At 35.4% G+C, this 82387-nt stretch carries 66 protein-coding genes, 1 tRNA gene, 2 rRNA genes and 2 riboswitches; of the genes, 60 read left to right on the top strand and 9 right to left on the bottom strand.

Annotated features, from left to right (window positions below; genetic code table 11):
- The 8 genes from EKG35_RS07380 to tsaD form a co-directional block, all read left to right on the top strand.
- Positions 1-120, top strand: a 23S ribosomal RNA gene (locus tag EKG35_RS07380); the annotation flags it as partial.
- A 125-nt stretch (positions 121-245) separates the two neighbouring features.
- Positions 246-361: ribosomal RNA gene (gene rrf, locus EKG35_RS07375) — 5S ribosomal RNA — on the top strand.
- Positions 362-971: 610 nt separating this feature from the next.
- Positions 972-1047 (top strand) — tRNA-Asp (locus EKG35_RS07370).
- 232 nt (positions 1048-1279) lie between these two features.
- A complete protein-coding gene (locus tag EKG35_RS07365) occupies positions 1280-1633 on the top strand; it encodes a hypothetical protein (protein WP_126293796.1) in 354 nt (117 codons plus the stop codon).
- Between the two features lie 224 nt (positions 1634-1857).
- Positions 1858-2307 (top strand): tRNA (adenosine(37)-N6)-threonylcarbamoyltransferase complex ATPase subunit type 1 TsaE, encoded by a 450-nt coding sequence (gene tsaE / locus EKG35_RS07360; protein ID WP_126293795.1) that lies wholly within the window; start codon positions 1858-1860, stop codon positions 2305-2307.
- Positions 2308-3012, top strand: coding sequence for a tRNA (adenosine(37)-N6)-threonylcarbamoyltransferase complex dimerization subunit type 1 TsaB (gene tsaB, locus EKG35_RS07355; protein ID WP_126293794.1), 705 nt, complete (start codon positions 2308-2310; stop codon positions 3010-3012).
- A 2-nt stretch (positions 3013-3014) separates the two neighbouring features.
- On the top strand, positions 3015-3458 hold the full coding sequence (gene rimI, locus EKG35_RS07350) for a ribosomal protein S18-alanine N-acetyltransferase (RefSeq protein ID WP_126293803.1): 444 nt from the start codon (positions 3015-3017) through the stop codon (positions 3456-3458).
- On the top strand, positions 3458-4474 hold the full coding sequence (tsaD, locus tag EKG35_RS07345) for a tRNA (adenosine(37)-N6)-threonylcarbamoyltransferase complex transferase subunit TsaD (RefSeq protein ID WP_126293793.1): 1017 nt from the start codon (positions 3458-3460) through the stop codon (positions 4472-4474). The genes rimI and tsaD overlap by 1 nt, the downstream gene beginning before the upstream one ends.
- Positions 4475-5202: 728 nt before the next feature.
- Here the strand turns inward: tsaD and EKG35_RS07340 are convergent.
- Complete coding sequence (locus tag EKG35_RS07340; protein WP_126293792.1) at positions 5203-7149, bottom strand: ABC-F family ATP-binding cassette domain-containing protein; 1947 nt, start codon at positions 7147-7149, stop codon at positions 5203-5205.
- 127 nt (positions 7150-7276) lie between these two features.
- On the opposite strand from EKG35_RS07340, the gene EKG35_RS07335 reads away from it, so the two are divergent.
- The 3 genes from EKG35_RS07335 (at position 7277) to tatC (ending at position 9063) form a co-directional block, all read left to right on the top strand.
- Complete coding sequence (locus tag EKG35_RS07335; RefSeq protein ID WP_126293791.1) at positions 7277-7909, top strand: redox-sensing transcriptional repressor Rex; 633 nt, start codon at positions 7277-7279, stop codon at positions 7907-7909.
- An 81-nt stretch (positions 7910-7990) separates the two neighbouring features.
- Positions 7991-8212 (top strand): twin-arginine translocase TatA/TatE family subunit, encoded by a 222-nt coding sequence (locus tag EKG35_RS07330; protein ID WP_126293790.1) that lies wholly within the window; start codon positions 7991-7993, stop codon positions 8210-8212.
- Between the two features lie 20 nt (positions 8213-8232).
- A complete protein-coding gene (gene tatC, locus EKG35_RS07325) occupies positions 8233-9063 on the top strand; it encodes a twin-arginine translocase subunit TatC (RefSeq protein ID WP_126293789.1) in 831 nt (276 codons plus the stop codon).
- A gap of 154 nt (positions 9064-9217) precedes the next feature.
- Here tatC and EKG35_RS07320 read toward each other — a convergent pair whose 3' ends face one another.
- Positions 9218-9955, bottom strand: coding sequence for a CPBP family intramembrane glutamic endopeptidase (locus tag EKG35_RS07320; protein ID WP_126293788.1), 738 nt, complete (start codon positions 9953-9955; stop codon positions 9218-9220).
- Positions 9956-10204: 249 nt separating this feature from the next.
- Here EKG35_RS07320 and groES point away from each other — a divergent pair, with 249 nt between their 5' ends.
- The gene (gene groES, locus EKG35_RS07315; RefSeq protein ID WP_126293787.1) at positions 10205-10489 is read left to right on the top strand and encodes a co-chaperone GroES; all 285 of its coding nucleotides are present in this window, start codon (positions 10205-10207) and stop codon (positions 10487-10489) included.
- Positions 10490-10602: 113 nt separating this feature from the next.
- Positions 10603-12237, top strand: a complete 1635-nt coding sequence (gene groL / locus EKG35_RS07310) for a chaperonin GroEL (RefSeq protein WP_126293786.1) — start codon at positions 10603-10605, stop codon at positions 12235-12237.
- Positions 12238-12772: 535 nt separating this feature from the next.
- Here groL and EKG35_RS07300 read toward each other — a convergent pair.
- On the bottom strand, positions 12773-13132 hold the full coding sequence (locus tag EKG35_RS07300) for a winged helix-turn-helix transcriptional regulator (protein ID WP_126293785.1): 360 nt from the start codon (positions 13130-13132) through the stop codon (positions 12773-12775).
- Positions 13133-13355: 223 nt separating this feature from the next.
- On the opposite strand from EKG35_RS07300, the gene fdhA reads away from it, so the two are divergent.
- From fdhA to EKG35_RS07280, 4 genes are all read left to right on the top strand, one after another.
- Positions 13356-14573, top strand: coding sequence for a formaldehyde dehydrogenase, glutathione-independent (gene fdhA, locus EKG35_RS07295; RefSeq protein WP_126293784.1), 1218 nt, complete (start codon positions 13356-13358; stop codon positions 14571-14573).
- Positions 14574-15178: 605 nt separating this feature from the next.
- Positions 15179-15290, top strand: a riboswitch (cyclic di-GMP riboswitch).
- Between the two features lie 244 nt (positions 15291-15534).
- Positions 15535-17586 carry a methyl-accepting chemotaxis protein gene (locus EKG35_RS07290; RefSeq protein WP_126293783.1) on the top strand — a complete coding sequence of 684 codons (2052 nt, stop codon included), beginning with the start codon at positions 15535-15537 and terminating at the stop codon, positions 17584-17586.
- Positions 17587-17715: 129 nt separating this feature from the next.
- A complete protein-coding gene (locus EKG35_RS07285; protein ID WP_126293782.1) occupies positions 17716-19896 on the top strand; it encodes an amidase family protein in 2181 nt (726 codons plus the stop codon).
- A 233-nt stretch (positions 19897-20129) separates the two neighbouring features.
- Positions 20130-20600, top strand: a complete 471-nt coding sequence (locus tag EKG35_RS07280; protein ID WP_126293781.1) for a DUF2512 family protein — start codon at positions 20130-20132, stop codon at positions 20598-20600.
- A gap of 221 nt (positions 20601-20821) precedes the next feature.
- Here the strand turns inward: EKG35_RS07280 and EKG35_RS20835 are convergent, their stop codons facing one another.
- Entirely contained in the window at positions 20822-21025 is a 204-nt protein-coding gene (locus EKG35_RS20835; protein WP_126293780.1) for a hypothetical protein, read from the bottom strand.
- Positions 21026-21335: 310 nt separating this feature from the next.
- Here EKG35_RS20835 and EKG35_RS07270 point away from each other — a divergent pair, with 310 nt between their 5' ends.
- The 4 genes from EKG35_RS07270 to EKG35_RS07255 all read left to right on the top strand — a co-directional run bounded on the left by EKG35_RS07270 (position 21336) and on the right by EKG35_RS07255 (position 27007).
- Positions 21336-22970 (top strand): PucR family transcriptional regulator, encoded by a 1635-nt coding sequence (locus tag EKG35_RS07270; RefSeq protein WP_246020249.1) that lies wholly within the window; start codon positions 21336-21338, stop codon positions 22968-22970.
- Positions 22971-23095: 125 nt separating this feature from the next.
- Positions 23096-24364 carry a cytosine permease gene (locus EKG35_RS07265; RefSeq protein WP_126293779.1) on the top strand — a complete coding sequence of 423 codons (1269 nt, stop codon included), beginning with the start codon at positions 23096-23098 and terminating at the stop codon, positions 24362-24364.
- Positions 24361-25464, top strand: a complete 1104-nt coding sequence (locus tag EKG35_RS07260) for an S-methyl thiohydantoin desulfurase family protein (RefSeq protein WP_126293778.1) — start codon at positions 24361-24363, stop codon at positions 25462-25464. Before EKG35_RS07265 ends, EKG35_RS07260 begins: the two co-directional genes overlap by 4 nt.
- A complete protein-coding gene (locus EKG35_RS07255; protein ID WP_126293777.1) occupies positions 25457-27007 on the top strand; it encodes a hydantoinase/oxoprolinase N-terminal domain-containing protein in 1551 nt (516 codons plus the stop codon). The genes EKG35_RS07260 and EKG35_RS07255 overlap by 8 nt, the downstream gene beginning before the upstream one ends.
- A gap of 254 nt (positions 27008-27261) precedes the next feature.
- Here the strand turns inward: EKG35_RS07255 and EKG35_RS07250 are convergent, their stop codons facing one another.
- Positions 27262-28161, bottom strand: a complete 900-nt coding sequence (locus EKG35_RS07250) for a TetR/AcrR family transcriptional regulator (protein ID WP_126293776.1) — start codon at positions 28159-28161, stop codon at positions 27262-27264.
- Positions 28162-28325: 164 nt separating this feature from the next.
- Here EKG35_RS07250 and EKG35_RS07245 point away from each other — a divergent pair, with 164 nt between their 5' ends.
- The 9 genes from EKG35_RS07245 to EKG35_RS07205 all read left to right on the top strand — a co-directional run bounded on the left by EKG35_RS07245 (position 28326) and on the right by EKG35_RS07205 (position 39967).
- Positions 28326-29810, top strand: coding sequence for a DHA2 family efflux MFS transporter permease subunit (locus EKG35_RS07245; RefSeq protein ID WP_126293775.1), 1485 nt, complete (start codon positions 28326-28328; stop codon positions 29808-29810).
- A 389-nt stretch (positions 29811-30199) separates the two neighbouring features.
- A complete protein-coding gene (locus EKG35_RS07240) occupies positions 30200-31471 on the top strand; it encodes a diguanylate cyclase (RefSeq protein ID WP_185807673.1) in 1272 nt (423 codons plus the stop codon).
- Between the two features lie 210 nt (positions 31472-31681).
- Entirely contained in the window at positions 31682-32893 is a 1212-nt protein-coding gene (locus EKG35_RS07235; protein WP_126293773.1) for an EAL domain-containing protein, read from the top strand.
- A 366-nt stretch (positions 32894-33259) separates the two neighbouring features.
- Positions 33260-34549: a glycoside hydrolase family 18 protein gene (locus tag EKG35_RS07230; RefSeq protein WP_126293801.1), complete on the top strand. Its 1290-nt coding sequence runs from the start codon at positions 33260-33262 to the stop codon at positions 34547-34549.
- 189 nt (positions 34550-34738) lie between these two features.
- Positions 34739-36970 carry a YcdB/YcdC domain-containing protein gene (locus tag EKG35_RS07225; protein ID WP_185807672.1) on the top strand — a complete coding sequence of 744 codons (2232 nt, stop codon included), beginning with the start codon at positions 34739-34741 and terminating at the stop codon, positions 36968-36970.
- A 274-nt stretch (positions 36971-37244) separates the two neighbouring features.
- On the top strand, positions 37245-37550 hold the full coding sequence (locus EKG35_RS07220) for an ArsR/SmtB family transcription factor (protein ID WP_126293800.1): 306 nt from the start codon (positions 37245-37247) through the stop codon (positions 37548-37550).
- 66 nt (positions 37551-37616) lie between these two features.
- Positions 37617-38576, top strand: coding sequence for a cation diffusion facilitator family transporter (locus EKG35_RS07215; protein WP_126293771.1), 960 nt, complete (start codon positions 37617-37619; stop codon positions 38574-38576).
- Positions 38577-38703: 127 nt separating this feature from the next.
- Positions 38704-39162 carry a DUF2243 domain-containing protein gene (locus tag EKG35_RS07210; protein ID WP_126293770.1) on the top strand — a complete coding sequence of 153 codons (459 nt, stop codon included), beginning with the start codon at positions 38704-38706 and terminating at the stop codon, positions 39160-39162.
- 10 nt (positions 39163-39172) lie between these two features.
- Positions 39173-39967 (top strand): cytochrome c oxidase assembly protein, encoded by a 795-nt coding sequence (locus EKG35_RS07205; RefSeq protein ID WP_126293769.1) that lies wholly within the window; start codon positions 39173-39175, stop codon positions 39965-39967.
- Between the two features lie 37 nt (positions 39968-40004).
- On the opposite strand, the gene EKG35_RS07200 is transcribed toward EKG35_RS07205, so the two are convergent.
- Positions 40005-41846, bottom strand: coding sequence for a DNA ligase D (locus EKG35_RS07200; RefSeq protein ID WP_126293768.1), 1842 nt, complete (start codon positions 41844-41846; stop codon positions 40005-40007).
- Positions 41847-41949: 103 nt separating this feature from the next.
- Here EKG35_RS07200 and ku point away from each other — a divergent pair, with 103 nt between their 5' ends.
- The 12 genes from ku to EKG35_RS07140 all read left to right on the top strand — a co-directional run bounded on the left by ku (position 41950) and on the right by EKG35_RS07140 (position 55621).
- Positions 41950-42780, top strand: a complete 831-nt coding sequence (ku, locus tag EKG35_RS07195; protein ID WP_126293767.1) for a non-homologous end joining protein Ku — start codon at positions 41950-41952, stop codon at positions 42778-42780.
- 659 nt (positions 42781-43439) lie between these two features.
- Positions 43440-44408, top strand: coding sequence for an ABC transporter ATP-binding protein (locus EKG35_RS07190; RefSeq protein WP_126293766.1), 969 nt, complete (start codon positions 43440-43442; stop codon positions 44406-44408).
- A gap of 10 nt (positions 44409-44418) precedes the next feature.
- Positions 44419-45408 (top strand): ABC transporter ATP-binding protein, encoded by a 990-nt coding sequence (locus tag EKG35_RS07185; RefSeq protein ID WP_126293765.1) that lies wholly within the window; start codon positions 44419-44421, stop codon positions 45406-45408.
- 21 nt (positions 45409-45429) lie between these two features.
- Positions 45430-46224: an IclR family transcriptional regulator gene (locus EKG35_RS07180; protein ID WP_126293764.1), complete on the top strand. Its 795-nt coding sequence runs from the start codon at positions 45430-45432 to the stop codon at positions 46222-46224.
- Positions 46225-46278: 54 nt separating this feature from the next.
- Positions 46279-47853 (top strand): ABC transporter substrate-binding protein, encoded by a 1575-nt coding sequence (locus tag EKG35_RS07175; RefSeq protein ID WP_126293799.1) that lies wholly within the window; start codon positions 46279-46281, stop codon positions 47851-47853.
- A gap of 74 nt (positions 47854-47927) precedes the next feature.
- Positions 47928-48857, top strand: a complete 930-nt coding sequence (nikB, locus tag EKG35_RS07170) for a nickel ABC transporter permease (protein ID WP_126293763.1) — start codon at positions 47928-47930, stop codon at positions 48855-48857.
- A gap of 2 nt (positions 48858-48859) precedes the next feature.
- Entirely contained in the window at positions 48860-49762 is a 903-nt protein-coding gene (locus EKG35_RS07165; RefSeq protein WP_126293762.1) for an ABC transporter permease, read from the top strand.
- Positions 49763-49771: 9 nt separating this feature from the next.
- Positions 49772-52615 (top strand): M14 family metallopeptidase, encoded by a 2844-nt coding sequence (locus EKG35_RS07160; RefSeq protein WP_185807671.1) that lies wholly within the window; start codon positions 49772-49774, stop codon positions 52613-52615.
- Positions 52612-53226, top strand: coding sequence for a pyroglutamyl-peptidase I (locus EKG35_RS07155; protein WP_126293760.1), 615 nt, complete (start codon positions 52612-52614; stop codon positions 53224-53226). Before EKG35_RS07160 ends, EKG35_RS07155 begins: the two co-directional genes overlap by 4 nt.
- 1 nt (position 53227) lies before the next feature.
- Positions 53228-53953 carry a 5-oxoprolinase subunit PxpB gene (gene pxpB, locus EKG35_RS07150; protein WP_185807670.1) on the top strand — a complete coding sequence of 242 codons (726 nt, stop codon included), beginning with the start codon at positions 53228-53230 and terminating at the stop codon, positions 53951-53953.
- Between the two features lie 41 nt (positions 53954-53994).
- Positions 53995-54864: a 5-oxoprolinase subunit C family protein gene (locus EKG35_RS07145; protein WP_185807669.1), complete on the top strand. Its 870-nt coding sequence runs from the start codon at positions 53995-53997 to the stop codon at positions 54862-54864.
- Positions 54857-55621: a LamB/YcsF family protein gene (locus EKG35_RS07140; RefSeq protein ID WP_126293757.1), complete on the top strand. Its 765-nt coding sequence runs from the start codon at positions 54857-54859 to the stop codon at positions 55619-55621. Before EKG35_RS07145 ends, EKG35_RS07140 begins: the two co-directional genes overlap by 8 nt.
- 264 nt (positions 55622-55885) lie before the next feature.
- Here EKG35_RS07140 and EKG35_RS07135 read toward each other — a convergent pair whose 3' ends face one another.
- On the bottom strand, positions 55886-56923 hold the full coding sequence (locus EKG35_RS07135; RefSeq protein ID WP_126293756.1) for a PTS sugar transporter subunit IIC: 1038 nt from the start codon (positions 56921-56923) through the stop codon (positions 55886-55888).
- Between the two features lie 214 nt (positions 56924-57137).
- On the opposite strand from EKG35_RS07135, the gene EKG35_RS07130 reads away from it, so the two are divergent.
- Entirely contained in the window at positions 57138-57686 is a 549-nt protein-coding gene (locus tag EKG35_RS07130) for a YusW family protein (protein ID WP_126293755.1), read from the top strand.
- A 124-nt stretch (positions 57687-57810) separates the two neighbouring features.
- Entirely contained in the window at positions 57811-58185 is a 375-nt protein-coding gene (locus tag EKG35_RS07125) for a DUF423 domain-containing protein (protein WP_126293754.1), read from the top strand.
- A 172-nt stretch (positions 58186-58357) separates the two neighbouring features.
- Here EKG35_RS07125 and guaD read toward each other — a convergent pair whose 3' ends face one another.
- Positions 58358-59716, bottom strand: a complete 1359-nt coding sequence (gene guaD / locus EKG35_RS07120; RefSeq protein WP_126293753.1) for a guanine deaminase — start codon at positions 59714-59716, stop codon at positions 58358-58360.
- 180 nt (positions 59717-59896) lie between these two features.
- On the opposite strand from guaD, the gene EKG35_RS07115 reads away from it, so the two are divergent.
- On the top strand, positions 59897-61069 hold the full coding sequence (locus EKG35_RS07115; protein ID WP_126293752.1) for a TIGR00375 family protein: 1173 nt from the start codon (positions 59897-59899) through the stop codon (positions 61067-61069).
- Positions 61070-61338: 269 nt separating this feature from the next.
- Here EKG35_RS07115 and EKG35_RS07110 read toward each other — a convergent pair whose 3' ends face one another.
- Positions 61339-62085 carry an alpha/beta hydrolase gene (locus EKG35_RS07110; protein WP_126293751.1) on the bottom strand — a complete coding sequence of 249 codons (747 nt, stop codon included), beginning with the start codon at positions 62083-62085 and terminating at the stop codon, positions 61339-61341.
- Positions 62086-62280: 195 nt separating this feature from the next.
- On the opposite strand from EKG35_RS07110, the gene EKG35_RS07105 reads away from it, so the two are divergent.
- The 15 genes from EKG35_RS07105 (at position 62281) to EKG35_RS07035 (ending at position 82221) form a co-directional block, all read left to right on the top strand.
- Positions 62281-63165 carry a LysR family transcriptional regulator gene (locus EKG35_RS07105; protein WP_126293750.1) on the top strand — a complete coding sequence of 295 codons (885 nt, stop codon included), beginning with the start codon at positions 62281-62283 and terminating at the stop codon, positions 63163-63165.
- Positions 63166-63213: 48 nt separating this feature from the next.
- On the top strand, positions 63214-64086 hold the full coding sequence (locus EKG35_RS07100) for a tetratricopeptide repeat protein (protein WP_126293749.1): 873 nt from the start codon (positions 63214-63216) through the stop codon (positions 64084-64086).
- Between the two features lie 221 nt (positions 64087-64307).
- Complete coding sequence (hemG, locus tag EKG35_RS07095) at positions 64308-65699, top strand: protoporphyrinogen oxidase (RefSeq protein WP_126293748.1); 1392 nt, start codon at positions 64308-64310, stop codon at positions 65697-65699.
- A gap of 76 nt (positions 65700-65775) precedes the next feature.
- A riboswitch (SAM riboswitch) is annotated at positions 65776-65875 on the top strand.
- A gap of 266 nt (positions 65876-66141) precedes the next feature.
- Positions 66142-67989 carry a bifunctional homocysteine S-methyltransferase/methylenetetrahydrofolate reductase gene (locus EKG35_RS07090; RefSeq protein ID WP_126293747.1) on the top strand — a complete coding sequence of 616 codons (1848 nt, stop codon included), beginning with the start codon at positions 66142-66144 and terminating at the stop codon, positions 67987-67989.
- Complete coding sequence (gene metH / locus EKG35_RS07085) at positions 67982-71413, top strand: methionine synthase (RefSeq protein ID WP_126293746.1); 3432 nt, start codon at positions 67982-67984, stop codon at positions 71411-71413. The genes EKG35_RS07090 and metH overlap by 8 nt, the downstream gene beginning before the upstream one ends.
- 166 nt (positions 71414-71579) lie before the next feature.
- A complete protein-coding gene (locus EKG35_RS07080; protein WP_246020247.1) occupies positions 71580-73163 on the top strand; it encodes an ABC transporter substrate-binding protein in 1584 nt (527 codons plus the stop codon).
- Positions 73164-73427: 264 nt separating this feature from the next.
- Positions 73428-74345, top strand: a complete 918-nt coding sequence (locus tag EKG35_RS07075) for an ABC transporter permease (protein ID WP_126293745.1) — start codon at positions 73428-73430, stop codon at positions 74343-74345.
- 11 nt (positions 74346-74356) lie between these two features.
- Positions 74357-75253, top strand: coding sequence for an ABC transporter permease (locus tag EKG35_RS07070; protein ID WP_126293744.1), 897 nt, complete (start codon positions 74357-74359; stop codon positions 75251-75253).
- Between the two features lie 12 nt (positions 75254-75265).
- Positions 75266-76258: an ABC transporter ATP-binding protein gene (locus EKG35_RS07065; RefSeq protein WP_126293743.1), complete on the top strand. Its 993-nt coding sequence runs from the start codon at positions 75266-75268 to the stop codon at positions 76256-76258.
- Complete coding sequence (locus EKG35_RS07060) at positions 76255-77247, top strand: ABC transporter ATP-binding protein (RefSeq protein WP_126293742.1); 993 nt, start codon at positions 76255-76257, stop codon at positions 77245-77247. The genes EKG35_RS07065 and EKG35_RS07060 overlap by 4 nt, the downstream gene beginning before the upstream one ends.
- Before the next feature lie 29 nt (positions 77248-77276).
- A complete protein-coding gene (locus EKG35_RS07055) occupies positions 77277-78428 on the top strand; it encodes a M20 family metallopeptidase (RefSeq protein ID WP_126293741.1) in 1152 nt (383 codons plus the stop codon).
- A 17-nt stretch (positions 78429-78445) separates the two neighbouring features.
- Entirely contained in the window at positions 78446-78958 is a 513-nt protein-coding gene (locus EKG35_RS07050) for a GNAT family N-acetyltransferase (protein WP_126293740.1), read from the top strand.
- Positions 78959-79132: 174 nt separating this feature from the next.
- Positions 79133-80179: a Delta(5) desaturase DesA gene (gene desA, locus EKG35_RS07045; protein ID WP_185807674.1), complete on the top strand. Its 1047-nt coding sequence runs from the start codon at positions 79133-79135 to the stop codon at positions 80177-80179.
- Positions 80180-80486: 307 nt separating this feature from the next.
- A complete protein-coding gene (locus EKG35_RS07040; protein WP_185807668.1) occupies positions 80487-81611 on the top strand; it encodes a sensor histidine kinase in 1125 nt (374 codons plus the stop codon).
- 1 nt (position 81612) lies between these two features.
- On the top strand, positions 81613-82221 hold the full coding sequence (locus EKG35_RS07035) for a response regulator transcription factor (protein ID WP_126293738.1): 609 nt from the start codon (positions 81613-81615) through the stop codon (positions 82219-82221).
- Positions 82222-82387 lie beyond the last annotated feature (166 nt).

Raw genomic sequence — 82387 nt, 5'->3', positions numbered from 1 at the left:
GAGATTTCCCATTACGCAAGTAAGTAAGATCCCTCAAAGACGATGAGGTAGATAGGTTCGAGGTGGAAGTGTGGCGACACATGGAGCTGACGAATACTAATCGATCGAGGACTTAACCAAATAATTGAACGAATTCAATGTCTTTATCCAGTTTTGAGAGAACGAACTCTCAATTAAATAAAGGAACTTCGCCTAAGAGCGCAACATCCTGTTGCAACGGCGAAGCCAGCACATCCATGTGCAAGTGAAGTGATGATGGCAAAGAGGTCACACCCGTTCCCATACCGAACACGGAAGTTAAGCTCTTTAGCGCCGATGGTAGTTGGGGGCTTCCCCCTGTGAGAGTAGGACGTCGCTTCGCGCAAATGAAACCGCTGATATTCAGCGGTTTTTTTATATGTAGAAAAGGAAGCCCCCAACTACCAAAAACCGAAGGTTTGGTCGGCGCGATTAGTAAAAATAATTTAAACAGTAGTATTCGAGAAGTGTGAGGACCAACAAGGAATCAAGGAGGCACGAAGCGGAGTGTACTATGTACACGAGCATCGTACCGAGGAAGATGACGAAGGTTTCCGCAGTGTCATCACTCTTCGCAGATAGCGCCGATGGTAGTTGGGGGCACCCCCTGTGAGAGTAGGACGTCGCTTCACGCAAATGAAACCGCTGATATTCAACATTTTACTACAAAACCATAGGTTGGGAAAAAAGAAGCAAGTTTGACACGGGAATCCAGTGCGTTAATGTGCCTTGGGAGAGAGGGACATTGCTTTATGCCTTGCAATTAGATAGGGATTAATAATTTTTTTTAAGCATAGCATGTATATACTTATTTTCCTCTATTTTCCACGTTCTAATAAATAATATAACCAGCTTGCTATCAATTAATCAGTGAAAAAAATTACTAATATTTTTATAAAAAATATTGTAAAAACACCTATTTAATGCTATATTAATAGATGTCTGATAGAAACGGTCCCGTGGTGTAGCGGTTAACATGCCTGCCTGTCACGCAGGAGATCGCCGGTTCGATCCCGGTCGGGACCGCCATACTAATAGAATTTATGTCCTTATAAAGCATAGGCTTTATAAGGATTTTTTTATTGATAAAATAGTTTACAATTTTCAATTCGAAAGTTGCCTCCTTTTTCCCATTCTAAAACCCCACGATTCATTGAATGGCCCAAAAAATACGACTAAATATTCAAGAGATATGTAAAGTCACATGATTATAAAACTACATAAATATAGTAGTAGTATGTCATTTTTTGGGGTGATTTTTTTGAAACAACGATATCGGAGAAACATCTTAGTCCTTCTTTTTATAATAATTGCTGCGATTATCGTTTTAATTTATGAACATTCATATGAAGTAAATAAGATTTATAATATTGAAGATTCAAATGCATACTATTGGCAAAAATATATGAATGAAGAAGAGTTCGCAAAACTAAAAAATGGAATGTCGTATATGGACGTTGTTGGAATTGCAAAAGGAGGGGGCGAACAAGTTTCCGCAGGTGTTTTCAGATGGGATGATGAACTTCTTATGACACAAGGGTATGAAATTCATTTTGAGAATGATAAGTTAATTGATAAAAAAATTTATGAAAAACGTGGATACTCTACACGCTAACGATTTTGGAGGCACATCCCGAATCGTATTTTTAGGGATGTGCTGTATCTTTACTTGAAAGTATTACCAACCTATGCTGTGATCTACAAAATGTTTTCCTTAGCAGATGCAAATACTTTGCAACGAGGGAAAATTGATTTTTGAGAAATTAGGTAATACATTTTGAACATTTAACATTGTTTAGGTAAACTTAAGGTAATGTGATGGTGAGAGGAAAAAGTAAAATGATATTTGAAAAAGAGATAATGTCCTTAGAAGAAACTCAAAGCTTAGCACAAAATATTGCTGATTTACTTGAACCACAGGATACTATTACTTTAGAAGGCGATCTTGGTGCAGGTAAAACTACCTTTACACAGGCATTGGCAAAGGCTTTAGGAATTACAAGAACAGTCAATAGCCCAACTTTTACAATTATGAAACAATATGAAGGCAGGCTGCCGCTTAATCACTTAGACGTATACCGTTTATCTGATAGTGATGAAGATCTTGGTTGGGATGAAATATTTTACGGTGATGCAGTTACTGTTGTAGAATGGGCACATTTAATTAAGGAAGATTTGCCTGAGGAACGATTAGCAATTGAAATTTATCGTATAGATGATAATAAAAGAAAATTTGTATTAAAACCAATCGGAAAGCGTTATGAACGATTGTGTGAGGAGTTATTTTAAATGATTTGGTTAGGGATAGAAACTTCAAATTCACCGTTGTCGATTGCAATAGTAAAGGATGGACAAGTACTTGCTGAAGTAGTGCAAAATATAAAATTAACTCATTCTGTTACAGCTATGCCGACAATTGAGGAGCTTTTAAACAAAGTAAATATAAAACCAGCTGATATTGATGCAATCGCTGTATCAGAAGGACCAGGTTCATATACTGGTATTCGAATTGGCGTAACGTTGGCAAAAACGCTTGCATGGACGCTAAAAAAGCCATTGGTTGGGGTATCAAGTTTAAAAGTGCTTGCTGCAAATGCACAATTATTTAATGGGGTCATTTGCACCTTATTTGATGCACGCAGACAAAATGTTTATGCTGCTGCGTATAATGGAATGAATTTAGAAACTATAATTGAAGACCGTCATGATTCAATTGACGCGATCTTAGTCCAATTACAGCAATTGAATGAGCGTGTAGTATTTGTTGGAGTAGATGCAGCGAATTTTAAAGATCAAATAGTTCAATATTTAGGAGATAATGCATTTTTTGCACCGTTTTCTCTTCATTTGCCGAGAGCTTCAAAGTTAATTGAAATAGCGGAAAATGAACCACTGCTTAATGCAGCAGAAGTGCATTCTTTTGTTCCTAAATATCACCGTATTGCACAGGCAGAGGCAAATTGGGTAAAGGAACAGAAGAAGGGGCAGCAATAGTTATGGTACTTTATCGCAGGATGACTCCAGAAGATGTAGAAGCAGTTCATGCAATTGAAGTTGCCTCCTTTCCAACTCCATGGACGTTGGATTCCTTTCACTATGAAATGAGAGAAAACAACTTTGCGCATTATGTAGTAGCAGAAGATGACAATGGCAACATTATTGGCTTTTGTGGTATGTGGCTTGTCATTGATTCGGCTCAAATTACAAATGTTGCTGTATTAGAAGAAGCTCGGGGTAGAAAAATCGGAGAAGGACTGATGCGTGAAGCAATGGACATTGCAAGAAACCATGGAGTTGAAGTCATGAGTCTAGAGGTCCGCGTATCTAATACGGTTGCACAAAACCTTTATCGTAAACTTGGTTTTCAAGAGGGCGGTATAAGGAAAGGATATTATACAGATAACCAAGAGGATGCTCTTGTAATGTGGGTGAACTTATAATGGAAGAGTGTATTATTTTAGCAATAGAGACAAGCTGTGATGAAACTGCAGCAGCTATTATTCGAAATGGTAATGAAATTGTCTCAAATGTCGTAGCGTCACAAATTGAAAGTCAAAAAAGGTTTGGTGGTGTAGTTCCTGAAATTGCATCACGTCATCATGTTGAACAAATTACAATCGTTATTGAAGAAGCTTTGCAAAGAGCAAATATGGAGCCGTCGGACTTGACTGCTGTTGCAGTTACGGAAGGCCCAGGATTAGTTGGAGCACTGTTAATAGGTATTAATGCGGCTAAAGCATTTGCGTTTGCACATGGATTGCCTATTATTGGTGTGCACCACATTGCTGGACATATTTATGCGAATGCGCTCGTCCAACCAATGCAGTTTCCTTTGTTGGCACTAGTTGTTTCTGGTGGGCATACAGAATTAGTATTAATGAAGGAACATGGCAGTTTTGAAGTAATTGGAGAAACACGAGACGATGCAGCTGGAGAAGCTTATGATAAAGTAGCTAGAGTTTTGAATATGCCGTATCCTGGAGGGCCGCATATTGATCGAATGGCTCATGAAACTAATGAAGCTGTAGAGTTTCCTCGTGCATGGCTTGAGGACTCCTATGATTTTAGTTTTAGTGGATTGAAATCTGCCGTAATTAATTATAAGCATAATATGGATCAACGAGGGGAAGAAATTATCCCAGAGCAAGTCGCAAAAGGTTTTCAGGACAGTGTTGTGGAAGTACTAACAACAAAAACAGTCCGTGCGGCACGTGAATTCCAAGTGAAGCAAGTAATTGCAGCTGGTGGAGTTTCTGCAAATAAGGGCTTAAGGACAAGTTTAGAACAAGCTTTTGAGGCAGAAAATATTCCTTTTACTGTACCACCATTGAAGCTTTGTACAGATAACGCTGCGATGATAGGTGCAGCTGCAGCTTATATGTATAATGCAGGTGTTCGAGGGGATTTATCCATGAATGGTCTGCCAGGTAAAGAACTGAAAAGCTGGATAAAATAATAAGTAGGAGGCATCCAAAAAGTCATAGTTGGATGCCTCCTTTTTTGAACAGTTTATAGAAAAAGTATGGCGACCCAAATCGTATTCTAGCATCAGACAAAAAAGTGCTTTCATCTCGGAATATGTATAAAAACGTTATATTAACATATTTAGTATCATACTCTAAACTTATTTGTAATTTCATTTTGTATAATTTTTCTGAAAACTTATCCACAGTTTCAACAATATTTTTCTTTAATTGTCAAGGCGAACATTCGTACTTATGCACAAATTGGGGATAACTTGTGGGTAACTTGTGGTAAACCTATATGTAGTGTTAGTTTTTACACACATAAATGTTGATAAATCAAAATAGATTTGTGGATAATGTGGAAAAGTGTGTTGATAGGTTGATATTACTAAGATAATAATGTGAATAAATTTGTGGAAATAATTTATCGAAATTTGTCTATTGACCAAGATGTATGTAAAATATTTGCGAATAATATAAAAAGACATCTAAAAAGCAAGGGCAATTCGGTAGTACTTGAATGGTACTCCATTTTCTTAACCAGGATAAAGCAGTAATAGATGGCTTTTCATTTTTCATATCTTATTAGACAGCAAGTTAGGAGTATTATCCGTTCCTTTATACTTGAATAAAAAGAAGATTCCAAACACAGTTGCTGCATAAAGAAAAAGAGGGGCATGTTTAGAAAATTTTCTTTCTGGACATGCCCCATCTACTATTACAAAGTCATATTTTCAAGCTCTTCATTTAAATCCAGCCATTGTAATTCAATTTCTTCATGTTCTGATTTAACAGAATCAAGCTCCGTCTGAAGTTTCATTACTTTTTCGTGGTCTTTAAAAATTTCAGGATCACATAATTTCTCCTCAATAATTGCAATCTGTTCGGACAAATCGTTCATTTTTTTCTCAATTTCTTCAATTGCACGCCGGATTTGGCGCTCACGTTTTTTCGCATCTTTATCAATTTGAGAATTAGCTGATTTTGAAGGAGTAGGCGATTCTACCACTTGTGAAGATGAAGCAGCCTTCAAGTGTGCTAATTCCTCCAGCTCCTGTTTTTTCTCAATATAATAATCATAGTCGCCTAAGTATTCAAAAGAGCCTTTTCCTGATAACTCAACTACTTTTGTTGCAATTCGATTGATAAAATAGCGGTCGTGGGAAACAAATAGCAATGTACCAGGATAGTCTATTAACGCATTTTCTAATATTTCCTTACTATCTAAATCGAGATGGTTTGTCGGTTCATCGAGCACAAGTAAATTCGCTTTTTGCATCATTAATTTTGCTAATGCTAAACGTGCCTTTTCACCACCAGATAAAGAATTAACAGACTTTGAAACATCATCACCGCTAAATAAAAATCGGCCTAGAATTGTACGAATATCTTTTTCATTCATTAGCGGCCATTCATCCCAAAGTTCTTGAAGAACTGATTTATTTCCCGTTAGTTTAGCTTGTTCTTGGTCATAGTAACCAATTTGTACGTTTGCTCCATAACGAATATCTCCAGAGAGGATTGGTAGGTCTTTAACAATTGTTTTTAGTAGAGTAGATTTCCCAACCCCATTAGGCCCTACTAATGCTATGCGATCTTCACGGAAGATGCGCATTGAGATGTTCTGTGAAATTGTTTTTCCATTATAGCCAATTGTTAAATCATCAATTGATAGTACATCATTGCCGCTTTGGCGCTCGATTGTAAATCCAAAATTAGCAGAGCGTTCATTGCCATCAGGTGCATCCATCCATTCAGTACGTTCAAGTACTTTACGGCGGCTTTGAGCCATTTTTGTAGTGGATGCGCGGGCAATGTTTTTTTGTATAAATGCCTCTAACTTGGCTTTTTCATCTTGTTGACGTTCATATAATTTTAAATCTCTTTCATAATTTCTTGCCTTCTCTTCTAAATAAGCGCTATAGTTCCCCACATATTTTGTGACATGGGTTCTAGATACTTCATAAACAATCGAAACAACTTGATCTAAAAAATAACGGTCATGAGAAACGATTAAGATTGCTCCATCATATGCCTTTAAATAATTTTCAAGCCAACTCAATGTTTCAATATCTAAATGGTTGGTTGGTTCATCTAAAATAAGCAGGTCAGGCTTACTTAATAAAAGTTTTGCAAGAGCTAAACGAGTACGTTGACCTCCTGATAAGGAAGCAATTAGTTTATCATAGTCTTCTTGAAAAAACTGCATTCCATGGAGAACGGAACGAGTATCAGCTTCATATTGATAGCCACCAGCATCCTTAAAATCGTGCTGTAATTGGTCATATTCCGCCATTACCCTGCTGTATAAATCCTGATTTCCATAGACTGCTGGATCCGACATTTGAAGTTCTAGTGCACGTAAGCTCTTTTCTTTATCGCGCAGCGGTTTGAAAATGGTCATCATTTCATCCCAAATAGATAAAGTCGATTCTAAACCAGAATGTTGTTCCAAATATCCAATCTTCACATCTTTTGGGATAATAATATCACCAGAATCATATGACATCTGACCAGCAATAATTTTCAGCAATGTTGATTTTCCTGCTCCGTTGCGCCCAACTAACGCAACACGGTCTCGATGTTGAACTTCTAACTTTACACCACTTAATATTTCATTTGTCACAAACGATTTATATAATTGATTTACTTGTAATACAATCATTTTTACACCTCAGTTCACTATCATTAGTGTACTGGAAGGGGAAAATGTACGCAATCGGATGCTTTACTTATTTGTACATGTTTAGTAAGATGAAAACGATTTCCAATTGCATATAGGGAGGGATTGTGTGAAACAAGAAATAAAAATTCCACAAGCAACGACAAAAAGACTTCCTCTTTATTATCGTTTTTTGCAAAACTTTGCAAATGAAGGAAAAAGAAGAGTATCTTCACAAGAACTAAGTGAAGCAATGAAAATAGATTCTGCAACGATTCGAAGAGATTTCTCCTATTTCGGAGCGCTTGGTAAAAAAGGATATGGATACGATGTTCTTTATTTGCTTGAGTTTTTCAGACAAACGCTGGATCAAGATGAAGGAGCAAATGTTGCGTTAATAGGTGTAGGGAATTTGGGGAATGCATTTTTAAAATATAATTTCCAAAAGAACCATAATACAAGAATTGTTGTAGCTTTCGATTCGAAAGCGCCTCGTGACGGGGAAGTAGTAAATGGTATTCCTGTTTACCATCCGGATCGATTAGAAGAAATGTATCATGAATATCATGCGGAACTCGCAATATTAACAGTTTCGTCTCGCTCAGCTCAAGTAATGGCCGATCGTCTAGCTGCAATCGATGCAAAGGGAATTTTAAACTTTACACCGGTTCGACTTAATGTACCAGATTCGATGAAGATTATGAATATCGATTTATCGGTCGAATTAGAGGCATTAATCTATTTAATTCGCAATAGTGAATGACGAAAAGTATTCACAATATATAATTAGCAAATTGCGACAATATACGATAAAATGTACATAATATTAGAGGAGGTGGCTATCATGGTTGTGCATTTAAATGCAATTGGACCAGTAAGCCTAGTTATTATTGGTGTTGTAGCTTTATTAATTTTCGGGCCGAAAAAACTTCCAGAGCTTGGAAAGGCTTTAGGTTCAACACTTCGCGAATTTAAAAAAGGTACAAGCGGATTAATCGATGATGAGGACACTAAAAAAACAGTCATTGAGCATAAAGATATAGATAAAGATAAAGAAAACAAGTAAGTTAAGGATGTCAACTTATTATGAATCCAAAAGAACTCACTGTTATTGAACATATAGAAGAGTTAAGAAAACGTTTATTTATTTGTGCGATTTTCTTTGTTCTTGCATTAGTGGGAAGCTTTTACGTAGCAGAACCGATAATAAAATTTATTCAACATACGGGAGAAAAAGAGCAGCATTTAACATTAAACGCATTCAATGTAGGCGATCCACTTACAGTTTATTTAGAGGTAACCTTTATTGTAGCATTAATTGTCACATCGCCAATTATCCTGTATCAGCTATGGGCTTTTATTACGCCTGGTTTACATGAAACAGAACGTAAAGCCACTTTAAAATATATTCCATATGCCTTTTTATTGTTTATTGGTGGCCTTGCATTCGGCTATTTCATTCTATTTCCAAATATTATGAATTTCATGATGAACTTATCAAATGAGCTTGAAATTCAACAAACAATTGGTATAAATGAATATTTCTCCTTTTTATTTAAACTTGTCGTTCCTTTTGGTTTAATATTTCAATTACCGGTAGTGACGCTGTTCTTAGCGCGGCTCGGCATTTTAAATCCAAAGCTGATGGTGAAGTTCCGTAAGTACTCATATTTTGTATTATTTGTTTTAGCGGTACTACTTGCACCACCAGATCTTATATCAAATTTACTGATAGCAATTCCGCTATTTATTTTATATGAAATTAGTATTGTAATCGCACGAATTGGTTATAAAAAATATGAAATCGCGGAAGCAATACGTCAGCAGGAAGAGAAAGAAGAAGCTCAAAACCAGCAAGTAGAAGCATTGCTGGCAGAACAGCGGCGCCAAATTGAAGAGATGACAAAGCAACAATAAAAATTAAGCCTATTTTCGGACATGAAGTTCGAAAATAGGCTTTTTCATTTTTAATTATTAAACTTTTAAAAGTCTTTCACATTAGAAAACAACGGAAAGCTGTTCCCAAAGCGCAATACTTCAAGTGAAATACGCTAGAAGTGGTTGATGATATTTATTTAGGCACTTGATCCATAATTTGTTGAAGCTTATCAGCATTCATTTGAACTAATGTAACAAAACCATTTAACATCATATGGGCAATAATAGATGTAAGTAATCGCTTCGTTTTATAATAGAGAAATGCAAAAATAAAACCGCTAATTGTATAAAGAATGATATGGGTAAAATCTAAATGAATTACAGCGAAAACAATGGAACTAACGATACCGGCCACCCAAAAGCTTTGAGTTTGTATTAACGAGCCAAAAACAACCCGTCGAAAAACTAACTCCTCTAAAATCGGACCAAAAAATACAGAGGCTAATATCATGATAGGGGCAATTTCCGTTACAAGCAATATGGTTTCCGTATTTTCCGAACCGAAGTCAATCCCAAGGGCTAACTCAATCATTGCTCCAATCGATTGACCTAGATATACTAGGAAAAAACCGATAATTCCCCAGCCGATTGAAACGGGTATAGATGCTTTTTCCCCTTTAAATATGTTCCAAAAATTTTTATTTTTATTAATTAAAATAATACAAACGATGAAAGCAATAATTGCCGATATAGCGGACCACCAGCCTGCTATCGCAATACCTGCCTCTGCCCCGTCTTTATTTATAAAATGAAGGAAAACCTTCCTCACAGGTGGAATAAGTACTATAAAGCCGGATAATTGAAATCCAATGTAAGTAAGCAATACGTAAAATGCAGTTTTTTGTGTTTGAATCTTAGTAGTAGTACTCAATAGAGAAAATCCCTCTTTCTAAAAATAGAGTTTAAAACATAGTATAAGTAGATAAACTATCAGAGGCGTCTGAATAAGATTATCCAACTAAATTCTATTGTAGATGAATATGGAAAGAAAACAAAATTTTTTACGCTTCGTACTTGCAAAAATAAATTGAATTCTTTATTATAATAATTGTGTTAGCACTCATATGAAGAGAGTGCTAATAATGATATTTAAACTAAAATTTGTAGGAGGTTGTTTCACTTGTTAAGACCATTAGGTGATCGTATCATTATCGAACTAGTTGAGGTGGAAGAAAAATCACAATTCGGAATTGTACTTCCAGATTCAGCAAAAGAAAAACCACAAGAGGGTAAAGTTGTTGCTGTGGGAACAGGTCGTGTACTAGATAACGGCACACGTGTCGAGCCTGAAGTAAAAGAAGGCGATCTTATTATCTTCTCTAAATACTCAGGCACAGAAGTGAAATATGAAGGTAAAGAATATTTAATTCTCCGCGAAAGTGATGTACTAGCAGTAATCGGCTAAAAATGTAAAAAATGAATCTTAAGCAATGGGCGCCTTTACATACTATGAATTGTTTGGCGCTCGCATGCTACTTTTGATTTTTGAATAGAATATAAAATTTGGAGGTTAGCAAAATGGCAAAAGATATTAAATTCTCAGAAGAAGCTCGTACGCTTATGCTACAAGGTGTTGATAAATTAGCAAACGCAGTAAAGGTAACATTAGGTCCAAAAGGCCGCAATGTAGTATTAGAAAAAAAATTCGGTTCTCCATTAATTACAAATGATGGTGTAACAATTGCAAAAGAAATCGAACTTGAAAATCCATATGAAAATATGGGTGCAAAACTTGTTGCTGAAGTTGCTTCAAAAACAAATGAAATTGCTGGTGACGGTACAACAACAGCGACAGTTCTAGCACAAGCAATGATTCGTGAAGGACTTAAAAATGTAACGGCTGGTGCTAACCCAGTAGGTATTCGTAAAGGTATGGACAAAGCTGTTGCTGCAGCAATTCAAGAGTTGCAAGTTATTTCTCGTCCAGTAGAAAACAAAGAAGCGATTGCACAAGTTGCTGCAATTTCTGCTGCTGATGAAGAAGTAGGGGAATATATTGCTGATGCAATGGAACGTGTAGGTACTGACGGTGTTATCACAATCGAAGAATCTAAAGGTTTCACTACTGAACTTGATGTAGTTGAAGGTATGCAATTCGATCGCGGCTACGTATCTCACTACATGGTAACTGATACAGATAAAATGGAGGCTGTATTAGAAAATCCATATATTTTAATTACTGATAAAAAAGTTTCAAGCATTCAAGAAATTCTTCCTTTGCTTGAACAAGTTGTTCAACAAAGCCGCCCATTATTAATCATTGCTGAAGATATTGAAGGGGAAGCTTTAACTACATTAATCTTAAATAAACTACGTGGTACATTTAATGTAGTAGCAGTAAAAGCTCCTGGCTTTGGTGATCGTCGTAAAGCAATGTTAGAAGACATTGCAATTTTAACTGGTGGTCAAGTGATTACTTCTGATCTTGGCTTAGAGTTAAAAACAGCTGATGTAACTTCTTTAGGTCGTGCTGGTAAAGTAGTAGTATCTAAAGACTACACAACAATTGTTGAAGGTTCTGGAAATAGTGATGCAATTGAAGCACGTGTTAACCAAATTCGTTCTCAAATCGCAGAAACTACTTCTGAATTCGATAAAGAAAAATTACAAGAACGCCTTGCAAAATTAGCTGGTGGTGTAGCAGTAATCAAAGTTGGTGCTGCAACTGAAACAGAATTAAAAGAACGTAAACTTCGCATCGAAGACGCATTAAACTCAACTCGTGCTGCTGTTGAAGAAGGTATTGTATCAGGTGGTGGTACTGCACTTCTTAACGTATACGGTGCAGTTGAAAAAGTACTTGATGAAGTAGAAGGCGACGTAGCAACTGGTGTACGCATCGTGTTGCGTGCTTTAGAAGAACCAGTTCGTCAAATTGCAAACAATGCTGGCCTTGAAGGATCAATTATCGTTGACCGCTTAAAACGTGAAGAAGCAGGTATTGGCTTCAACGCTGCAAACGGTGAATGGGTGAACATGATCGAAGCTGGTGTAGTTGACCCTGCAAAAGTAACTCGTTCAGCTCTTCAAAACGCTGCATCTGTAGCTGCTTTATTCTTAACAACTGAAGCAGTTGTAGCAGATATCCCAGAACCAGCTACTCCAGCAATGCCTGACATGGGTGGCATGGGCGGAATGGGCGGCATGATGTAAGGCCAACACGAAGTTGGTCACTCGGACGTTGCGACACGATGTCGCGGTTTTAGTCCGAGTTCCTCTGCCCGTCAATGCCTTGATATATAAGGGTTTGTATGTAAAATGAAAGTGGTTTGCTAACATAGAGGATTTTAATCGAGGCTTCTCATTAGTTGTGAAAACTTTTGGGAAGCCTCTTTTTTCATGTCTATTGTAATGTGGGGATAGGTGTTTTTAGTGAACGAACCGGGGGCTTTATTATGCCCCCTATAGCTTTCTTCGTAGACAGGTTCTCTAGTCATTGAATCACTCGAGAGAGTTTACTCACAGGGCTTGGCTGCGAATTATGAAATAGTTCATCCACACCATTTTAAACTATTGTGCTTACCGTTTCTTAGTGGTGGTTAATGAAGTTTTAGTAGTTTTAGCAATCCAGCAGCTTTTAATTTGTGATTATAAGCTGCTGTCACTAGAACGATTGCGCGGCTTATTAAGTGCATCATCTACAAAATTGTGAAACTACGAAAATGTAAGAACTGTTTCTGTGATTATCTTACTTACTGAACGATTTTAAATTTTGCTTACCCCAATCATACATCATTAAAACAATGGGCATTAAGCTTTCGCCTAGTTCTGTCAATGAATATTCCACTCGTGGAGGAACTTCGGGGAAAACTCTTCTTTGAACAATACCATCTTCCTCTAACTCTCTAACTTGGGTTGTTAACACCTTATGTGTGATTTTGGGAAATAGGTGTTTAATTTCACTAAAACGTAATGTCCCATTAGTTCCTAAATAGTAAATAATCGTAATTTTCCATTTGCCGCTAATGATGGATAAGGTTAATTCCTTTTCACAATTAAATTCACCATTCTCAATTTTCTTTCTAACTTCCTTTCGTAAATCGTGCATAAAATACTTCTCCCCCTTTTTATCAAAAAGTATCCTTTAAGTAACTTTCTCACAAAAAAGTGCGTTCTTCCAAAGAAAGGAATCATTTTTTAGAATAAATTTAAGATAGGGAATATTCAAAAAACAGACCCTCTATAAAAGAGGAGAAAAAACTTTGATAACTCTATCAATGGGGATGTAAAAACTTCGTAGTTAAGGTAAGAAAAATGAAGGGGGAAAATGAATGACAGGAAACAGAGCCGTAGTTTATAGAGGGGCAGGGAAAGTAGCTGTTGAAGATATTGGCTACCCAGACTTGATCCTAAGAGATGGGCCAGGAGTAAATCCTTTAAATGTCGGTCGTAAGTGTGACCATGGCGTAATTCTAAAGGTTGTAACAACGAATATTTGTGGAAGTGACCAACATATGGTTCGAGGCCGGACCACTGCTCCTGAGGGGCTTGTTCTTGGTCATGAAATTACGGGTGAAGTCATTGAAGTAGGGCGAGATGTCGAATTTATAAAAAAAGGAGATCTTGTATCCGTACCATTTAATATTGCTTGTGGTCGTTGCCGCAGTTGTAAAGAACAGAATACACATATTTGCGAAAATGTTAATCCAGATCGTCCCGGTTCCGCATACGGTTACGTGGACATGGGTGGATGGGTAGGTGGGCAATCCGAGTATGTAATGGTTCCCTATGCAGACTTCCAGTTGCTGAAATTTCCAGATAAAGATCAAGCCCTGGAAAAAATCCTTGATTTAACTATGCTTTCTGATATTTTCCCAACAGGTTATCACGGTGCGGTGAGTGCTGGTGTAAAGCCTGGTTCTACTGTGTATGTTGCTGGAGCTGGACCAGTTGGCTTGGCTGCAGCCCATTCTGCCCAACTCTTAGGGGCCTCTGTAGTTATCGTTGGTGATTTAAATAGTGAGCGACTAGCACAGGCTAAGAGCTTCGGTTGTGAAACAGTAAATCTTAGAGAACATCCAAATCTTGGAGAACAAATTGAACAGATTTTAGGAATTCCAGAGGTCGATTGTGCGATTGACTGTGTCGGTTTTGAAGCCCACGGACATGGTAAAGGGACCGGTGAAGCTCCAGCTACTGTATTAAACTCCATAATGGAAGTTACCCGTGCTGGAGGGCGACTGGGTATTCCTGGTCTATATGTTACAGGTGATCCGGGGGCAGTCGATGAGGATGCGAAAGTCGGTACATTAAAGGTTCGTTTGGGGCTTGGATGGGCTAAAGCTCATACGTTTGTAACTGGTCAAACACCGGTTATGAAATATCACCGTGACTTAATGATGGCTATCCTGAGCGGGAAAGCCCAAATTGCTAAAGCTGTAAATGCAACACCAATTTCTTTAGATCAAGCACCAGCTGCATATGCTGAATTTGATCAGGGAGCTTCCAAGAAGTTTGTCATTGATCCTCATGAAATTTTAAATAAATAAGTTAGACAAATGGCCTATTATTATGAGTAATATTACATTAGATTTAGCTAAAAAATTATTTCAGGTGTGAGAAGCGAAAAATTTGAAGTTTCCATGGTTATTTCAATTGTTGATGAGGGTAGAAATTCACCGAGATGATGACTAATTAGTAAGCGCTGACATTGCCCCAAATAAGGCATGGACATCTGTTGCGTTAAAATGCCTTGTAACTCAGAGAGCATGCTGTAAGGCAAACAGTGTTTGAGCGGTTATCAAGAAGCTTGAATTAGCAATCAAACTTTAAATTAAATAGTATTACTCTTAACGCCATCTCTCAGCAATTAACCTAAGAGATGGTGTTTTTTTGATTTTCAGGCTTACTCATTCTAATAGAGGAAGGTACTGTTCTAATAGATCAGAGAAGGAGTCTTTTTCATTTAGCCATAGAACCTTCGTATTGCATTTACAATAGTATTTCTAGGAAGATTTAATTATCCCGATTATAATATAGTGCATAGTTTTTCTTGTAGAAAATAATAAGTATTTTGGTTTTATTGTCATAAATTGTTGAAATTTGTATAATTACATGCGATTATTATAAGAGATGAGTTTAATCTTATATTTATGGAAGATAAAGGCAAACTATTCCGAAAGGGTAGGACGCAAAGCCTAGGGTCTAAGGTTTAGTAGGATGAATCAAAATCCTGCAATTTAAACGATGATCGCCTGGTTACCAAATTTACGGATTCTTACTAATTTAAATCCTTTGGCTATTCTATGAAAAATAGAGTAGTTTTTTTTTGGCAAGTTTTATTCCATAAGCTAGATGATTGCTAATTATAAAACAAGCTTTTGTACATTTATAATATTTAGCAATAACTTTGTGTAGTGAAAGTTTTAGAGAGGGATGATAACAGTTTATTGACGTGCAAGATGTGGAAATTCTAATAGTTTCACTAAAACAATAGAAAGGTTTGGCAATATGAATAAAAGAAGATTTTCATTTAAAGCAAAAGTTTTAATTTATTCTTTATTACTATCGTTAGTACCGATCATCTTTGTTGGATTTTTAGTAAATAATACAGTTAGCAAAATAACTGAGAAAGATTATCTCAATTTTAGTGAAAGAGAAATTAAACAGGTTGATAATGGAATTTCTATGTATTTTGAATCTATTAGGGAAAACGTGAGTTTACTAGCTACCAACCCATCTGTTATAAATGCTGATTCAAGTATTACCTCCTATATGGATGTAGCAGGGGAAGATTCAATTGACATGACTCCTTCTACTAATGGGGAAAAAGAGCGAGCAATATATGAGGTGTTTTCTCAATTTAGTGAGAGTCATCCAAATGCAGCTTATGTTTATATAGGCACATCGGATGGAGGTTATGTCCAATATCCAGAGGGTCCTGTGCCAGCAGGCTTTGATCCAAGAGATCGTCCTTGGTATACGACAGCAGCTGAAGATCCAGGAAAAGTAAAGTTAACAAGCGCCTATGCAGCAACTGGAATAGAGGGAATTATCGTAAGTAATGTTGTTACGATTGAAAAGGACGGAAAAGAAATAGGTGTGTTAGGTCTGGATGTAAGTCTAGATGGTTTAACAAATATGATTAAGGAAATCAGCATAGGAGAAAATGGTTATGTAATTCTAGCGCAAGAGGATGGAACAATCCTTGCAAATCCAAAGAATCCAGAACTGAATTTCCAACCAATTTCCGAACTGAATGTTCCGGAACTAGAGGATTTAAGTAAAGATGGTTCATTTGAAGCAATAATTGATGGAAAAGAATATGTATTAAACACAGTCACATCAAAAAATGAAGGCTGGAAATATATCACTGTCATCGAAAAGAGTGAACTTTTAGCGACGGCAAACTCCATCCGCACAAATATCTCTATTATTGGTGGAATTATTGCAGTAATAGCTATAATCGTTTCTATTTTCGTGAGTCAAGGTATAACACGAAGAATCAAAAATATTGGTGATGTATCATTAGCCATGTCTCAAGGTGATTTAACTCAATTAGTTGAGATTAAATCAAATGATGAAATTGGAGATATGGGTAAGAATTACAATATTATGTCTAATAGTTTAAAAGAAATGATTAAAAAGATTTCATTAGAATCTCAGGCATTATCAGCTACATCTGAGGAACTGGCAGCATCTTCTATTGAGAATCAAAAAGCCTCGAATCAAATATCTGATTCTATCCAAAGCGTCGCCTCTGGAACAGAAGAACAAAATGTGGCAATGAAGAATGCTGTAGGGATTATAAATGAAGTGTTTAAGCATGTTGATGATGTGTCAATGAGCATGGACAATGTAAGTCAGTCTGTTCATTTTTCAGCAGAAACTGCTAAACAAGGTAGTGATGTTGTTTATCAAACTGTAAAGCAAATGGGTGAAATAGATAAAAATGTGAGCTCTTCTGCTGAAAAAATTGGCCTATTAAATGAGAAGTCGAACGAAATTAGTCAAATTAGTTTGATGATACAGTCAATTTCAGAGCAAACAAACTTATTAGCTTTAAATGCTGCAATCGAAGCGGCAAGAGCTGGCGAACATGGAAAGGGATTTGCGGTAGTAGCAGACGAAGTACGAAACCTTGCAGAGCAATCTAGTCATTCAGCATTGCAGATCAATGAAATTATTAATGATATTAAAGAAGGAATTAAAGATTCAATGAGTCTTGTTAATCAAGGGGCAAACTCGGCTAAAGAAGGAATGAAACTTGTAAATGAAAGTGGAAGAGCCTTCGGAGAAATTAAGGATGCCGTACTTGATGTCACAACAAGAATATCTGATGTTAGTGTAGCAATGGGCAACATGAAAAAACATATAGCGGAAGTTGTAGCCCATATAGAGGAAGTTTCGAAAACAAGTTTAGAGGTTAACGATCATTCACAAAATGTTGCTGCATCATCACAACAGATGAGTGCCTCAATGGAAGAGGTTTCATTAGCAGCTCAAGAGTTAGCTAGAATGTCAGTTGAATTAGAGGAAGTTATACAGCAATTTAAACTATAAAAATCCACTTTACAGTACTTAATTTATTGTTAGATGATCTAATGATTAGATCATCTAGTTTAATAATCCAGAATATTTAAAAGTGTATTAGTTTACTATTTCGAATCATTATAAAAGGGAGGAAACACTATGTTTAAAACAATTTATCAGCTTAAAACCCTGATTGCTTTTATTTTTGTAATAGCGACGCTTCCATTAGTAAGTGTTTCTGCAGAAGAAATGGAATTTGATCCATTTGAAAAGAGTATTAGTGAAATTTCTGATGCTTTAAATAACAACCAAATTACTTCTGAACAATTGGTTGAGTATTATCTAGAGCGTATAGAGGCATATGACAAGCAAGGCCCAGCGATTAACTCAATCATTACAATTAATGATCAAGCTGTTGAGATTGCCAAGCAATTAGATGAAGAAAGACAAAATAAAGGTCCAAGAGGCATTCTTCATGGTATTCCGATTGTTGTGAAGGATAATATTGACGTAAAAGGAATGCCTACATCTGCGGGTTCTGTGGCACTAAAGGATGCTTATCCGACAGAAGATGCTTTTGTTATTCAGAAACTAAAGGACGAAGGAGCGATTATCCTAGCTAAAACAAATATGTCAGAGTTTGCAGCATCTTATGGCAGATTAGGATACAGCTCATTGGGTGGCTTAACTTTAAACCCTTATAATCTTAACCGAGATGCTTCAGGATCAAGTAGCGGAACGGCAGCGGCAGTTACAGCAAACTTTGCTGTATTTGGATTAGGTACAGATACATCTGCTTCAGTGAGAGGTCCAGCGAATGTAACTGGTCTAGTTGGTATAAGACCGACGATAGGTTTAATAAGTCGCAGTGGGGTAATTCCATCCTCGTTAACTTTTGATACAACTGGTCCGATAGCAAGATCAGTTGAGGATGCAGCGATTGTATTGAGTGTAATGGCTGGGGTTGATGAGAAAGACGCTAAAACGTTGCCTGCAAAGGAACACATCGTCGAAGACTATAGTAAATCCTTAGATAGCACTGCTTTACAAAACGCAAGAATCGGCGTAGCAGTTGACTTTTTTGGCGACAACGAAGAAGTGGATGCGATTGCGAATGAAGCTATAGCAAAAATGGAAGAAATGGGTACAGAGGCTATTCCGGTGTCTTTCTCAGAGCTAACTCAATATTTATGGACACCAATTGTTGGACCGATTAATGATGCGGACTTTAAGGTGCAATTAGAAGAATATCTTGCACAGCTCCCAGAGGGTCAGCCAAAAACACTAGAAGAAATTATCAAAATTAGTGAATCTCCTGAAGTTTTAAATTCGGCAACGCCAGTAAATCCAGGGCGTGTGGAAGGTTTTAAAACTTCGATGGAACAGGCAGAATTTAAAGACAGCGCAGAATACAATCAAATCATAACAAACGAAATGCCTAAAGTACGTGATGAAATTCAAGCAATTATGGAAAATGAAAATTTGGATGCAATCGTTTTTCCAACGATGTCATGTCCAGCGTCACCAAGATTTGATCAGGAAGACCCTACATATGTATGTGAAGCATATGATACTTATGCCGCTAGTTATGTAGCTTCAGCAACAGGATTCCCTGAAATTACTGTGCCAGCTGGTGTTACGAAGGAAGAGGTACCTGTTGGGATTTCTTTCTTCGGGCTAGCATTTAGTGAACAATCTCTATTAGATTTAGCCTATTCATTTGAACAAGCAACAAATGCTAGAACGTTGCCAAAAACAACGCCTAATTTCGCGGTTGATTTAGTTGATGAAACTAAATTTAAAGATGTTAATTCTTATGAAGATGAAATTGAGTATTTAACAGATAAAGGCATAATTCAGGGTTATGCTGATGGAACATTTAAACCAAACAATCCTATTACTCGTTTACAAGCTATAAAAATGATTTTAAGAGAAAAGGGAATTAAAGACTTTTCTAACGTTACAAATCCAGGATTTATTGATGTGAAGCCAGGCGATAATGGATATGAGGAGATTGCTAAAGCTGTAGAATTAGGTATAATCAACGGTTACGTAAATGCTCAGGGCCAAAAATACTTCGATCCAAACGGAAAATTAACTAGATCACATGCAGCTAAGATTTTAGTATTAGCCTATGACTTAGAGGGAACTAATCCAACCGAATTTAAGGATGTCCCAAAAGAGTATTGGGCATATGATGAAATTTCCGCACTAGCAGCAAATAATATAGCTGGTGGTTATGAAGATGGAACTTTTAAGCCTACTAATAATCTTTCACGTCAAGATTTTGCCGTATTATTGGCTCGATATTTAAATGATGATTTTAAGACATCAAAGTAAATCATAAAACAATAGTTAAGTATTCGTTATCTTTTGTCGAGATAAACTGATAGTTATAAATGCTTTGGAAGCTTCTCAAAAGTTAAAAAGACTTTTGGGAAGCTTTTTATATTTACTTTTTTATCATTTTTAAATTTTTAATACACTGATAAATCATCAATTAATCCTTAAACGTATGAAGGATATAAATTGGGAAAACCTAAAGCTTAAAGAAAAAGAAAGGAAGATGTTTTTTGAAGAGAACAAAAGCTTTTTTCATTAAGCTAGCTATGACTTTTGGGGTCTTATTATTAGTGTTAGGGTTATTCTTTGGTGTTTCTTTAGCAGATATTCTTATTATAACTTTCGTTTTAACAATCGTAGCATTTGTTGGAGATTTGTTTATCTTACCTAGAATTGGGGGAGCCTCAGCTGCAGGAGCTGATTTAGTACTCGCCTTCTTAGTTATATGGGCACTAGGTGCATTTCTATTTGATCCAGATATTTCAGTATTTTCAGCAGCATTATTATCATCATTATTTATTGCAGGTGGCGAATTTTACTACCATAAATATTTAGTGGATCATTTATTTGAAAATGAAACTGAACATGTTGTACGCACCCCAAAAGATAATTTAATTACACAAGCAGAGTTTTCAGAGGACTTTGATAAAGGTACAGATAACTATAAAGAAAAGCAACAAGATGATGCTAATATGAGTTAACTTGACCTTAGAAGTTTTCCTAAGTTCACTGAGCTAGGGGAAACTTCTTTTTTATTTCGCCGTACATTGACATGTATAGGTTATCGAAAAGGCTAAGTTTGTTCATAATACCTTAACCTAGAGTAATGGGTGAATTGTATTAGCTCTAATTAGAATAAGCGTTATTTAAATTATGATTTAGTCCACAGAATTAAAAAAACGCTCAAATGTTAATGTCAGGCCTATTCGAACAAAGTAATAATGGCTATAACCCATACACCAGCGACAATAATTAGAAACCACCATCCCATAAACACGAGGAATTTCTTTAGCAAAGGATTGTTGGTAAATTTCTTTGAAAAGGAAGTCGTTTTTAAGACACTATCAGTATTTTTTAACAATAAGTAAGAAAATGATCCAAAAATTAAAGTAAATAAAATTGCCACTATGAACATCTCCATTGATTTGCATCTCAACCTTTCTATATTTTTCTATAAGTAGTTTACAAGTACTTGAAGTAGTTTTCCAGTATATCATCAATAAAGGGGGACGGCAGGAGAAGTAAAGATGCCAAACTCCCATTAAACAAAAGCAAAAATATCAAGACAATTACCTAATGCAGGTAGTTGGCCTTTTTGATTTGAATATAGAAATTATTGTAGAAATATTCAATCTTTAATTATGTTATGATAATAATAATTTGATATAAAAATATTGCATTTACGAGTATGTATATAAAAACATCCATATTTATAGTTGGATCTAACAAATCAATATTTAAAAGAAGTGGTGAACGAAAATGGGATAACTGTAAAGGATTTGCTGCACTTGCCGTCCTTTAGGGGAGCGGAAGTTTTAACCGGAAAAAATAATCTTAATCGAACAGTCTCATCTTTATCTGTACTGGAAGTCTCTAATGTAGATTTTTTCTCACAAATTATCCAAACGGTTCAAGAAGAATGGTATGCTGAAGAACTTGTCATAAGCTCCTTTTACTCAATCAGAGATAGTGTTGAAAAACAGTGTGAAACCATTCAGCACCTACATGATTTAGGGGAATTGGGCTTAATTTTATATTATGTGGGAATTGTTTTGCCAGAAATACCAGAAGAGGTTTTGCAATTAGCAGAATCTAAAGACTTTATTATTATTTGTATGCCTAAAAACGATTATTCTCTTCGCTATAATGAAGTTATCTATGAAGTGATGGAAGCGATTATAAGTAATCAAACAGTAAATGATCATTTCGTGAAGGAAACTTTAGAAAAGGTTTCTTTGCTTCCAGAACATTTGCAGAGTGTGGAGATTACGCTTAAATTGTTATCAGATCGCCTAAAAGCAAATATTCTATTGACAAATACAAACTTTGAAATTGTAAATCAAGTGATGTGGCCCCGAAATTCATCCTTAGATGTTTTAAACGCTGTCCAGGAATTTTCAAAATATAATTTGAATGATGGAAAGAAAAAGAAAGAAATAGAAAGTAGCACCATTCCTTGTTTTATAGAATATAAGACGATCCATCAAAAAAACGGAGATTTGCTTTATTTATTTCTTATTAAAGAAAATACGAAATTACCAGGAAAAACTATTGAAAAAATAAGTGAAGTTGTACAAGTCGCTATTAATTTATGGGGCGATAAGCATGATGAAGTGAGTGAATATGCTTTAGTCAAAGCAATCATTAATGATGAAAGTGAAAAAATGCGAAGGTTAGCTAATCAACTTCATATCGATGTTTCTGCTATTCAAATAATGTGGCTAGTTTATATAAATGATTTATCCGAAGAAAAGGCAATTAGAGATGAGTTGGAAGAGCATCTTTCGAAATATTATAAAACGGCAGTAATTCAAACCATCGATCATTGTATTATTGTTCTTTTAGGAAATTGCTCATATAGATACAATGAATATGAGATTGCTAGTGAGTTTATCGAAACAACAAATTTTATTTCCCATATATCAGAAATCACTTATTCTCCTAGAATGAGAAACACTCAAGACGTACGCCGAATGTATCAGTTAGTAAATAATGTTGGAAAGAAGGTTCATTCGATCTTTAAAGACCGTAAGTTGTATACAGCAGCTGAAATTCGGTCGATGAAGCGTGCGATTGATTTCAGTACACAAGGGGAAGAAATGATTGAAGAAAGTTTATCAGTAATTGCCCCAATTCTAAATGATACAGAATCTTTAAGAACATTGATGACGTTTCTTCTAGATGCGAATGGGAATTTTGAAGAATGTGGGAAGCTTTTATTTATTCACAAAAATACAGTGAAATATCGGATTAAAAAAATAAGTGAACTTATTGGAAATGATGTAACGGTTTATTCCGAATTTTATGATGTATATATTGCATGTATGATATACCGATTAATAAATAGTTAGAATCATCCGAATTTTTGTCTAAAAGAACAAAAATTCGGATTTTTTTTTCAATTTTGAAAAAGACTTGTTCTTAAGCCTCCTTTTATAATAGAAAAATAAATTGTTCAGAACAAAGGAGGGTCAATATGAAAAATGATGGAGAGCATCAGTCTTGGTATAGTTTAGGGATTATTTGGGCTGGTGCGATGATAACGATACCAAGTTTATTAGTAGGGAATACACTTATTTCCGGAATGAGTTTATCAAAAACATTATTAGTAACTGTTATTGGGTATGCCGTTGTCGTTATACTCATGATTTTACAAGGAATTCAAAGTACTGACTTAGGAAAGCCAACAGTTCAAGTGGCAGGACAAGTTTTTGGTAAAAAAGGCTCTCGCACGATTATTTCAATAATTTTAGCTATTGCCTGCTTAGGTTGGTTTGGAATTCAAGCAAATGTTTGTGGGGCGGCATTAGCAAATTTATTAGCAGTATACGATATTATTGTGCCTATTCCATTAGCCTCTTTCTTTAGTGGGTTGGTGATGGTAATTTCGGCTATCTACGGAATTAAAGTACTTCGTGTATTAAGTTATATTGCTGTTCCTTTATTGGTTGTAATGTGTGTTATTGGTTTAGTACAAACATTGACAGGGGATAATTTACAGACCATTCAGGAGTATAAACCTAAAGGTAATATGAGTTTTATGGATGGATTAGCAGTAACACTCGGTTCATTTGCATTAGGGGCGGTAATAGCTGGTGATTATTCGCAATATTCCAAAAAACGTTCGGATGTGTTAAAAGCAGCAATCTTTGGCATCATACCAGCTGGGGTACTTATGATCGGCACAGGAGCTGTTTTAACGATTGCCTATCAAACTAGTGATATTACCGCAGTCTTTTTGAATATCGCCACTCCATTTATAGGTGGTGTTGTATTAATCTTAGCGACATGGAAAACAAATTTAGTCAATGCCATCTCGGGTGGAATTGCCTTAGTTAATGTGTTTAACGTTTCTAAGAAAAAAGAAAAAATGGCGGTTGGAATTGCTGGAACAGTAGGTACTCTGTTAGCGGTGGTAGGTATATTAAATTACTTTACACCGATAATGTCGATATTATCAGCGATGATTCCACCAGTTGCAGGCGTCATGATTGCTTCTTACTGGGTTATGAATAAGGGGGATAAAAATAACTGGAGAGAAGTTGATGGTGTAAACCGGTTAGGTATTGCTTCTTGGCTTGTAGGAGCTGTTATTGCCAGTACTCCTGTAGTTTTATCGTTATTTCCAAGCTTGCCGCAAGTACCCAATCAACCTTTAATAGGAATTGTTATATCATTTGTTATTTATTTTATTGGATATCGTATATCAGCACAAAACACTGTCATGTTGGAGGAAAATAGATGAGATATTTAGATAAAGAAGCGATTGAAAATATTGCTATAGGAGCAGCTTTTCTTGGAACAGGTGGGGGAGGAGACCCTTATATTGGTAAGTTAATGGCTCTTTCCGCTATTGAAAAAAATGGACCAGTAAAATTGTATTCAGTAGATGAAATAGAGGATGGAGACTTTTTTATTCCAGCCGCTATGATGGGAGCACCTTCTGTATTAGTAGAGAAATTTCCCCGCGGTGATGAATTTGTTAAGGTTTTTCAAAAACTAGCGAACTATTTAGGAAAAGATAAAATTGCTGGAACGTACCCGATGGAAGCAGGGGGAGTTAACTCGATGATTCCAATAGTGGTAGCCGCACAATTGGATTTGCCTCTCATTGATTGTGATGGGATGGGACGAGCATTTCCTGAACTGCAAATGGTGACCTTCCACTTAGATGGGATTCCGGCGACACCGATGGCTATAACTGATGAAAAGGGGAACATCGGTATTTTTGAAACCATCGATAATAAATGGACAGAGCGAATAGCTCGAGCAGCTACTGTTGAAATGGGAGCTAGTTCATTGGTTAGTTTGTATCCAACAACTGGTGCTCAAATTAAAAAAAGTGGTGTGCATAATATTATTACACTTTCTGAAAAAATTGGAGCAATTATTTCCTCAAAAGATAGAGATCCGAACGAAAAACTCGAAGAATTATTAAAGTTAGTTTCTGGATATGAATTATTCCAAGGGAAGATTGTGGATGTTATACGAGAAACAAAGGGTGGATTTAATTTAGGAAAAATGAATCTTGAAGGTATTGCGGTAAATAAGGAAGAAAATATGAAGGTTCATTTTCAAAATGAAAATTTGATAGCAGAAAAAGATGGTCAAGTTATAGCGATGACCCCAGATTTACTATGTTTAGTTGACTATGAAACTTTATTGCCAGTAACTACTGAAAGTTTAAAATATGGGAAACGAGTACGTGTGTTGGGGTTACCGGCCAATGAAAAATGGAGAACTAAAAAAGGAATTGAAACAGCAGGTCCGAAATACTTTGGGTATGATTACGATTACGTTCCAATCGAGGAACTTGTTAAAAAGGTGGTAGCGAAACATGTATAAAATAGGAATAGATGTTGGTGGAACAAATACAGATGCTATTATTTTAGATGAAAATCGTAATTTAATTCATAGTGTAAAATCGCCAACAAGTTTAGATATTAAAACAGGTATTGAAAAGGCTTTAAGAAATTTATTAAAAGAAGCGAATATCGATAGAACAAAAATAACTCACGCGATGTTAGGGACAACACAATGTACAAATGCGATTGTAGAACGCAAAAAGTTAGCTCGTGTTGGCGTCATTCGATTAGGATATCCCGCAACTGCTTCTGTCTTACCGTATACTGCTTGGCCCACAGATATGGTTGGAAAACTATCTGGGAATTATGCTTTAGTGCATGGTGGTTATGAGTATGATGGACAATTATTGGGACAACTCGACGAGACTGAGATAAAGACACTTCTAGAAAAATGGCAAGATAAAGTTGAATCCATTGCTGTGGTTGGCGTTTTTTCCTCTATTAAAAACGATCAAGAGCTTAAGGTTCGCGATATTATACAAGAAGTTTATGGAGAAGATTTTCCAGTTTCTTGTTCTTCATTAATTGGTTCTGTTGGTTTAATCGAACGTGAAAATGCGACAATTTTAAATGCTGCATTATGCAAAGTAATTGAAACGACAACAACAGGCTTTGCTCATGCTTTAGAGGAAGAGGGAATTTCCAATGTAGAGGTATACTTATGCCAAAATGACGGAACATTGATGTCAATTGACTATGCAAGACAATTTCCTATATTAACAATTGCGTGTGGACCAACGAATAGTATACGTGGTGCTTCTTATTTGGCACAAATTAAGAATACAATGGTTCTTGATGTTGGTGGTACAACTTCAGATATTGGGGTTTTACAAGACGGTTTTCCTAGAGAATCATCTGTAGCAGTTGAAGTAGGCGATATCCGTACAAATTTCAGAATGCCGGATATTATTTCTGTTGGTCTAGGTGGAGGAAGTATTGTAAGAGAAGACAATGGCAAAATTACAGTTGGGCCTGATAGCGTAGGATACAAAATCGGTCAGGAAGCTCTTGTCTTTGGAGGAAAAACTCTCACTACAACAGATATTGCTGTTCGATTAGGATTGGCTGATGTTGGGGATAAAAGTCTTGTTGCACATATAGAAGAAGACTTTGCTAGAGAAGTTTTAGTAGAAATCTCCTCTTTATTAGAACAAGCCATTGATAAAATGAAAACCTCTTCAGAAGACGTACAGCTTGTTTTAGTCGGTGGAGGAAGTATCATTGTTCCGGATACGATTCGAGGCGTATCAAATATTATAAAAGCTGAGAATGGTAATGTTGCAAATGCAATTGGTGCTTCGATTGCTCAAATTAGTGGGCAATATGAACAAATCTATATCTATTCGAAAGAACCACGTGAAGCTTCATTGAAAGATGCTCAAGAAAAAGCAGTGAAGCAAGCTGTATTAGCTGGAGCTGTTTCAGATACAATTGAATTAGTTGAAGTAGAAGAAACGCCGCTTGCATATCATCCAGAAAACGCAACAAGATTAAGAGTGAAAGTTGTAGGGAAAATGCAGTAACAGCGATGGGAACAAAAAATAACTAAATTTCATATAAAAGAGAGTCCCCAAAGTTAAAACGATAAACTTTGGGGATAATTTTTTTATTAAGGTTCTACAATTTAAATAGTTGTACTTAATTCTTTTTGATACGCTGATTTTTTACGGGTTATCATTCTACGTAGCTTTTGGAATCAATCTATATAATTTCTTTTAAAAAATAAGAATAAATTATTAACTATCGCCAAACTATAAATAGGAACTGAAAATATAAATTAATTATTACCCCCACATTTTTTTATATGTAAATAGCGCCAAAAAGCAATAGTGATTTCATTTGCTTCTGCCTCATGTGGTGTATTCTTAAATGGTTTACTAAAGGAGAGTAAAATTGCTTCTAATACGTATATTTTTTCCTCTGTACTTTGTAGTTCCTTTAATAAATAATTAGAAAGTTCGATGCCATTTTCAGGAAAATCATTTGGCAATTTTTCAATAAATCCTTGCAGTTGTTCTATTAACGATTCTTTTGTAACAAGCTGTTCTTCAATCTTTAGATGTAGTGCTTGGATAATATCCGGTGTTATCGTTAAATTTTTTGTTTCAAGAAGACGCGGAATCATAGCATCTATATAGTCTAATACAGATTTTATTACAGCTTCAGGTGAAACTAACTGATTTGTTGCAATGGTAATAGTGCGTATTGTTTGTTGAATCATTCCAGTTGTTTGGACAGCACATTCATAGGCGATATCTCGGATTTTTTCTCCATAAACATCGATAAATCTGCTAGCAAGCCATTCCAATTCAAGAATCATATGTTTTTCAAGTAAAGCTTTTATTTCTTTATCAGCATTACCAGCAAGGGTTTCAAATATTTGTACTAGATTTCGCTTTCGATTGACATGAATTAATAAAGAAATTTGCTTTATGAGAACCGTTTTATCATTTAGTTCTTTATTAACTGCAACTTGATAACGAGCACTGATCGTCTCTTCTCTCGTTTCTTCTAGAATTGCGATTAAGCACTCGCTTTTAGAAGTGAAATGGTTATAAAATGTACCTTTTGAAATATTGGCTGCGGAAATAATGTCATTTATAAATGTATTATTGTATCCTTTTTCAATAAAAAGTTGACGTGCTGCATGGATGATTTGTCGTTTCCTCGTATTCATATCTTCACCTTTTGACTATTTTTTATACTACGAGTATAGTCTGAAAACACTTACATTTCAACATTTTAAATTATGTTTGCTTTTTTATTGAAAAAAATAGACTAGGGGTATAGAATGTATTTCGGGGATTGAAATGAATACAAGAGAGAGAGTGACATACAAAAATGAATTCTGAACAGACGCTGAAAAAGCCCCCTTATTTAATGATTGCTATTTTATTTGTGGGTGCTTTTGTTTCTTTTTTAAATAACACGTTGCTTAATGTTGCTCTACCAACAATGATGGTAGATTTAGATGTTACTTATGCAACGATACAATGGCTTGCTACAGGGTATATGTTAGTAAGTGGAGTTTTAATTCCGGCATCTGCGTTTTTAATTACGCGTTTTAAGACAAGACCGTTATTTATCTTTGCGATGACAATTTTTGCTATAGGGACATTATGTGCCGCAATTGCCCCTAATTTTGCCGTACTATTGACAGGTCGTATGATTCAAGCAGTAGGTTCTTCAGTTATGGGACCTATTTTAATGAACGTTATGTTAATAAGTTTCCCTGTTGAAAAAAGAGGGGCAGCAATGGGGATGTTCGGTTTAGTTATGATAAGTGCACCAGCAATTGGACCAACATTATCTGGTTGGATCGTTGAACATTATGACTGGCGCGTTTTATTTGAAATGATTTTACCGATTGCGATAATTAGTTTACTTTTAAGTATTTGGAAATTGGAAAATGTTCTACCTAACCGAAAAGTTACATTAGATTATTTCTCAATAGTTTTATCATCTATTGGTTTTGGTGGGATTTTATATGGTTTTAGTACTGCAGGTAACGATGGATGGTCTGATCCGATTGTTCTTACAACGATAATCATCGGGGTAATAGGTGTAGTAGCTTTTGTAATTCGACAAATAAAACTGGAATCACCTGTATTAAATATGGAAATCTTTAAGTCTCCACTATTTTCATTATCGGCCATAATCAGTGCAGTTCAAGCAATGGCAATGATGGGTGGAATGATTTTAACTCCAGCCTACGTTCAAAATGTAAGAGGGATTGAACCTTTTGAATCTGGATTAATGATGTTGCCAGGTGCTATCGTAATGGCGATCATGTCACCAATAACAGGACGACTGTTTGATAAGTTTGGTCCAAGAATTTTAGCGGTGACTGGACTTATTATTACATCCGTTTCAACTTTCTATTTATCAAAGTTACAAATTGATTCAACTTATTTCTACATCATCTTTATTTATACAATTCGAATGGTTGGGATCTCTTTAGTTATGATGCCAATTATGACAAACGGTTTAAACTCTTTACCAAGTCGATTAAATCCACATGGTACTGCAGCTAACAATACGATTCAACAAGTAGCTGGTTCAATTGGAACTGCTATTTTAATAGCTGTTATGAATGCACGCACAACTTCTTCTGCCGAAGAATTGGCAAGAGAAGCACAAGCGGGAGCTACTGGTCCTGTGACAAAAGAACAAATGGCAACATTAAAAGCACAAATCACACAGCAAGCATTACTTGATGGAATCCACTTATCATTTATAGTAGCAACTTTAATTACAATTGTTGCTTTAATCTTGTCATTCTTCTTAAAACGAGCAAAAAGTCCAGACAAGATTGAAGCACAATAATTAAATAGAAATGTAAAAGGCGGCTCATAAAAGTGAGCCGCCTTAGATTTTGGCAAATTTATTATTTTAGAAGGGTATTGTCTTAATTCATATAGTAGTTCTATCAGTCGAATTTAAACAGGCAACTAATGTAATAAAATTAAATGATGCTACCAGGATAAGCTAAGGTGAATTAGTATGTTTTCAATTCAAAGGAGTTAGCTGTCCTTTCTTTTTCATAAACCTATTTATTCCTGATTAAATTATTATATAAAAATGATAATATGCTGTATCATTGAGTAAATTTACTAAAGAAGTTATTATTGAGGAAGAAAATTTCAAAGGTTGTAAGTTAAAGGATATATTATTTAAATATATCTAAATTTTTTGACATGAAAGGGGCATTTAAATTGGATTCAAAATATTACGAACAATTTTATAAAAATTCTCCAACAGCCTATTCATGTCAAAAGGTCATTTATGATAATGATGGAGTGCCAATGGACCTTGTCTTTTCTGACTATAATAAAGCCTTTGAAAATTTGATGGAATTGCAAGGCGCCGAAACTTTAAACAAAAGATTTATTGATGTCTTTCCTAACTGTTTGGAAAACATAAATGATTGGAACAAATATATTTTAGATGCAGTCATAAATAAAAAGTCTATTCAATTTGATATAATTCCTTTTTCCTCGCAAAAGTGGATTAGAATGATGATCTTTCCATTACAAAGGGACACTCTTGGGTGTATTTACTCTGATGTAACAAAAGAATATATACAGGACAATGAAATTGAGGGCTTTTTAAATGTAAATATTGATATGCTTTCTGTTGTGAATAGTAATGGCTATTTTTTAAGGGTCAACCAAGCTTTTGAAAGAATACTAGGATATAAAGTGGAGGAACTTGAAGGAAGCAGCTTCACAAAACTTGTTCATGAGGATGATTTATCTTCGACTTTAAATAGAATAAAAGATTTGCAAAACCAAAAACATATTTCTACGTTTATAAATAGAGTGCGTAGAAAGGATGGTGTTTATCGGTATTTAGAATGGCATTCACAACTAAATGGAAAATATATTTATTCATCAGCCAGAGATATTACAGAACGAAGAACATTAGAGGAACAGTTATTTGAAAAAAATAAAAATCTTGCTCAACTAACAGAAGAGTTAAAAGAAAAAAATAAAATATTAAAAACACTTGCACTAACAGATGAATTAACAGGGTTATATAATCGGCATTTTTTAGATCAGAAAATAGTTGATGAAATGAATCAATCAGATATAGATAGGCAATCTCTGTCTATGATTATTATTGATATTGATTTCTTTAAACAAGTGAATGACACTTGGGGGCATCCAGTTGGTGATGAGGTGCTTAAACAAACAGCTCAAATATTGAAAAAAATGCTGCGACATTCTGATACTTTAATTCGTCTTGGTGGAGAAGAATTTATGATTATATTACCAGATACAAACCTTGATAAAGCAATAAATATTGCAGAAAGAGTTCGCAAATCGATTGAACAATTTAAGTATCCTATCGCAGGTCAATTAACGGCAAGCTTAGGTGTTGCACAAAGAGAAATGCTTGAGTCGTTCAATGACTGGTATATAAGAGCGGATAATGCACTTTATAAAGCAAAAGAAATGGAAAGAAACTGTGTGGTAAAGGTGTAATTTAGAAAATAAAATTTATAAAAATTCAATCTACTGATTAAATAATCAATTATATTTATAGTATCATATAAACTTCACTTAAAGAATAAATAAATAAAATGTGTATTCTATAATCGAAGCACATTTGATTATGTTATATTTTGTGACACGAATTTTAGTGTATAATTGATGTAATAAAGTAGTCAGAATTTTTATGTGGGGGTTATATGGATGGATGTTCTGGATTTTTTAGATAAATTAGATGAAATCGACGTTTTATTTGAACCAATTTACAGTGCGGATGAACATGTAATTGTGGCGTACGAAGTTATTGGGGAATATACAAACGAGGGGATAACTTTTAACATTACAGATATTACATATGATGAGTCAATTCCTGCAGATATACGATCAGAAATTGAACAATTTTTAGTAATCAAAGCAATTGAAGCTGCAAAAGACGAGTTGTTACAAAAACAAGTAAAACTCTTTCTACCGTGCAATCCAAATTTATTAATGTTAGATTTCGGGGAAAAATACTTCCAAACTTTAAAAGAATCGATGGATGAAAATCTTTTAAGCTATATTTATTTAGTAATTCCTGAGCATAAGTTTAAAGGGGAGTTTGAGCAGCTTCAACATCCAATTCGTTATATTAAAACATACGGTGTAAAGGTAGCCTTGGACAATATTGGATCGGACAGCAACCTTGACCAAATATTAATGCTGGAACCAGCAGTATTGAAAATCAACGTAAGCCAGCTAAATTATAATGCATGGGGAGCTCAAAACCATGTTTTTACTACAATTCAATCACTTGCAGTAAAAATAGGTGCAGCATTAATGTTTGATAATATTCAAACAGACTATCAATTACATCATGCATGGAAAAGTGGAGCCCGCTATTTTAAAGGCGTTTATTTACAGCAGCCATCAAAACGTTTTATTCCAATAGATACATTAAAAGAACGATTCCGCAATGAGTGTAAGCAATTTATTTCTGCAGAAAAACGATTATTAGAATTAAAGTATGAAGAAATGAAAAAATTACAAAGAACAATTGCAACAATCGTTGAATATACGAAGCCCGATAGTAACGATGTCGAAACATTGTTGCAACTAGCAAATCAATTAGAGAATTATGCATTCCGATTTTATATTTGTAATGATGAAGGTTTTCAGATTTCACCTAATATCGTTCGTAGAAATGGAAAGTGGGATGTTGAAGAAAAGGCTGTAGGGAAAAACTGGAGCTGGCGTCCATATTTCTTATTTAATATTATAAAGCTAAGAAATGATGTAAAAGGCGAGCTTTCTAGTATTTATAGTGATATTGAAACCGGTGAACTAACACGAACTTATTCAATGGCTTTAAATGAACATGAATATTTATTTGTCGATGTTACCTATGACTATTTATATGAGCATAATTTAGTAAACTAAAAATGGATAAACCTTATATGCTTCTCATAGTTTTGATGATTAAATCAAAAACTATGAGAAGTTTTTTTGTTAGATATTTTTTATCGGGAAGTTTCTTATAAGAATTTTAAAAGTATATAGGTGAGTGAATAGGCTTAGAGTCCAACACGATGTTGGTCATGGGAGCGATGTCGCATGGACGCGACGTTCTCTCTCCCCACATAAGCCGCAGATACTGAAACGTATTGATTAAGTAAAAGACAATCTAGTATGAACAATATTTATATGTGTAGACATTTTGTTGTTTTCTGATGTTATGTTCCGGGAAGCGGAAACATAGAATGATAGGTGTAATTACCAATGAACGACAAAAGGGAGGGAAATAAGATTCAAATACATGTTGTTCAACCGGGGCAGTCGTTATGGGGAATAGCACAAGCATATGGTTCAACGGTAGAAAACATTATTCAAGCAAATCAAATAGAAAATCCAGAGCGTTTAGTTGTTGGTGAAGCATTGGTCATTCCAATATACGGGAGCTTTTACTGGGTTCAATCGGGAGATACTTTATACTCTATCGCTCAGCGTTTTGGCGTAAATTATACGACCTTAGCTCAAATCAATGGCATCAACCCGGATGCACCATTAACTGTTGGGATGCGCTTATATATACCACCGATGCAAAGACGAGATGCAGAAGTAAACATTTATATTGAACCAATTGGCGAAACTGTAAGCGAGGAATTATTAAATGAAGCAAGAGCAGTAGGTCCATACTTAACTTATTTAGCGCCGTTTAGTTATGAGGCAAGAAGGGATGGCAGCCTAGATCCTATACCGGTAGAAGGGATTCCGGAAGCTGCAGCTGCTTCAGGAACCACGTTAATGCTTGTTGTCACGAATTTAGAGAATGGTCAATTTAGTGGCGAACTAGGTAGAGCGATTTTACAGAGCTCGGCAGTTCAAGATGTACTTCTTGAGAATATTGTAGAAGAAGCAAGAAGAATCGGAAGTGTTACAGATATTCACTTTGACTTTGAATTTCTTCCGGGAGATCAACGCGAGGCATACAATAACTTCTTAAGAAAAGCGGCGGATTATTTGCATGGAGAAGGGTTTATGATTTCAACTGCTCTAGCGCCAAAAACAAGTGCAGAGCAAGCAGGTCAATGGTATGAAGCACATGATTATAGGGCACATGGAGAAATAGTTGATTTTTCTGTATTAATGACATATGAGTGGGGATATTCGGGTGGCCCACCCATGCCAGTATCGCCAATTCAAGAGGTTGAAAGAGTGTTGGACTATGCTTTAACTGAGATGCCAGCAAATAAAATTATGATGGGGCAAAATTTATATGGATACGATTGGACTCTTCCGTTTGTAGAAGGGGGTCAATATGCGAGAGCTCTAAGTCCTCAAAGAGCAATCGAGCTTGCTAAACAACATGATGTTGTCATTCAATATGACTATACGGCCCAAGCTCCTCATTTTAATTATGTGGATGATGAAGGAAATGCGCATAAAGTTTGGTTTGAAGACGCACGTTCAATCCAAGCAAAATTTAACTTGATGAAAAGATTAAATCTTAGAGGAATTAGTTTTTGGAAATTAGGATTCGCATTCCCGCAAAACTGGCTCTTAATTAATGAAAATTTCAATGTAGTAAAGAGATAGATAACATAAAATTGAGCAGTCACTTAGGCTGCTCTTTTTTAACGCTTATAATAAAACTATTAAGCTTAGTCTTTTTGTAATTCTTAATGCATAGGATAAGTGGGATGAAAATATAAACAGAAATTCCTATTTTTTATCCTAGATAAATATAATAGAATGTTACTAACAAATATTAGGAGGGTTATTTTGGTGAAAATAAATAAAATTGGATTCTCAATAACAGCTGCGGTAATGTCTTTTGGTATGATGTCAGCAGCAAGCGCTGACACAAATAGTGTTGAACAGCCTAAACAAATCGAAATTAAAGTGGCGTCAACGGAAAACACGGTTACTAAAAATGACTTAATAAAAAAATTAAATGAAGTTTTTCCGAATAAATTCAACTTTTTATCAGCAAGCGATTTTCAAATGAGTAGAGGTCATTACTACCCTGAGGATAAGACAGTACGATATGATTTAAACTTTTCGAAAAAAGTACAGGGCAAGGATGTTTATGGCTATATCACCTTTGTAGGTGAGGATTTAGAAATTGAAAATTTTGATTATCAACCTGCAAATGTTGCTGATGCGCTCTTCCCAGCAAAAATCTCTAAGGAAGAAGCACAAAAAATTGCAGAGGATTTTATAAAGAAGTTTCCGAACGGGGAACAATATCAATTTGATAAGAATAATAGTGACTCATACTCTTATTATTCAAATAATCTACTGACGGAGCCAATTCGTTATTCATTTTCATTTATACGCACTAAAAACCAAGTTGAAATTTTTGATCAAAGAATACATGTAACTGTACTTGGCAATGGTGAAATAGTTCAATTTTATAGCTATCCTATGGCAAGTAAGTCTGTAGGATTTGATGATGTTCAAAAAGTGAAAAATAAAGATGAAATATTGGAGAAGATAAAAGAGAATCTTCAAGTTCAATTGCAATATCAAATTAACTATGAATATCCATATGATAAACGAACTGTGGAACTAGTGTATAGTCCATCAGGCCAATTTACCGGTGTACATGCTTTAACAGGACAGTGGCAGACGGAAAGCGGGTTCACTCAAGACTTGCCGAAAGCTAAAGAAATTGAAACAATTGTCCCTAAACCATTAGCGCCAAGACAAGAAGGTATTACTCCTGATGAGGCAAAAAATATTGCAGAAAAACTGCTTAAGGTGGATTCAGATGAAATAACCTTAACAATTGATAGTGTTGAAGAACAAACAGATTATAACGGTAGAGAAGTTTATAGTATTAGTTACATGTATAACTACAAAAATGGCGGCCATGGGACAGTACTGCAAATTGATAAAAATACAGGAGAACTAATTGACTATTACGATATAAAAAATGATGTCTTAGGAGAGCTTGGAAAAACGGATAATAAAAATAAAATAACAAGCGACCAAGCGTTAACAAAAGCAATAAATTATTTAAAAGAATATGCGCCGTCTTATCTACATGAATATGCTTTACCGATCAATGAGCCGTATGCCGATGAAGTAAGTGGCATCTATAATTTTTCATTCCCAAGAGTTGTGAATGGAATTATTGTGTCAGGGGATGGAATCCACATTGGAATTAAATTCGATGGTTCATTAAACAGTTTATCTATAAGTCATCTAGAATTTGAAAATTGGCCGTCAACTAGCAATATTATTTCCGAAGAAGAGGCACTACAACGCTTTAAAGATGGATTAGGTTTGAAGCTTCAATATATAATGCAAGGAAGTAATGATGAAGAAAGTCATTATTCTCTAGTTTATACACCTATCTTTAATGACAAAGGCACAAACTCTTTTGATGCAACTAACGGAGAATGGACAAGCATGTTCAATGAAAAAGATTACCCTGTAATTTCGCATCCAACTGCAGAGCAGGAATTAAATTATCTAATTCAAAATAACATTTTAGAAGTAAAAGATAGTAGCTTTAATGCAGATGCTACGATTACAAAAGGGGAAGCGTTAAAAACAATCGTAAAGTCTTTAACGTATTTCTATGATGAGTATAATATTAGATATGAGGAGCAGGTACATCCTCAAACATTTGAAAACATTGGCCCTGACCACCCTTATTATAGTGTTGTTGAACAAGCTGTATCTATGGGGATTCTAAATCCTAATAACCAAGATTTAAATACAAGCGCCCTAGTTACTCGTGAAGAGCTTGCCGTTTGGTATGTACGAGCACTAGGTTTAGAGCAAGCAGCATCACATAATGATATTTATAAGCTTGATATAAAAGATGCAAAAGAAGTAACTTATACGGGTTATGTTGCATTGGCAGATGCACTAGAATTATTACCAACAGAGAATGATTTATTTAAACCGAAAGAAAATGTTACTTATGCTGAACTAGCAGTTTCAACAATCCGTCTAGCACACAAAGTTTATGAAAACCGAGTTAATGGTTACCGATACTATTAAAGTAAAAATTATTTTAAAAATTTGTTTTACAATTGAGAATCTGCTCATCCTAGTTTTTGAGGATGTGCAGATTTTTCGCCTATTTAGGACTCGTTTATGGAGAATTTTGGCCGAAAATGAGAAGTCTAAATTCGGAACGTTTTATAACAGATTTTTTTCTTATAATTGGTAAAATTAAATGGACAGAATGAACTTTTAAGAATAAAATATTCATATATGAATACATAATCATATACGAATTTATAAAAGGAAGAGGAGATTCAAATTGGAAGAAATGAAAGTTAATCCTCATGATTTAGATGAAGAAACATTGTTTCTTGTATCGCAAACGTTTAAAGCATTAAGTGATCCAACTCGAATTCGTATATTAAATTTACTCTTTAATAAAGAGTATTCAGTAAATGAAATTGCTGAAACATTGGATTTAAGACAATCTACTGTTTCGCATCAGCTTCGTTTTTTAAAAAATTTGCGATTAGTGAAATATCGTCGTGAAGGGACATCTTTATTTTATTCATATGACGATGAACACGTAATGAACATGTTAAAGCAAACGATTGAGCATGCTATTCATAGTTAAATTAAAAACAAACTAACAAATATGATTATATGAACATATAATAATTTATAACGAAGGAGGAGTATCATGGGACATGGACACGACCATGCACATCACGATCATTTACATGGCGCAAATAAAAAAACATTGACAATAGCGTTTTTTATTATAGCTGTTTTTATGTTACTTGAAGTAGTTGGTGGTTTATTGACAAATAGCTTGGCACTGCTTTCTGATGCAGGACATATGTTAAGTGATGCTATCTCACTTGGAGTAGGTGTTTTAGCGTTTAAATTTGGCGAAAGAGTAGCTAACTTTAGTAAAACATATGGATATAAACGATTTGAAATATTAGCTGCGGTTTTTAATGGAGTCACATTAATACTTGTTTCTGTTTTTATTTTTATCGAAGCAATTAAGCGATTTACGTCTCCTCCTGAGATTGCTTCAACTGGAATGCTAGTCATTGCAATTGCAGGGTTGCTTGTAAATATATTAGTTGCTTGGATTTTATTACGTGGTGGGGATACTAAAGAAAATTTAAATTTACGTGCAGCATTTCTTCACGTCGTAGGGGATATGTTAGGTTCTGTAGGTGCTATTGTTGCAGCACTTCTTATAATGTTCCTTGGATGGGGATGGGCGGATCCGCTTGCAAGTATAGTGGTAGCGATAATTGTCCTTATGAGCGGATATAGAGTTACAAAAGATTCCATCCATGTTCTAATGGAAGGTGTACCAAGCAATATACAAATGGATGAAATTATTCGTGTTTTTAAAAATAAAGCTGGTGTAATAGATATACATGATTTACATGTATGGTCCATTACAAGTGGCCAAAATGCGCTTTCCTGCCATGCTGTTGTCGAAGATGATTTGTCGCTCCATGAAAGCCAAGCGCTCTTAAAATCAATTGAACACGATCTAGCCCATTTAGGAATTGGTCATATAACGGTTCAAGTTGAATGCAGTCACCACTCACACGAAAACTCGATCTTATGCAAACACGATAGTTCATTAAATCATCATCATGTTCATAGCCATTAAACATAAACATTAATCTCCACAAACTTGTGGAGATTTTTTCTTTGGAAAACGTAGCCCAACTTATAGATTTTAAGTAATTTGGATAAAATTTGTTTGTTAGAGTATTTGATTAAGGGTGAGCGATGTTATGCAAAAACGGAAAAGTCATACTGATATATCGTTTAATATTTGGTCGGGAATATTTTTTGGTTTAGGGGCTGTTGCTTTTATAGATGAAGCTGTTTTTCATCAACTTTTGCATTGGCACCATTTTTATGATTTATCTACAACTAGTATAGGTCTGATATCAGATGGCTTGTTTCATGCTTTTAGCTGGTTTGCAACAGTTGCATCACTATTTATGGTTGCGGATTTAAAAAAGAGAAGGGTGTTTAATTTTAAACTGTGGATGGGTGCAGAATTATTAGGTGCTGGTTCATTTCAATTGTACGATGGAATCATTCAACATAAGTTAATGAGGATTCACCAAATTCGCTATAATGTTGAGATTATTTATTATGATATTGCTTGGAATGTATTAGCAGCAATTCTTATTGTAATTGGATTTGTATTAATTAAAAAACAAATAAATCTAATCAAAAAGTAGGCGAGGTTTAATGCATACACATCACCAACCAATTTCTGAGAATAATGTATTTGATACTATTATTTTAAGCATACCATTTATGTTTATTATTTTTATATTTATAATGGCTGTTTACATGGCGAATAAAAAATATCAAAGATGGCCTGTTTATCGAATTGTTTTTTTTATTGTTGGGATTCTTTGTATTGCTTCTGCATTAATAGGGCCAATTGCAGAACGTGCCCATACAAGTTTTCAAGCACATATGATAATGCACTTGCTCCTTGGAATGCTGGGGCCGCTGTTAATTAGTCTATCAGCACCGATGACGCTTGTATTAAGAAGCTTATCTATAAAGCATGCAAGACGGCTTAGCAAATTGTTAAAAAGCGCTTATGTGCAATTTATTTGTCATCCGATAACTGCCACGATTTTAAATATAGGCGGGCTATGGGTGTTGTATACTACTGACTTATTTTCGATGATGCATTCTTCAATAATTATTTACACGCTGGTCCACTTGCATATATTTTTAGCTGGATATGTATTTACTATTTCCATGATTTATATTGACCCGACACCACATCCGACAAGTTTTTATTTGCGTGCTTGTATTTTAGTAATTGCAATGGCAGGCCATAGTATATTATCAAAATGGATTTATGCAAATCCCCCAGCCGGTGTCGAAAGTACTGATGCAGAACTGGGTGGGATGATGATGTATTATGCGGGAGATGAAATTGATTTAGTTATAGTTGTAATATTATGTTATCAATTTTTTAAAGGAAATAGTTATTGGGCTAAAAAAGCACACTTGTTATCTTAAAAAGATAATAGTAAAAACCTCCACAGGCCGATGGAGGTTATTTCTTTTTTATAAGCTCTTGAAGAGAGGTTAGTACTGGTTTGAAGTTTTGCACTTTGCCAATTTTAAAGAAATCTTTAAAAGGATCGCCAATTGAATTAATTCGATCTAGTATAGCAGGGATTGGAAATAAGCTTGGGTTCAATTTTTCATTTACTTCATGCCATTGTATAGGTGTTGCAATTAGTCCTCTTTCATTTCCTCTTGGGGAATATGGGGCAATAATTGTTTTCCCTTCAGCATGTTGTACATAATCTAAATACAATTTATTACCACGGTTCTTTTTCAAACGCTCAGTCGTAAACCAACGGGGTTCCTGCTCGCATAAAAAATTACAAACAAACTCTGTGAAAACCCGAGTTTCATCGTAAGAAAATGTATCCTTCGGCAAGGGAATATATACTTGCAATCCTTTTCCACCAGACGTTTTAATAAATGACAGCAGCTTAAAATTATCAAATATTGATTTCATTCTTAAGGCCGCCTCGATTGCAAGCGAAAATTCTTCAACTGATGGCGGGTCTAAATCAAAAACAATTTCAGTTGGATATTTCGTGTCAATCGTTTGAAAAGGTATATGAAATTCTAATGCCAGTTGATTTCCCAACCATAATAAAGAATCAATATCATTACATACAATATAATCAATATCCTCTTCCCTTTTTGTTTCAATAAAGTCTGGTATATAGTCAGGCGCGTTTTTTTGATAAAAGCTTTCTCCAGGAACACCATGTGGAAATCGAATGGCTGTTAGTAGTCGATTGTTTAAAAATGGTAGAAAAAATGGAGAAACTTGCTGAAGATAATAAATATAATCATCCTTTACTAAGTTAAGGACAGGCCAAACTGGTTTATCAGGATGAGTAATCTCTACTTTTTCTGGGATTGGATTTAATTGCCGCAGCATCGTTTTCCAAGTTACCTCAGTAGGGTTAACATCAAACCGAAACCCTGCAAAGCGCGGTTCTCGCAACTTATCACCTGTAAGGCTAATACAAGCAACATCAACACAAATGGAAGGTGGAATCTCCCAAGTCATTGAGGAGGTTTGTTTGCCGTTAGATTGAAAAAACTTTGCTAAAGTTTTTAACTCTTCATCAGATAGTCCGTGGCGAAAAATTGTTACTTCTTCTAAGGTTTCTCCCCCAAAAACCGCTCCATTAAAATAGCCATTCTCTTGATCATACTTTGTTAGTACAACTGTAACAATAAGCCAATTTTTCACTTTCAGCCATTGGTTTGAGCGTTTTCCAATTTCCCATAAACTTGTTTTTTTCTTAGCAATTACACCTTCGCCATTATATTTTTTTACTTCATTCCAAACCAAGTTTTCATTTTCAAATATTTCTATCGACTGGATTTCTCCCTTAACTTGAAAATTTGGTTGAAGCGAAAATTGTAATAATTGAAAGATGTCAGTTAAAACCTTTTTTCTTTCTGTTAGTTGGGATTGAGTTAAATCCTTTCCTTTATAACGGAGGACATCAAACACAATTAGACTGCAAGGGAATGTTTTGCTTGCCTCGGTTATTGTTTTTTTTGCTCTCATTTTCCCTCGAGATTGAACAATCGAAAAGTTACTTTTGAAATTATTCACTAGGTAAACAATCTCTCCGTCGAGTGTAATTGGCAACAGAGGAGCGATTCGTTCATATTGTTCATTACAAAATTGAACAATTTCGGGAAAAAGGTGTGTAAGCTCTTTGCCGTTGCGACTAATGAAGATTGGCCCATTTTCTTCTAAATGCAGGATGCATCTATAGCCATCATATTTCACTTCATAAATCCAATCATTTCCGTTAGGTAATGAATCAGCAGAAGTTAAAAGCATTGGTTTCATATTAAAATCCTCTTTTTTCTCTTAGTTTTTTGACTGATTTGCTTCTGTTATACATAGAAAAGAGGTATATGCGTGCATAATAAGAAAAAAGAAGGTGAAGTTTATGCATACAGTGTGGAAAGGCAGTATTAGCTTTGGACTCGTGAATATCCCAGTAAAGCTCCACACAGCAACAGAAAATAAAGATATAAAGCTGCGCCAACTGCATAAAGAATGCAATAGTCCAATCAGTTATCAAAAGGTTTGTCCTGTTTGCGATAAAGAAATTAAAAATGAAGATATAGTAAAAGCATATGAGTACTCAAAAAACAAATTCGTAGTACTTGATGATGAAGAGTTAGAAAAGCTAAGGAAAGAAAATGAAGAGAAAGCTGTAGAAATTATTGAATTTGTAAAATTGGAAGAAATAGATCCGATCTATTTTGAACGTAGTTATTTTTTGGCGCCTGATAGTGGTGGAGGGAAAGCGTACGCATTGTTAAGAAAGGCATTAAGCGATTCAGGTAAAATAGGTGTCGCAAAAATAACAATTCGTTCAAAGGAGCAGCTGGCAATTGTTAGAGTTTATGGACAAACTCTGTTAATGGAAACAATCCATTTTCCTGATGAAGTTCGTAATGTTGAAGAAGTACCGAATATTCCAAGCGAGGATAAAGTTGTTCAAAAAGAACTTGATACTGCATTAATGTTAATTGATCAGCTGACCGCAAAATTTGAACCAGAAAAGTATCAAGATGATTATCGCACTGCATTGCTTGAATTAATAGAGCAGAAGAGATCAGGAGAGGTTACAGTTACAGCTACTGAAAAAGAAGCGGTAGTGCCATCTGATATGACAGATTTGATGGCTGCATTACAGGCTTCTCTCGATAGAACATCAAAAAAGAAACCTACTGTTCGAAAAAGAAAGACAAAAGAAAAGAAGGAAGCATAAAGATAAAAGGTGTAGAGAGAAGCAAATATATTTTTGCTTCTTTCTACACATTATAATTTTAAATTTATTAGAGGAAATAACGTAGTCCAAAAGTGCTATTTTTAATAAAATATAAAAATATTGTAAAATATACTTTTTAGAAATATTTCCTAATAAAAGTATAAAAAATACATACTAAATAATTATTTGATCTAGACATATATATGTTAATTATTTAAGTGAATAAGCTAGAAATTGTCTCTGAAGGTACGCTATTACCTTTGGGGATTTTTTTATTTCTTATATGAAAATTGTAAATGAAGGTACTCTATCTTTACAAATTCTTCACAATAGATAATCTCTTATTAACGTTTGAATGTAACCTATAATTTATATTTACACATTAAAAGCACTGTTTTCTATTGAAATAGTTGGGTTAATCAAATTATTATAATTTTCACTATACTACAATAACAATGCGAGAGGGTGCATAAAAAAACTGATTGAAATCTTTTGACGATTATGAATAAAATAAAAAATATAAAAACTCGATTTCAAATTTTGAATTATCGATTTCATATTTTGAAATCGATGCCCAGTTTATTAGCATATAATTATTTAATTTAAAGATCTAAAAAAAGATTGCAATATGTAATCTTCTTATTTAAGGGGTGAATCCTATGACAGAAAGTGTACTGCAAGTTAAGGAATTAAAACTTGGAATTAGCAATGGCAAGCATAAAATTCCAATTGTTAACGGCGTATCATTTAACTTAAATAAAGGCGAGACATTAGGAATTGTTGGTGAATCAGGCTGTGGCAAAAGCTTAACATCACTGGCATTAATGGGACTGTTGCCTCCTGGGATTGAGTGGCAGGATGGGGATATAAAAATAACTGAGCAAAGTATGAAGGGAGTAAGCCATAGAGTTTGGCGCTCTGTTCGAGGACAAAAAGTTGCGATGATTTTTCAAGAACCAATGAGTTCATTAAATCCTGTTTTTACAATTGGGAATCAAATTGTTGAAATGATACAAAGCCATAACAAAATGCCGAAAGAAGAAGCAAAACAACATGCAATACATATGTTAAAAACACTTGGTATACCAAGAGCCGAAGCAGTTTTTAATGAATACCCCCATCAACTTTCTGGTGGGATGAGACAAAGGGTTATGATTGCGATGGCACTATCTTGTAATCCTGATATTTTAATAGCAGATGAACCAACAACTGCTTTAGACGTTACAATCCAAGCACAAATTTTAGAATTAATGAAAGATCTACAACAAAAAATGGATATGTCCATTATTTTAATAACCCATGATTTAGGTGTTGTAGCTGAAATGTGTGACCGTGTAATTGTTATGTATGCAGGTGAGATTGTAGAACAGTCCACAGTTGTAGAATTGTTTGATAATCCCAAACATCCTTATACAAAAGGGCTACTGGCTTCCCTGCCAAAAATTGAAGAGAGGAAGGAATATCTATCCTCTATCAAAGGGGTAGTTCCAACAGCGGGAAATATGCCGGGGGGATGCAGATTCGCTCCAAGATGTACTGCAAGACATGAAAAATGTGATGTAAAACCTGTTTTAAGAAATTATAATGATCAGTCCATGGTTCAATGCTGGCTCTATTCTGATAATTAGGAGGTGTTTGATGGTGACGTCCATAAAAGAAAGAGAAACTTTGTTAAAAGTAGAGCATCTTTCAAAGCATTTTATCGTAAAGAAGGGCTTTGGCAAGGAAAATGTCCAAACGATTAAAGCGGTAGATGATGTTTCATTTGAAGTGAAAAAAGGAGAAACATTTGGAATCGTTGGTGAATCTGGCTGTGGAAAAAGTACAACGGGAAGAACGATTCTTAGATTATTGGAACCTACTTCAGGAAATGTAATTTTCGATGGTGAAAATATCGCAGCATTAAATACTAAAGAAATGCGTTCTAAAAGAAGGGATATGCAAATCGTATTTCAAGATCCTTTCGCTTCTTTAAATCCTAGAATGAAAGTTTATAACATTATTGAAGAACCACTAATAAATTTTGGAATAAAAGATTCTACTGAAAGAATGAAGAGAGTTTATGAAGTAGCTGAACATGTTGGATTGTCAAAAGCACAGCTAGATAGACTTCCACATGAATTTTCCGGAGGGCAGAGACAAAGAATTGGAATTGCGCGAGCACTTGTTTCTCGACCAAAATTAATAATTGCAGACGAACCTGTTTCAGCTCTTGATGTTTCGATTCAATCACAAGTATTGAATTTAATGAGGTCTCTTCAAAAGGAAATGGATTTAACGTATATCTTCATTTCCCATGATTTAAATGTTGTAAATCATTTCTGTGATCGAATCGGTGTTATGTATTTAGGGAAAATGGTAGAAATTGCAGATAAAGATGAGTTGTTTAAAAATCCTATGCATCCATATGCAAAGGCGTTGTTTTCTGCACTTCCTAAGTCCCATCCTTTGCAAAAAAAGGAGAGAATCGTATTACAGGGAGATGTACCAAGCCCTGCAAACCCACCTAGTGGATGTATGTTCCATACCCGTTGTTTCGAATGTATCGATAAATGTAAAACTGATATTCCAGTATTGAAAGCAATAAACAATCAACATAGAGTATCATGCCACCTTTATGCAGAATGATAAGAGAGTAGGGGTTGCTCCATGAGTAAAACACTGGAAAAAGCAATTCAATTATTTGATCTTTTTACAAACGAAAAACCTATTTGGACAATGGATGAAATCTCTGAATATACGAAAATTCCAAAGCCAACAGTTTATCGTTTATTAAAAATCTTTGTGGAAAATGGATTTTTACAAAAAATGCCTTTTGATAAATCAGAGCAAAATTCAGAAGGTTACCGATTTTCACTGGGATTGAAGTTTTTAGAGTTAGGCAATATCGTGTCTGCAAATTTAGATGTTCGCAATATAGCATTACCACATATGAAATCCCTTCAATTAGTATTTAATGAAGCAGTTCAACTTGCTTTTAAAGATGGACATGAAGGTATCTATGTTGAAAAGGTAGAAAGCACGAGGCCAGTACGTTTATACACAAGGACCGGAAGAAGGGCTCCCCTCTATGCTGGAGCATGTATGAGGACTATTTTAGCTTTTCAATCGAAAGAAGAAATTGACCAAATTCTATCCGAACCACTTACTAATTATGCAAGTGGAACACCTAAAACAAAAGAAGAAGTGTACAGGCTTTTAGAATGCTGTCGAAAAGAAGGCTATTCTTACAGTGTATCGGAGCTTGAGGAAGGAACAGTATCTATAGCAGTACCGGTATTTAATCACGAAGGTAAAGTGTTGTATTCGTTAAGTATTGCGGGGATCATCACATCTATACCGGAGAAAGATAGAAAGTATTTTGTTCAAGAATTATGGAATGCTGCTGCTATCATTTCATCACTTATTGGTTATAAACAACCTTATCCATATGGGGTTTTATAATAAAAAACTAAATATCATATTTAACAAATAGGGAGGAAAGAGAAGATGCAAAAAATGAAACATTTATTTTTGTTATGTTCACTATCAATAGTTTTAGTTCTAGCTGCTTGTTCTGGAGGAAACTCTAGTTCGTCAGAAGCCGGCGATAATGCTGCGGGTTCTTCTGAAAACCCAGCGAGTTCAAGAGGAAATGAACTAGTAATTGGGGTATCATCTGAACCGCAAAACTGGGATCCAATTGATACGTTCTTACTAGATTGGAGCACAGTTGCAACATCAGTATTTGAAGGTTTAGTAGATCGCAATAATGATTTAGAAATTCAACCAGGATTAGCGGAATCATGGGAGTATGTTGATGATAAAACTTTAGTATTTAAACTTCGCCAAGGTGTAACATTCCATAATGGTGAAGCTTTTAATGCAGATGCAGTTAAATATACATTCGATCGTTTATTAGGAGAACAAGGTCAACAAGGACCGCAATATTCAAACTATACATCTATTGAGAGTGTAGAAGTAAATGATGAATATACTGTTACTTTCCACTTAAACACGATTGACCCTGTAATACTAACAAAATTAGCTAGTTATGGAGCAGTAATAGTTCCTCCAGGCTATATTGAAGAAAATGGCGAGGAATATTTTGATACACATCCAGTAGGTACAGGGCCATTTAAAATGACTGGTTATGAGCGTGATCAACAAATCGTTTTAGAGAAAAATGAAAACTATTGGAAAGAAGGATTACCAAAGTTAGATAAGGTAACATTTAAAGTTATCCCAGAAGCTTCAACTCGTTTAGCTGAATTACAAACAGGTTCAATTGACATTATGAAACGAGTAGAGGTATCACAAGCAGAAACGGTTAAATCGACTGATTATTTAGAATTAATGGAAACAGGTACTCCAACAGTATTTGCGCTGCGTTTTGATACTAGTATAGAACCTTTTGACGATGTGAAAGTGCGTCAAGCATTTAACTATGCAATAGATCGTAATGCGTTAATTGAAGAGATTTTAGGCGGATATGGAATACCAATTGCAACTTTCCAAAGTGAATTATCATTTGGTTATAACCCTGACTTAGAACCATATCCATATGATCCAGAAAAGGCGAAGCAATTATTACAAGAAGCCGGCGTTACAGAAGGTACAACTGTTGATGTTTATATCCCTGGTTCTGACGGGAACTTTAAAGAAATAACTCAGGCGGTTGCTTTCTACCTAGAGCAAGTGGGTATTAAATTAAATATTAATACTGTTGATGTAACTACTTTGAACTCTGATTTAATTCCAAATGGCAATGCTGGAGGTATGTATCGTAATGGTTGGGGAGGCTGGACTCTAGACTTTGATAATACAGCGTACCAAATGTACCACTCCGGTGAATTTTGGAATCCAACATTCTATGATGAAGAAATTGAACGTTTGTTAGAAGAACAACGAAATTCAGTTGACCAAGAAGAGCGTGAAGCAATCTTTAAGCAATTAACACAAAGACTATATGAATTAGCTCCAGAGGTTAACCTTTATCAAGCAGTAGATTTATATGCAGTAAATAAACGTGTAGTGGACTTCAACCCTCCACATGATGACCGTCTACGTTTAGAAGAGGTTAGTGTGCAATAGGTTTTAAAACTGGAGAGATAGTATGGTTTCACCGTACTATCTCTTTTATTCCATCAAGTAAGGATGTGAAAGTGTTGCTATCTTATATTGTTAAAAGAATTTTTCATGCAATTTTAGTTGTAATTGTTATTTCACTTATTGTGTTCTTTTCAATACGACTAACAGGAGACCCTGTAGCCATAATGTTTGGAGCGGGTGAGCCAAGCCAGGAAGCAATAGATCAGTTAACTGCAGAATTAGGTTTAGACCAACCATTACATATTCAATATGGGCTGTTTATGAAAGGATTGTTAACTTTCGATTTAGGGGAGTCTTTTAGAAGTGGTATTCCTGTAATGACGCTTATTGCAGAAAGAGTATGGCCGACTATGCTGCTGGCTTTTGGTGGAATGGTAGTAGCACTGTTAATTGCATTTCCAGTTGGTATTATTTCTGCAATTAAACGGGATACTTTTTTAGACTTCGGTGGTCGAGTATTTTCACTTATTGGTATATCGTTCCCAAACTTTTGGCTTGGTATTATGTTAATTTTAATTTTTGCAGTAAATCTCCAATGGCTGCCTGCGTCTGGGTTTGAAGGATTTAAATACTTAATCTTACCATCGATAACGCTTGGACTTATTTTATCTGGTGTATTGGCTAGGTTGGTGCGTTCCTCAATGTTGGAAGTATTAAACCAACAATATATTCGTACAGCAGAATCAAAGGGAATCAGTAAATGGGTAGTCATATTAAAACATGCATTTAGAAATGCATTATTACCAACTACAACATTTATTGGACTTCAATTTGGTGCGCTATTAGGCGGAACAGTTATTATAGAGCAAGTATTTGCTTGGCCGGGAATTGGCCGTTTAATTATTGATGCTATCAACCAACGTGACTATCCAGTTGTTCAAGGTGGAGTCGTATTTTTAGCACTTGTAATGGTAGTAGTTAATTTAATCGTCGATCTAAGTTATTCACTTATTGACCCTCGAATTAAAGCTGGAAAGGGGAAATAGATATGGAACAAGTAGCTGAAGTTACAAATTCTTCTCCTAAGAAGACATCAATCCTTTCAAAGATTTTTAAATTTATAAGAAAAAATCCTATAGGAATTTTAGGGATGATACTTGTTGCGGGAACGGTGGTTTGTGCTGTTTTCGCACCATGGATTGCACCCTATGATCCATCTCAAGCAAGCTTAACTGCGAGATTAGATGTTCCTTCTTTTACTGATGATACAGGAGAGTCACAGTATCTTCTTGGTGGAGACCAATTGGGTCGGGACTTATTAAGTAGAATGATTTATGGAGCAAGAATATCACTAATTGTAGGGATATTTGGTGTTCTTATTTCTCTTGTAATCGGAACGATAATGGGATTAGTATCAGGTTATTTTGGTAAATGGCTTGATGACCTAATTATGCGTATAGCTGATATTCAATTGGCTTTTCCATTTATGTTATTTGCCATTGTTGTAATGAGCGTTTTAGGTACTGGAATATGGAAAATTGTCATTATTTTAGGTCTCACATATTGGGTTGGATTTGCTCGCCTCATTAGGGGACAAGTAATTTCATTAAAGGAACAAGAATTCGTACAAGCAGCAAAAGCAATCGGTGGATCGAATACACGTATAATTTTGAAACATATTTTACCGAATGTGTTATCGTCAATTTTAGTTCTTAGTACGATGTATATCGCAGAATTTATTTTACTGGAAGCTTCCTTAACGTTCTTAGGTTTAGGTGTAGACCCTACAATTCCTTCTTGGGGAGGAATGTTAGCAGACAGCAGAAATTATATTACGACTGCATGGTGGACTTCTGTATTCCCTGGTATTTCAATAATGCTGACAGTTCTAGGATTTAACCTGCTTGGTGATTGGTTAAGAGATAAGTTTGACCCTAATTTAAAGGCGTAGGTGATGAATATGGAGGATTTATGGACATTAGAAGGCTTGCTGCTCGATAAAAATAATGATGGAGTACCTGATGGTGTTTCACTTTATATTGATTTACCCGATAATCTATATCCATTAGGTTTATTAGATTTTATGGTGAGAGTAGGACTTGAAACTACTGCCTTGTCTTTTAACTTTTTTGAGTTTACAAATCAAAAAGTAGTCATGAGTTTTGAGAAAAATGAAACTGAAACAAGAGCAAGTTTTGAATCAGGAAAACTTCATATTTATTATACATCTGAAGAAGCACTTTCCAGTCTATTAAGCTCAATTGCTGGAACTGAATTGAGAGAGAATTTAGTTAAGGACAATGCACAATCATCTATTACTAGTATAAGTGACATTTGGACATTATCTGGATTTGGTTATTTACAAGAGGCAAGCCCACAGCAGCATCTTAATATTAATATAGGCTGTGAAAAATGGAACAAGCAGCTATTTAAAGCAACATGTAATTTTGCAGCAAGATTGGGTTTAGTAAGTACTTCTATTACTTTGCCAATTGCTCAAAATAAAAACGCAGAAATCCAGTTTATTATTCAACAGCACAATCAATCATTTATTGAAGTGCCAAAAGAAAATATTATCCAATTAAATGGTTCACTAGACCAATGTGCAAATATGATGGAATGGTTAGCGAACGAAAGAAGCTGGAAAGAGAATGGGGTTTTAGGTGCCTGGGAAAATGCATTTCATTACGCTCATTTTAAAAATAAAGAAGAAACAATGCTTGAAGTAAAGTGGGATAACCCCTCTGAAATAGAACTTGCTGAAAAGCACTTGGAATCTTTGGCAAATAATCAAATTCAGAAAGTAGAAGTTTATGTCTCGGAGCCTTTAGAGATTAGAAGCTTACTAAAAAATAAATGGTCTGAAAAATATAAAAATATTCAAGAGATTACTGTAAGATCATCATTCAAGCCTGGTTTTCATTGGATAAAAGAAGAGCTGATCCATCAAATACCTGCCAACGCAAAAAAGATAAAGATAAAAGTTAAAGAACATCATTTAGAAAATAGTCTTGAGCTGCCGATTCGTTGGATTCAAGAACTTTACCCTATCGATGCCATTATTGAAAACGAAACATCAATTAGTAAAGAAAATGTTCAATTCGAACTAGATAATCAATTAAAGCACACTTATGAAGTAGTCACCTTATTAGATGATGGGACGGTCTATCATTTAGGAAGTTTAGATGTTGAATGCAGCAAAGTTCCTTATGTGGATGGAGAGAGATTTGCTGCACCAACGACAAGCTGTATTGTATTTAGTTCTGAAACAGGTAAAGCGGTAATGCATTTCCCATCAGATCGGGAACGTTTTTATCAATTTTATCTGACAGATTTTTTACCTCAATTATTAGATGGAATCGGTGAAATAAAAGGGGAAAAAGGACTTACACAGCCTCTATTTGATCAAATGGAAGTAGAGGTTTGGATGAGTGAAGAGGAAGAAAGACTTTCAGTTAATGAAGAAAGAACATCTCCTTTAGAAGCGCTCTATGAAGATATTTATTTTAATACGTTAGATTACTTCGAAGATTTAGGAACAAAATTAATTGGAAAACCCTACATAGCGGTTGGTGCTGTTGTTCCTATTATGCATGTTGCAAAAGGTGAGAATCCTAGGGCGTCAATTAAAGTAACAAAATGGCACCAATTAAATAAAAATGAAGTTAAAACAAAAGAACTTTTCTTCGAAAAAAATGTGCCAACAAAGGTTAGGTTAGAAGTTAATGGCCATATCGATTTGTGGGATATTGATGAATTATTAACAATGTGGGAACAAACAAAAATTGATGATACAACAGTACCCAATAGTGTATTAGTTGATTATTCGTTTCGAGGGCGTCCAATTCATGTAATAGAAAAGTATTTACCATCAAATGAACAATTTGATAATCCTTTAAAAATGACTCTGTTTAAACCTACAGTGTTAATTGAATGTGCACATCATCCTAATGAAGTTTCAAGTAATATTGCAGTTCATAGATTATTAGAACGGTTAGAATCCAACAATGAACTGCTGAAAAAAATTAATATCGTTGCAATTCCATTGGCAAATCCTGATGGACATTATTTACTAAAAAAATTAACAAAGGAACATCCAGAATGGAAACATCATGCTGCTCGTTATAATGCAGTTGGACTTGAATTCGCCCATATCAGATATAAAAATACTATCTTTGGGGAATCAAATGTTCTGCCGGAATTAATGAAAAGATGGGCACCAGACGTTGTCATTGATAATCATGGAATTCCTGCTCATGAATGGGTACAGCCATTCGCAGGGTATAATAGCCCTCCACGTTTCCCAGTGTCATATTTTATTCCGAGCGCTAAAATATACGGAATTGGTAGATATTCAAATGAACTTGGTACAGATGTAGCCCGAGAAAACCTAGAGAAAATTGTAAAAGACATGAGTGAAATCTATGAAACAACTAATATTCCTAAACAAAATGAATATTGGAGAAGTAGATTCCGTAAATATGGCCATGATTGGCTGCCTGAGATATTCCCTCTCGAAGTGCATGGCAACATTAACTTCTATAAAGAGAGAATTGTAACACCTACTTACTCTGCAGTAAGTATTTTAAGATATCCTGAATGGGTAGCAGCAGATATTATTTCTGAAGTGGCAGATGAAGTAGTATATGGTGACGTGCTGGAGGAATGCGTAGAAGCACAGTATTTATTTAATTTATCAATACTTCAAACAGTTTCAAATTCGAATGTAGACATGAAACGTAACGGAAATACCTTATACAGAGAGAGACCACTAGAAATAACAATTAGGGGGGAGTACATATGAAAAAAATACTTTTAACAGGTTTTGAACCTTTTCTAGATTATAAAATAAATCCAACTATGACAGTTGCTAAGGAATTGGATGGCAAAACAATTGAAGACTATGAAATTGAAAGCTTTATTTTACCTGTAGATTTTAATCAATCTGAAAAACTTATTATAGAGAAAATGGAACAATTAAAGCCAGATATTGTAGTTTCCCTTGGTTTAGCAGCTGGCCGATTTAAAATTACACCAGAAAGAATCGCGATTAACGTAAAGGATGGAGATCGCGATAATAATGGTTTTGCTCCTTTAGATCAATTGATTAATAGCAATGGTCCAGATGCTTATTTTTCAACTTTACCGGTTAGATCAATTATCAATAATCTAATTGAAAATGGCTTCCCAGCAGAAATGTCAAATACTGCAGGAACATATTTGTGTAATAACATTATGTATAGCGTATTAGATTATATTAAAGTCAATGACTTACGTTGTAAAGCTGGTTTTATTCATATGCCTGCTTGTCATGAATTAGCTATTATACATGGTAAAATTCCTAGCTGGTCCCAAAAAGATTTAATATCAGCAATTGAAATTAGTTTAGAAGTGATAGCTAAAGAGGGGGATTAATGTGATTCCTGTCATATCAATACAGGATAAAACAATTGCCTCGTTCATTTTTGGACAAGAAATTAATTTATCAACTTTTCAATTAGTAACAGCATTTGACCAATTTATTAACAAAAATTGTAAACGGTATATAATTGAAACAGTACCAAGCTATCATATGGTAACCGTTTTTTTTAATAGGACTATTTCGAGTGATCTACTAACAAAAGAAATTTTAGCAATGTGGGAAAAATATCCTGTTGGAAATGCTTTAAATACTACAAAACAAATTACAATACCTGTTTGCTATGAGGAACCTTTCGCTTTAGATTTAGATCGAGTATCCAAAGAAATCAATTTATCGAAGGAACAGATCATCGAAAAGCATTGCGAACCACTCTATACCGTTTTTTTTATTGGCTTTTTACCTGGTTTTCCTTATCTAGGGGGGCTACAAAAAGATTTATATATTCCTAGACTTGAAATACCAAGAAAAAATGTACAAAAAGGCAGTGTAGGGATAGGGGGACAGCAGACGGGAATATATCCAGTAGACTCCCCTGGAGGGTGGAATATTATTGGCAAAACCCCTATTGATTTATTTAATGTGAAAAGAAAGCATCCTTTTTTATTGCAAGCAGGTAATCAACTAAAATTCGAAAAAATATCGAAAGAACAATTTGATGAACTTGAACAACAACTAAGTAAGGATTCAGAATATGTTTTTGAATTATTAAAAATGAATTGATTTTTGTTGACGCATAGTTGAAGTAGAAAGTGGAGATAAAAGTGAAACAGTTACTTAAGGTTTTGAAGAAGGGGGTATTTTGTTCATTACAGGATAATGGACGATTTCATTTTCGAAAATTTGGTATACCTACAGCTGGTCCAATGGATAAGTTATCTTTTGAATTGGGAAAAAAAATTTTAGGTAACGATAATAATATAACTGCTTTAGAAATCTTTTATGGGGGAATGTCATTTGAAGCACTATCGAAACATGAATATGTGTTAGTAGGCGCTGATATGAATGCTAAAGTTAATGAAAAAGAAATTGAGTCTTGGAAAACTTTTATTTTAAATGAGGGGGATATTTTAAAAGTTCAATTTTCTAAACAGGGGTCAATCGCTTACTTAATACCAATTGGTGGATTTAAGGAAGAATCTATTTTAAATAGCTGCTCAACATACCTAAAGGCGAATTTAGGCTGTAATATTCAAAATGGAACCATTTTATATGGAGAGGATTATCCAATTTTTAAAAATCGTCGAGGACTATTTTATAAATTTATCCCTCAATTTCCAAGCCACCATCAAGTAAGAGTTGTTCCTAGTTATCAGCTGAATTATTTTGAAGAAAAGGATGTCAATCGCTTTTTTTCTGAGGAATTTCAATTGTCCTCCGGTGATCGAATGGGATATTTTTATAAAGGTCCAAAATTGAAAATGAAATGTAAAAAAGACATTCTCTCTGAACCGACAATGTTTGGTACTATTCAAATTCCGCCAGAAGGGCAGCCAATTATTTTAATGGCTGATGGCCAAACGGTAGGAGGATACCCGATTGTAGGGAAAATACTTGATGACGATTTATGGAAGGTAGCTCAACAACGGTATGGTGACCGAATCTCGTTTATAAGGGAGAATATTAATGAATAAACAATTAACGATTGATTTAAATTGTGATTTGGGTGAAAGCTTCGGTATATATAAAATTGGCAACGATAAAGAAATGATGAAATATGTTTCATCTGTAAATATAGCATGTGGGTTCCATGCAGGAGATCCATCTGTAATTAGAAAGACAGTAAACCTAGCATTAGAGGCAAATGTCGCTGTTGGGGCACATCCTGGATATCCGGATTTACAAGGTTTCGGTAGAAGAAACATTAATTATACACCTGAAGAAATTTTTGATTTAACTTTATATCAAATAGGTGCTTTAAAAACATTAGTAGAAGTTGAGGGAAGTAAATTACATCATGTAAAACCTCATGGAGCACTCTATAATATGGCTGCGAAAAGTGAAGAAATAGCAAATGCAATTGTACAAGCGATATTAAAAGTAGATGAAGAACTTATTTTATATGGATTATCTAATAGTTATTTAATTTCAGAAGCGAAGAAATTAGGGTTGAGAGTTGCAAATGAAGGGTTTGTTGATAGAACATACAATGAAAATGGACAATTAACCCCTCGTACACATCAAAATGCTGTCATTACTGATGAAGAAGCTTCATTAAAACAAGTGATTAAAATGATTTCTGAAAAGAAAGTTATTGCGACGTCAGGAAAAGAGATAAATATAGAAGTCGATACATTGTGCATCCATGGTGACGGTGCAAAGGCAGTTGAATTTGCTCAAAATGTAAGCAGTATTTTAAAAGGAAATAATATAGAAATAAAAACAATTTAATATTAATGTTTTCCATAACAAGGGAATAGCGAGAAGTCTTCTTCTAGAAAATAGATATTAAAGCATTATAGAGATTATTTCGCCTTATAAATATCGAAACAGTAGCAATAGGTTTGATTTCTATTGCTACTTTTCATAGTTATAGGGCATTTTTTATCCTTTAGTTAGTGATCACTTAAAATCATTTATAATAGCAAAAAGCAAAGCGTTTTAAATTTAGTTACGCTTTGCTTTTGCTATATTTATAGAAGTCCTTTTAAACTATCATTCATAATCCAATTTATAATCTTCATCTTTAATCATTTTAAGCTTCTTCTTAAATACGTAAATAAAGAATAGATTTAAAATCAAAGGTAAAATAAGGAACATGCCAAGCATGATGGCGATGTTTGTTGCAGTCCATCCACCCTCAGCTAATTTAATATAATTCAATGGTCCAACTAATCCAGATAAACCAAATCCAGCACTATACGGAGTACCTTGTACATTTAATACCCCAGCGAGTCCACCAAGGATTGCCGCAGTTATTAACATTGGGAAGGCAATGGAAGGTTTCATAAAGAAGTTGCGCATCTGGATTTTTGGTGAACCTAAAACATGGGCTAATGCTGTTCCAAGCGAATTTGCCTTGAAGCTTGCAAAACATAATCCCATACCAACAGCTACAATTCCTAAGTTTGCAGCACCTGAACCGATGCCAGATAGCATAATTACAGTAGCAACACCAACAGTTGAAATTGGCGATAAAATAATAATTCCGAAGACAACTGCGATTAACGCACCCATAATCACAGGTTGTAAATTTGTTAAGTAGGCTACTCCTTGACCAACTAACCCTGCACTTGTTTTTACAAAAGGTAATATCATTGCACCAATCATGCCTGGAATTACTACTGTTAATGTGGGAACAACTAGGATTGAATATTCTCTTAATCTCTCACCTACTAATTGAACAAATAATACTGCTAATGCAGCAGTAATCCCTGAGTTAATTACTACACCAATTCCGCTAATTGTAAATAATCCATCTGCAGTTTTACTAACAACGCCGCTACCTATAATAGTTGCAATTCCAACACTAGCAGTTTGAATCTGAGTTAATTTAAATTGCATACCAACTAATATCCCTACTAATATTGGCAGCATGCTCATAACAATCACTGTCGCATCTAAAAGATGCTGCAGTACTGGTACAGAAGGAATTATTAATTTTAATATTTCCCCTAATAGTGCATTTGGAATGAGCGCACAAACGATAGCGATGCTCATACCGTTTAATAATTTACTGAAGAAATCTTTCACATTGATTGCCTCTTTCTATTAATAATTTATTAGAATAATTATATAGAATATTGTGAATAAATCAACAAAAAAATTTAGCGATTCAACGCGCTAAATCGAAATTGGTAAACTTTTCTACTAATTTAAAGAAATTTTATTTAAATTAAGGGATAAATTTTTCACTTTAAAGGAGAAAATAATTAGTGTATTTAATCTTTTGAAGGAGAGGGAAAGAATGAATAAAGTAAAATTTCTTTTAACGATAATGTTTACGCTTGGTATCTTATACGCTTGTAATAATAATGATGACCAAGAAGAAGTAATGACAGAAAACAAGCAAAATAACCAAACAGATGAAATAACAGAAGAAATTGAAAACAATACAGCTCTTCAAGCAGATGAAACGATGGATCCTGACCAAACGGTGGCAGATAAAACACAAAATGGCGGCTTAAGTTCGAAGTTCACTAATTTTGATTTAGACGTAGAATATAAAAATGATATTTCTTTTGATGTTGAATATACGAATAACCAAAATAAAGTAACAGCAGAAATTGAAGATGAAATTAACAATGTTCATTTACAAGGTGATGAAGCCAATAAAAGATTAATGGAGGCTTTTGAATTACTCAATTTTGAAGAAAATACAAATGATGAGGAAGTAAGAAGTCAAGTATTAGAAGCCTTTAATTTAGATGAAAATTTTAAGGAATTCGAACTTGAAATTAAATTCGAAACCGGAGAAGTGAAAAAATATAATTTTAATAATAACTCAGGGCAATAAAGAATTAGTATTCTAAGAAGCCCTTTATGCAAGGGGACCCTAAAAGATTTTTAGGACGTCCCCTTGTTTTTTATACAACGAAAAATATATAGTTAAATTGAAAATACATAGAAGGGGCGTTTTTATGAATATTCTATTGTTAATAGGAACATTACTTGCTTTTTTAGGTGTGGCTCTAGGTGCCTTTGGGGCACATGCCCTAAAGGATAAATTTCCAGAACCACGATACGAGCAATATTGGAATACGGCAGTACAATATCAAATGTACCATGCACTTGGAATTATATTACTCGCAATTCTTTCAATGGACTCGTTAGTAGGGCCAACAGGTTTGATTGTTTGGGCAGGTTATCTAATGTTTGTAGGTGTGATTTTCTTTTCAGGTAGTTTATATGTTCTTTCCGTTACGGGCGTTAAGAAGCTTGGGGCAATTACACCAATTGGAGGAGTTTTATTTTTAGTTGCATGGGTGCTGGTATTTATCGAGGCTATAAATTAAAAACTGCGAGGGCTCATTAGCTGAGACCTCGCTTTTTTACTGAAAGACGTGTATAACACTAGTTCCTGTAAGGACTAAGAAGACTCTCCCGCTTTTTGGTTAAAGGTGGGTTAGTAACCAGTATAAAGAAATGGCATCAACCCACTTTTTGGTGCGAGTTGTGTATTTCTATTTATCGTTCGTGAACTTTATTTCCTTGAATCCAGACTTGTTGAATATTTTCAGGGCGTGCAAGATAAATAATTTTTTGGAAAATATCGTATAGATCGTCCCCGAAAATAGGTAGCTTAGCAGAAGGAAGTTTTGTATTAATAATTTGTACATCCCAAGTATAGTTTTCTTCAATTCGGCCGATTGGCAAGCTTAAAGATTCTCCTCCACCGGCAGTTGCAAAATAAAATGCTTCATTCGTTGTTAGACGTGACGAAGGTACTCCCCGATTATCTGCTGAAACAGTAGTGTCCACACCCTCTTCCAGCATTCTTGAAGAGATGACAGCCTGCCTTACATTATCAAAAAGGCTAGGAGAGAAGCCGCCAGAAATATCTGTACCTAATCCAATATCTACGCCTTTTTCGTGCAAATGTGCGGCAGGGAGTACACCATTGGAAAAGAATACATTTGAAACCGGGCAGTGGCTTATTGCCGTCCCTGTTTTTGCAAAAAGTTCTGCATCTTCATCATTTAAAAAGTTACAATGCGCCATAATCGATTTTTCTTGTAAAAGACCGAAATCGTTTAATGCAAATGCATCATGTTTTTGAAAACGATCAATCACATATTCATGCTCCCAATCGCTTTCGCTGCAATGCGATTGAATATACGTATCGTATTTTGCAGCGAGTTCTCCTAAGCCTTTTAATGCTTCGTTCGTACAACTTGGGATAAAACGAGGCGTAACAACTGGATAGACGCCTTGTTTTGTTTGCTTGTTAAGTTGTTGTACAGCTACAATAAATTCTTCTGTTTGTTGTAAAGCAGTTTTTGTATCCGCATCTCGATAATAGTCAGGACATTGATCTGGATTATCCATCACTACTTTTCCAACCAAGCCGCGTTGACCAAGTTTAGCGCAAATTTCCGCAAGCAAAAGACTAGACTCCTTATGTACCGTGGCGAAATAAAGAGCAGTCGTTGTGCCGTTTGCAATTAAAGTTTTAACTAAATCTTGGTAAACAGTTTGAGCATAGTCAATGTCGGAAAACTTTGATTCAACAGGAAATGTGTAAGTGTTCAGCCAATCGTATAGAGGAAGGTCTAGAGCAGTGCCTAATTGAGCCCACTGAGGCGCATGAACATGTAAATCAATAAATCCAGGGAGCAGGTATTCTCCATCTTCTAAACGGTGGAAATTTTCCTTCCCCTCATAAGCGCCTAATAGTGCAAGGTATTGTTCGTCATCAGGAGAGACCATTTTTTCAATAAATCCATCTTCATTAATACAAAAAATAAAGTCTTTTAAAATGTTTACTTCTTGAAACGTCTTGCTGGAAAATGCAGTTCCTTGAAAAACGTGGGCATACTTTTCCATAAATGATCCTCCTTTAATTTCCATATTTAGAAAGCTTATTGTCATTATAGAGGATTAAGAAATTAGAGTCTAACAAATAACTATTTCGGAATATAAACATTTCTAAATTGCAGACCTGTAACAAAGTTTGCCGTTTAGGGTATTCTTAAAATAAAAATCTTTATTGAGGACGTGTCTTATTTGTTAAAACATTTTTATGCGGATTTACATATTCATATAGGCCGGACTGAAAGCGGCAGGGCTGTAAAAATTACTGGAAGCAAAAATTTAACGTTAACAAATATTTTGCATACAGCAGCCTCTAGAAAAGGTTTAGACTTAGTTGGAATAATTGATTGCCATTCGCCAGAAGTGATAAACGAGCTGGAAAAACTCATAGTTGAAGAAAAAGTTACTGAGCTTTCAGGTGGAGGATTGCGCTATGAAGAGACGGTATTAATTCCTGGCTCAGAAATTGAAATTTACGATGAAAATTGCCATGGACCTATACATGTACTTGCATTCTTTCCAACGCTTAATACAATGAAGCGGTTTTCTAATTGGATGAGCAAGCATTTAAAAAATATTCACTTAAGCTCTCAAAGAATTTATTGTGATGGGCGAACTTTACAACTGAAAGTTCATGAACTAGGTGGGATTTTTATACCTGCTCATGTGTTTACTCCTTTTAAAAGTCTTTATGGAAAAGGCGTTGTAAAAAGTTTAACTGAGGTTTTTGATCCAAATAGAATTGATGGAATTGAACTTGGTTTAAGCTCGGATACTTATATGGTAAATGGAATAAGTGAATTAGATCCGTATACTTTCCTAACTAACTCAGATGCCCATTCTCTAGGAAAACTTGCTCGTGAATACCAAAAAATTCAGCTGGAAGAAGCGAATTTCCAGGAATTAAAAATGGCGCTGCAGCAAAAAGACGGTAGAGAAGTTATTGCAAACTATGGCTTAAACCCGAAGTTAGGAAAGTATTATGAAACGGTTTGTGCGAATTGTGGAGAACAGGCTACGGAAACTTTCCATAGATGTCCGTACTGCGGAAAGGAACATTTCATAAAGGGCGTATTGAAACGTATTAAGGAGCTATCGGATGTAAATCATTTACAACGTAGACGGCCGCCTTATATTCATCAAATACCATTAGATTTTATCCCTGGAATAGGACCGAAAACAATTGATAAAATGCTCGATGTATTTGGAACAGAAATGAATATACTTCATCATGCGTCTGTTGAGGAGTTGCAGCAGGTAATTCCGAAAAAACATGCCCATACTATAGACTTAGCGAGAAAAGGACTTCTTGAAATAACGGTTGGTGGTGGTGGGACTTACGGGAAGGTTCAGCAAGGAGAGTAAAATTTGAATATAGCTAACATTTGGACAAGCACCATCGTTTGAAAATAAAAAACAAGCTGCAAAATAAGACGGGGAATCTTAGTCGCAGCTTGTTTTAAAGGGATGTATGTCACTAGGACATATATTTTATAGCAAATTGGGGAATCTGCGACTTTGGCTTAGCCATTTGCCGCATAAATTTGCTAGGGGATACATTAATAATATGGACAAGTTTCTTAAATTTCATATCATGAAATTTAAAATCTTATCTTAACTTGCTGTAAAGTACTTTATTCTTTCCATTTAAGTCCTTCAAAGAAATGATAAATTTCTTCAAAAACAAGTTCACGTTCTTCATCAAGAGTAAGAATATGCCCGGAATTAATAAAACTTTTAACAGATTTGATTCGTGATTTCACAGAGTTATAAATTAAATCTGCACTTTCACAGTAATAATCATCATCTCTTAATCCACGTAATATATGGACTGGAGTTTGAATTGTTTCTAATTTTGAACTAGTTTCATTAATCATGCCTTGTAAATACTCTAGTGAAGGCATGCGGAATTTTTTTGCAAGTTCTTGTGGGCTATCAGTATCTTCATTAAAAGTTCCTGATAATTTTTTATATTTAATCGTATAGTCAATAATACGATTTTGTAAACTATCTACACTTTTTGCAAGTGCAGGAGCAGACATTGCGACGATTGCTTTTGTTGGTCGTTCTTCACCAAGCTTTAAAGAGAATATTCCTCCTAGTGAAACACCGGCAACTGCGATTTCTTCATAACCTCTGCTTCTAAGTTCATCATAACCTTCAAGAACACTGTTCCACCATTCGATTGGGTCTGTTTGAATTAACGTGTTAGGATCGCCACCGTGTCCTTTGTATAATGGGGCGTGTACAGTATAATTACGCTCTGATAAATATTTACCTAAACGTTTAACATCATTAGTATTTCCAGTAAAACCATGAAGTAAAAGAACGGCACGTTTACCTTTCTCAATTGTAAATGGTTTTGGCGGAATAATTTTCATTTTTTTGAACTCCTTTAATTTCTTACTTGTGACAAATATAAGGAAATTTTCTGAAAAGTATTGTTTTCTTTATTAGAATTTGATATGCAAACTGATTGTTTAACATTATTATAGTGTTAACGATACATAAGTACAATTTATTGTTTTTATCATTTTCATTCCAAACAGTTATCAATTAAAGAGAGGTTTTCAAATATGGAAATTCAGCAGCTAGAATATTTTAAAACCGTTGCGGAGATGCAGCATATGACACAAGCAGCAGAGAAGCTTAATATCTCCCAACCAGCTTTAAGTAAATCAATTTCGAACATCGAACAAGAAATTGGAGTGCCTCTTTTTGATCGACAAGGCCGTTCAATTAATCTAAATCGCTACGGTAAACTTTTTTTGGAAAGTGTTGAAATTATTTTAAAGGAATATGAAAAGGCGAAAGAGGAAATAGGCGGTCTAGTAATGCCAGGGTATGGGGAAGTTGCATTCGGATTTATTCATACTCTAGGAATGGAAGTTGTACCAGAGTTGATGGCACATGTCCCTGACAAATATCCTAATATGAGATTTACACTTACCCAAGCAACTTCTTATAATCTACTGAAGGGACTTGAAGAAGGGGTTATTGATTTATGTTTATCTCAAAGAATTGAATCGAAAACAATAGACATCGAGTGGATTGAGCTGTGGAATGAAGAATTGTTTGTTATTGTACCTAAAAACCATCGATTTGCTAATCGAGAAACAATTAGGCTTGAAGAAATAAAAGATGAATCGTTTATTTCTATTAAAAGAGGAAATGCGCTGCGACAAATTGTCGATAAATTTTTTAAACAAGCGGGTGTAACAACAAATATTACATTTGCCGGGGAAGAAATGCATACTGTTGCAGGATTCGTTGGTGCGGGGCTTGGAGTATCACTTATTCCTAATATAAAAGGTTTAAATGAATACAATGTGTGTAAAATTCGAGTAAGTGATCCAATCTGCGAAAGAAAAATCGGAGTATCATGGTCAGGAGGACGTTATCTATCCCCTGCAGCAAATCAATTCAAAAATTATTTAGTTGAATATTTTAAAGGAAAATAAGCAATAAATAGAAAACTTATTAATTACTTATAAAAGGTGAAGATAACGTTGCAGTATGATCGAGAAATGTTTGAACAATTGCTGTATGAGCATAAACATATATTTAACAATGAAGAAATAGAAATGGCTCTTGCATTTTATAATCTCGCAATAGATGGAGATGTAGACTCTATGATTGAAATAGCGCATATTTACCGACAGCTTGAAAATTTTAGAGCGGCAGTTTTCTGGTTGAGCGAAGCGACCGTCGAAGGGAATATAGAGGCAATGTATGAGCTGGCAAATTGTTATTTTGAAGGACTTGGTGTAGAAGAAAACTATACAGAGGCATTTAAATTATATAAAAAAGCCGCGGAAAAAGGCCATGCAGATGCGGCGAATAATTTAGCAGATATGTACTTGAACGGGGAAGGTGTCCCGGTTAATGAGAAGGAGGCGTTATATTGGTTTGAAACCGCTGCAAAGCATAATGTAGTTGAGGCTATGTTTACACTTGGAATTATTTATGAGCAGGGAATTGGCATTGAAGCTGATGAAGAAAAGGCTTTAAGCTACTATTTAGCATCTGCTGAAGGGGGCTATAATGAAGCACAATACCGAGTTGGTTCCATCTATTTAGACGGACTGCTAGGACAGCAAAGCAACATTTCTTTAGCTTTAGAATGGTTTGAGAAAGCTGCGGAATCTCACCATATTGATTCTATTTATAATCTTGGCTTTTTATTTGAAAATGGTATAGGTGTTGCTAGAAATGGCAAGAAGGCGCTCCACTATTATAAAAGAGCGGCTCTTATGGGCGATTATCAAGCAAAACTAAATATCGCCAGTATTTACGAGCAGGGATTAGATGTGCCTAAGGATAAAAAAGAAGCTGCACGTTGGCGTAAATCGGCTATGTATCAAATGAAAAGTACGGAATAGAAAATATTTTAATTTGAATTGAAATAAGGGATGTACAGAAAGAGGAATTTCTGTACATCCCTTTTCTTCGTTATAAAGTGAAAATTTAAAGGCTATTTCTTCTTCATCAGCAACAGCCATATTCTTTGTACTAATTTTGTAAAGTAACATACAAGCTCTATATTGAAAAAAAGTTTATACTATTAGTAAGAGTTAAATTGTTCGGATAGGGAGTTGTAATGATGAAAACGGTTGTTGTAGTTGGAGGCGGAATAACAGGATTATGTACAATGCATTATTTGAGAAGATATGCCCAAGAATTAGATGCACCTATTCGTCTTATACTAGCGGAAAAAAATGATTATTTGGGCGGTAAAATGCATACTGAATATGAGAATGGCTTCATTATGGAAACTGGTGCAGATTCTATAGTAGCCCGTTACCCTGGAGTGCTGGACCTTGTTAAAGAGCTTGATTTTGAATCGGAGCTTGTATATAACGAAACAGGAATTTCTTATATACATACAAACAACGAATTGCATGCAATACCAGCAGGGTCAACCTTTGGAATTCCTATGGATATTGATTCATTAAATGCTAGCACATTGATTTCAGAAGAAGGTAAAAAAAGAGTATTAAAAGATTTTGAGTTGCCGAATACAAAGTTTACGAAAGAAAGCTCTATAGGGGAATTTTTAGAATACTTTTTAGGGAAAGAAATTGTTGAAAAGCAAATAGCGCCTGTATTAGCTGGTGTTTATTCAGGCGATCTTTATCAGCTTTCTCTAGCATCAACATTGCCTTACTTAGTTGATTATAAAAATAAATATGGAAGTATTATAAAAGGCTTTGAAGCAAATCGAGAGCAGTTCGAGAAAGCCGCAAATAAAAAATTCATCTCGTTTAGAAATGGTTTAACTGCATTAATTAATCGACTTGAAGAATTAATGCCAGAAGTAAAGTTTTATAAAAATACTGCAACAATTAGTGTTGAAAAGCATAATAACGGTTATGAAGTGTCATTTGATAATCGACCTTCCGTTTTGGCTGATGCTGTTGTATTAGCTGTACCGAACCAAGTTGTTCGATCTGTACTGAACGATAAAGAATTAGATAACCAATTATCAAAATTTACAAATGCCTCTGCAATTACTATGTATTTAGGGTTTGATGTACCTGACTCAATATTGCCAGCTGATGGAACTGGTTTTATTGTTTCACACAATAGTGATTTAGTATGCAATGCATCAACATGGACAAGTCGTAAATGGAAACATACATCAGTGAATGGCAATTTACTTATCCGCTTGTTCTATAAAAATAATAATCCAAAGTATGAAGAACTTGCTGCTATGTCAGAAGAGGAGCTTACAAAAGTAGCTCTAAATGATGTGAAAAGAAGCTTGAATATCGAAGAAGAACCTGTTGTTGTTAATGTTGAGAAGTGGATTGATTCAATGCCTAAATATGATTTGGCGCATAATGAAGCTTTGCAGGTTGTTCAGAATGAACTTGAAGATAAATATCCTAATCTTTTCATCGCTGGCTGCTCTTACTTTGGCGTAGGAATAGGTGCATGTATTGAAAATGGAAAAAATACTGCAGAGAAAATTTCTAACATATTATTGCAATGATTCACAAAAATCTGATTATAGTATTGACGAAAGAGCTATTTCAAGATATGATTCAACTTAATATAATAAAAAACAACTCTTATCAAGAGAAGCAGAGGGACTGGCCCGATGAAGCTTCAGCAACCAACAAAATGTAAGGTGCTAAATCCAGCTGGCAAAGAGCCGAGAGATAAGAAGGAAATCTAATTAGCATGCTAAGCCTTCTTTTCGAAAAAAGAAGGCTTTTTATTTTTTGAAGTTTAACGGATGAAGGAATTCTCTAAGTTGAAGTCTACTCCTCCGTAAACGCAAAGGCTCTTTCATATAAGAGGAGTAAACGGCGGTATAAGGGTCAAGCAAAAGCATAATATTACGTTTAAGATGCATAGCTTTAGGAGTTTATGCTTTTCTCGTAAAGAGACAGAATTTTTTAAAAGTAACCGATGGGGGATGAGTGAAAGAAATGAGATTATTGGAAGCTTTAAAATCAAAAGTTTTAACTGCAGATGGTGCAATGGGAACACTATTATATTCGTATGGACTAGATAATTGTCATGAAGAAATGAATCTCGTAAAGCCTGACGTAATTGAAAAGATTCATAGAGAATATATTGCAGCTGGAGCAGATGTCATCCAAACGAATACATATGGTGCGAATGCGATTAAGCTTGCACGCTATGGACTTGAATCGAAAGTTGTAGAAATAAATGCAGCCGCAATTGCAATAGCAAAAAATGCTGTTTCAAATGGAAACCAATTTATTGTTGGTTCAATCGGGGGCATTCGAGGAGTTCGAAAGAGTGATTCTACTTTAGAAGAAATATTAGCATCGGTTCGAGTTCAAGCAGAAGTATTAATTAATGGCGGTTTAGACGGTCTATTATTAGAAACGTATTATGATTTTGAAGAATTATCAGAAACTATAAAAATGCTGCGTATTATAACTGATATACCGATTATCGCTCAGGTTTCGATGCATGAACCTGGTGTTTTACAAAATGGGCTCCGATTGAATGCTGCATTAAATGAACTAGAGAGTATTGGGGCGGATGTAGTTGGTGTGAACTGCAGGCTAGGACCGTATCATACAATACAAGCATTTGAAGGTGTAGAGCTTCCCGAAAACGCGTATTTATCAGCATATCCCAATGCATCGTTATTAGATATAGAAGATGGTCGTGTCATTTATGAGTCAGAGGTCGATTATTTTGCGCGTGCATCTGTTCAATTACGAAATCAAGGTGTTCGTTTAATAGGCGGATGCTGTGGTACGACGCCAAAACATATTGAATCTGTAAAGAAGAAACTGGAAAAACTAAAGCCTGTTGAATCGAAAGAGACTAAACTGCAACAAGAGATCTTTATACAGGATCCAGAACCGCGTAAGCTTGAGCCACTTCATGAAAAAGCGAAGCGGGAGCGTTCAATTATTGTGGAGCTTGATACTCCAAGGCATTTAGAAATTGACCCCTTTGTAGAGGGGGCAAAGGCGCTTTACGATGAAGGTGCGGATATTATTATGATGGCAGATAATTCACTTGCTTCCCCTCGCATCAGCAATATTGCCATGGGATCAATTTTAAAATTGCAGCATGGTATTCGTACAATGCCGCATATTACTTGCCGAGATCGAAATTTGATTGGGCTGCAATCTCATCTTATGGGGTTAAATGCATTAGGTTTACACGATATTTTAGCAGTTACAGGCGACCCGACAAAAGTAGGGGATTTCCCAGGAGCAACAAGTGTTTATGATGTTTCATCCATGGAGTTAATCTCGTTAATTAAGCAATTAAATGAAGGGATATCTTTCTCAGGTAAAACATTGAGAAAAAAAGCAAACTTCTCAGTTGCCGCTGCGTTTAACCCAAATGTTCGTGTGATTGACAGAGCTGTAAGCAGGCTAGAAAAGAAAATTGAACATGGAGCAGATTATTTTATTTCCCAACCTGTTTATTCAAAAGAAAAAATCGTAGAAATTTATGAGGCAACAAAACATATAGAGGCGCCTATTTATATTGGAATAATGCCGTTAACTAGTTTCCGCAGCGCGGAATTCTTACATCATGAGGTTCCTGGTATTAAGCTTTCTGATGAAGTGTTGGAAAGAATGAAAGCTTGTGAAGGGGATAAAATTCGTGAGGCGCAAGAGGGAGTTGCAATAGCAAAAGAGTTATTAGATACAGCTGTTCAGCATTTCAATGGTATATATTTAATTACTCCATTTTTACGATACGATTTAACAATACAACTAATGCAATATATCAAACAACTTGATGAGCAAAATAAAGGGGTAAAGGTAAATGTTTAACCATCCGATAGAAGCACAATTGCAAAAACGCATCTTAATTATTGATGGTGCAATGGGAACGATGCTGCAGCAAGCAAATTTAACAGCAGAAGATTTTGGCGGAGAAGAATTAGAAGGTTGTAATGAAAATCTAGTACTAACAAGGCCAGATGTTTTAACAAATATTCATCGTGCTTATTTAGAAGCCGGTGCTGATATTATTTGTACAAATACGTTCGGCGGGACACCGCTTGTATTAAATGAATATAATTTAGGACATAAAGCTGAGGAAATCAATAAACGTGCGGTAGAACTAGCGTTAGCAGCTGTAGATGAGTTTTCAACAGATGAATGGCCTCGTTTTGTTGCAGGAGCGATTGGACCAACAACAAAGACACTATCAGTAACTGGAGGAATTACATTTGATGAATTAACGGAGAACTTTTATGTCCAGGCGAAAGCATTAATCGATGCTGGTGCACATTTACTTCTACTTGAAACGAGCCAAGATATGTTAAATGTAAAAGCAGCGTCCCTTGCTGTAAATCGCGCTTTTGAAGAAACTGGAAAGAAACTGCCGATTATGGTTTCAGCAACGATTGAACCGATGGGAACTACACTTGCTGGTCAAACGATCGAAGCATTTTACATTTCAATTGAACATATTAAGCCGCTTTCCATCGGACTAAACTGTGCTACTGGTCCAGAATTTATGACCGACCATATTCGTTCATTATCGGATTTGTCAACAAGCTATATAAGCTGTTATCCAAATGCCGGACTGCCAGACGAAGAAGGGCATTATCACGAAACACCAGATTCACTATCTATTAAACTACGAGGTTTTGCAGATAAAGGCTGGCTTAATATTGTAGGAGGCTGTTGTGGAACAACGCCTGATCATATTAAAGCTATTCGGGAAGCAGTTGATGGATACGCACCAAGAGCACTTCCGGAACAAACACATGGCCATGCTGTTTCAGGAATTGATCCGCTATTATACGACGATTCGATGCGCCCGTTATTTATCGGTGAACGTACAAACGTCATTGGTTCTCGCAAATTTAAGCAATTAATTATTGACGGGAAATTTGAAGAGGCAGCAGAAATTGCACGTGCTCAAGTGAAAAATGGAGCTCATGTTATTGATATTTGTTTAGCGAACCCGGATCGTGATGAGTTGGAAGATATGCGCAATTTCATGCAAGAGGTTGTGAAAAAAGTAAAGGTTCCTTTAGTAATTGACTCTACTGATGAACGTGTTATTGAGGAAGCATTGAAATATTCCCAAGGGAAAGCAATTATTAACTCAATCAATCTTGAAGATGGTGAAGAACGATTTGATGCGGTCATGCCGATTGTCAAAAAGTATGGTGCATCCATCGTAGTTGGAACAATTGATGAAGAGGGAATGGCTGTAACGCGTCAAAGAAAGCTGGAAGTTGCACAACGATCTTATCAATTATTAACGGAAAAATGGGGTATCGACCCAGAGGATATTATATTCGATCCGCTTGTTTTCCCTGTTGGAACAGGTGACGAGCAATATATAGGAGCGGCGGAAGAAACAATCGAAGGGATTAGGTTAATTAAAGAAAAATTCCCCAAAGCATTGACGGTGCTTGGTGTAAGTAATGTTTCATTTGGATTGCCTCCAGTAGGTCGTGAAGTATTAAACGCTGTCTTTTTATATCACTGTACACAGGCTGGATTAGATTATGCAATTGTAAATACAGAGAAATTAGAGCGTTATGCGTCAATTCCAGAAGAAGAAATAGAGCTTGCGAATGATTTAATCTTCAATACAAATGATGAAACACTCGCCGTATTTACTGATTTTTATCGTGATAAGAAGAAAGAGAAATCTGTAGCCAATATTCCTGCAACGGTGGAAGAACGTCTTGCTTATTATATCGTTGAAGGAACAAAGGAAGGGTTAATCCCAGATTTAGAGGAAGCTAGAAAGATGTTTGATACGCCATTGGATATTATTAATGGTCCTTTAATGAAAGGGATGGCGGAAGTTGGTCGACTCTTTAATGATAATCAATTAATTGTTGCTGAAGTATTGCAAAGTGCTGGCGTGATGAAGGCTGCCGTTGCTCATTTAGAGCAGTATATGGAAAAATCAGATGAGAGTGCAGGAAAAGGCAAAATTGTACTTGCTACCGTAAAAGGTGATGTGCACGATATTGGGAAAAACCTTGTTGACATCATTTTAAGCAACAATGGCTACAAGGTTGTAGATCTTGGCATCAAAGTTACACCTGCCCAGTTAATAGAAGCAATTCGAAAAGAACAGCCTGATTTTGTTGGGTTGTCGGGATTGCTTGTTAAATCAGCACAGCAAATGGTGTTAACGGCACAGGACTTTAAGGAAGCTAATATAGATGTGCCAATATTAGTTGGAGGAGCGGCATTATCAAAGCGATTTACTGAAACGAAAATTGCTGCTGAATATGATGGTCCTGTTATTTATTCAAAAGATGCGATGCAAGGGTTGGAGCATGCAAATCGTTTAATTGATGTGAAGGAGAGAGAAGCATTTTTACAGGAGCTTCGAGAATCACGGGAAAAACGCATGCTTGCAGATGAGAAACGCGCGGCTAGACCCGCAATAGAACGTACTGAAAAAGCGGTAAAGACAGTTGAGGATGCACCAGTCTTCAAACCAAAGGATTTAATACAGCACATTAAACGCAACTATTCTGTTGCTCACTTGCAGCCGTATGTCAACATGCGTACATTAATTGGTCATCATTTAGGCTTAAAAGGCAATGTGGAAAATCTATTAGCAGAAAAGGATGAACGTGCTACAGAATTATACAATCTAGTTAGTGGTTATTTGAATTCAGATTTACTAAAGCCATCTGGAATGTACCAATTCTTCCCTGCTCAAGCTGATGGTGATGATGTTGTCATTTATAGTCCGGAAGATGGCAAAACGGAAATTGAAAGATTCCATTTCCCTCGACAAAAAGAAGCGCCTTATCTATGTCTTTCTGACTTCTTAAAAACAGTAGAAAGCGGTGAAATGGATTATATCTCTTTAATGGTTGTAACTGCTGGTCATGGAGTTAAAGATGCAGCAGATGAGTTAAAAGAGCAAGGCAAATTTTTAGAAAGCCATGCATTGCTTGCAACGGCGTTGGAACTTGCAGAAGGATTCGCTGAACGTTTACACCAAGAAATTCGTGATGTATGGGGCTTCCCAGATGCTACTGACTTTACGATGCGGGAACGTTTTGCAGCAAAATATCAAGGACAGCGATTCTCCTTTGGCTATCCTGCATGCCCTAATTTAGAGGATCAAGAAAAGCTATTTAAATTGCTGCAGCCTGAGCAAATCGGCGTTCAATTAACTGAAGGCTATATGATGGAACCAGAGGCAAGTGTTTCAGCCATTGTCTTTGCACATCCAAACGCAAGATATTTTAATGTATAATTAAAAAACTGACCATGGAATGGGCTGTTCAGAAATATCTGGACAGCTTTTTTCATGGTTTTACTTTTTATGCATAAAATGAAATTTTATAAGAATATATTAAGTAAACAACTCAGAGTTAAAGAATTGTAGATGTAGCAAGAAAATTATTGAGGGGAGGAAATGTGTGAAAAAGATAATATGTTTTTTGCCATTCATGTTTGTCTTGATCGTATTAGCTGCTTGTACGAATAATTCATCAACCGAGAATGAACAGCCCGCTGAAACAGAGGAAGGCACAAAGGAAACTGGGACAACTTCTAATGGGGAAAGCAAGGAATTAACGATTGCCATAGGATCTGACATGCTAGGATTTGATATTCATAACCATAACAATACATCGACTGAATCTATACATCAAAATATGTTTGATTATTTATTTAAACGCGATGAGAACAATGAATTACAGCCTTGGCTGGCCGAATCTTATGAAATTCTCGATGATATGACAATTGAGATTAAATTAAAACAAGGTGTTAAATTCCATAATGGAGATGAATTCAAGGCAGAAGACGTGAAGTTCACGTTAGAACGTGTAGCAACTGATGAAACATTGAAAGAAAATCCAAATTATAAGCAAATTAAAGAAGTGAAAATTATTGATGATTATACAGTGCAAATTATTACACATGCCCCGGAACCATCTATCATTCACCGACTGTCACGTTTAGGTTCGGGAATGTTGCCAAAAAAATATATTGAAGAAAATGGCTGGGATTATTTCTTAGAGAACCCTATTGGTACAGGGCCTTATAAATATGTAGAGTGGGTTCGAGATGATCGAATTGTTATGGAGCCATTCGAGGATTACTTCCAGGGGAAAGTGGGAGAATGGGATAAAGTAACATTCCGTATTATTCCTGAAGATTCAACACGAGTTTCGGAACTATTGACTGGAGGAGTGGATATTGCAACAAATATTCCTCCAGCTGATTGGGAACGTGTAGAAAGTAATGAAGGAACATCGCTAAAACAAGAAGTTTCAAATCGAACACTTTTCATTGTTCTCCGTGCTACGGAAGGCTATCCAACTGCTGATGTTCGAGTGCGGCAAGCTATTGATTATGCAATAGATGATGGAACTTTAACTGAATTCGCTCTACAAGGAGCTGGGATTCCAACACTTTCAATGGTGGGACCAGGAAACTTTGGCCATGAAGCAAGTTTGTATGATACTTACAACTATGACTTGGAAAAGGCAAAACAATTACTTGAAGAAGCTGGATATTCGGATGGGTTTGAAATGACGCTGCATGCTCCGAAAGGGCGTTATTTACAAGATGCTGAAGTAGCAGAGTTAATCGTCGGTATGCTTGCTCAAGTAGGTATAACAGTTAACCTAGAATTCATGGAATGGAGTAACTTTGTTGAGCTGCGTAATGCAAATGAAAACAAGGATGCATATTTATTGGGATTAGGAAACTCTATGTATGATGGGGCTTATTCTGTAGACTGGTATCGTTCTACTCGTATGGAGGGACATACGGATTATAAAAACGAAGAGATTGACCAGTTATTAGCAGACTCTCAAGTAAATATGGATCCTGCAACCCGAGAAATACAAATTCAAGAAATCCAGAAAATTGTTGCAGAGGATGTACCTCATATCAATTTATACCTTGAAAAAATTAATACAGGTGTCAGCGACCGTATTAATTTTACGCCAACTTCTGATGAGATGTTGTATGTTCCAACAATAACGAGAAATTAACGAACGATAAGAGGTCAGAGGTAGAGGACGCCTCTGACCTTTCCTTACTTCATAAGAAAGGTTATAAATTTTGAAGCCAATCTTGCGCAAGCCAGCAAGCCCCTCGAGGTCGCCATCTCTTTTGACAAAGAAAAATAGCGCCTTCTTTTGAAGGAGACGTTGCAGCTGTTAAGACTTAAACGAGGTGAGGTATATCGTGCATCGGCATGTTTTGCCTAAGCAGGGTTATAGAATACTTACGCTTTTTTATAAAGGGGGGGAAACATGATTAAATTTTTAATAAAACGGTTGTTGGAATTTATACCAGTATTATTAATTATTTCATTTATTGTCTTTACATTAGTTTTTGTAGCCGGAGATCCAGTTGCCTTGCTATTGCCAGAGGATGCTAGTCAAGAAGATATTGAAAATTTACGTGAAGCTTTAGGCTTAGACAGACCATTTATCGTTCAGTATGGAACTTATTTAAGCGGCTTATTGCAAGGAGACTTTGGCAAATCGTTCCGCTACAATTCTGATGCATTGCCCATTGTACTAGAGCGGTTGCCTGCAACTATCGAACTTGCCCTTAGTGCAATGGTAGTTGCTATTATTATTGCAATTCCAATGGGAGTATGGTCCGCTTCGAAACGAAATTCATTTGTCGATCTATTTGCAACAGGTGGTTCTGTTTTAGGGAAGGCAATGCCAAATTTTTGGTTGGGTATTATGTTAATCTTATTGTTTTCTGTAACCCTCGGATGGTTGCCTGTATCTGGTAGGGGCTCATGGATGCATTTAATTTTACCAGCTATCACTCTTGGGACTGGAATTGCTGCAGAGATGACTAGACTCATCCGATCCAGCATGCTTGAAATTTTAAGTCAGGATTATATTCGAACAGCAAAAAGCAAAGGTTTGCGTAAGTTTCTTGTCATTTATAAACATGCTTTTCGTAATTCTTTAATACCTGTTATAACAATTACCGCTCTTCAAACCTCTACTTTAGTAGGTGGAGCTCTAGTGACAGAAACGGTTTTTTCTTGGCCAGGCCTTGGTCAATTATTAATTCAGGCTATCAATACAAGAGATATGGCAATTGTACAGGCAAGTGTATTTGTTATTGCGATATTAGTAATCTTAATGAATTTAATAGCAGATTTATTATATCGTGTTCTAGATCCGCGTATTAAATATAATTAAGGGGTGATGCTATGACGCTAATTAGAAGTAAAACAGAAACACCGAATACTCAAAAATTATCAATTAGTCTATTAAAATCCCTTTTAAAAAGTAAAACTGGAATTGTCGGTTTTATTATTCTCGTCGCAGTTGTAGTCGTTGCAATATTTGCTCCCATACTAGCCCCATATGATCCTACACTTATAAACCCAACAAAAATGTTAAAGCCACCTTCCTGGATAGAGGGAGGTGATCCTAGTCATCTATTTGGTACAGATAATCTAGGACGAGATATTTTAAGTCGAATTATATACGGTTCCCGTGTTTCATTGCTTGTTGGAATTTCTGCAGTAGTATTAGCAGGAATAATTGGTATGTTGGTTGGATTAGTCGCAGGGTTTTATGGGGGCTGGGTTGACATGATCTTAATGCGGCTTGTGGATTCATTTTTAGCAATTCCTAATATTTTATTTGCTCTTGTGTTTTTGGCTGTTTTTGGTCCAAGTGTACCTACACTTATTATAGTGATTGGCGTTACGAATTGGGTTGCATATGCAAGAATTGTGCGCGGAGAAACGCTGTCTGTTAAGGAAAGAGAGTTTGTTAAAGCAGCTCGGACGATTGGTGTCAAAAATTCACTTATTATAGTACGCCATATATTACCTAATGTTATGTCATCATTTATTGTCATCTCAACGCTAAGTGTAGCCTCTACCATAATTTTAGAAGCCTCTCTTAGCTTTTTAGGGTTAGGCATTCAACCTCCTACCGTTTCATGGGGAGGAATTTTAAGTGATGGACGAGATTATTTGGCAACGAGTTGGTGGCTTGCAACATTGCCTGGGTTAGCAATCACTGTGACAGTACTTGGAATTATCTTTTTAGGCGACTGGCTGCGGGATGTATTAGATCCTAGAACAGAACGATAGGGAGGGGGTTCTATGAGTGAATCAAATGTTGTTTTAAATGTACAACAATTGCATACTTCATTTAAAACGAATTCAGGATATGTTCAATCTGTAAAAGATGTCTCTTTCCAAGTGCAGAAGGGGGAAACATTAGCGATTGTTGGGGAGTCGGGGTCGGGAAAAAGTGTAACTGCACTTTCTATAATGGGACTCATTGAAAAGCCAGGAGTAATTGAAAAAGGAAAAATTGAATTGGAACAAGTTGATCTAACCAAAATCAATGATAAAGAATATCGAAAATTAAGAGGCAATGATATTGCGATGATTTTTCAAGAACCGTTAACCTCATTAAATCCACTCTTTACGATTGGCAATCAAATTGCTGAGGCGATTAAACTGCATCAAGGATTAGATACTAAACAAGCGAAAGTTAACGTCATTGAATTATTGAAACGAGTAGGCATTCCAAGAGCAGAAAAAGTATACTACTCTTACCCTCATACATTAAGTGGGGGAATGCGACAGCGTGTAATGATAGCAATGGCACTAAGTTGCAAGCCGAAGCTATTAATCGCAGATGAACCAACTACTGCATTAGATGTAACGATTCAAGCTCAAATATTAGAGTTAATGAAAAAACTAAAAGATGAAAATAACACTGCCATTATTTTAATTACACATGATTTAGGTGTTGTAGCTGAAATGGCTGATTCTGTTGCTGTAATGTATGCAGGGCAGATTGTAGAATTTGCAGATGTTTTTACTATTTTTGCTGATCCAAAACATCCGTATACACAAGGGCTTTTAAATAGTACACCAAAGTTTTATGAAAAAAACGAAGTATTACAATCGATTAAAGGAACAGTCCCTACATCAAATTCAATGCCGATTGGCTGTAGATTTAACCCTCGCTGTCCTTACGTTACTCAAAAATGCTTAAACGAAAATCCTTCCTTAAAGAAATTAGATTCGGGAAGACAAGTCCGTTGTTGGCTTGTTGAAGAAGAGGGGGAGACTTTAGTATGAAGGATGTGCAAAGTCAAAAAAATATTTTGTTGGATGTTCAAGGATTAAAAAAATACTTTGAAATAAAAGAAGGTTTTTTTAAAACTCAATTATTAAAAGCTGTCGACGAAATTAGCTTCCGAGTATATGAAGGAGAAACTTTAGGCATTGTAGGGGAATCGGGGTGTGGAAAATCAACTACGGGAAATATGCTCATTCATTTGATTGAAAAAACAGGAGGAACAATTGTCTTTGACGGAAAGAATTTTGATGACCTGACAGCCGAAGAAATGAGAAGTTTGCGCAGCGATATTCAAATGATTTTTCAAGACCCCTTCTCCTCCTTGAATCCAAGAATGAAAGTAAAGGAAATTATTAGTGAACCAATCAGGACACATACAAATAAGAGTAAGGAAGAAATTGAACAAGACGTCTATAACTTAATGGAAGCAGTTGGTCTTGATAAATCCTATGCAAATAGGTATCCACATGAATTTAGTGGTGGTCAACGTCAACGGATAGGTATTGCCAGAGCCATTGCATTAAGACCAAAACTTGTCATCTGTGATGAACCAATTTCTGCCTTGGACGTTTCAATTCAAGCGCAAATTTTAAATTTATTAATGAAACTTCAAAAGGATTATCAATTAACATTTATTTTTATTGCTCATGGTTTACCAGCAGTAAAATATATAAGTGATAGAATTGCAGTTATGTACTTAGGAAAAATAGTTGAAATTACAACAAGAGATCAATTATTTGAAAAGCCTTTACACCCTTATACAGTAAGCTTAGTCTCAGCAGTACCGCTGCCAGATCCTACAATAAGAGATGTTCGAAAGAGAATTATATTAGAAGGCGATGTTCCGAGTAATGTGCATCTGCCTTCTGGCTGTCGTTTCCATACACGCTGTCCATTTGCAACTGAGAAATGTAAAATGGAGTCGCCTGAATTAGTTGAACATGAACAAGGGCATGAAGTGGCATGTTTCTATCCTTTAGCAAACTAGAAAGCTCTTAATAGAAAGGAAATGATCTTTTGATTGACTATTTGCAGTCTAAAGAACAGGAAATGTTATTTATGCTTGAAAGGCTTGTTAACAAAGATTCCGGGAGCCACTATAAAAAGGGTGTAGATACAGTTGGAAAAATTCTAAGTAATGAATATAAATTATTAAATTTTAAAGTAGATATTGTAGAGCAAACGGATGTAGGGAATCATTTACTGATACGCCATAAGGATGCAACATCACCAAAGATTGTTATATTGGGGCATTTAGATACTGTTTTTAAAGAGGGAACAGTAAAAGAAAGGCCATTTAAGATTCGCGGCTCAAGAGCATATGGCCCCGGCGTAATTGATATGAAAGGAAGTCATGTAACACTTCTCTATGCATTAAAGGCTTTAATTGAAAGCGGCTGTGAAGAAGCATATAAAAATGTTCATATTATTTATAATAGTGATGAAGAGATTGGCTCCACCACCTCGCATGTATTGATTGAAAATATTGCCCTCGGAAAACAGTATGCATTAATAATGGAGCCAGCCCGTCCTGATGGCTCCTTTGTAAGTGCTAGAAGAGGCGGCGGTCATTATGATTTAAAAATTTATGGAAAAGCTGCACACGCAGGTATAGCACCAGAGGACGGGATTAGTGCAATAGAGGAAATTTCTCATAAAATTATAAAATTACAAAAATTAAATCGAATTCAAGAAGGAATTAATGTTAATGTAGGAATAGTAAAGGGTGGAGAATCAGCTAATGTTATTTGTCCTTACGCAGAAGCAGTTATTGATATTCGAATCGATAAATTGGAGCAGGGGTTAACTATTGATCAAGAAATTAGGGAGATTTGTAAAAAAGCAGATGTGCCGGGTGCCATCATTGAGTTAGAAGGTGGGATTAATCGTTCCCCTATGGTAAAAAATGAAGGAACGGTAAAGCTATTAAAAATGATTCAAGAGGTATGTGAGGAACTTGGACTGCAAATAACGGATGTTTCTACAGGCGGTAATTCAGATGCTTCCTTCACTTCCAATGTAGGAGTTCCAACAATTGATGGTTTAGGGCCAATTGGAGGAAATGCCCATAGCGAGGATGAGTATCTTGAAATACCGTCATTAGTTGAACGCACTTTACTATTATCAAAAATTATTAAACGCTTAAGTGAATGCGAGAATAAAAGCTAGAAGAAGGGGATTTTTAAATGATTAGACCAATGACTAAAGAAGATTTAGCGATAGTAAATGAAATCTATAATGATGCAATTTTAACAACCACAGCTATTTATAAATATGAGCCAGAAACTATAGAGCAGCGTGAACAATGGCTTTCAGTAAAAAAAGACAATGATGACCCGCTCTTTGTATATGAAGAGAATGGGGAGGTAGTTGGTTTTGCTACATTCGGTCCGTTTCGTGCATACCCTGCCTACAAATATACTATTGAGCATTCGGTTTATGTTCATAAAGACCATCATCGAAAAGGAATCGGAACGAAATTAATGAAACATTTAATTGCAGAAGCCGAAAGACGTGAAGTAAAAACAATGGTGGCATGCATTGATGCAGAAAATAAAGGCAGTATTCTTTCCCACGAAAAACTAGGATTTTATTACACAGGAACAATTAAAAATTCGGGCTATAAATTTGGTCGTTGGCTAGACCTAGTTTTTTTACAACTTGACCTAAAGGGTCCAGTAAATCCTAAGGAAAATTAATAGTTAAGAACTATCCTAAATACTATTTTTAGGATAGTTTTTTTATGCAAATTAATTACCTCGTCATATGACATTTGTAATCATTAATATATGATGTTTGCTTCTATCCCGCAATTGCTTCTTTCTTTAAGATTAAACTAATGATATTCGGGAAAGAGGGTAGTTAAATTGGCTATGACCGATGCTGAAAAAACAAAAAAATTACGTAAAGATGTTGCTTCATTTGCAAAATCTGAGATGAAAAAAAGTATCTTTCAAATAATAAATACAATTCTTCCACTTCTTTTTATTTGGGGAGCAGGTTATTATTTACTGCAATATTCACCTTGGTTTACTGTGGTTTGCAGTATCCTTGCCTCAGGTTTTGTTGTTCGTACTTTTATTATTTTTCATGACTGTACACATGGTTCGTTTTTTAAAAGTAAGAAAGCAAATGATTTAGTTGGGAATATTACAGGGATTTTAACTTCATTCCCATATGAAAAATGGAAGAGGGAACACTCGATTCACCATGCTACAAGTTCAAACCTCGATAAGCGGGGTATCGGTGATATTGATATGTTAACAGTTGATGAATATTTGAAAAAATCAAAGCTTGAGCGTTTAGGGTATCGTTTATACCGAAATCCACTTGTCATGTTTGGATTAGGGCCGCTATACATGGTATTAGTGTTAAATCGCCTAAATCGCAAAGATGCGAAGAAGAAGGAACGTTTAAATACGTACTTTGCTAATGGCATATTACTTGTAGCCTGCGTAACGCTTATCTTAATCTTCGGATGGCAGACGTTCTTGCTAGTACACGGACTAACACTATTTATTGCTGGATCACTGGGTATTTGGTTATTTTACATTCAACATACGTACGAAGATTCGTATTTTGAGTACAATGATGAATGGGATTATGTTAAAGCTGCAGTAGAAGGAAGTTCGTATTATAAATTACCAAAACTATTGCAATGGATAACAGGGAATATTGGTTTCCACCATGTCCATCACCTAGCGCCAAGAGTGCCAAACTATAATTTAGAAGCTGCGCATGATTCAATTACTCCATTGCAGCGAGCAACAACGATTACATTAAAAACTAGTGTTGAATCGATCCGTTATAAATTATATGATCCTAAAAATAAGAAGTTCATCTCATTTAAAGAGGTCGAACAAAGCTTACGTTTAAATAATAAAGCCATTCAAGTGAAGAAACGTGCTAGCACCTTGTAGCTCATTTTTGCTAAACGATAGCACCGCTTGTCTACCCGATACTACTCACTTTAAGTGAACTGCAAGAGCTTATTCAAGTGAATGTCCTTTATTGCCTTGTTGAAGGAGTCTTAAGGGAAGAAACACTTAAACTAGACACTCTTAAAGAAATCTTATACGTTAGTAAAAAATGTCCCGAGAGTATTAATACTTAAGGGGCATTCTTAATTTAGAAGATGTAATGACGTTCTTCTTATAGGTGAGATTCTATAAGTAACATCGATTTTTGATATACTAAAGAAAAACTAAGGAAACTGTGGGGAAAATCATGCAAAGCTGGTACACAACATTACCGAAAAACCGGTGGGTAAGCATTTATGTTTGGATTATTTTTTGTATACTGCCATTCTACTTCATTATTCGATCTTATTCATTTATTCAAATTACAATTGGTATTGTTTTAATATTACTTTATTTTCTATCGCATCGTTTCTCTTCCAAATCGAAAAACGGACTTGTATATATGTGGGTAAGCTTTGAGATGGTATTAAACATAGCCATGACATTAATGTTTGGGTATGTTTATCTTTCATTATTTACTGCTTTCTTTATTGGCAATATTAGAAGTACAGTTGGGTTTTATATTATGTATGGCCTGCATATCGGGTTTACAGTGCTTTCCATTGTAGCTGGATACTTTATAAATTTGGAATTATTCCTTTCAGAAACACCTTTTATTATTATTACAGTAATTGGCGTTGTGCTCCTGCCGTTCACCTTATACAGTAAAAATAAGCAGGAGAACCTAGTGGGGCAGCTTGAAACAGCAAAAGAAAGAATTGCAGAACTAATAATTCATGAGGAACGTCAACGAATCGCAAGAGATTTGCATGATACGTTAGGACAAAAGCTTTCAATGATTGGGTTGAAAAGTGATTTAGCTAGTCGACTCGTTACAAAAAACCCGGGGCAAGCTATTCAAGAAATTAGAGATATTCGCCACACTGCAAGTATAGCATTAAAGGAAGTTCGAGAACTTGTCTCACATATGCGTGCAGTGAAACTGAATGAAGAGCTTATAAGAGTCGAAGAAATATTAAAGGCTGCACAAATAGATTATGAAATTATTGGTGATACCGAATCGTTAAATATCCCTGTTTTAGCAGAAAATGTATTGAGTATGTGCTTAAAAGAAGCGATTACGAATGTTGTAAAGCACAGTGGAGCAAAAAATTGTAAAATAACAATAGAACGAAATGATAATGAAGTAATGTTAACTGTTTTAGATAACGGGAAAGGTCTAAAAGAAAAGCTGAATGTTGGAAATGGTTTAAAAGGAATGCAAGAACGTTTGGAGTTTATCAATGGATCACTAACTGTTGAGAATAAAAAAGGAGTAAAACTTATTATTCGTGTGCCATTAGCCATAACACACCAGAAAGGAAGTAAGTGAAATGATTCGAATAGTTATAGCAGAAGATCAAGGCATGTTGCTCGGAGCGATGAAGTCACTGCTTAGTATGGAAGAAGATATGGAAGTTGTAGGGCTTGCAAAGAATGGTGAAGAAGCGATTGCGCTAGTGCAAGAGCTAAAGCCTGATATTTGTATTTTGGATATTGAAATGCCTGTTAAAACTGGATTGGACGCTGCTGAAGAATTAGTTGAGCAAAAGGATTGTAAAATTATTATCTTAACAACATTTGCAAGACCAGGATATTTTGAGCGTGCAAGAAAAGCTGGTGTGCGTGGTTATTTATTGAAAGATAGCCCAATTGAAGAGTTGGTTCATTCAATTCGTGTAATTATGGATGGACGTAGAATTTATGCTCCAGAGTTAGTGGACTTTGTTTATGAGGATGACAGTGAAAATCCTTTAACAGAGAGAGAAAGCCAAGTTTTAGAACTAGTTGCTGAGGGAAAAACAACAAAGGAAATTGCTGCAGAACTATTCCTGTCTGCAGGAACTGTACGAAATTATATCTCCACAATACTTGATAAACTCGGAGCAGGAAATCGTATAGAAGCCATCTCCCGTTTTAGAGAAAAGGGATGGAATAAATAATAGTACTGCTTTAAAATTGGAGACATATTAATACCCATACAAAAAGAGGCTGGGACAAAACCCGTCTCTGATGAAAAAGCCGGTGAAATTTTACGATAAGTAAAATTTCACCGGCTTTGATTATTTTAAATAAAAAATAAGGACCACTTCTGATAAAATTAAGTCA

This window comes from Lysinibacillus telephonicus, from assembly GCF_003966145.1.
Lineage (GTDB): Bacteria > Bacillota > Bacilli > Bacillales_A > Planococcaceae > Ureibacillus > Ureibacillus telephonicus.
The sequence above is the reverse complement of the archived record's forward strand: the minus strand, read 5'-3'. Positions and strand labels throughout refer to the sequence as shown.

Coding starts and splice junctions, on each gene's coding strand:
- EKG35_RS07210 (WP_126293770.1), top strand. CDS start 38,704: ATGCAAAAACGGAAAAGTCATACTGATATATCGTTTAATATTTGGTCG.
- EKG35_RS07060 (WP_126293742.1), top strand. CDS start 76,255: ATGAAGGATGTGCAAAGTCAAAAAAATATTTTGTTGGATGTTCAAGGA.
- EKG35_RS07190 (WP_126293766.1), top strand. CDS start 43,440: ATGACAGAAAGTGTACTGCAAGTTAAGGAATTAAAACTTGGAATTAGC.
- EKG35_RS07220 (WP_126293800.1), top strand. CDS start 37,245: ATGAAAGTTAATCCTCATGATTTAGATGAAGAAACATTGTTTCTTGTA.
- EKG35_RS07285 (WP_126293782.1), top strand. CDS start 17,716: ATGTTTAAAACAATTTATCAGCTTAAAACCCTGATTGCTTTTATTTTT.
- desA (WP_185807674.1), top strand. CDS start 79,133: ATGACCGATGCTGAAAAAACAAAAAAATTACGTAAAGATGTTGCTTCA.
- guaD (WP_126293753.1), bottom strand. CDS start 59,716: ATGGAAAAGTATGCCCACGTTTTTCAAGGAACTGCATTTTCCAGCAAG.
- EKG35_RS07200 (WP_126293768.1), bottom strand. CDS start 41,846: ATGAAACCAATGCTTTTAACTTCTGCTGATTCATTACCTAACGGAAAT.
- fdhA (WP_126293784.1), top strand. CDS start 13,356: ATGACAGGAAACAGAGCCGTAGTTTATAGAGGGGCAGGGAAAGTAGCT.
- hemG (WP_126293748.1), top strand. CDS start 64,308: ATGAAAACGGTTGTTGTAGTTGGAGGCGGAATAACAGGATTATGTACA.
- EKG35_RS07245 (WP_126293775.1), top strand. CDS start 28,326: ATGAATTCTGAACAGACGCTGAAAAAGCCCCCTTATTTAATGATTGCT.
- EKG35_RS07040 (WP_185807668.1), top strand. CDS start 80,487: ATGCAAAGCTGGTACACAACATTACCGAAAAACCGGTGGGTAAGCATT.
- groL (WP_126293786.1), top strand. CDS start 10,603: ATGGCAAAAGATATTAAATTCTCAGAAGAAGCTCGTACGCTTATGCTA.
- EKG35_RS07075 (WP_126293745.1), top strand. CDS start 73,428: ATGATTAAATTTTTAATAAAACGGTTGTTGGAATTTATACCAGTATTA.
- EKG35_RS07340 (WP_126293792.1), bottom strand. CDS start 7,149: ATGATTGTATTACAAGTAAATCAATTATATAAATCGTTTGTGACAAAT.
- tatC (WP_126293789.1), top strand. CDS start 8,233: ATGAATCCAAAAGAACTCACTGTTATTGAACATATAGAAGAGTTAAGA.
- tsaE (WP_126293795.1), top strand. CDS start 1,858: ATGATATTTGAAAAAGAGATAATGTCCTTAGAAGAAACTCAAAGCTTA.
- EKG35_RS07065 (WP_126293743.1), top strand. CDS start 75,266: ATGAGTGAATCAAATGTTGTTTTAAATGTACAACAATTGCATACTTCA.
- EKG35_RS07175 (WP_126293799.1), top strand. CDS start 46,279: ATGAAACATTTATTTTTGTTATGTTCACTATCAATAGTTTTAGTTCTA.
- tsaD (WP_126293793.1), top strand. CDS start 3,458: ATGGAAGAGTGTATTATTTTAGCAATAGAGACAAGCTGTGATGAAACT.
- EKG35_RS07205 (WP_126293769.1), top strand. CDS start 39,173: ATGCATACACATCACCAACCAATTTCTGAGAATAATGTATTTGATACT.
- EKG35_RS07185 (WP_126293765.1), top strand. CDS start 44,419: ATGGTGACGTCCATAAAAGAAAGAGAAACTTTGTTAAAAGTAGAGCAT.
- EKG35_RS07215 (WP_126293771.1), top strand. CDS start 37,617: ATGGGACATGGACACGACCATGCACATCACGATCATTTACATGGCGCA.
- rimI (WP_126293803.1), top strand. CDS start 3,015: ATGGTACTTTATCGCAGGATGACTCCAGAAGATGTAGAAGCAGTTCAT.
- EKG35_RS07235 (WP_126293773.1), top strand. CDS start 31,682: ATGGATGTTCTGGATTTTTTAGATAAATTAGATGAAATCGACGTTTTA.
- EKG35_RS07165 (WP_126293762.1), top strand. CDS start 48,860: ATGGAACAAGTAGCTGAAGTTACAAATTCTTCTCCTAAGAAGACATCA.
- EKG35_RS07140 (WP_126293757.1), top strand. CDS start 54,857: ATGAATAAACAATTAACGATTGATTTAAATTGTGATTTGGGTGAAAGC.
- EKG35_RS07290 (WP_126293783.1), top strand. CDS start 15,535: ATGAATAAAAGAAGATTTTCATTTAAAGCAAAAGTTTTAATTTATTCT.
- EKG35_RS07105 (WP_126293750.1), top strand. CDS start 62,281: ATGGAAATTCAGCAGCTAGAATATTTTAAAACCGTTGCGGAGATGCAG.
- EKG35_RS07070 (WP_126293744.1), top strand. CDS start 74,357: ATGACGCTAATTAGAAGTAAAACAGAAACACCGAATACTCAAAAATTA.
- ku (WP_126293767.1), top strand. CDS start 41,950: ATGCATACAGTGTGGAAAGGCAGTATTAGCTTTGGACTCGTGAATATC.
- EKG35_RS07090 (WP_126293747.1), top strand. CDS start 66,142: ATGAGATTATTGGAAGCTTTAAAATCAAAAGTTTTAACTGCAGATGGT.
- EKG35_RS07130 (WP_126293755.1), top strand. CDS start 57,138: ATGAATAAAGTAAAATTTCTTTTAACGATAATGTTTACGCTTGGTATC.
- EKG35_RS07125 (WP_126293754.1), top strand. CDS start 57,811: ATGAATATTCTATTGTTAATAGGAACATTACTTGCTTTTTTAGGTGTG.
- EKG35_RS07035 (WP_126293738.1), top strand. CDS start 81,613: ATGATTCGAATAGTTATAGCAGAAGATCAAGGCATGTTGCTCGGAGCG.
- EKG35_RS07260 (WP_126293778.1), top strand. CDS start 24,361: ATGAGATATTTAGATAAAGAAGCGATTGAAAATATTGCTATAGGAGCA.
- EKG35_RS07050 (WP_126293740.1), top strand. CDS start 78,446: ATGATTAGACCAATGACTAAAGAAGATTTAGCGATAGTAAATGAAATC.
- EKG35_RS07110 (WP_126293751.1), bottom strand. CDS start 62,085: ATGAAAATTATTCCGCCAAAACCATTTACAATTGAGAAAGGTAAACGT.
- EKG35_RS07255 (WP_126293777.1), top strand. CDS start 25,457: ATGTATAAAATAGGAATAGATGTTGGTGGAACAAATACAGATGCTATT.
- metH (WP_126293746.1), top strand. CDS start 67,982: ATGTTTAACCATCCGATAGAAGCACAATTGCAAAAACGCATCTTAATT.
- EKG35_RS07250 (WP_126293776.1), bottom strand. CDS start 28,161: ATGAATACGAGGAAACGACAAATCATCCATGCAGCACGTCAACTTTTT.
- EKG35_RS07330 (WP_126293790.1), top strand. CDS start 7,991: ATGGTTGTGCATTTAAATGCAATTGGACCAGTAAGCCTAGTTATTATT.
- EKG35_RS07160 (WP_185807671.1), top strand. CDS start 49,772: ATGGAGGATTTATGGACATTAGAAGGCTTGCTGCTCGATAAAAATAAT.
- EKG35_RS07180 (WP_126293764.1), top strand. CDS start 45,430: ATGAGTAAAACACTGGAAAAAGCAATTCAATTATTTGATCTTTTTACA.
- EKG35_RS07300 (WP_126293785.1), bottom strand. CDS start 13,132: ATGCACGATTTACGAAAGGAAGTTAGAAAGAAAATTGAGAATGGTGAA.
- EKG35_RS07155 (WP_126293760.1), top strand. CDS start 52,612: ATGAAAAAAATACTTTTAACAGGTTTTGAACCTTTTCTAGATTATAAA.
- EKG35_RS07265 (WP_126293779.1), top strand. CDS start 23,096: ATGAAAAATGATGGAGAGCATCAGTCTTGGTATAGTTTAGGGATTATT.
- tsaB (WP_126293794.1), top strand. CDS start 2,308: ATGATTTGGTTAGGGATAGAAACTTCAAATTCACCGTTGTCGATTGCA.